Below are 104,951 nucleotides of genomic sequence, written 5' to 3'. Positions count from 1 at the left end.
GTCGCCGGCGGCCGGCGCGGCGGCGCTGCGCGCGCGCTTCGCCGGGCGGCGCGTGCTGCTGGCCGAGGACAACCCCGTCAACCGCGAGCTCGCCACCGAGCTGCTGCGCTTTGCCGGCTTCGAGGTGGACAGCGCCGAGGACGGCGCGCAGGCGCTGGCGGCCGTGCGCCGCTACGACAGCTATGCCCTGGTGCTCATGGACATGCAGATGCCGGTGATGGACGGGCTGGAGGCGGCGCGCGCCATCCGCGCGCTGCCCGAAGGGCGCCGGGTGCCGATCCTGGCCATGACCGCCAACGCCTTTGCCGAGGACCGGGCCGCGTGCATGGACGCGGGCATGAACGACTACATCCCCAAGCCCGTCAACCCGGGGCTGCTCTACGCCACGCTGGAGCGCTGGCTGGACCACGCGGCCGAGTGAAATCCCGCCGAAGGGGGCCCGCGGAGGAGGGCCCTAGAATCGGCCCATGGTTCCCATGCATGGCGTGCCCTCGGCATTGATCGCTCGAAACGAGTCCTGGGTGCGCAAGCAGGCGCAGGCGCTGGTGCGGCACCTGCCGGCCAACGTCGAGAAGGCCGACCTGATCCAGGTCGGCCTGATCGCCGTGGCGCAGGCGGCGCTGAGCTTCGAGTGGGAAGGCGACCGCGACACCGAGGAGGCCAAGGAGGCCTTCGTGCGCTACGCGCGCATGCGCGTCAAGGGCGCGATGCTCGACGAGCTGCGGCAGATGGACCATCTCGGCCGCGGCCAGCGGCGCAAGGTCAAGATCATCCAGATCGCGCGCGAGCGCTGGCGCGCCACCAACGGCGTCGAGGCCACGCTGGCGCAGCTCAGCCAGGTGTGCGGCCTGGACGTGGACGAGATCTCGGCGCTGGAGATGCTCGACCAGGCCGGGCGCATGCGCAGCAGCAGCGGGCCGGACTCGGAGTTCGAGGAGGGCAGCGGCAGCTTCGAGATGCACCCCGCCACCGAGAAGGAAGAGGTCGAGGCGCGGGTGGACACCAGCATCGTGATGCGCCACCTGGAGAAGTTCTTCGCCCAGCTGCCCGAGCGCGACCGGCAGGTGATCGACTCCTACCTGGGCGTGGGCATGACGCCGGTGGAGCTGGCGGCGTCGCTGAAGGTGACGCCCTCGCGCGTGTCGCAGCTCTACAAGTCGGTGCTGCAGCGCATTTCCACGCATTTCGGCCACCACCGCGCCGCCGACCGCGTGCCGGCGGTGGCAGCCAGGCAGTTCGACGAGCTGGTGGCGCAGCGCGAGGCCGAGCTGGAGACGCTGCCCACCGACGGGCCGTGGGGCACGCTCATCGAGAACGTGCTCACCAAGCCCAAGGACCAGTTCACGCCGCCGCCGGGCGACGACCGGATCTCGGTGGGCAGCGGGACGCGGTGGGGGTGATCGAGCGGCCGCGCACGGCACGCCGAGCAACGAAAAAGGGCCCTCGCGGGCCCTTCGTCATTGGCGCGGAGCGCCCCGGGAACACCGGAGCACTCCACCCGGGATCAGCAGCGCTCGAAGATCGCCGCGATGCCCTGGCCGCCGCCGATGCACATCGTCACCAGGGCGTAGCGGCCCTGCACGCGCTGCAGCTCGTACAGCGCCTTGGTGGTGATGATGGCGCCCGTGCCGCCCACCGGGTGGCCCAGCGAGATGCCCGAGCCGTTCGGGTTGACCTTGGCCGGGTCGAGGTCGAGCTCCTTGCTCACGGCGCAGGCCTGGGCGGCGAAGGCCTCGTTGGCCTCGATCACGTCCAGGTCGGAGAGCTTCAGGCCCGAGCGCGCCAGCACGGCCTTGGTGGCCGAGACCGGGCCGATGCCCATGATCGCCGGCTCGATGCCGGTGTGGGCGTAGGCGACCAGGCGCGCGATGGGCTTCAGGCCGCCGGACTGCACGGCGCTGCCGCTGGCCAGCACCAGGGCGCCGGCGCCGTCGTTCACGCCCGAGGCGTTGCCGGCGGTGACGCGGCCGTTTTCCTTGCGGAAGGCCGGCTTCATCTTGGCCAGCGTCTCCACCGTGGTGTCCGGCTTGACGTGCTCGTCGGTGTCGAAATACGTCGTGCCCTTGCGGCTGACGATGGCGACCGGGGCGATCTGCTCCTTGAAGCGGCCGGCGGCGATGGCGGCGGCGGCGCGCTTGTGGCTCTCGACGGCCAGCTCGTCCATCTGCTCGCGCGTGATGCCGAAGCGGTCGGCCACGTTCTCGGCCGTCACGCCCATGTGGATGCGGTGGAACGGGTCGTGCAGGATGCCGACCATGTAGTCCTGCAGCTGCGTGTCGCCCATGCGCGCGCCCCAGCGGCCGGCCTGCATCAGGTACGGGCCGCGGCTCATCGACTCGGCGCCGGCGCCGATGGCGAAGTCGCAGTCGCCCAGCATGATCGACTGCGAGGCGTTGATGATGGCCTGCAGGCCCGAGCCGCACAGGCGGTTGACGTTGTAGGCCGGCGTCTCCTGCGGGCAGCCGGCGTTCATGGCGGCCACGCGGCTGAGGTAGGCGTCGCGCGCCTCGGTCGGGATGACGTTGCCCATGGCCAGATGGCCGATGCGCGCGGCTTCGACGCCGCTCTTCTCCAGCGCGGCCTTGACGACGGTGGTGGCCAGGTCGGCCAGCGGCACGTCCTTGAGCGAGCCGCCGAAGGTGCCGATGGCCGAGCGCTGGGCCGAGAGAACAAACACTTCCTGAGTCATTTGGGGTGTCTCCTTGTGTGGACTTGTTCACGTTAGGACCGGCAAGCTACACAAAGCTGACAACGCAGCCGGACCCTGGGGAAGCACCGAGTCGTCGTATGACGCAGCGCAAGCCGGCGCTTGATCTGGCGCAAGGGACGCGCGTCAGCGCGGCGGCGGCAGCGCGCGGCCCAGCATGCGCGGCAGCAGCCAGGCCAGCGCCCGGTCGTTGTCGATGCGCCCGCCCACCTGCCAGGGCTTGAGCGGCCGCACGCTGCCGTCGCCGTCCTGGCGCGCCACCACGAAGCCGAACACGTACTGCGGCTCCTGGCCCATGCGCAGGTCGGTGATCAGCAGGTCGTCGCCGGCACGCGAGAGCTTGTAGAAGCCCTGGCTGAAGGCGCGGATCTGCTGCGCGGCCTCCACCGGGCGCAGCAGCGGCGCCAGCGCCGCCGTGCCGCGGTCGAAGCGCTCGAAGGCCATGGTTTCGCCCTCATCCAGCAGCGAGCGGAAGCCCTCGTGGTACTGCCCGTCCTGCACCAGCACCACGCGCCACAGCAGCGTGTTCAGCGGCGTGGGCGTGACCAGCACGCGCTGCGGTGCCAGCCCCTGGGCGCGGGCCGAGGCCCGGGCGACGCTTTCCACCTGCTGCTGCGCCACGACGCTCCACGCCACGTACAAGGTCGAGATGGCGAGCCCGGCGACGTTCCAGCGCAGTCCCTTCGGGCTGCGCCGCCACAGCGCCACGGCCAGGCCGACCAGCAGCGGCAGGGTGACGAGCGGGTCGATGATGAAGAGCGAGCCGACGGCCCAGGGGTGGTCGCTGAAGGGCAGCAGCAGCCGGGTGCCGTAGACGGTCATGAGGTCCAGCAGCGGGTGCGTGAGCAGCGCCAGCGCCGTGGCGAGCCACCAGCGCCTGAAGCCGCCGCCGGGCATGAGCCGCGCAGCCAGGGCGGCGAGCAGCGGCGACGCCAGCGCCAGCCACAGCAGCGCGTGCGTGTGGCCGCGGTGCAGCACCATGTTGCTGACGGCGTCGCCGTGGTCGATGAAGACGTCGAGGTCGGGCAGGGTGTTGCAGGCGGCGCCCCAGAGCGCGGCCTTCCAGGGCGCGACGCGCCGGCCCATGACGGCGACGGCGGCGGCGCCGCCGAGGAGAACGTGGGTGACGGAGTCCATGGGCCGCGATGCTGCCAGGGCGGGCGTCGAGGCGCGGCGCGGGGGGGCTTCGCGGCCGGTGGGTGGCGGCGCCTGCCATCGGGCTTTTTCCTCTATCCCTCGCGAAAAGCGCCGTGGTCGGATGGCACGCGCGGCAGCGCAGGTTCATGCCGCTTTCCATCCAATGGAGGATCAGCATGGCAGAGCAGCTTCAATATCCCGGCCGGATCATCAAGCGCGGCGAGACCGACAAGGCCCTGGTCCGCCAGATCAAGTCCCGGCTCAACGAGGTGCTGGGTCCCGATCCGGACTTCCGGCTGGACACGAACATCGGCGAGTTCGGCGCGAAGATGGAATCGGCCGTGATGCTGTTCCAGTCGCGCCACGTCGATGCCGAGGGCCGCGCGCTCAAGCAGGACGGGCAGATCGGCGCGCTGACCTGGGGCGCGCTCTTCGGCGCGGCCTCGCTGCCGCCGGAGGCGCGCCCCGCCGCGGGCGGCTTCCAGGAGCAGGTGCTGCTGGTGGCGGCCCAGGAGGTCGAAGCCCTCGTGCGCGAGGTGCCCAGGAACTCGAACTCAGGTCCGCGGGTGAACCAGTACCTGGCAAGCGTCGGGCTGGGCCCGGGCTATGCGTGGTGCTGCGCCTTCGTCTACTTCTGCCACCAGGAGGCGGCCCAGAAGCTGGGCCGGCCCAACCCGATGGTGCGCACGGGCGGCTGCCTGAACCACTGGAACAAGGCGCCGGCAGCGGGTGCCCAGCGCCTGCTGGCGGCGGATGCGCGCAACGACCCCGCGCGGGTGCTGCCGGGCATGATCTTCGTGATGGACCATGGCGCGGGGCTGGGGCACACGGGCCTCGTGGAGTCCAGCAACGGCGGCTGGCTCACCACGATCGAAGGCAACACCGACGCCAGCAAGACGCGCGAGGGCGGCGGCGTCTACCGGCTCCAGCGCAAGATCGGCGAGATCAACAAGGGCTTCCTGCTCTACCGCTGACCGGAGCGGGCCGCCGCCCTACGCGCTGCGCGGCACCGGCTCGGCCGGGGACTGCGGCGGGCGCGGCCCCAGGCGGCGGCTTTCCACGAACACCGGGCCGCGCTCGCCGGCGGCGGCGCACACCGCCCGCCCGGGGCCCTGGCGCCGCGCCTCGGCCAGCGCCTGCCGCGCGCGATCCAGCCCCGGCGCCAGCGGCTCGCCCGCGCGCAGCTCGCCCACGCCGAAGCTCAGGCCCATCGCCGCGCTCGACTCCAGCAGCGCCAGCGCCTGCACCCGCCCGGCAATGCGCGTGGCCGCGGCCATGGCGTTGCGCAGCGAGGTGCCGGGCAGCAGCAGCACGAAGGCGTCGCCGTGGCGCCCGGCGATGTCGTTGCCGCGCAGCGTGGCGTGCACCGCGTGCGCGACCACGCGGCGGCGCAGGTGCGGCGTGGTCGCCTCCATGTCGCCGCGCTCGGGCTCGTCCAGGTCGAACAGCAGCACGGCGGCGGCGCGCGTCTCGCGCCGCAGCAGCCGCCGCGCCAGCACGTCGAAGTGCGCCGTGCCGGGCTCGACCAGCTCGCGCCGGCCCAGCAGCCGCAGCCGGCGCCGCGATTCGCGCAGCGCCTCCTCGGCGCGCTCCTGGGCCAGCAGCGGCGCCACGCCGCTGCTCACCACGGCCAGCAGCGCGTTGAGCAGCAGCACGGCCGGCAGCGTCCAGTCGACGCGGCTGCGCAGCGCCAGCCAGGCCGCGCCGGCCTGCAGCACGGCGCCCGTGGCCAGCGTCAGCGCCGAGATGCGCAGCACGGTGCTGTGGCGCACCGACGGCGCGCGGCCGAGCAGCACCGCCACGGCCGCCTGCAGCGCCGCGCCCAGCACCGCGGCCTGCGCGTCGCGCTGCGCGGCGTCCTCGAACTCCAGGCCCAGCGCCCACAGCGCCGCCAGCGCGGCCAGCACCGCGTCGCCGCGCACGCTGCCGGGCAGGCGCTGGCGCGCGTCGAAGCGGCGCAGCCCCTGCAGCGCCGCCAGCGGCCACAGCGACATCAGCCACAGCCCCAGGCCGGCCAGCAGCGGCCAGCCGGTGCTCGTGCCGGCCAGCTGCAGCGCCGCGCCGGCGGCGGCCAGCGCCGGCGCCGCCACCCAGCCCCAGTGGCCGCGTGGCACGTTGCGCAGCAGGCCCCAGGCCGCGGTCAGCAGCGCCACGCCGGCGGTGAGCACCAGGTCGGCCAGCAGCAGGGTGGGAAGGTCAGGTTGCATCGTCGCGGGTAAGGCATGGGCCGCCCGCGATGCGGGGGTGGCTGCGGCACTGTCCCTTCCCGGCGCGCGCGGGATGCAACCGCGTGCGTCAGCGGTAGGAATTGGCTGACGCCTGGATACAGCCGGGCCGGGGCCCAGGGGGTTTCAGTACCATGCGCGCGCTTTTTTCAACATCCCAGGGAAATCAGGCCATGGCCATGGACGTCGTCGATTACGAGATCAGGGGCGCGGAGATGCAGTTCGTCGAGATCGAGCTCGATCCGGGCGAAGCCGCGGTGGGCGAGGCGGGCAGCCTCATGTTCATGGACGCCGGCATCGGCATGGAGACCGTCTTCGGCGACGGCGGGCGCCAGGCCGGGGGGCTGTTCGGCAAGCTGCTGGGCGCGGGCAAGCGGCTCATCACCGGCGAGTCGCTGTTCACCACCGTCTACACCAACCAGGCCCACGCCAAGCAGCGCGTGGCCTTCGCCGCGCCCTATCCGGGCAAGATCCTGCCGATGGACCTGCGCCAGCTCGGCGGCACGCTGATCTGCCAGAAGGACGCGTTCCTGTGCGCCGCGCGCGGCGTGTCGCTGGGCCTGTACCTGCAGCAGAAGCTCTCGGTGGGCTTCTTCGGCGGGGAGGGCTTCATCATGCAGCGCCTCGACGGCGACGGCCTGGCCTTCGTGCACGCCGGCGGCACCGTGGTGCGGCGCGACCTGCAGCCCGGGCAGACGCTGCTCATCGACACCGGCTGCGTGGTGGCGATGACGCCCGGCGTCAACTTCGAGATCCAGTACGTCGGCAAGATCAAGACGGCCCTCTTCGGCGGCGAGGGCCTGTTCTTCGCCCGCGTCACCGGCCCCGGCACGGTATGGCTGCAGAGCCTGCCGTTCTCGCGCCTGGCCTCGCGCGTGTTCGCCGCGGCGCCGCAGGCCGGCGGCGGCGGGCGCGAGGAGGGCTCGATCCTGCCGTTCGCCGCCGGCGCCGGGGTGCTGGGCGGGCTGGGCGGGCTGTTCGGCGGCGGCGACCGCGACGACTGAACCGGCGCGCCGCGCGCAGGGTGTGCGGTGCCCGCGCGCGGCGTGACGGACGTCAACTTTTCCGACAACCCGGCACGGCGCCGGGGCGGGGCGCGTGACTACACTGACGCCCCCTTGCAAGCGGTGGTGGACGAATGAAGCTGTTGATGAAGATGGCGCGGGCCGGTGCCGGGTTGTGCCTGGTGGGCGCCGCCGGCTGGGCCGCGGCGCAGTCCGTGGTGCCCACCGTGGCGCCGGCCACGGCCCCCGCGGCGGCGCTGCCGCCGGTGTTCGTGCTCAACTCGCAGGACGCCAACGTCAGCGTGCTCGACCGCGCCACGATGGCGCCGAAGGCGCTGATTGCCACCGGCAAGGAGCCGCACCACCTCTACCTGACGCCCGACGAGAAGTCGGTGATCGTGGCCAACGCGCTGTCGGACTCGCTGACCTTCATCGACCCGAAGACGGCACAGGTGCAGCGCACCATCACCGGCATCATCGACCCCTACCACCTGCGCTTCTCGCCGGACATGAAGTGGTTCGTGACGGCGGCCAACCGGCTCGACCACATCGACATCTACCGCTGGGACCCGGCCAACGCCGCGCAGCCGCTGCAGCTGGCCAAGCGCATCCCCGCGGGCAAGACGCCCAGCCACCTGGCCATCGACACCAAGTCCAGCGTGGTCTACAGCTCGCTGCAGGACAGCGACGAGCTCATCGCCATCGACCTGCGCACGCAGGCGCCGCGCTGGCGCATCCCGGTGGGCAAGATGCCCGCGGACGTCTACCTCACGCCCGACGACCGCACGCTGCTGGTAGGGCTGACCGGCGACGAGGTGGTCGAGGCCTACGACGTGAGCGGCGCGCAGCCGAAGCTCGTCAAGCGCATTCCCACCGGCAAGGGCGCGCACGCCTTCCGCTCGCGCGGCGACGGCAGGCACCTCTTCGTCTCCAACCGCGTGGCCAACACCATCAGCATGATAGACACGCAGTCGCTGTCGGTGGTGAGCACGCTGCCCGCGCCGGGCGGCCCGGACTGCATGGAGCTGCTGTCCGACGGCAAGACGCTGCTGGTGTCCTCGCGCTGGGCGCGCAAGGTCACCGTGATCGACATCGAGAAGAAGCAGGTCGTGCAGCAGGTGCCGGTGGGGCGCTCGCCGCACGGCATCTGGACGCTCGACCATGCCCCGCGGCATTGAGGCGCTGACGCTTGGCGCGCTGCTCGCGGCCGCCACGGCCGCGGCCGCGGCGCCGGGCTGCGACAAGCCGGTCTACCTCACCTTCGACACCGGCCACATGGGCGTGGCGCCGCTGGTGGCGCAGGTGCTGCAGCGCCAGCAGGTGAAGGCCACCTTCTTCCTCGCCGACGAGCGCACGCTCGATGACGGCAGCAGCCTGGACGATGAATGGGCGCCGTGGTGGCGCGCCCGCGCCGCGGAAGGGCATGCCTTCGGCTCGCACACCTGGAGCCACGCGGTCTGGCGCGCCGACCAGGGCGGCGGCGCCTTCACCGTGCAGCCCACGGCCGGGCCGCGGTCCGGGCAGCGCTTCACGCTCGACGAGGCCGGCTACTGCGCGGAGCTGAGGAAGCCGGCCGAGCGCTTCGAGGCCATGACGGGGCAGAAGATGCTGCCGCTCTTCCGCGCGCCGGGCGGCAAGACTTCGCCCGCGCTGCTGGCGGCGGCGCGGCGCTGCGGCTTCGAGCACGTGGGCTGGGCGCCGGCGGGCTTCCTGGGCGATGAGTTGCCCAGCGACCGCCATCCCAACAGCCAGTTGCTCGCGCGCGCGCTGCGAGACATCCGCGCCGGCGACATCCTGCTGGCGCACCTGGGCATCTGGTCGCGCAAGGACCCGTGGGCGCCGGCGGTGCTGGAGCCGCTGGTCGAGGGCCTGAAGCAGCGCGGCTTCTGCTTCGCGACGTTGCGCGATCATCCGCAGTTCGCAGCCTGGGCCGCCCGGCCGGTCGGGCGCTGACATCCCTTCTGACGGACCGCCATGCAATGGTTCTTTGACCTTTTCGGACAGGCGCAGCAGGCGCTTTTCGAGCTGCTGGTGCAGCCGCTGCTGTTCGAGCTGGGCCTGGCCAGCGCGATGGAGGACGCCTTCGTCGCCACCGGCTGGCTGCTGGTGGGGCTGGTGCAGCTGGCGCTGATGCTCACGCTGCTGCGGCTGCTGGAGCGCTGGCGCCCGGTGGAGGCGGTGACGGACCGCGCCGCGGTGCGGGTGGACGTGGTCTACACGCTCATCCACCGCCTGGGCCTGTTCCGCGTGGTGCTGTTCTTCACGCTCGACCCGCTGTGGGACGCGCTCATCGGCCGGCTGCGCGTCGAGGGCCTGCCCACCTTCCAGCTCGACCACCTGTGGCCCGGCGTGACCGACGTGGCGCTGGTGAGCTTCGTGCTGTACCTGCTGCTGTTCGACTTCGTGGACTACCTGCTGCACCGCGGCCAGCACCGCTGGCGCTGGTGGTGGGCGCTGCACGGGCTGCACCACAGCCAGCGCCAGATGACGCTGTGGAGCGACAACCGCAACCACCTGCTCGACGACGTGATCCGCGACAGCGCGCTGGTGCTGGTGGGGCTGCTGGTGGGCATCGCGCCGGGGCAGTTCGTGGCGGTGGTGGCCTTCACGCAGCTGCTGGAGAGCCTGTCGCATGCCAACGTGCGGCTGTCGTTCGGGCCGCTGGAGCGCTGGCTGGTGAGCCCGCGCTACCACCGCTGGCACCACCGCACCGGCGACGGCGAGGTGGCCGACGGCCACGGCCGCCCGGGCGGCGACAACTTCTCCGTGCTGTTCCCCATCTGGGACCGGCTCTTCGGCACCGCCTACTTCGGCGACCGCTACCTGCCCACCGGGCTGCCCGACGACGAGCGTGACTGGGGGCGCGGCTTCCTGTCCCAGCAGTGGCTGGGGCTCAAGCGTCTGGCCGGGCGTGGCTGAGCGGCGCGGCGCGGCAGGAGGGCGGCCATGCGCCCGATGAGGGAGCTGCTCGACGCCTTCTGGCGCGCGGCCGCGTACTGCCTGCACCCGCGCGTGTTCCTGCTGACGCTGGCGCCGCTGCTCATCGCCGCGGCGCTGGCGCTGGGCCTGGGCTGGCTGTACTGGGAGAGCGCCGTGGACGGCGTGTACCAGTCGCTGGAGCGCTGGTCGCTGACCGCGGCGGTGCTGGGCTGGCTCGACGCCATGGGCGGCAGCGGGCTGCGCAGCGTGGTGGCGCCGCTGCTGGTGGTGGCGCTGACGGTGCCGGTGCTGGTGGTGGTGTCGCTGCTGCTGGTGGCGCTGCTGGCCACGCCGGCGCTGACCGCGCTGGTGGCGCGGCGGCGCTTTCCGGTGCTGCAGCGGCGCCGCGGCGCGGGCTTCTGGGCCAGCGTGGGCTGGTCGCTGGGCTGCTCGGCGCTGGCGCTGCTGGCGCTGGCGCTGTCGGTGCCGCTGTGGTTCGTGCCGCCGCTGGTGCTGGTGCTGCCGCCGCTGATCTGGGGCTGGCTGACCTACCAGATGATCACCTTCGACGTGCTCGCCGAGCACGCCAGCGCCGACGAGCGGCGGCGCATCCTGCGCGAGCAGCGCTGGCCGCTGCTGGCCATGGGTGTCGTCAGCGGCTACCTGGGCGCGGCGCCGTCGCTGCTGTGGGCCTTCGGCGCGGCGGTGCTGATCCTGGCGCCGGTGCTGGTGGTGGCCTCGGTGTGGCTGTACACGGTGGTGTTCGTGTTCTCCTCGCTGTGGTTCGCCCACTTCGCGCTGGCGGCGCTGCAGCGGCTGCGCGCGCAGGAGGCGGCCGCGGCGGCCCAGGCGCCGACGCCGCCGCCGGGTGGCGAGATCATCGAGATGGCGCCGGCGGCGCCCGTACTGCAACTGCCCCGGGAACCCCAAGCATGAACTTCGGCCTGATCGTCATCGGCGACGAGATCCTTTCCGGCAAGCGCCAGGACAAGCACCTGGCCAAGGCCATCGAGCTGTTGTCGGCGCGCGGGCTGCAGCTGGCCTGGGCGCGCTATGTGGGCGACGAGCGCGAGCGCATCACGGCCACGCTGCGCGAGGCTTTCAGCAGCGGCGACGCCGTGTTCAGCTGCGGCGGCATCGGCGCCACGCCCGACGACCACACGCGCCAGGCGGCCGCGGCGGCGCTGGGCGTGCCGCTGGCGCTGCACCCGCAGGCGAAGGATCTGATCGGGCAGCGCATGCGCGAGATGGCAGCGGAGAAGGGCGTGCCCTTCGACCCGGACAGCCCGGACAACCTGCAGCGGCTCAACATGGGCGTGTTCCCGCAGGGCGCGCAGATCATCCCGAATCCCTACAACCGCATTCCGGGCTTCAGCGTCGGCGAGGTGCACTTCCTGCCGGGCTTCCCGGTGATGGCGCACCCGATGATGGAAGCACTGCTCGACACCCGCTACGCGGCGCTGCACGGCTCGCAGCACCAGCGCGAGCGCTCCTTCATCGTCTTTGGCGCCATGGAGGCGGCGCTGACGCCGCTGATGGAGGCCGTCGAGGCCGCGCACGCGCCGGTGCGCGTCTTCAGCCTGCCCAGCGTGGACCACCCGCAGTGGGGCCGCCACGTGGAGCTGGGCGTCAAGGGCGCGGGCGACGCGGTGGATGCCGCCTTCGAAGCCCTGCGCGCCGGCCTGGAGCAGTTGCGCGTGAAACTTGGCCCCGAATTGGTGCGCTAGCAGGATTGTCATTTCACCAATTTGGTGCAGACGAATGCATCATCATGGGGCGTTAATGACCCGGGGAATGACGTGATTCACGGGCCCGCGCCCCGGCTTGACGCAGCGCACAGCAGAGATGGCAGAAAACGGCATGCTTTCTGCTAGATTGCTGGGCTCTTTCAATGGCCCGGCTGCACGCCGGGCCTTTGTTTGAAACCGCTGTATTCAACCCCCTCGCACAGCACCCGCTAGGAGATTTTTTGATGGCCAAGACCGTCGCCGACGTGATGAAGATGGTGAAGGAGAACGAAGTCAAGTTCGTTGACTTCCGCTTCACCGACACCCGCGGCAAGGAGCAGCACGTTTCGGTGCCCGTCTCCCATTTCGATGAAGACAAGTTCCAGTCGGGCCACGCCTTCGACGGCTCGTCGATCGCCGGCTGGAAGGGCATCGAAGCCTCCGACATGCTGCTGATGCCGGACGCCAACACGGCCAACATCGACCCGTTCTTCGAAGAGCCCACGCTGATCCTGACCTGCGACGTCATCGATCCGGCCGACGGCAAGCCCTACGAGCGCGACCCGCGCTCGCTGGCCAAGCGCGCCGAAGCCTACATGCGCGCTTCCGGCCTGGGCGACACCGCCTACTTCGGCCCGGAGCCCGAGTTCTTCGTGTTCGACAGCGTGCGCTGGAACATCGACATGTCGGGCTGCTTCTCGAAGATCGAGAGCGAGGAAGCCGCCTGGAACACGGGCAAGGAATACGAGCACGGCAACTCCGGCTTCCGTCCCACCGTCAAGGGCGGCTACTTCCCGGTGCCCCCGGTCGACTCGGGCCAGGACCTGCGCTCGGAGATGTGCCTGCTGCTGGAGCAGCTGGGCATCCCGGTCGAGGTGCACCACCACGAGGTGGCCACCGCCGGCCAGATGGAGATCGGCACCAAGTTCAGCACGCTCATCGAGCGCGCCGACTGGGTGCAGCTGCAGAAGTACGTGATCCACAACGTCGCGGCCGCCTACGGCAAGACCGCCACGTTCATGCCCAAGCCCATCGTCGGTGACAACGGCAGCGGCATGCACGTGCACCAGTCGGTGTGGAAGGACGGCAAGAACCTGTTCGCCGGCGACGGCTACGCGGGCCTGTCGGAGTTCGCGCTGTTCTACATCGGCGGCATCATCAAGCACGCCCGTGCCCTGAACGCCATCACCAACCCCGGCACCAACAGCTACAAGCGCCTGGTGCCCGGCTTCGAAGCCCCGGTGAAGCTGGCCTACTCGGCCAAGAACCGCTCGGCCTCGATCCGCATCCCCTACGTGGCCAACCCGAAGGGCCGTCGCGTGGAAGCCCGCTTCCCCGATCCCCTGATGAACCCGTACCTGGGCTTCGCGGCGCTGCTGATGGCCGGCCTGGACGGCGTGGAAAACAAGATCCACCCGGGCGAGGCCGCCACCAAGGACCTGTACCACCTGCCCCCGGAAGAGGACGCGAAGATCCCGACCGTGTGCCACAGCCTGGACCAGGCCCTGGAAGCGCTGGACAAGGACCGCGCCTTCCTGACCAAGGGCGGCGTGTTCACGGACGCGTACATCGACGCCTACATCGACCTCAAGATGCAGGAGGTCACGCGCTTCCGCATGGCCACGCACCCGGTCGAGTTCGACATGTACTACGCCCTGTGATCCCGCAAGGATCCTGAGCAGCGCGTGCAAGGACGGCCCCCGGGCCGTCTTTTTCTTTGGCGGCTGGCGGGGGCGGTGGCGAGGGGCTTTGCCACAATCCGCGCGACACCCCTCCCGAGAGAACCCATGCGCATGAAGCTCACCAGCCGCTGCGCGCTGTGCGCTGTGCTGCTGCTCGGCGGCATGGCCGCAGCCCAGGCGCAGGACGGCGCGGTCTACCAGTGCACCAAGCCCGACGCGCCCGTGCTCTACACCGATGCCGTCGGTGCCCGCGGCGCGCGTGCGCAGGGCCACAGCTGCCAGCCGGTGCAGGCGCTGCCCGTGACCATTCCGCAGGGTCCGCGGCCGCGCGCCGCGGCGCCGGCACCCGCTGCCCCGGTGTCGGTATCGCGACCGGCCGCGGCGCCGGCCAGCCCGGGCGGCGAGCGCGTGGCGCCGCAGCAGCAGCGCGAGCGCGACAAGGACGCGCGCGCCATCCTGGAAGCGGAGCTGCAGCGCGAGCAGGCGCGGCTGCGGCTGCTGCTGGCCGAGTACAACGACGGCCAGCCCGAGCGGCTGGGCAGCGAGCGCAACCACCAGCGCTACCTGGACCGCGTCGCCGCCCTGAAAGCCTCCATCGAGCGCAGCAGTGCCGACGTCGCCGCGCTGCAGCGCGAACTCTCCCGGGTGTCCCGGCCATGAAGCGCAAAGAACCCCACTACGACAACTTCGACCTGCTCGCCACGCTGGTGGCGGTGGTCTCGCCGCAGGGCCAGTGCCTGTTCGTCAACGCCGCCTTCGAGGACCAGATCGGGCTGTCGCGCCGCGCGCTGGTGGGCGGCAGCCTGCCGCAGTGGTTCGTGCTGCCGCGCCAGCTGCAGGAGACGCTGGCGGCGGTGGCGCGCAACGACTACGCCAGCGGCCGCTTCGACGCCCAGCTCAAGCGGCTGCCCGGGGTGCAGCCCGAGGCGCTGCCGGTGCACGTCATCGTCAACCAGACCGACCGCGCCGACCGCGTGGTCGTGGAGATGATCGAGATCGAGCAGCAGACGCGCCAGGACCGCGAGGAGCGCGCGCTGGACCAGGCGCAGGCCAACAAGGAGCTCATCCGCAACCTGGCGCACGAGATCAAGAACCCGCTGGGCGGCATCCGCGGCGCGGCGCAGCTGCTGCAGATGGAGCTGCAGTCGCGCGAACTCACCGAGTACACGCAGGTCATCGTGCAGGAGGCCGACCGGCTGCAGGCGCTGGTGGACCGGCTGCTGGCGCCGCACCGCAAGCCGCACGTGGTGGGCGACGTCAACATCCACGAGGTGTGCGAGCGGGTGCGCTCGCTGATCCTGGCCGAGTTCCCGCGCGGGCTGGCGGTGCAGCGCGACTACGACACCTCGATTCCCGAGTTCCGCGGCGACCGCGAGCAGCTGATCCAGGCCGTGCTCAACATCGCGCACAACGCGGCGCAGGCGCTCACGCAGCGCATCGCCGAGGGCGACGCGTGCATCGTGCTGCGCACGCGCGTGACGCGGCAGGTCACGATCGGCAAGACGCGCTACAGACTGGCACTGGAATTGCATATCGAGGACAACGGCCCGGGTGTTCCCGAGTCGATCCGCGATCGCATCTTCTACCCGCTGGTGTCGGGACGCGAGGGCGGATCGGGCCTGGGGCTGACGCTGGCGCAGACCTTCGTGCAACAGCACCAGGGGACCATCGAATGCGACAGCACGCCCGGCCAGACGATCTTCAAGATCCTTATTCCTTTGCCCTGACTGACACGAGGTAAGCGCCCGAGCATGAAACCGATCTGGGTCGTAGACGACGATCAATCCATCCGCTTCGTGCTGGAGAAGGCACTGGGGCGCGAGCAGTTCCAGGTACGCAGCTTCGGCAGCCCGCGCGACGTGCTCGCGGCGCTGGACAGCGACGAGCCGCAGGTGCTGGTCAGCGACATCCGCATGCCCGGGGGCTCGGGGCTCGATCTGCTGGCCAAGGTCAAGCAGCGGCTGCCGGGGCTGCCGGTGATCGTGATGACGGCGTATTCCGACCTGGACAGCGCCGTTTCGGCGTTCCAGGGCGGGGCCTTCGAGTACCTGCCCAAGCCCTTCGACGTGACCAAGGCGGTGGAGCTGATCCGCCGCGCGGTGGAGGAGAGCCTGCGCGAGCAGGTGCAGGGCGAGCGCATGGCGCAGATGCCCGAGATGCTGGGCCAGGCGCCGGCGATGCAGGACGTGTTCCGTGCCATCGGGCGGCTGTCGCAGAGCAACGTCACGGTGCTCATCACCGGCGAGAGCGGCTCGGGCAAGGAGCTCGTGGCGCGCGCGCTGCACAAGCACAGTCCGCGCGGCAACGGTCCCTTCGTGGCCATCAACACCGCCGCCATCCCGAAGGACCTGCTGGAGAGCGAGCTTTTCGGCCACGAGCGCGGCGCCTTCACCGGCGCGCAGAGCATGCGCCGCGGCCGCTTCGAGCAGGCCGACGGCGGCACGCTGTTCCTCGACGAGATCGGCGACATGCCCTTCGACCTGCAGACGCGGCTGCTGCGCGTGCTCTCGGACGGGCAGTTCTACCGCGTCGGCGGCCACCAGCCGCTCAAGAGCAACGTGCGCGTGATCGCCGCGACGCACCAGAACCTGGAGCAGCGGGTGCGCGAGGGCGTGTTTCGCGAGGACCTGTTCCACCGGCTCAACGTCATCCGGCTGCGCCTGCCGCCGCTGCGCGAGCGGCGCGAGGACGTGCCGGCGCTGGCGCGCTTCTTCCTGTCCAAGAGCGCACGCGAGCTGGGTGTGGAGTCCAAGCGCATCACCGAAGCGGCGCTGCAGCGGCTGGCGGCCTTCGACTTCCCCGGCAACGTGCGCCAGCTGGAGAACATCTGCCATTGGCTCACGGTGATGGCGCCGGCGCAGGTGATCGAGCCCAAGGACCTGCCGCCCGAGCTCATGGGCGGCGGCGCGCTGCCGGCCTACGAAGCGCCCGCGCCGGTGGCGGCGACTGCCGCGGCGCCCGCCGAAGCGGTTCCGGCCGCGCTCGGCGAGCCGGCGCTGGCGGCCGTCGCGGCCGCATCCGGCGCCGAGGCCGACTGGCTGCGCGACCTGGAGCGCCAGGCGCGGGGCATGCTCGAAGCGGGCTCGCCCGAGGTCTGGGACACCCTGACGCGCCAGTTCGAGGGCCGGCTCATCCACACCGCGCTGGAGCTCACCCGCGGCCGGCGCATCGAGGCCGCGCACAAGCTGGGCATCGGCCGCAACACCATCACGCGCAAGATCCAGGACCTGGGCCTGGACGACTGAGCCCGGGCCCTCGCGGCCCGGCTGCAGCGCCAGCGTCACTGTGATGCAGTGACGCTTCGCACGCGCAGCGGCTTTGCTTGACGCCAGCCCGTTGCGCTCTATCGGTTGCCTCTCCATGATTGACGGCTGCCGGGCAGACCGCTCGATGGAGACCGCGGCATGACAAGCACAACAAACCGATCCGGTGGCGCTGCCTTGATTGCTGCGTTGCGTCAAAACAGCGCGCAGGCTCGTCAGGCGCGTGCCGGCTGCGAGAATCGCGGGCTGGCCCACACAGCGCGGACCGACTGACTGCATGGGCCTGGCGGGCCTGCTGCTGACAAACATCAAGCGGACAGACGCCGAACGGCTGGATAATTGTTATCCAAATGTTTCAAGATGGGCGGTTCCTCGTCGGATCCGGGCAATGCAGGCGCCTTCACCGACGGACCGTGCCTGATGCAGTGGCTGTCCTGAGAAGGTCCGGCCGGCCCGATCGGACCGGCATCAGGCGGCATGCGTGGCTGGGCGGCTGCATTGACATGCGCTGCAGGTGGCCTTGACGGCACAAGAGGCGTTTCTGTCCCACGGGACGGTAGGGGGGGAAGGTGATCAGCGTTTACAAGCATCACGTGCACCAGCGGGTGCTGTTCCAGGTCGGCTTCGACTTTGCGGTACTCACGGCAGTCGTGTTCCTGTTCGGCATGTCCCACGGGGACGAGAGCGCGGAGCGGATGTCGAGCGTGGCAGCGCAGGGGCTGTCGCTGGCGGCCTTCCTGTGCGTCATCACCACGGCATCGGGCTTCTACGAGCCGGTGCCCAAGCGCTCGCTGGGGCAGTCCTGCATCCGCGCGCTGGTGTGCATGCTGCTGGTGCTGCCGCTGGCGTTCCTGATCGCGCACCTGATGCCCAGCAGCGTGCTGGCGCCGGCGGCGCTGCCGATGGCGGCATTGCTGGGCACGGCTGTCGTGGTCGGGCATCGGGTCTACGCGGCGCATGGCATGCGCCCGGCACGGCTGCGGCCGCGCGTGCTCATCCTGGGCGCGGGCGAGCGGGCGGCCAGCGTGGGACGCACCCTTGAAGAGAGCGAGGCGGGCGCCGAGCTCGTCGGCTACTACCCGACCTCCAACGAGACCGGCATCACCGTGCCCGCGCAGCAGCTGATGTCGGTACAGGAGCCGCTGGCACAGCTGGTGCAGCGCCTGAAGGTCAACGAGGTGATCGTGGCGCCGACCGAGCGGCGTGGCGGCGGCATGCCGATGGACCAGCTGCTGGCCTGCCGCACGCAGGGCGTGCGCGTGCTGGACATGTCGACCCATTACGAGCGGGCGCTGGGGCAGCTGCGCGTGGACTGCATCGAGCCGGCGCTGCTGGTGTTCGGCACCGGCTTCAACCAGGGGCCGCTGCGCATGGGCATCAAGCGGCTGTCGGACCTGCTGAGCTCGATGCTGCTGCTGCTGGTGGCAGCGCCGATCATGCTGGTGACGGCGGTGCTGATCAAGCTGGAGAGCCACGGGCCCGTGCTGTACCGGCAGGAGCGCGTGGGGCTCAACGGGCGGCTCTTCAACGTCATCAAGTTCCGCAGCATGCGCACCGACGCGGAGAAGGACGGGCGTCCGCGCTGGGCCTCGGCGCAGGATGACCGGGTCACGCGCGTGGGCCGCGTCATCCGGCGGCTGCGCATCGACGAGCTGCCGCAGATCTTCAACGTGCTGCTGGGCGACATGAGCTTCATCGGTCCGCGTCCCGAGCGCCCGTTCTTTGTCGAGCAGCTCGCGCGCGAGCTGCCCTATTACGGCCTGCGCCACAGCATCAAGCCGGGCGTCACGGGCTGGGCCCAGGTGCGCTACCCGTACGGCGCCACGGTCGAGGATTCGCTGCAGAAGCTGCAGTACGACCTCTACTACGTCAAGAACCACAACCTGCTGCTGGACCTGCTCGTGCTGTTCGAAACCGTGGGCGTGGTGCTCACGGGCAAGGGCGCGCGCTGAGGAGGAAGAGGGAGTCAATGGTTGACGGCCTCCGCCATGGAGGGCGCAACGGCTTGCGAAGGCTGGAACCGCAGTGGCATTGAGTATTGGCGAAGCCGCGATCGGTTGCTACGCGCTCGCGGCGCTGCTGCACCTGGGGCTGGAGAGACGGCTGGGCCGCATCGCGGGCCGGGCCGAGTGGGACCCCGCCATGGCGCGGGCGCTGCGCCTGGCGCTGCTGTGCACCACGGCCTGGGCCTGCGCGACGCTGTGCCTGTACCTGTGGCCCGGGCCGCTGTGGTACGGGGTGGCGCAGGTGCTCGATGCGGTGCGCTACGGCAGCTGGTTCCTGATGCTGATGCGGCTGCTGGAGCCGCGGCGCTGGCTGCGCGAGTTCGCCCGCGCGCTGGTCGTGGTGACCGCGGCGTTGCCGCTGCTGGTGCTGGTGGGGTGGCCGCTGTCGAACCTGGCCACCACGCTGGTGCTGGCGCTGCCGGTGCTGGGGATGTTCCTGGTGGAACAGTTCTACCGCAACGCCGCCGAGGACCAGCGCTGGACGACCAAGCCGATGTGCATCGGACTGGGTGCGGTGTTCGTGTTCGACCTGTACCTGCATACCCATGGCGTGCTGTTCGGGCGCCTGGAGCCGCACACGCTGGTGGTGCGTGCGGCCGTGCATTCGCTGGCCGTGCCGGCGCTGGCCCTGGCGCTGCGGCGCCAGGCGCTGCGGCCGCGCGCGCTGCAGCTGTCGCACAGCATGGCGTACCACACGCTGACGCTGCTGCTGGTGGGCGGCTACCTGCTGCTCATCTCCGGCGCCGGGTATTACGTGCGCAAGTTCAGCGGCGACTGGGGACATGCGCTGCAGGTGGGCTTCGGCGTGTCGGCGCTGGCGGCGCTGGCCGTGGCGCTGAGTTCCGGTGCGGTGCGCGCGCACCTGCGCGTGTTCGTGAGCAAGCATTTCTTCAACTACCACTACGACTACCGCACCGAGTGGCTGCGCTTCACGGCGGCGCTGTCGAGCCGTCCCGGCGACGCCGACTTCGGCAGCCAGGTCGTGCGCGGGCTGGCCGACATGGTCGAGAGCCCGGGCGGCACGCTGTGGACGGTTGTGGCCGACGGCAGCCATTTCGCTCCCAGCGCGTACTGGAACAGCCCGCGCTGCGCGGCCAGCGAGGCGGCGGACTCGCCCTTCGCCCGCTTCATGCAGCAGCGCGACTGGCTGGTGGAGCTGCAGGAGCTGCGCGACCGCCCCGAGCGCTACGACGGCCTGGCCGCGCCGGCCTGGCTGGCGCAGGACCCGACGGCGTGGGTCGTGGTGCCGCTGCCCATGGCGCAGGAACTCATCGGCTTCGTCGTGCTGGCTCGTCCGCGCACGCCGCTGTCGGTGAACTGGGAGCTGCGCGACCTGCTCAAGACCGCGGGGCGGCAGGCCGGAATCTTCATCGCGCGCATGCGCGCAGCCGAGGCGCTGCTGGAGGCCCGCAAGTTCGAAGCCTTCAACCGCATGTCGGCCTTCGTCGTGCACGATCTCAAGAACATCGTGACGCAGCTGTCGCTGATGATGAAGAACGCCAAGCGGCTGCAGCACAACCCGGAGTTCCAGGCGGACATGCTGGCCACGGTGGACAACGCGCTGGAGAAGATGCGCCAGCTCATGCTGCAGCTGCGCGAGGGCGAGGCCCCGGTCGACGGCCGCCACGGCGTGGACCTGGAAGCCCTGGCGCGGCGGCTGCAGCACAGTGTCCGCGCGCGCGGTCGGGAGCTGGAAGTCGAGGTCGTGCAGCCCGTGACCGCGCGCGGGGACGAGCAGCGCCTGGAGCGCGTGGTGGGGCACGTGGTGCAGAACGCGCTTGATGCCACGCCCGTGGACAAGCGCGTGTGGCTGCGCGTGGAGCGCGCCGTGGGCCAGGCCCGCATCATCGTGGGCGACGAAGGCTGCGGCATGACGGCCGACTTCATCGCCAACAGCCTGTTCAAGCCCTTCAACACGACCAAGCCCGCCGGCATGGGCATCGGCGCCCACGAGAGCGCCCGCTACCTGCGCGAGCTCGGGGGCAGCATTGCCGTGCGCAGCGAGCCGGGCCGCGGCACGGAGATCACGATGCTGCTGCCGCTGATCGAAACCGAGCGTCCTGGCGACGCATTCATCGCGAGGGCCGCATGACGACGACGAATCCCCCGCTGCTGATCGTCGAGGACGATCCGGCGCTTCAGAAGCAGATCAAGTGGTCGCTGGACGGCTATGCCAGCGTCGAAGCCGGCGACCGCGAGGCGGCGCTGCGGCAGTGCCGCCGCCACCGTCCGGCCGTGGTGACGATGGACCTGGGGCTGCCGCCGGATCCGGATTCGGTGTCCGAGGGCTTCAAGCTGCTGGAGCAGATGCTCGAGCTCGACCCGCTGGTCAAGGTCATCGTCATCACCGGGCAGAACGGCCGCTCCAACGCGCTGCGCGCCGTCGAGCTCGGCGCCTACGACTTCCTGGAGAAGCCCTTCGACCCGGACGTGCTGGGGCTGATCGTCGAGCGCGCGTACCGGCTCTACACGCTGCAGGCCGAGAACGCGCGGCTGCAGGCGCAGAGCCTGGGCGACGCCACGCACGGCGTGATCACGCGCGACGAGGGGCTGCTGCGCATCTGCCGCACCATCGAGAAGGTGGCGCCCAGCAGCGCCTCGGTGATGCTGCTGGGCGAGAGCGGCACCGGCAAGGAAGTGCTGGCACAGGCGCTGCACGCCGCATCGCGGCGCAGCGGCCGTTTCGTGGCCATCAACTGCGCGGCCATTCCGGAGGCGCTGCTGGAGAGCGAGCTCTTCGGCTTCGAGCGCGGCGCCTTCACCGGCGCGACCAAGACCACCGTGGGGCGCATCGAAACCGCCCACGGCGGCACGCTCATGCTCGACGAGATCGGCGACCTGCCGCTGCCGCTGCAGGCCAAGCTGCTGCGCTTCCTGCAGCAGCGCACCATCGAGCGCATCGGCGGGCGCCAGGAGATTCCCATCGACACGCGCATCGTCTGCGCCACGCACCAGGACCTGCAGTCGCTCATCCGCGAAGGGCGCTTTCGCGAGGACCTGTATTACCGGCTGTCGGAGATCGTGGTGCAGATCCCGCCGCTGCGCCAGCGCCGTGGCGACGCGGTGCTGCTGGCGCATGCGTTCCTGCGCCGCTTTGCCGAGGAACAGCGCCGCACGCTGCGCTTTACGGACGATGCGCTGCGCGCCATCGAGGGCCACGCTTGGCCGGGCAACGTGCGCGAGCTGATCAACGTGGTGCGCCGCGCTTCGATCATGGCTGACGGCCAGCTCGTGACGGTGGAGGACCTGGGGCTGCCCGCAGCCGCTGCGCCGGCGCAGGATGCTGCCGAGGCGCTGGACCTGCGCACGGTGCGTGACCGCGCCGAGCGCAGTGCCGTCGTGACCGCGCTGTCGCGTTGCGACGGCAACCTTGTCAAGGCGGCCGAGCTCCTGGGCGTGAGCCGCCCGACGCTGTACGACCTGATGAACCGACTTTCGATCAAGGTGGCGCGCTGAAGCCGCGCCGCCCACACGCATGAAGCCTCTTGCCCGCCGCCTGTCCCTGTCCCTTTGTCTGGCCTCGGCCCTGCTTGCCGGCTGCAAAGTCGAGCAGAAGGTGCCGGAGCTGATGGCCTCGGCGCACCAGTACCTGGAGCGCGACGACTACCGCGCCGCGGCGCTGCAGCTGCGCAATGCGCTGCAGCAGGAGCCCAACCTGGCCGAGGCGCGGCTGTTGCTGGGCCAGGTGCTGCTGGAGGACGGGCAGCTCGTGGCTGCCGGCGTCGAGGTGCGCAAGGCGCTGGACCTCGGCGCTGCGCAGGAGCAGGTGGTGCCGTTGCTGGCGCGGGTGCTGCTGTCCGAGGGCAAGCCCGAGGTGCTGCTGGAACGCTACGGCTCCACGGTGCTGGCGCAGCCGCAGGCCCAGGCCACGCTGCTGTCGCGGCTGGCGCTGGCCCATCTGGCACTGGACCAGCCCCAGCGTGCCGAGGCGGCGCTGCGCTCGGCGCTGGCCGCCGACGCGCAGCATGCCGAGGCCCGGCTGCTGCAGGCGCGCATGCTGGCCGCCAACCAGGATCTTGACGGCGCGCGCCGGCTGGTTGACGAGGTGCTGCAGCAGCATCCGCAGTCCTACTACGGCTGGCTCACGCGCGCCGAGCTGCTGCAGGGCACGGACCCGACTGCTGCGCTGGAGGCCTTTCGCAAGGCGCTGGCGCAGCGCAAGCATTCGATGGCGGCTTCCAACGGCATCTTCACCGTGCTGCTGCAACAGAAGAAGCTCGACGAGGCGGCGGCGACCGTGGCGCAGCTCAAGGGCGCGTATCCGAAGCATCCTCAGGTCTGGCTGCTGGAAGCCCAGCTGGCGCTGCTGCAGGGCAACCTGAAGCAGTCGCGTGAGCTCGTGCAGACGCTGCTCAAGGTTGCACCGGACGATTTGCGGGTGCTGCAGCTTGCCGGATTGGTGGAGGCCGCGAGCGGATCGCTGCTGCAGGCGGCGGCCCATCTGGGCAAGGCCCTGAGCCAGCAGCCCGGTGCCGTCACAGTGCGCCAGCTGCAGGCGCAGGTGCAGCTGCGCCTGGGAGAGCCGGCCAAGGTGCTCGACACGCTGCAGCCGCTGCTGGACGGCCAGCCTGACGTGCGCACGCTCATGCTGGCGGCCCAGGCCTACGAACAGCAGGGCCAGCTCGATCAGGCCGAGCGCATGTTCCGCAGCGCGGCGGCGCAGGAGCCGACCGACGTGCGCACGCGTACGGCCCTGGCGCTCACGCAATTCGCGCGCGGACAGACGGCGGTGGCCATCGACACGCTGCAGTCGTTGTCGGCCCAGGACCAGGGCACGCTGGCCGACGAGGCGCTGATCGGCGCACGCACGCGCCGCGGCGATTTCGACGCTGCGCTCACGGCCATCGACGTGCTGGAGAAGAAGACGCCGGGCCAGCCGCTGGCGCCCATGCTGCGCGGGCGGGTGCAGCTCGCGCTCAAGAAGCCCGACGAAGCGCGCCGCAGCTTCGAGCAGGCGCTGCGCCTGGATGCGAAGTACCTGCCCGCGGCGCTGAACCTTGCGGTGCTGGACCTGCAGGCCAAGCATTACGACGCGGCAGCCAAGCGCTTCGAGGCCTTGCTCAAGGCCAATCCGGGCCACCTGGAGTCCTTGTTGACGGTGGCGCGCATTCGCACCGTGGCTGGCGCCCCGGTCCAGGAACTGGCCCAGCGCTACGAGGAGGCCGTGCGGCTGAATCCGACCGAAGGTAGCGCCCGCGTGGCGCTCATCGAGCACCATCTCAACCAGCGCAACAACGAAGCAGCGCTGGCCGTGGCCCGGGACGCCGTGGCGGCGCTGCCCGACAACCCGGGCCTGCTGGCCGTCATGGCGCGCGTGCAGTTGCTGGCCAAGGAGCCCAACCAGGCCATCAGCACGCTGTCCAAGGTGATCGCCCAGCAGCCCAACTCGGTGCAGCCGCTGCTGATGCTGGCTGAGGTGTACACCGTCACCAAGGACGTCGAGCGCGCGGTCGAGGCACTGCAGCGTGCGCGGACTCTGGCTCCTCTGGATATGGCGGTCCAGCAGCGCCTGGCAGCGACGTTGCTTGCCGCGGGAAAGCGTGCCGAGGCGCTGGACGTGGCCCGTGCGCTGCAAAAGCAGCCGAAGATGGAGCTGGCCGGCTATGAGCTTGAGGCCGGCATAGAGCTGGTCGAGAAGCGCTGGCGCGAAGCCGCTGCCGTGCTGCGAATCGCGCTCAGGAAGCAACCCACGACGGACCGGGCCAAGGCGCTGCATACAGCCTTGCTCGCCCATGACAAGGCCGAAGCCCAGGTTTTTGCCGCCAAGTGGGTGGCCGAACATGCCGATGACCGTGCCTTTCTCATGTATCTGGGCGACAGCGCCCTGGCCGTACAGGATTACGCCCAAGCCGAATCCCGGTATGCCGCGGTGCTTCGGCTCCAGCCGGCGGAGCCCGCAGCGCTCAACAATCTGGCGTGGGTGCTGCTGAAGCTGAAGAAGCCTGGCGCCATCGACATGGCCGAGAAGGTGAACCAGTTGGCGCCGAACGTGCCGACCTTCATGGACACGCTGGCCCAGGCGTTGGCCGCCGACAAGCGCTGGGAACAAGCCATCGAGTTGCAAAAGCGTGCCATCGCGCTGGACGATGCCCAGTCGCCCACGCTGCGCCTGAACCTGGTGCGGCTGTACATGGACGCCGGCCAGCGGTCACAGGCGCGCGCGGAGCTCGACGCGCTGGCCCAGCTGGGGCCGAAGTTCAAGCAGCAGGAGGCGGTGGCGCAGCTGCTCAAGCAGCTCTAGCAGCCGGTCCCTGGATGAGAAATTTGTCGCGTAACTGCGACACCGTGACGGCGGCAGGGCCTGAGGAAACCGATCGGGCCGGTAGCAGTTCCTTCATCTGGCCGGCAGATGCCATTACATTGCTTGACTGGGCAGGGAGCAGGACCCCGTCGCAATCGGGATTTGCGATCGGCTCACGACGCGTGTCTTGTGGCTGAAAGTGGCGGCTGCGTTCCACTTCTGTCAGGAATCACGTGCAAAATTAGTGGTTTGCCAGCCAATTATTGGGGTCCCACGCCGAGCCGAGGCAAGTTATCCATTGGACATTGCTAGATATTGCAAAATTGCAATGTTGTTCAGCCGCTTGAAAGGCGGTCGGCAGTCCTCGGGGGCATGGGCTGTTGCAGTTCATCAAATTGAGTCGTTGGCAGCACGAGCAGGAGGGCTCTTGAAAACTTACTTGAATCAGCGCGCAACCTGGATGCGCGGTGCGTTTGCGGCTGTCGTGCTGGGCTTGCTGAGCGCTTGCGCCAGCACGCCCGACTTCCCGCCGGCACCTGTCACGGCGGGAACCGACGACTACTCCTACATCATTGGGCCCGGGGACAGCGTCAACATCATCGTCTCGCGCAATCCCGAGCTGTCCATGGTCGTGCCGGTGCGCCCGGACGGCAAGATTTCCACGCCGCTGGTGGACGAGCTGGTGGCGCAGGGCAAGAACCCGCAGCAGCTGGCCCGGGAAGTGGAGCAGGCGCTAGCCAAGTACGTGCGTGATCCGGTGGTGACGGTGATCGTCACCAACTTCATCGGCCCGTACAGCGAGCAGGTGCGTGTCGTGGGGCAGGCGGCCAAGCCGCAGTTCCTGCCCTACAAGCAGAAGATGACGTTGCTGGACGTCATGATCGCGGTCGGCGGCCTGACGGACTTTGCCGCCGGCAACAGTGCCACGATCCTGCGCTCCTCCGAAGGCAACAAGCAGTACTCGGTGCGCCTGAAGGACCTGATCAGCCGCGGCGACATCTCGGCCAACGTCGAGATGCGCCCGGGAGACATCCTCATCATCCCGCAGAGCTATTTCTGAGCGCTGCGGCTGGCTGGCGGCCAGTGAGACGGCGAGGGGTCCGGTTGCGGACCCCTTCAGTGTTGTTTGGAAGGATTTCTGATGGAAGAGCTGCTCCAGCAGCTGTTGGGCTTCTTGCGCGGGATGTGGCGCTTCCGCTGGCATGGGCTGGTGGTGGCATGGGCCGTGATGGTGATCGGTGCCGTCGTGGTCTGGCGCCTGCCCGACCGCTACGAGGCCTCGGCACGCATCTACGTGGACACGCAATCCATCCTGCGACCGCTGATGTCCGGCATGGCAGTGCAGCCCAACGTCGATCAGCAGCTGCAAATGCTCAGCCGCACGCTCATCAGCCGCCCGAACGTGGAAAAGCTGATCCACATGGCCAACCTTGACCTGAAGAACGGTTCCGCCACGGAGCAGGAAAAGTTGATCGAGGATCTGACCGGGAAGCTGGCCATCAAGAGCGTCGGGCGCGACAACTTCTACCAGCTGACCTACATGGACTCGGACCCGGAGAAGGCCCGGCGCGTCATCCAGTCCCTGGTGTCGATCTTCGTCGAGTCGAGCCTGGGTGCCAGCCGCAAGGACACCAACTCGGCCAAGCTGTTCCTCGACGAGCAGATCAAGTCTTACCGCACGAAGCTGGAGGAGGCCGAGGCACGGCTCAAGGAATTCCGGCTGCGCAACCTTGACCTGCAGGTGAGCGAAGGGCGCGACAGCGCGGCACGCATGAACGCGGCCAGTACCCAGCTGGAGCAGGCCAAGCTGGAGCTGCGCGAGGCCGAGATGGCCCGCGACGCGGCCCGCGCGCAGCTGCTGGGCAGCAAGCCCCAGGCCTCCTCGTCCTCATCCTCGGCCGCGCCGGGCGCTGAACTGGTGGCCACGCCCGAGATCGACGCGCGGCTGGAGTCCCAGCGCCGCAATCTCGATGCGCTGCTGCAGCGCTTCACGGATCAGCATCCGGAAGTGCAGAGCACGCGGCGGCTGCTCAAGGAGCTGGAGGAGCAAAAGCGCATCGAAGTCAACGAGAAGCGCCAGTCGGCGACGGCGACGCCGCTGACGGTCATCAGCAGCAATGCCAGCCTGGCGCAGCAGGAGCTCAGCCGGGTGCTGGCCACCGCCGAGGTGCAGGTGGCCTCGCTGCGCGCCCGCGTGGCCGAGTACAGCGCCCGCTACGCCCAGGCCCGCGAGCAAATGAAGACGGCGCCGCAGCTGGAGGCCGAGGCGGTGCAGCTCAACCGGGATTACGAGATCCACAAGAAGAATTACGAGGGCCTGGTGTCCCGGCGCGAGTCGGCCAACATGTCCGGGCAGCTCGAAGACGCCGGCGTGGCCGAGTTCCGCCTGATCGATCCTCCGCGAGTGCCTTCCAAGCCCTCGGCGCCCAACCGGCTGCTGCTGCTGGCGGCGGCGTTCGCCGCAGCGGTGGCCGCGGGCCTGGCCAGTGCACTGGCCTTCAGCCAGCTGCGCCCCGTGTTCTACCGGGGCACCGAGCTGCGCAACAAGCTCGACCTGCCGCTGCTGGGCGTGGTGTCGGTCGTGCTGACGGATGCGGAAGAGCGGCAGGAACGCATCGGGCGCACGCGCTTCCTTGGCGCCAGTGCCAGCCTTCTGGGCGTGTTCCTGATCGGCATGGCCGTACTGACCATCAAGAGCCTGAAGTAACGCCATGACCAGCCTGATCGAACAAGCCGCCGCGCGGCTGGCGCAGTTGCGCAACGCCGGCGCGGTGTCAAGCCCGCCCGCGGGACCCGAGGCCGACGCGCCTGCAGGCTCCCCGGCCGCGACGGCGGCGCCGGGCGCGGCCGTGGCCGTGGCCGCAGCTCGGCCCGCAGCCCCGACGGAGCTGCCCGCCGTGGTCCGGGCCGCGGAACTGCCGCAGCCCGCCCCGGCAGCGGCGCCGCAGCCGGTGACGCCGCGGCCCGTGCCGATGACGTCGCGCCGCGTCGAGCTGGACCTGCAGCGCCTGGCGGCTGCCAACTTCGTCACGCCCGGGGCGCCGCGCTCGCGCATTGCCGACCAGTACCGCGTCATCAAGCGCCCGCTCATCGCCAACGCGCTGGGCAAGGGTGCCGCACCCGTGGCGCACGGCAACCGCATCATGGTCACCAGTGCGCTGCCCGGCGAGGGCAAGACCTTCACCGCGGTGAACCTGGCGCTGAGCATCGCGGCCGAGATGGACACCACGGTGATGCTGGTGGATGCCGACGTCGGGCGGCCCTCGGTGCTGCGCACGCTGGGCCTGGCGCCGGGGCCGGGCCTGCTCGACGTGCTCGAAGGCCGCGCCACGATGCCCGAGGTGCTGCTGCGCACCAACGTGGACAAGCTCGTGCTGCTGCCCAGCGGCACGCTGCACGACCGCACCACCGAGCTGCTGGCCAGCGACGGCATGCACCAGCTGCTGCAGGAAGTGGCCCAGCGCTACGAGGACCGGATCATCATTTTCGACTCGCCGCCGCTGCTGCTGACGACCGAGGCGCGTGCACTGGCCACCCACATGGGCCAGGTGATCATCGTGGTGCAGGCCGGGCACACCAGCCAGTCCGACGTGCAGGCGGCGCTGGCCACCATCGAATCCTGCCCCGTCAAGCTGATGCTGCTCAACAAGGCGCGCATGTCCAAGCTTGACGCTTACACGTCGGGCTACGGCTACGGCTATGGCTACGGCTATGGGGCCGGGCAGGGCCAGCAGCCGGTCTGAGGCCGCCCGGTGTCACGCAAACTCCCGCCGATGAGAATGAAGTCGTTGCCCCTGGAACTGCTGCCCGTACTGGGCTTGCTGGCGGTTGCGGCCGCACCCGCGCAGGCGCAGGCGCAGGCGAGGTCGCAGGTCGGCGTCGAGACGGAAGGCGACGCTGCCAGGACGCAGCCGAGGACCTTCGTGCCGCGGCTTTCCATCTCCGAGACCGCGACCAGCAACGTCAACCTGCGCGCCGCGAAGCAGTCCGACCTGATCACGAGCATCGCCCCGGGGCTGTATGCGAGCAGCCGCGGCGGCCGCGTGCAGGGCTTCGTCGACTACTCGCTCTCCGGGCTGCTTTACGCGCAGGACACGCGGCCCAACCAGCTGCTCAACGCGCTGCGGGCCAACGGCAGCGCCGAAGTCCTGGAGAACACGGGCTTCATCGACGCGTCGGCCAGCATCACGCAGCAGGCGGTCAATCCGTTGGGCGTCCAGTCCGCCGATGCCCAGCTGGGCCGCGACAACCAGACCGAGGTTCGCACCTTGCAGCTTGCGCCGCGCCTGCAAGGACGGCTGGGTGCCGGCGTGGACTGGAGCGCGCGGGCTTCGCACCAGAACACGAGCAGCACGTCGGATCTGGCCTCGAACTCCTCATCCTCGACGGCCCAGCTCGACATCGGCAACGGCAGCCAGCCCACCCGCTTCGGCTGGTCGGCGCAGGCCTCGCGCACGCAGCGCAGTTTCAGCCGGGGCCGCACGACCGACGACGACATCCTGCGCGGCGTGCTGCAGTACCGCCCCGGCCCCGATTTCAGCGCCGGCGTCATCGGCGGCTACGAATCCACCGACATCGCCTCCGTCGACAAGCAGGGGCGGGCCACCTACGGCCTGCAGCTCAACTGGGCTCCCAGCGCGCGCTCGCAGCTCCGCTCCGAGGTGGAGAGGCGTTTCTTCGGCAATGCCTACAACGTCGCCTTCTCCTACCGCTGGCCCCGGGCGGCGCTGAACTTCAGCGACACGCGCGCGATGTCCAACGGCGCGGGCCAGCTCACGCAGATCAACCAGGGCACCAACTTCAGCATCCTCGACCAGCAGCTGGCTTCCACGATCAAGGATGCCGCCGAGCGTGAGAACGCGGTGCTCGAGGAGCTCAAGCGCCGCAACCTCGACCCCAATGCCGTGGTGCTGGTGCCGTTCCTGAGCTCCGGCGTGACGCTGTCGCGGGCGCAACAGCTCTCGCTGGCCTGGCTGGGCGCGCGCGACACGCTGACCCTCACGGTCCAGCAAAGCAGCACCGAGCGCCTGGACGCCGTCACTCCGGACCCCCTGCTCAATGGCGCTGTGCGACAGCGCGGCTATTCATTGACGCTGGCGCACCGGCTCACGCCCTTGTCGAACCTGTCGCTGTCGCTGTCGCAGAGCCGCAACAGGGGGCGCAGCTCGGTTTCCACCGAGCTGCGCACGGCCACGGCGCAGTGGAGCACCGCGCTGGGGCCGCGCAGCAACTTCAGCCTGCTGGGGCGGCGCACCCTCTTCACCAGCAGCACGCAGCCCTACGACGAGTCGGCGCTGATCGGCACCCTCGGGATGACCTTCTGACCACCATGTACGAAGCCTTCTACGGGCTGAGCTGCAAGCCTTTCCAGCTCAATCCCGACCCCGCCTTCTACTTCGCCAGCAAGCAGCACCGCCGCGCCAAGGCGTACCTGGACTATGGCGTGCTGCGCAACGAGGGTTTCATCGTCATCACCGGCGAGATCGGTGCGGGCAAGACCACCGTGCTGCGTGGGCTGCTCGACGGGCTCAACCAGAGCAACGTGGTGGTGGGCCAGCTCGTGACGACGCAGCTCGACGCCGAGGACACGCTGCGCATGGTGGGCGCGGCCTTCGGGCTGCGCGTCAAGGACGTGCCCAAGTCCGAGCTGCTCATCGCGCTGGAGGCGTTCCTGCTGAGCATGGCGCAGGAGGGCAAGCGCTGCCTGCTGATCGTCGACGAGGCGCAGAACCTGACCATGCGCGCCGTCGAGGAGCTGCGCATGCTCTCCAACTACCAGCTGGGCAACCAGTCGCTGCTGCAGAGCTTCCTGCTGGGGCAGCCCGAGTTCCGCCAGATCCTGCAGCGCCCGGAAATGGAGCAGTTCCGCCAGCGCGTGGCGGCCACGTGCCACATCGGCCCGCTGGACCTGGAGGATACGCAGCACTACATCGAGCACCGGTTGCGCTGCGCCGGCGCCGCGCCCGACAAGCCCGAGTTCGAGCCCGGCGTGATCGAGCGGGTGCACCAGGCCAGCGCCGGCATCCCGCGGCGCATCAACTCGCTGTGCGACCGGCTGCTGCTGCTGGGCTACCTGTCGGGCAACACGCGGCTGACGCTGGCCGACATCGAGCAGGTGGTGGGCGAGTTCGCCACCGAGGCGGCGCTGCCCGGCGGCACGCCCGCGACGCTGCCGGCGCAGATGCCGCTGATCGACGGCCAGCCCATGTCGCAGGAGGTGGCCGGGCTGATCGCGCTGCAGCACGGCGACCGGCTGCAGCGCCTGGAGCACAGCCTGCTGCGCCTGGAGCACATCAACCTGCAGACGCTGGCGCTGCTGCAGCGCCTGCTGGGCGCTGTCGAGCCCGGCCGCACCGACAACAAACCCGAGGAAAACAAGGCATGAGCTTGAACGGCCCGGTGCTGTGCGTGGTGGGCGCACGGCCCAATTTCATGAAGATGGCGCCCATCCTGCGCGCCCTGGCCGCGCATCAGCCGGCCATCCCGTCGCTGCTGGTGCACACCGGCCAGCACTACGACGAGCAGATGAGCGACCAGCTCTTCCGCGACCTGAAGCTGCCGCGCCCGGACATCAACCTGGAAGTCGGCTCGGGCAGCCACGCGGTGCAGACCGCCGAAGTCATGCGCCGCTTCGAGCCGCTGCTCGACGAGCACCGGCCCAGCTGCGTGATCGTGGTGGGCGACGTCAACTCGACGCTGGCGTGCACGCTGGTGGCGGTGAAGAAGGGCGTGCCGGTGGTGCACGTGGAAGCCGGGCTGCGCAGCGGCGACCGCGCCATGCCCGAGGAGATCAACCGCGTGCTCACCGACCAGGTGGCCGACCGGCTCTACACCACCGAGCGCAGCGCCGCGGACAACCTCGCGCGCGAGGGCATCGCGCTGGAGCGCGTGTGCTTTGCCGGCAACGTGATGATCGACTCGCTGCTGTCCAGCCGCGAGGCCGCGCGCGCGCCGGCGCAGACGCTGGCCGCGCACGGCATCGACCCGGCGCTGCTGGCGCAGGGCTACGGCGTGGTGACGCTGCACCGGCCCTCCAACGTCGATGACGCGCCCACGCTGCGCGCGCTGCTGACGACGCTGTCCGAGGTGGCGCAGCGGCTGCCGCTGGTCTTCGCGCTGCACCCGCGCACCCGCGGCAACATCGAGCGCTTCGGCCTGGGCGGCCTGCTCGACGCCAGCCGCACCGCGCTGCTGCCGCCGCAGGGCTACCTGGAGATGCTGGGCCTTATGAGCCAGGCCACGCTGCTGCTGACCGACTCCGGCGGTCTGCAGGAGGAGAGCACCGCACTGGGCGTGCCGTGCCTGACGCTGCGCGAGAACACCGAGCGCCCGATCACGGTGGAGCAGGGCACCAACACGCTGGTGGGGCGCGACCACGACGCGATCGTGCAAGGCGTGGCGCAGGTACTCGCCGGCCAGGGCAAGCGTGGGCGCGTGCCCGAGCTCTGGGACGGCCGTGCCGCCGAACGCATTGCCGCCGACCTGTGGCAGTGGCTGGCGGGCCGCATGCCCTGAGCCCTTGAGTCCGTCTCCGCGCGTCCGATAACAACAATCATGCACACGGTCCCCGTCACCAACGCCTTCACGATCGACGTGGAGGACTACTTCCAGGTCTCGGCCTTCGCGCCGCACATCCCGCGCAGCGAGTGGGACGCGCGCGAGTGCCGCGTCGAGCGCAACGTCGAGCGCATCCTGGAGATGCTGCGCCGCCACGGCGTGCAGGCCACCTTCTTCACGCTGGGCTGGGTGGCCGAGCGCTACCCGCAGCTGGTGCGCGACATCGTGGCCGGCGGCCACGAGCTCGCCAGTCACGGCTGGGACCACCAGCGCGCCAGCGACTTCACGCCGGCGCAGTTCTTCGAGGACGTGCGCCGCGCCAAGGCGCTGCTGGAGGACATCGGCGGCGTGCCGGTGGTGGGCTACCGCGCGCCGAGCTTCTCCATCGGGCGGACCAACCCGTGGGCCTTCGCCGAGCTGCAGCGCGCGGGCTACCGCTACAGCTCCAGCGTCTACCCGATCGTGCACGACCACTACGGCATGCCCGAGGCGCCGCGCTTTGCCTTCGACGCCACGGGCAGCGGCTTCATCGAGGCACCGCCGACGACGCTGCGGCTGCTCTCGCGCAACCTGCCTTCGAGCGGCGGCGGCTATTTCCGGCTGCTGCCCTACGGGGTGTCACGCTGGATGTTGAGGCACGTCAACGAGTCCGAGCGCCAGTCTGCGATCTTCTACTTTCATCCCTGGGAGATCGACCCCGACCAGCCGCGCGTGGCCGGCGTGGGGCGCAAGGCGCGGTTCCGGCACTACCTGAACCTGCAGCGCATGGAGTCCCGGCTGGAGCGGCTGCTGGCCGACTTCCGCTGGGGCCGCATGGACCGCATCTTCCTCGGCACGCCTGCCCAACACGCATGATCCAGATCGAGTTGCTCGCCACGGGCGACCAGCGCGCCGTGGCGAACTGGGACGAGTTCGTCCTGTCCTGCCCCGAGGCCACCTTCTTCCACCGCGCCGGCTGGCAGCGCGTGCTGCGCGAGTCCTTCGGGCACCAGACGCACTTCCTGCTGGCGCGTCGCGCCGGCGCCATCGAGGGCGTGCTGCCGCTGGCGCACGTGCGCAGCTGGCTGTTCGGCAGTTCGCTCACGAGCCTGCCCTTCGCGGTCTACGGCGGCGTGGCCGCCACCAGCGCCGACGCCGCGCAGGCCCTGGAGGTGCATGCCGACGAGCTCGGCCGCAAGCTCGGCGTGCAGTACCTGGAGCTGCGCCACATGGCGCGGCGCCATGCCGACTGGCCCGAGCAGGACCTCTACGTCACCTTCCGCAAGGAGCTGCTGGAGGGCGAGGAGGCCAACATGGCGGCCATTCCGCGCAAGCAGCGCGCCATGGTGCGCAAGGGCATCAAGAACGGCCTGACCAGCACGGTGCACCAGGACCTGGACCGCTTCTTCGCCCTGTATGCCGACAATGTGCATCGCCACGGCACGCCGGCGCTGCCGCGGCGCTACTTCCAGGCGCTGCGCGAGGAGTTCGGCGACGCGGTGGAGCTCATGGCCGTGAATGGCCCCGATGGCCAGCCGCTGAGCGCCGTGATGAGCTTCTACTTCCGCGACCAGATCCTGCCGTACTACGCCGGCGACGCGGTGGCCGCGCGCGACCTGGCGGCCAACGACTTCAAGTACTGGGAACTCATGCGCCACGCGCTGGCGCGCGGCTGCAAGGTCTTCGACTACGGGCGCAGCAAGCAGGGCACGGGCTCCTACTCGTTCAAGAAGAACTGGGGCTTCGAGCCCACGCCGCTGCATTACGAGTACCGGCTCTACAAGCGCGACTCGGTGCCGCAGAACAACCCGTCCAACGCCAAGTACAAGCTCTTCATCGAGGCCTGGCGGCGCATGCCCATCGCGCTGGCCAACCGGCTGGGGCCCCTGGTGGTGCGCAGCCTGGGATGACGACATGGCCAACCTGCTGTATCTCGTGCACCGGCTGCCGTACCCGCCCAACAAGGGCGACAAGGTGCGCTCGTTCCACCTCCTGAAGCACCTGTCGGCGCGCCACCGCGTGTTCCTGGGCACCTTCGTGGACGACCCGGAGGACGAGGCCTACGTGGAGCACGTGCGCCCGTACTGCGCCGAGATGCACGTGGCGCGGCTGCAGCCGCGCCTGGCGCGCCTGGCCAGCCTGCGCGCGCTGCCGCAAGGCCAGGCGCTGACGCTGAGCTACTACGCCGACGCGGGCCTGCGGCGCTGGGTGCGCGGGCTCGCCGCGCGCCAGGCGCTGGACACGGCCGTGGTCTTCTCCTCCTCGATGGCGCAGTACGTGGACGAGGTGCCGGGCCTGCCGATGCTGGTGGACTTCGTGGACGTGGATTCGGCCAAGTGGACCCAGTACGCCGACGCCCACCGCTGGCCGATGTCGTGGCTGTACGCGCGCGAGGGCCGTGAGCTGCTCGCCTACGAGCGCGCGGTGGCGGCGCGCGCGCGCCGCTCCTTCTTCGTCACGGAGGCCGAGGCGGCCCTGTTTCGGCAGCTGGCGCCGGAGTGCACGGCAGGCGTGGACGCCATGGGCAACGGCGTGGACGCCGAGTTCTTCGCCCCGGATGCACGGCGCGCCTCGCCCTTCGGCGACGAGCCGCAGCCGCTGGTCTTCACCGGGGCCATGGACTACTGGCCCAACGTCGACGCGGTGTGCTGGTTCGCCAGCGAGGTGCTGCCGCAGTTGCTGGCACGCTGGCCGCGGCTGCGGCTGCACATCGTGGGCCGCAGCCCCACCGCGGCGGTGCAGGCGCTGTCCGGACCGCACGTGAGCGTCACCGGCACCGTGCCCGACGTGCGCCCGTACCTGCAGCATGCCGCTGCGGTGGTGGCGCCGCTGCGACTGGCGCGCGGCGTGCAGAACAAGATCCTGGAGGCCATGGCCATGGCGCGCCCGGTGGTGGCGTCGCTGACCTGCACCCGGGCCATCGACGCCGAGCCCGGCGCCGAATTGCTGCCGGCGCTGGAGGTCGAGGACTACGTGCAGCAGATCGACCTGCTGCTGAGCCAGCCCGAGCGCGCGGCCGCCATCGGGCAGGCCGGACGCGAGCGCGTGCTGCGCAGCTACAGCTGGGATGCTCACCTGGCGGGCATCGACGCCTACCTCGACCGGGCCGCGGCGGCGCATGCCGTGCCGCAGGCGCTGTGCAAGGCATGAGCAGCGTTGCCTTTCCCGTGCCGGCCGCCGGGCGCGGCTGGAAGCCGGCGCTGGCGGCGCTGGCGCTGCTGTGGGCGGCGCTGGCGCTGGCCGGCCACGCGACGCTGGCGTCCATGGTGGAGATCTGGTTGCGTTCCGAGACCTTCGCCCATGCCATGGTCGTGCCGTTCGTGGCGCTGTGGCTGGCCTGGCGCCAGCGGGCGCAGATCGCGGCGCTGACGCCGCGCGCGGCCCCCGCGCTGCTGCCGTTGCTGGCCGCGGCGCTGCTGGCGTGGCTGCTGGGCGTGCTCGCGGTGGCCAACTCGGTGGCGCAGCTGGCGCTGGTGACCGCGCTGGTGCTGGCCGTGCCGCTGGTGCTGGGCCTGCATGTGGCGCGGCGGCTGCTGTTCCCCCTGGGCTTCCTGTTCTTCATGGTGCCGCTGGGCGAGTTCATGATGCCGCAGCTCATGGCCTGGACGGCGGACTTCACGGTGTGGGCGCTGCACCTCACCGGCATCCCGGTCATGCGCGACGGGCTGCAGTTCGTCATTCCTTCGGGCTCCTGGTCGGTGGAGGCGGCCTGCAGCGGGCTGCGCTATCTCATCGCCTCGTTCATGGTCGGCGTGCTGTTCGCCTACTTGAATTACCGCAGCCCGCTGCGGCGCGCGATGTTCGTGGCGGCGTCGCTGGTGGTGCCGATCCTGGCCAACTGGGTGCGGGCCTACATCATCGTGATGCTGGGGCACCTGAGCGGCAATGCCATTGCCACGGGCGCCGACCATCTCGTGTACGGGTGGGTGTTCTTCGGCTTCGTCATCATGGTGCTGTTCGCCGTGGGCATGCGCTGGTCCGAGTCTGCGGCCGTGGCCGGGCCGGCCGGCGCCGGCGAAGCGCCGACGGCCGCGCCTGCGGCACAGCGCACGATCTGGCTTGCCGCGCTGGCCGCCGCGGCGCTGGCGCTGGCGGGGCAGGGCTGGCTGGCGCACCTGCGCGCGACGGCGCAGCAGGGCGGCGCGCCGCAGCTGCAGGCGCTGCTGGCGCCGGCAGCGGGATGGCAACCGGCACCGCAGCCACTGACGGGCTGGCGACATGGCTTCGTGAATGCAGCGGCGCAGTTCGAGGCAGGCTACGTCCGGGGCGCGCAGCAGGCGGGCGTGGTCGTCGCCTACTACGCGCGCCAGGACCAGGACAGCAAGCTGGTGAGCTCGCTGCACCGTCTGGCCAGCGTGTCCAGGGACGGACCGCGCTGGATCGCCGGCGCCACCGAGCGACGTGAAGTGGTGCTTGATGGCCAGACGGTGCCCGTACGCAGTAACGAACTGCGTGCGGTATTCACACCAGGCAGCCCACCGACAGAAGAGATCATTGTCTGGCAGCTCTACTGGGTCAACGGCGAGCTCACGAGCAGCGATCTCCGGGCCAAGGCGCTGGGCGTGTGGAGCCTGCTGCTGGGCCGCGGCGACGATGCGGCGGCCATCCTGGTCTACGCGCCGCGACTGCCGTCCGGTGACGCCCAGGCCACGCTGCGCGACTTCACGCACGATCACTTGGGCAAGCTGCTGCAGCGACTGCAGCAGGTGCGGGAAGCACGACAAAAATCGGCAAACAACGACAACCGAGCGTATTAAGGAGTGAAAATGAGTGTAGTTGCAGTCATCGGACTGGGATACGTAGGCCTGCCCCTGGCGGTCGAATTTGGCAAGCACAGCCGCACGATCGGCTTTGACATCGCCGTGGACAAGGTCGCCGCATGCCAGCGCGGCACCGACCCGTCGCGCGAGCTGCCCGATGAGGACATGGCCGCGGCCAAGCACTGCGTCTACACCAGCGATCCGGCCATGCTGGCGGAAGCCGACATCATCATCGTGGCCGTGCCCACGCCGGTGGACGAGGCACACATCCCCGACTTCCGTCCGCTCATCGGCTCCAGCATCAGCGCCGGGCGCCACATGAAGCGCGGCGCCATCGTCGTGTACGAGTCCACCGTCTATCCCGGCGCCACCGAGGAGGTGTGCATTCCCGTGCTCGAGCGCGAGTCGGGCATGAAGTGGAAGCAGGACTTCTTCGTCGGCTACAGCCCCGAGCGCATCAACCCCGGCGACCGCGAGCACACGCTGACCAAGATCCTGAAGGTGGTCTCCGGCGACACGCCCGAGACGCTGGAGGCCGTGGCCAAGCTCTATGAGCGCATCATCATCCCCGGCGTGCACCGCGCCAGCTCGATCAAGGCCGCCGAGGCCGCCAAGGTCATCGAGAACACGCAGCGCGACCTCAACATCGCGCTGATGAACGAGCTGGCCATCATCTTCAACCGCATCGGCCTGGACACCTCCGAGGTGCTGGAGGCCGCCGGCACGAAGTGGAACTTCCTGAAGTTCAAGCCGGGCCTGGTGGGCGGGCACTGCATCGGCGTGGACCCGTACTACCTCACGCACAAGGCCGACATGCTGGGCTACCACCCGCAGGTGATCCTGGCGGGCCGCCGCATCAACGACGGCATGGCCAAGTTCGTCGCGGAGCAGACGATCAAGAACATGATCGCCGCGGGCAGCTACATCAAGGGCGCGCGCGTCAACGTGCTGGGCCTGACCTTCAAGGAGAACTGCGGCGACCTGCGCAACTCCAAGGTCATCGACATCATCCGCGAGCTCCAGACCTACGGCGTGGAGGTCTCCGTGACCGACCCGCAGGCCGAGGCCGCGGAGGCGATGCACGAGTACGGCGTGCAGCTCCTGCCCTGGAGCGACCTGCCGCGCGCCGATGCCATCGTGGCCGCCGTCTCGCACCGCGAGTTCCTGCAGATGTCGATGGACGACATCGGCCGCAAGCTCGTGCGCGGCGGCGTCTTTATCGACGTCAAGGCCGCGTTCGATCCCCAGGCCATCGAGGGTGCTGGCTACCGGCTGTGGCGCTTGTGACGGCGTCCGCAGGCGCGGCGGCGTCCGCGGCCCAGGCCCCGGCGCGTCCGCTGGTCCTGCACGTGGTCTACCGCTTCGACACGGGCGGGCTGGAGAACGGGCTTGTCAACCTGATCAACGACATGCCCGCGCACGCGTACCGGCATGTCGTGGTCTCGCTCACCGAGGTGACGGATTTCCGGCACCGCGTGCGCCATGCCGACGTGTCCTTCATCGCGCTGCACAAGGGGCCGGGCCACGGCGTCAAACTCTACCCGAAGCTGTACCGGCTGTTCCGGCAGCTGCGCCCGGCCATCGTGCACACCAACAACCTGGCCGCGCTGGAGTGCAGCGTGCCGGCCTGGCTGGCGGGCGTGCCCGTGCGCATCCACAGCGAGCATGGCTGGGACGTGTCGGACCTGGACGGCCGCAACACCCGCTTCCAGCGCGTGCGCCGGCTCTACCGGCGCTTCGTCACGCACTACGTGCCGGTGTCGGGCGGGCTCGACGCCTACCTGCGCGAGCGCGTGGGCGTGCCCCGGCGCCGCGTGAGCCTGATCTACAACGGCGTCGATACCGCGCGCTTCCATCCGGCCGCGCCCGGGCGGCCCGAGCGCATCGAGGGCTGCCCGTTCTCGCCTGACGAGCACTGGCTGGTGGGCACCGTGGGCCGCATGCAGGCGGTCAAGGACCACGCCAACCTGGTGCGCGCGCTGGCCCATGCGCTGCAGGTGCAGCCCGCGCTCAAGGCGCGGCTGCGCCTGGTGATCGTGGGCGACGGCGCGCTGCGCGCGTCCACCGAGGCGCTGCTGCGCGAGCTCGGCCTAGCCGAGCTGGCCTGGCTGCCCGGCGAGCGCAGCGACGTGCCCGCGGTGATGCGCGGGCTGCACTGCTTTGCGCTGCCCTCGCTGGCCGAGGGCATCTCCTACACGCTGCTGGAGGCCATGGCCAGCGGCCTGCCCGTGATCGCCACGGCGGTGGGCGGCAACGTGGAGCTCGTGGACGACGGCCGCACCGGCGTGCTCGTGCCCTCGGCCGACCCGCAGGCCCTGGGCCAGGCGCTGGCGCGCGTGGCTGCCGACCCGGCCGCCGCCGTGCGCATGGGCGCGGCCGGCCGCGCTCGCATCGAGGAGCGCTTCAGCCAGCAAGCCATGGTGCAGGCCTACCAGCGCCTGTACGACCAGCACCTCAACGTGCCAAGCGCCTGACGATATGTGTGGAATCACCGGTCTGTTCGATACCCGCGGCGCGCGCGCCTTCGAGCGCTCGACGCTGCACCGCATGAACGAGTCGCAGTTTCACCGCGGCCCCGACGCCGGCGGGCTGCACCTGGAGCCCGGCGTCGGGCTGGGGCACCGGCGGCTGTCCATCATCGACCTCTCCACCGGGCAGCAGCCCCTCTTCAACGAGGACGGCTCGGTGGTGGTGGTCTTCAACGGCGAGATCTACAACTACCAGGAGCTCGTGCCCGAGCTGCAGGCGCTGGGCCACGTGTTCCACACGCACAGCGACACCGAGGTGATCGTGCACGCCTGGGAGGCCTGGGGCGAGGAGTGCGTGCAGCGCTTTCGCGGCATGTTCGCCTTCGCGCTGTGGGACCGCAACCGCCAGACCTTCTTCATGGCGCGTGACCGCCTGGGCGTCAAGCCGCTGTTCTATGCGCTGCTCGACGACGGAGCGCTGCTGTTCGGCTCCGAGCTGAAGTCGCTGCTGGCGCACGGCGGCCTCAAGCGCGACATCGACCCGCTGGCGGTGGAGGAGTACTTCGCGCTGGGCTACGTGGCCGAGCCGCGCAGCATCTTCCGCCAGGCGCGCAAGCTCGCCCCCGGCCACAGCCTGTGCATCCGCCGCGGCCAGCCGCTGCCCGAGCCGCGGGCTTACTGGGACCTGCGCTTCACGCTGGACAACCCGCTGTCGCTGCAGGACGCCTGCGCCGAGCTCGACGCGCGGCTGCGCGAGTCGGTGCGGCTGCGCATGATCGCCGAGGTGCCGCTGGGCGCGTTCCTCTCCGGCGGCGTGGACTCCAGCGCCGTGGTGGCGCACATGGCGCGGCTGTCCGACGCGCCCGTGAACACCTGCTCGATGGCCTTCGCCGACCCGGCCTTCAACGAGGCGGAGTTCGCGAAGATGGTGGCCGAGCGCTACGGCACGCGCCACTTCGTGGACACGGTCGACAGCGAGGACTTCGACCTCGTCGACACCCTGGCCGCGCTCTACGACGAGCCCTACGCCGACTCCTCGGCCATCCCCACCTACCGCGTGTGCCAGCTCGCGCGGCGGCACGTGAAGGTGGCGCTGTCGGGCGACGGCGGCGACGAGAGCTTCGGCGGCTACCGCCGCTACCGGCTGCACCTGATGGAGGAGCGCATGCGCTCGGCGCTGCCGCAGGGCCTGCGCCGGCCGCTGTTCGGCGCGCTCGGCCACCTGTATCCCAAGGCCGACTGGGCGCCGCGCGTGCTGCGCGCCAAGACCACGCTGCAGGGCATGGCGCGCACGACGGTGGAGGCCTACTTCCACTCGGTGTCGATCCTGCGCGGGCCGATGCGCTCGCAACTCTTCAGCGCCGCGCTGAAGTCGCAGCTCGGCGGCTACGACGCGCGCGACGTGTTCGAGCGCCATGCCGCCCGGGCCGGCACCGACGACGCGCTGGCGCTGATCCAGTACCTCGACATGAAGACCTACCTGGTGGGCGACATCAACACCAAGGTGGACCGCGCCAGCATGGCGCACGCGCTGGAAGTGCGCGAGCCGCTGATGGACCATGAGCTGCTGCAGTGGCTGGCCACGCTGCCCTCGTCGCTCAAGGTGCGCGGCCAGGAAGGAAAGTTTTTGTTGAAGAGGTCCCTCGAACCCAAGCTGCCGCACGACGTGCTCTACCGCCCCAAGATGGGCTTCTCCGTGCCGCTGGCGCGCTGGTTCCGCGGCCCGCTCAAGCAGCGCGTGCGCGACGCGCTGCTGGGCGAGCGCCTGGCCGAGACCGGCTGGTTCGACGCCGCCACGCTGCGCCAGCTCGTGGACGCGCACCAGAGCGGGCGCAGCGACCACAGCGCGCCGCTGTGGACGCTGATGATGTTCGAGGCCTTCCTGCGCAAGGTCGTCGACGGCGACGGTGCCGGCGCGGGCGCGGGCGCCGTCGCGCCGCTGGCTGCGGAGGTGGCCTGACATGAGCCTGCGCATCCTGCACGTCCTCGACCACTCGATCCCGCTGCACAGCGGCTACACCTTCCGCACCCAGTCGATCCTGCGCGAGCAGCGCCGCCTGGGCTGGGAGACGCACCACGTCACCAGCCCCAAGCACCTCGGCGCCAAGGCGCTGGAGGAGACCGTGGACGGGCTCCATTTCCACCGCACCCCCGACGCGCCCGAGGGCACGCGGCGGCTGCCGGGCCTGGGCGAGGCCTCGCTGATGCGGCGCCTGGAGCAGCGGCTGCTGCAGGTGGCGCAGAAGGTGCGCCCGCACGTGCTGCACGCCCATTCGCCGGTGCTCAACGCCATTCCCGCGCTGCGCGTGGGCAAGCGCCTGGGCATCCCGGTGGTGTACGAGGTGCGCGCGTTCTGGGAGGACGCCGCGGTGGACCACGGCACCACCACCGAGGGCAGCCTGCGCTACCGCCTCACGCGGCGGCTGGAGACGCACGCGCTGCGCCGCGCCAGCCACGTCTTCACGATCTGCCAGGGCCTGCGCGGCGACATCGTGGCGCGCGGCATCGCGGCGGAGCGCGTCACCGTGATCCCCAACGCCGTGGACATCGAGGCCTTCGACGTTGGCGGCGTGCCCGACGAGGCGCTCAAGGCGCAGCTGGGGCTGGCCGGCTGCACGGTGCTGGGCTTCATCGGCTCGTTCTACGCCTACGAGGGGCTGGACCTGCTGCTGCAGGCGCTGCCCGCGGTCCTGGCGCAGCGCCCCGAGGTGCGCGTGCTGCTGGTGGGCGGCGGGCCGCAGGACGCCGCGCTCAAGGCGCAGGCCCAGGCGCTGGGGCTGGCCGACAAGGTGGTCTTCACCGGCCGCGTGCCGCACCGCGAGGTGCAGCGCTACTACGACCTGGTGGACGTGCTGGCCTATCCGCGCCACTCGATGCGGCTGACCGAGCTGGTCACGCCGCTCAAGCCGCTGGAGGCGATGGCGCAGGGGCGGGTGCTGGTGGCCTCCGACGTCGGCGGCCACAAGGAGCTCATCCGCCACGGCGAAACGGGGCTGCTGTTCAAGGCCGGCAGCGCCGAGTCGCTGGCGCAGGCGGTGCTGCAGCTGCTGGCGCAGCGCGAGCGCTGGCCGCAGCTGCGCCGCGCCGGGCGCGAGTTCGTGGAGCTCGAACGCAACTGGCGCGCGTCGGTAGCGCACTACCGCAAGGTGTACGAGGCGCTGCGCGCGCACCACGGCCCCGCGGTCAGGGCGGCGGCATGAGCGGAGCGGCCATCGGCAGCGGCGACACGGGCCGCGACGCCGCGCGAGCGGCCACAGGCACGTGCACGGGCTCGGGCCTGGCCGGACTGCGCGTGGCGCTGGTGGGCCCGCTGCCGCCGCCGGCCGGCGGCATGGCCAACCAGACCCGGCAGCTTGCCGAGCTGCTGCGCGGCGCCGGCGCGCAGGTCACGCTGGTGCAGACCAACGCGCCCTACCGGCCGGCCTGGGCCGGCAAGGTGCCGGTTCTGCGCGCCGGCGCGCGGCTGCTGCCGTACCTGGGCGCGCTGTGGCGCGCCGCCGGGCGCAGCGACGTGTGCCACGTCATGGCCAACTCCGGCTGGTCCTGGCACCTCTTTGCAGCGCCGGCGATCTGGGTGGCGCGCGCGCGCGGCGTGCCCGTGGTGGTCAACTACCGGGGCGGCGAGGCCGACGCCTTCCTGCAGCGCTCGGGCGCGGCGGTGCGCTGGTCGATGCGGCGCGTGGCGCGGCTGGCCGTGCCTTCGGGCTTCCTGCAGCAGGTCTTCACGCGCCACGGCATGGCCGCCGAGGTGGTGCCCAACATCGTGGACCTGGCGCGCTTCACGCCGGCCGAGCCGGCCGGGAGCGCGCACCTGGTGGTGGCGCGTAACCTGGAGCCGATCTACGACAACGCCACGGCGCTGCGCGCGCTGGCGCTAGTGCGCCAGCGCCATCCGGGCGCGCACATGACCATCGCCGGCACGGGTCCGGAGCTTCGGCGGCTGCAGGCGCTGGCCGCGCAGTTGGGGCTGGGCGAGGAGGCGGTGTGTTTCGCCGGCCGGCTCGACCGCGACGCCATGGCCGCGCTCTACCGCCGCGCCGACGTGGCCATCAACCCCAGCACCGTGGACAACATGCCCAACTCCGTGCTGGAGGCGCTGGCCTGCGGCGTGCCCGTGGTCAGCACCGACGTAGGCGGCGTGCCCTTTATCGTGCGTCACGGCCAGACGGCGCTGCTGGTGGGCGCGGGTGATGCCCCGGCCATGGCGGCCGCCGTGGTGCAGTTGCTCGACGATGGCGCGCTGCGGTCGCGACTGCGCCAGGCCGGACTCGACGATGTGCAGAGCTATACCTGGGCCCACGTGGCTCCGGTGCTGGCCTCGATCTACCAAGCGGCCCGCAATGCCACCGGACAGCGTCCCGTCTTGAGCTGAATCTGATTCCATGTACACCACGCTCGTTTCGAACCTCATCTTTCCGCTGCAGGAGCGGCTTAAGCACCACAGCACCGTGGCCGTGCGCCGCGGCATGGAGCAGTCGCAGTGGTGGGACGGCGAGCGATTGGGCGCGCTGCAGCTGCAGCGGCTGCGCGCGCTGCTGCAGGAGGCGGGCGCCCGGGTACCGTACTACCGCGATCTGTTCGCCCAATGCAGCTTCGACCCAGCGTCCGTACGCGGTGTGCAGGACCTGCAGCAGCTGCCCTTCCTGACCAAGTCCGTGATCCGTGCTCACACCGAGGCGCTCAAGCATCCACAGGCGCTGGGCTTGGCGCGCTTCAACACCGGCGGCTCGTCGGGCGAGCCGCTGATCTTCTTCATCGGCCGCGAGCGCGTGAGCCACGACGTGGCCGCCAAGTGGCGCGCCACGCGCTGGTGGGGCGTGGACATAGGCGACCGCGAGGTGGTGGTGTGGGGCTCGCCCATCGAACTTGGCGCTCAGGACCGCGTGCGCCTGGTGCGCGACGCGCTCATGCGCACCTCGCTGCTGCCGGCCTTCGAGATGTCCGAAGCCAAGCTCGACGGCTTCGTCGCCCACATCCGGCACCAGCGCCCGCGCATGCTGTTCGGCTACCCCTCCGCGCTCAGCCACATCGCGCGCCATGCCGAGAAGCGCGGCATCGCCATGAACGACTTGGGCATCAAGGTGGCCTTCGTCACCTCCGAGCGGCTCTACGACGAGCAGCGCGCCACCATCGCGCGCGTGTTTGGCTGCCGGGTGGCCAACGGCTACGGCGGGCGCGACGCGGGTTTCATCGCGCACGAGTGTCCCGAGGGCGGCATGCACCTCACGGCTGAGGACATCGTGGTGGAGCTGGTAGACCGCGAGGGCCGCGCCGTCGCGCCGGGCACGCCTGGCGAGATTGTGGTCACGCACTTGGCCACGCGCGACTTTCCCTTCATCCGCTACCGCACCGGCGACATCGCAGTGATGGACACGCGGCGCTGCGCCTGCGGCCGCGGGCTGCCCATGCTCAAGGAGATCCAAGGCCGCAGCACCGACTTCGTGGTGGCCGCCGACGGCACCGTGATGCACGGGCTGGCGCTGGTGTACATCGTGCGCGACCTGCCCGGCGTGGAAGCCTTCAAGGTGGTGCAGCACAGCCGCGCGCACACCAGCGTGCAGCTCGTCGTCAACGCTGCCTTCGACCGCGCCTGGAGCGAGCGCATCGCCGCGGGCTTTCGCCAGCGGCTGGGCGCGCAAGTGCGCGTGGACGTGGAGTTCGTCGAGCGCATCGCGCCCGAAAAGTCGGGCAAGTACCGCTACATCGTCAGCCATGCAGCTGAGGCGGCGTAAGCTCATGCGTGACGCAGCACTCCGCCCCAAGCAGGAACTCGTGGAGCACTCCGTCTCTGGGTTGACGCCGGTGGTGCCAACGTGTGCATGGGTTGCTGCACGAACCTGGCAAACCAAAGGTGAGGCAGCAGCAGTACCAGCGGCACGGCCCGGCAATCATGAGCAACATGCTCCCGGGACGGTCTAACAGATGCTCAAGGTTTTGCTGGACATGCTCTCGCCAGCCGGGGAGCGGGCACGCTTGAGTGTGCTGATCCTGCACCGAGTTCACGCGGTGCAGGACCCGATGCATCCGGACGAACTGGATGCCCACAGTTTTGATCGGCAGTGCGGGTGGCTGGCGCAGCTGTTCAACGTGCTGCCGCTGGACGAGGCGGTTGAGCGCCTGCGCGCAGGCACGCTGCCGGCGCGGGCCTTGAGCATCACATTCGATGATGGCTATGCCGACGCCCATGACGTTGCGTTGCCCATCCTGCTGCGCCATGGGCTGAGTGCGACCTTCTTCATCGCCACGGGTGCAATTGACGGTGGTTGCATGTGGAACGATGTAGTGGAGGAAGCGGTACGGCGCACCTCGCGCGAGTCGCTCGACTTGGGAGGGTTCGATGTCAAGGGGCTGCAATCCTGCAAGCTCGGCAGCTTGGAGCTAAGGCGCGTGGCCAGCGAGCGCATCAAGCACGCGCTGAAGTACCTGCCGCTGGAGCAGCGCCAAGCGCTGGCGCATCGCATCGCAGCCCATGCAGGCGTGCAGCCATCCAGCGGCCTCATGATGAGCTCCAAGCAGCTGAGGCACTTGCGCCGTGCCGGCATGCAGATCGGCGCGCACACGGTTTCGCACCCAATCCTGGCAGGGCTTGGAGCCGAGCAGGCGCGGGCCGAAGTCGGCCTGAGCAAGCGCCAACTGGAGTCGGTTCTGGGTGAACCGGTCCAACTGTTCGCCTACCCGAATGGAAAGTGGAGCCAGGACTTCGATGCGCAGGCCGTTGAAATCGTGCAGGAGCAGGGTTTCGACGCTGCGTTCACCACCGAGTGGGGCAGTGCCGACGCCAGCACGAATCCCTACCTGATCCCGCGCTTCACGCCGTGGGACCGTACCAGGCTGCGTTTCGGGTTGCGGCTGGCGGACAACCTGTACCGCGGTGGCACGGGGCAGCCGGCCTCGCTACTGCAGCGGCTGCCCAGCCAGGATCGCCGCAGCCCCTGGGCGCTCGACGTTTGAAGGGCGCCGGTGCCGGCGCCGCGCTGAGACAAGAAAAGGATCCGGTCCATGCTGTTCACGACAGCCGTCTTCGTCCTTGCTTTCCTGCCGGTGGCCCTGGCCGGCTACTTCCTGCTGGGCCGGTACTCGCCGCGCGCCGCCTCGACCTGGCTGTTCGCCGCGTCGCTGTTCTTCTACGGCTGGTGGATGCCGGAGTTCACGACGCTGCTGCTGGGCTCCATCGCCGCCAACTTCCTGCTGGGCCTGCGCATCGCGCGGCTGCTCGACGCGGGCCGCCGCCCCGCCGCCAAGGGCTGGCTGGTGGCAGGCGTGGGCTTCAACCTGCTGCTGCTGGGCTACTTCAAGTACGCCAACTTCTTCCTCGACAACCTCAACGCGCTGCTGGGCACGCACTCGACGCTGGCCGGCGTGGTGCTGCCCATCGGCATCTCGTTCTACAGCTTCACGCAGATCGCGTTCCTGGTGGACACCTGGCAGGGCAAGGTGCGCGAGTTCCAGCCGGTGCACTACGGGCTGTTCGTCACCTACTTCCCGCACCTCATCGCCGGGCCGGTGCTGCACCACGCGCAGATGATGCCGCAGTTCGCGCGCGCCTCGACGTACCGCTTCGACGCCGCCAACTTCAGCGCCGGCGCGGCCATCTTCGCGCTGGGCATGTTCAAGAAGGTGGTGCTGGCCGACGGCATCGCGCCGTATGCCGACGCCGTCTTCAACCCCGCTGACGCCGGCGCGTCGCCCGACGCGGTCGAGGCCTGGCTCGGCGCGCTGGCCTACACGCTGCAGCTGTACTTCGACTTCTCGGGCTACTCCGACATGGCGATCGGGCTGTCGTGGATGTTCAACATCCGGCTGCCCTACAACTTCGACTCACCCTACCGCGCCCGCAGCATCAGCGACTTCTGGCGGCGCTGGCACATCTCGCTGTCGAGCTTCCTGCGCGACTACCTCTACATCGCACTGGGCGGCAACCGCTACGGCGCGGCGCGCCGCTACCTCAACCTCGCCGCCACCATGGTGCTGGGCGGGCTGTGGCACGGCGCGAGCTGGTCCTTCGTGCTGTGGGGCGCGCTGCACGGGACCTACCTGATGGTGAACCACGGCTTTCGCGCGCTGTGCGGCCCGGCTCTGACGCAGCGGCTGCAGCGCAGCCGCGCCTTCGCCGTGGCGGCCTGGGCGCTGACCATGCTCTGCGTGGTGGTGGCCTGGGTGTTCTTCCGCGCCACGACGCTCGACGGCGCCGCCAGCATCCTGCAGTCGATGGCGGGCCTTGGCGCCGGCGTGCCCGACGGCACCCACGCGCTGCTGTGGAACGCGGGCCTGCAACTGCACGCGGGGCTGCTGTGGTGCCTGGCGCTGGGCGCCATCGCGGTGCTGCTGCCCAACAGCAACCGCATCGGCGAGCGGCTGCTCGAAGGGGCGCGCGGCCACTCGGCTGCGCGCGCCACCGTCGGCGGCTTCGTGACCTGCGCTGTGCTCATGCTCGTGCTGGTCAACATGGCACGCGAGTCCGTGAGCGCCTTCATCTACTTCAACTTCTGAGCCGACCCATGGCACGACGTGTTGGCCTCGCGCTGCTGGGCGCGCTGGGTTTCCTGCTGGTGTGCGAGCTGGCGCTGCGCGCGCTGCCGGTGTCCACCTCGACCCAGACGGGCTACTACATCGACCCGCTGGTGATGACGAACCCACCCGGGCACGAGTGGGTCGCCGCCACGGGCTGGGACCTACGCAACGCGCAGACGCTGCGCAGCAACAACGCCGGATTCGCGGCCGAGCGCGACTTCCATCCCGACCCGGCCGCGGTGGCGCTGGTGGGCGACAGCTACGTCGAGTCGAGCATGCTGCCCGCGCCGCAGCGCCCGCAGGCGCAGCTCGAGCGCGCGCTGGGCGGCTCGCGCCCCGTCTACGCCATGGGCAGCCCGGGCACGGCGCTGCTCGACTATGCCGAGCGCATCCGGCTGGCCAGCGAGCGCTGGGGCGTGCGCGACTTCGTCGTCGTCATGGAAAGCGGCGACCTGCGCCAGGCGCTGTGCGGCTCGGGACAGGTGCATGCGCGCTGCCTGGACCCGGTGACGCTGCAGCCCCGTACCGAGCTGGCGGCCCCGCCCTCGAACATCAAGCAGTGGCTGCGGCGCTCGGCACTGGCGCAGTACCTGGTGAGCCAGCTCAAGGTCTCGCCCGAGCGCCTGTGGCGCCTGGCCCTGGCCTCGTCGCGCCCGCCCGGGCACGCGGCCGCCCGGGCCCCGAGCGTGCAGCCCGTCGCAGCGCCCAACCTGGCCCTGGTGAATGCGGTGGCCGCGGCCTTCTTCGACCGGGTCGCACCGTACGTCAAGGGCCAACTCGTGATCGTGGTGGACCGCAACCGCTCGCGCGCCGCGCGTGACCAAGCCTTCGACGACCCCGAGCGGGCGCGCTTCATCGCGCTGGCGCGCCAGGCCGGCGCGCGCATCGTCGATGCCGAGCCGCTGCAGCAGCGGCACCACGCGCAGTCGGCGCTGTCGCTGGAGGTCGGACCCTACGACCGGCACTTCAATGCCCTGGGCATCGGCATGCTCATGGACGCCGCGGCCCAGGCCCTGCCGGGCACCGCGCCATGAGCCCGCGCCCGCGCAGGTGGGGGCGCCGGCTGGCGGCCCTGGCGCTGCTGGTGCTGGCGCCGGCCGCCATCGCGCTGGGGGTGGCCTCGGCCACGCTGGGGCACGATCCGCTGGAGATGGTGCAGGCGCTGCTGCAGCGCACGCCGGGCGAGTTCATCCGCTACGCCAAGCAGCGCCTGATCGGGCATCCGCGGCTGGAGGCCGTGGCGCTGCCGGTGCTGCATGCCGTGCAGCGCCAGGTCGAGCGCGAGGTGCCGCCCTGGCTGCCCAGCCTGGGCAAGGGCCAGCAGCCCCAGGGCCTGGAGCCGTTGCGCTATGGCCAGGACGGCCAGCCGCTGCCTGCCGCGCCGGCAGCCGGGCCCGTGGCGGGCGCCGCCGGCGACGAGGTGCTGCTGCACAGCGCGGCCGACATCGCCGCGGCCGTGGACCGGGCCCGGCCCGGCCAGCGGCTGCTGATCCTGCCCGGCACCTACCGCATCTCCCGCCTCCTGCAGACGCGCACCGCCGGCACGGCGCTGGCGCCCATCGTGCTGGCAGCCGCGCGTCCCGGCGAGGTGACGCTGGAGTTCGAGACCATGGAGGGCATCACGGTCTATCACCCGTACTGGGTTTTCGAGAACCTGACGCTGCGCGGTGCCTGCGCCAACCACTTCATCTGCGAGCACGCCTTCCACGTCGTGGGCGCGGCGCGCGCCACCGTGCTGCGCAACAACCGCATCGAGGACTTCAACGCCCACGTCAAGGTCAACGGCTTTCGCGGGCAGTGGCCCGACGACGGGCTCATCCAGTTCAACACCATCGTCAACACCACGGCGCGTGAGATGTACCGGCCGGCCGCGCCGATCGACATCGTGGCGGCCAGCGGCTGGAGGGTGGCCGACAACGTGGTCGCCAACTTCGTCAAGACCCAGGGCAACCGCGGCTCCACGGGCATTTTCATGAAGGGCGCAGGCGAGCGCGGCCGCATCGAGCGCAACCTCGTGGTCTGCACGCCCACCGATATCTCGCGCCCCGGCAACCGCGTGGGGATCTCCTTCGGTGGCGGCGGCACGGGGCTGCCTTACTGTCGCGACAGGCGCTGCGACGCGGAGCACCGCGACGGCCTGATGGCCAACAACGTCATCGCGCACTGCAACGACTTCGGCATCGACGTGCTGCGCTCCACCGGCACCGTCGTGGCCTTCAACACGCTCATCAACACGGCCGGCATCGACGTGCGCGTGGCGCCGTCCCAGGCCCATGTCCACGCCAACGTGCTCGACGGCCGCATCCGCGCGCGCTCCGGCGGGCGGCTGTCCGAGCAGGACAACGTCGTTGGCAGCCTGCACGAGGGCGCCGACACGCTGTTCCTGCAGCCGCCCGCGTCCGTGGCGCCACGGGCCGTGGCCGCGGGCGCCGTGCCGATGCCCGGCGATGACTTCTGCGGCCTGCCACGCGAGGCGGGCAGGGTGGTGCCCGGGGCGGTGACGCGGGGCCTTCCCTGTCCGCAGGCGGACGGCGCGCCGCCGGCGCGGACGGCGCTGCAGTGAGCGCGACACCGCCCGCGTACCGCATCGAGGTCCTGCGCCATCCCGGCGAGTTCCCGGACGATGTGCGCGCGCTGTTCGACGTGGTGCAGGCGCAGGCACAGGCCGTCGAGTCCAGCCTGGCCTGGTACCGCAACCTGCTGGACACGCTGCCCACGCTGGCCGCGCATGCGCGTTTCTACGTGCTGCGCCGCGGCTCCGAGGTGCGCGCGGTGCTGCCGCTGCTCGCCGGCGAGCCCGACGCGCCGGCGCCGGGCCGGGTGCAGTCGCTGGCCAACTACTACACCGCGCTGTACGCGCCGCTGTGCGCCGCCGGGGCGGATGCCGACGACTTCGTGCCGCTGATCCGCGCCGTCGTGCACGCGCACGCGCCACTGCACCGGTTGCGGTTGCAGCCGATGGACCCGCGCTCGGCTGGGTTCGGCGCGCTGTCGCGGGCGCTGCGCCGCTGCGGGCTGATGCCCTTCGCCTTCCACTGCTTCGGCAACTGGTTCCTGCCGTGCGCCGGCCTGCCGTGGGAGCGCTACCTGGCGGAGCGCCCCGGCGCGCTGCGCAGCACCATCCGGCGCGCGCAGCGCAAGCTTGAGCGCGTCGGCGCGCGCGTCGAGATCGTGACCGGTGGGCAGCGGCTGCCCGAAGCCATCGCGGCCTGGGAGCAGGTTTACGCGGCCAGCTGGAAGCAGCCCGAGCCGCATCCGGCGTTCATGCCTGGCCTCATCGCCACCAGCGCACGCCAGGGCTGGCTGCGCCTGGGTCTGGTCTGGCTCGACGGCCACCCCATCGCGGCGCAGTTGTGGCTGGTGGCTGCGGGCAAGGCCTCGATCTACAAGCTGGCCTACGACCAAGCCTTCGCCGCCTTCGCGCCCGGAACCGTGCTCACGGCGCAGCTGATGCGCCACGTGCTGGAGCAGGACCGCGTCGTCGAGGTGGACTACCTCATGGGCGACGACGCCTACAAGCGCGACTGGATGAGCGAGCGCCGCGAGCGCTGGGGCCTGGTGGCCTACAACCTGCGCACGCTGCCGGGCGCCGCGGCGGCATTGCGGGAGGGCCTGGCGCGTGCAGCCAAGCCGCTGCTGCGCCGCCCATGCTGGCGCAGCCCGGCTCGGCAGGATTAAGGCGGACCATGACGAGAGCAACACCGCAGGCCCACGGCAACCGTTTGTACGCTAGCGGCGGTGTCCCTGCAGGGGCTGCAATCGTTCACGCCTTTACCGGAAGCAATGAGCTGCTCCAGCCGTCGCTCTGGGGAAGCAACCTAGAATCGCAGGTTGAGTCCTTGCGTGCCGTCTTAAATCGGGCCATCTACACCAGCCTTACTGTGAGAGACAGTTTTAAGAAGACCTTTGAATGGAAATTGTTTAGATCATGGAAAGCCTTTTGTGGTTGCTTCAACTCATCGCTATTGTTCTTTTTTGCCGCTGGGCGCTGAAAGAAGATACTGACATTCGGCAAAAACCTGGTCGAAAGTAAAGCCGCTCATGCGAGATCTTGTTTTCTTGCTGGCGTTGCCGCTGCTCCTCTTGGCGGGTTGGAAGCGGCCATTCATTAGTTTGGGATTGTGTCTCTGGACGGCGCTGATTTTCCCCAATGGCTGGATGTATGGCTTTGCGGCGGCCATCCGAGTGAACTTTATGTTTGGCCTACTGATGATCGCAAGCTATGCGGTAACTAGGTCAAAAAAAGAGTTTCGCCCTGATGCGATCGTGGTGCTGATGTTCTTTTTCATGTTCTGGACCACGATTACCACAATATTTGGTATCGGCAATCCGGATCTGATGTGGGACTTATGGTCACGCGTGTTGAAGTCATTTATTTTGTTTTTATTTATTATTCTGATTGTTGATAAAAAATTGCATGTCGATTTTCTCTTGGGTTGCGTAGTGCTTTCGGTTGGTTTCTTTGCCGTGGTGGAAGGATTAAAGTACGTCGCCAGTGGAGGTGGTCATGCCATTGCGGGATTGCACGGCCACGTACTGGGCGACCGCAACGAATTGTCAGTTGCGTTTGTCATGACGATTCCCTTGTGTCTATATTTGCGCGGCGAGTATGCGGCGAGATCTATAATTATTAGTCTGGGGCTGCTGGGTGTGATGGGGCTTCTGGTGCTGTCGGTGCTGGGCACCAATTCCAGAGGTGGATTGATTTCTCTGCTCTTTCTTGGAGGCTATCTGTTCCTGAAGAGCCGACACAAAATGCTGATCCTGGCACTGGTCGGCTCGCTCATGCTGGTGGCAATGCAGCTTCTCTCGGATGAGTGGTTCAATCGTATGAATACCATTCAAAGCGCCGACAAGGATGCCTCGTTTATGGGTCGGGTGGTGGCCTGGAAAATGAACTTCATCATGTTCACCGAGCGGCCGATCCTGGGTGGCGGATTCAAGTCTGTGGAATATTCGCCCAACTGGTTCTTGCTAGCGGAGCGGTTCCATGAGTTTCCGTGGTTTTATACCGGAGAGGAAACGCCGGACCCTCGGGGTGGGCGTGCCGCTCATAGTCTGTATTTCCAGTTGCTGGGCGAACACGGCATCGTGGGGCTGATGACTTACCTCTCGATGCTGTTGATCTGCTTCTCGAAGCTTCGGCGTGTCGCCAAGGTAAGCAGGAAGATCAAGGCGCCGGAATGGATGGCCGATGTCGCGGTGACGTTGCAACTGAGCCTGGCCAGTTTTTGTCTGGGTGGTGCGGCATTGAGCTTTGCGTATTTTGACTTGACATTCGCGATTTTTGCGGTGGTGTCGGTGTTGAGCAGCACTTTCCTGCGTAATGAACTCAACGTGCGGAATCGGGCATGAATCAGAACATCCTGAAGGGCCTGCTGATCATCGGGGTCGTCATTGACCACAATGATTTTTCGCGCTCCTTGTTTTCAGGATTTCTCCTGGGATTTTCATTCCATGTCGTGGGCTTCATGACGCTGCCTTTCCTGCGGGAGTTGCCGAGGCTGTCGCGAAGCTATGTGCTTGGTAATTTCTTCCGTCTTTATTACCCCTTTTTCCTTTTGACGCTGGCATTGGGTGCCGTCGTAGCAATGGGAGCACCGACGGGTCTATACGAAAGCGCGAGGCGACTGCTGGCTGCCTTGTACAGTGGCAATAGCGAAGTTCTGAAGCAAACGACGCACATGGCGCTTTTGTGGTTCCTGCCGTCGATGTTTTCACTGACGCTGATACTGGGCCTGCTGGCATCATGCCGGCGGCCGGTGGCGATCGTGCTGCTGTGCGCCATCGTGGCGAGCCATTTCTTCATCGGCACCGTCGCCGCCGATGTGCAACATTATCTGCCCTTGGGCTTGTTGCCCGCCCTCTATGTGATACCGCTGGCCGCCCTGATTGCGCTGCTGCAAAAAGGATTTTTCGAGCGCTTGCAGATTTGGCCTGCACTCTTGCTGGCTTCAATTGCTTTTGCCGTGGCTAAGTACGGTCAGATGCAGCAGGGCCTGTACCAAGAGGTCGGTTTTTCGCTGGTCGCGGACTACAGGGATCTCTGGGCGTTGGCCTTGAATGACATGGAAGCCGTTTCGGGCACATTGTTGATGATGCAGCTGGCCCGGCTGCCCTTGGGCCGGTTCGTCGAAACGTGCGGGAAATACAGCATGCAGGTTTATATCCTGCACGGCTTCATCGGATTCGGCTGCTACCGTCTGCTGGTCTGGTTGAACCCAGGCTGGCCCGTGAGCGTGAAATTCGCCATGTCGCTGGCCTGCACGGTCGGGGCGTCCCTTGTGCTGGCCAGGCTGGCAATGGACCACGACACCGTCAGGCGGTTCGCCTTTCCGCGTAGCTGGGCCGACTTGGCCGGGCCCCGGGCGGGCCGGGTGCCTGCACGGGCGAGCATGTAAGGACTGGCCTTCGTGCGCCGCCTGTGCCGGGAATACTCCGGCTGCTACTGCGCTGAAGGACCCTTCGGTCCACCGGCACCCGTATTACGGATCGCAACAATGATTTACAGAGCCGTCCGTCAATAGGGTCCGGCTCCGGGCCGAACAGGGGGCATGGCCAACAGGCATGCCTCGCCGGTGCAGCAGCCGCTTCACCGGCGCGCGATACGGCACATGTCTGCGGTTAGCTTGGCAACCATTTTCCGTGACGCCTTGGGCGCCGCCGCCACGGCGGCGGCCTGCAAGGCCGCGGGCCCCACCTGCGAGACATGATGAGTTCGAATCGACAATTCAATGCGTCGGGCACCCTGGCGCTCCTGGCCGCATCGACGCTGCTAGCTGGCTGCGGCGGCGGTGGCGAACTGGCCAACGCCATCACGACGAGGGAGCAGGCCACCGCCCTGGCCACCACCGCGACGCCACTGTTCACGCTGGGCGTGAACAGCGCCGTCGGCGGCTCGCTGGTGCCTTTCACCGCCGGCCAGCCGCTGCGCCAGGGCCAGGTGCCCGCAGGGTCGGTGCTCGTGGCGGCCGACGTGCCGGAACTGCAGTTCGTGGTCAAGAACCGCTGGCCCGACGGCAGTGCCAAGTTCGCGCTCGTCTCCGGGCGCACCAGCCTGACCGCGGGCAGCTACCGCAGCATCGGCTTGGGCGTGGCGCCCGCGCCCGCGACCGTGGTTGCGCCCATCAGCCTGGCCAACCTCAAGGCGGCTAATCCCACGGCCAGCGTGCAGTTCGCCTCCTTCGGCACCGTAAACTGGTCCGCCGGCGACTGGGACCGGCCCGTGCAGCAGGTGGTGTCGGGCCCGCAGATGAGCGCCTGGACCTACCGCAAGCCCATCGGCGCCGATCCGCACCTCGTGGCCTGGCTGGAGGTGCGCGCGTACAAGGGCGGCCAGGTCGAGGTGCTGCCGTGGATCGAGAACGGCTACCTCAACGTGGCCGGGCCCACCAGCAAGGCCGGCACCGCCGTCTTCACGCTCGGCGGCCGCCAGCGTTTCTCGCAGCCGCTGACGCTGCTCAACCACCAGCGCGCGGTGCTGGCCAGCGGCACCACGCTGACCCACTGGCTCGGCACCGACCCGCAGGTCGCGCCCCGCCATGACGCGGCCTACTTCTCGTCCACGCGCTTGGTGCCCGGCTACAGCGCTGTGCCGGCCGCCACCAGCTCGCTCTACAGCCGCCTGCCCACGAGCTACACGCCGCTGATGCAGGGCTTCTACCCACCGGAAATGGGCCAGCCCGGCTACCACCCCACCATCGGCCTGCTGCCGGAGTGGGACACGGCCTACCTCACCACCGGCGGCGACGTGCGCGCCTGGCGCGGCATGATCATCAGCGCCTATGCCGCCGGCCGCTACGGCATCCACTACCGCGACGAGACGACACAGCGCCCGCTGGCGTTCTCGAAGTACCCGTACCTGGCCATGCGCGCCGGCTCCGGCGTCTCCGACAGTGGCGGCTCGTCCAAGTCGCAATACACGCCGGCCACCTCGGGCGCCGTCCCGCCACGCTATGCCGCGTCGCACCATCCCTCGATGGGCTACATGGCCTACCTGGTCAGCGGCTGGAACTACTTCCTGGAAGAGAACCAGTTCGTTGCCACGGCTAACTACCTTAAGCAGGCCGACAACATCCGGCAAGGTAGCAAGGGCATCCTGCAGCCCTGGACCGGCGCGCTGACCACGCGCGGCGCGGGCTGGGCGCTGCGCTCCCTGGCGCAGGCCGCCACCATCACTCCCGACGGCGATGGGCTGCGCAACGAGTTCGTGGCCAGCATCAACGCCAACATCGAGGAGTACCACACCACGTACATCGTCAAGCCGGCCAACCCGCTGGGCCTGGTGCGGCCCTACAGCAGCTACACCACTAGCGACCCGTGGACCAGCGCGATCTGGATGGAGGACTTCGTCACCGCCGCCTTCGGCTACCTGCGCGACCTGCAGGTCTACGACGCAGCACTGCAGCCCAAGCTCGAAGAGTTCAACCGCTGGAAGTTCCGCTCCGTCGTCGGCCGCCTGGGCGGCAGCGGCGCCAACGAGTTCGCCTGGCCCTACGCCGCGCAGTACACCGTCAACTACGCGCCTTCGCTCAAGGCCGACTGGGTCGGCGGCACCGGGCCGTGGTACCAGTCCTGGGGCGAGGTGGCGCGCGCGATGAACATTCCCATGTCGGGCGAGATGGGCGGCGCGATGATGGTGGGTTACCCCGGCATCGCCACGGCTTACTGGGGCACGCTCACGCCGGCGCTAACGTATGCGGTCGAGCAGGGTGCCGAAGGGGCCGCGCTGGCCTGGCAGCGGATGGCGTCGTCCTCGACCTACCCGACGCTGGTCAAAAGCTTCAACGACAACCCGGTGTGGAGCGTGTATCCGCGCCCCGCGCAGGCCGCCTCGGCTGCGCCGAGCATGACGCCCACCGGCCGCTGAAAGCGCCCATGAGCCGTCCCGGGATGCCTTGGCATCCTGGGACGGCCGAACCGGCCGGGACTGCCCCGGCCCCGAACAACGCCCGGTGCGCCGCACCGGGCGTTTGCCTTTTGGGCGATGCAAGTGGCTGCGCCTCGATATGCGTGCGTCCTGCCTTCCGAGGGTTGCACCCGGCGGGAACGACGCCCGTCTTGCCTGCTCACTGAAGCTGCCTGTCACGCCTGCGCAGGCGGGTGTTCACGAACTCCGGTCCGCCCCCGGGCTTGCCATGGATGCTTGCCTTCGCGCACGGCTGTCCAAGGAGAAGTGGGCAACTGCCGGTGCCTGCAGGCACGAGCCGCCCGCACCCCGATCCGTCATTCCGGCGCAAGCCGAAATGACGAAATGGTAGGCGGGAGCCCGTGCTGTCGGGATGCCGGGCGTAGTCCACTTTCCCCGGACAGCAGTGCGCCTGCGCGGGCATGGCGATCCGGTGCTTCAGGCCGGTTTCGGACCCACTCCGGCGGCCTGCTCCGGCTGGAGCAAATCGTGCTTCAGCCCGGCACCAGCGCCGGGGCTCGATGCTCAATCCGCGGCGGCGCCGCCCGCCTTGCCGGTGGCGGCTGCTGCCGCGTGCGGCTTGCGGCGGCGGATCTTGCTCAGCACGTAGGACTCGGCGCCCTCGGGGCGGCCCACGGCCAGCCACAGCAGCCACACGACGCCGCAGTACACGACGCCGCCGACGGCCACCTTCAGCGCCAGCATCGGCCACGGCGGCAGCGCCAGGCGGCCCGTCGCGGACAGCGCCAGCGCCATCGCGGCGCAGCCCAGCGTCGGGCGTGCGACGCCCTTGAGCAGCAGGCCCACGGACATCGTGGGCAGGTGCTTGAGCAGGATGTAGAAGGACACGCCGAAGGTCAGCACGATCGCCACCAGCCGGATCTGCGCCACCAGCTGCGCCTCCAGCTGCGAATGGAACAGCAGCAGCCCGATGCAGAACACGCCGATCTGGGTCCAGCTGCTCACCGCCAGCAGCCGAACCTTGCCGATCACGGTGAGCACGTAGTTGGCGCTGCTGTTGATCGACAGGATGATGTTCGACAGCGCCAGCACCTGGATGAAGGGCACGATGAACGTCCACTTCGCGCCCAGCGCCAGCGGCACCACATCGGCCGCGGTCATCACGAAGCCGATGCAGATCGGGAAGACGATGGCTACTTGCACGCTCTGGGCCTGCACCAGCAGCCGGGTCAGCTCGCGCAGGTCGTCGCGGGCGCGTACGAAGACCGGGAACAGCACCCGGTTGATCGGGGCGAGCAGGTCGGTGCCGGGGATGTCGGAGACCTCGTTGGCCAGCGTGTAGCCGCCGGTGACGGCGGTCTTGCTCACACCGCCGACCACCACGACGTGCAGGTTGCGGTCCAGGTACTGGCTGATGTTCTTGACCATGAGCCACACCGAGATCGAGAAGATGTCGCGGAACTCGCTGAGCGCGAAGCGCGGGCGCATCGGGTGCACCTGGTAGCTGCGCAGCGTGCCGATGAGCCGGCCGCACAGCGCGCCGAAGAGCATGCCCCAGTAGTCGCGCAGGATCAGCGTCAGCACGATCGTGACGGTGAAGCCCACCAGGCGCTTGAACAGCAGGAAGCGCGCTTCGGCGGCGAAGTTCAGCTCCTTCTGGAAGCTGACGATGCCGATGTTCTCGCAGGCCAGGATCAGCACCGAGGAGGCCATCATCCAGATGGCCGCCGTCACGCGCGGGTCGCGGTAGTAGTCGGCGGCAAAGGGCGCGACGACGGCCAGCAGCGTGGCCACGCAGCAGGCCTGCAGGATGCGCATGGTCCAGGCCGTGTTGTAGTAAGCTTGGCTGGGGTTCTTGCGCTGGACCAGCGCGACGTTGACGCCGATGTCGAAGACGGTGTCGACGAAGGCGACCACCAGCGATGCCATGGCCACGATGCCGAAGTCGTCGGGCACCAGCAGCCGCGCCAGCACCAGCGTGCTGACGACGCCGATGGCGCGGTCGATCCAGCGCATCGCGACCGTGCTGATCGCGCCCTTAGTAATGCTTCTGCTCTCGTGGTCGGCCGTCCGGACGGCCGCCCCGGTCCGGGGCGGCCCAAGGTAGGTCGGGCCGTGACTGCGCCCGACGAAGGGAGGTTGCGCGCGGCAACCGGTGGCATGGCGCGAGGCCGCAGCGTGCGGGGCAGGCCGCTCAGCCGTTGCCGGTCAGTGCGGGCCGGGCCTGGGTCACGGCCAGCGATTCCAGCAGTTGCGCCAGCAACGCCGCGCGCCCGCGGCGCGAGTGCTCGTGCACCGAGCTCGCCACCCCACCCACGGGCGTGCCGCCGCGCAGCCCGTCGAGCACGCGCAGCAGCAGCGCGGCGATGTCGGCCGCGTCGTCGAGCCGCGCCACGGTCTGCACGCCGACGCGCTGCAGCACCGCGGCGGTGTCGCCTGCCGGGTCGGTCAGCGCCACGACGGGCCGCCCGGCGCGGAAGTACTCGTAGATCTTGGCCGGCACTTGGCCGTTGCAGTTGCTGCCCTGCAGGATCAGCAGCCCATCGGCGCGCAGCATCTCCTGCATCGCCGCGCGGTACGGCACGTGCGGCAGGATCTCGATGAAGGGCTCGACGCCGTGCTTGCGGCCGAGGTTGCGCAGCAGGTCCTCGTGGATCGCGGCACGGAAGCGCAGCTTGAAGTCGCCGGGGCGGATGCGGCCGTCGCGCTGCAGCCGCTCCAGCGCGACGAAGAGCTGCGTCGGGTCGCGCAGGTCGGGATACACGATGCCGCTGTGCAGCAGCACAGGCGTGCCCGGCTGCAGCGGCTCGGCGGCGTCGAAGCCCTCGGCCTGCTCGGCCGCGACGAAGCTCTCCTCGTCGAAGCCGTTCTCCAGCACGCTCATGCGGTCGGCGGCCTGCGGGTAGCGATCGCGGTACAGCCGCGCGGCGCTGGGCGTGGTGAACACGCAGGCCGAAGCCTGCGCGATCACGTTGCGCTCGATGTGCTGCCACAGCCCCCGCATGGCGGCGTTCTCGGGGTAGCCGTCCTGCACCATCGGGTCGCGGAAGTCGGCCACCCAGGGCAGGCCGCTGCGGCGCTGCAGCGCCGCGCCGATGCGGTGCGCCGTGGGGATCGGATGGGTGGTCCAGATCACGTCGGGCCGGTACTCGCGGATCATGCGCATGCCCACGCGCACGGCGTCGAAGTACCAGCTCATGTAGCGGTCGGGCCGCGCGGTGATGCCCGCGTAGCGGCCGAACAGCGCCAGGTGGCGCGAGGAGTCGAGCGCGAAGGCGCGGCGCACGACGGTTGCGGCCGGAATTTCCTTCGTCAGGTGCTCGCTGGCCTGGGCGCCGTAGGCCAGCGGCGAGGCGCTCAGCACCAGCGGCTCCCAGCCGCAGCGCGGCAGGTGCTGCACGAAGCGCAGCGTGCGCTGCACGCCGCTGCTGACGGAGAAGGGTGGGAAGTGGAACGCCACCATCAGCACGCGCTTCATCGGCAGGTGCCCTCGGGTCGTGCCGGCGTCGGTGTCGGCGTGCGCGGTGCGAACCGCTGCGGTAAGTCGCTCAGGGTGCTCAGGGACATGGACATGGCGTGAAGGGCCTGCGCCCGGTGGGGGCCGGGCGCGGCGCAGCGGGACTGTGCGGCAGGGATGTGAAAGGGGTTCATGCGCATGGGACCGGGCCCGTGCTGCCGGCCGGGCGCGTCGTGGCCGCCGGGGCGCGCGCCAGCGGGCCTTGCGCCCACGCCAGCGTGCGCTCCAGCACCCAGGCCGTGGCGGCGGTGCCGGAGAAGGTGTGGTCGGCCCGGGGCAGCGTGGCGCGCTGCAGCCGTGCGTGTCGCAGCGCCGCGCGCCATTGCGCGTCGCCGGCGCAGTGCTCCAGAAATTCCTTGGCGGTGTAGTCGTCGCCGCTGAGCAGCAGCAGCAGCTCGCCGCCGAAGCCGTTCCAGGCCCGCGCCATGCGCTGCTGGAAGCCGTCGTTGGCGGCGCTGGAATCCGCGCCGCCACGGCGGCCGCCCCAGGCCAGCGCCAGGTTGGCGGCCAGGCCGCGCAGTGCCTGCGCGCCGATGCGCCCGCCCAGCAGCCGGCGCCAGAAGTCGGGCTCCAGCAGCCGCTGCGCGTAGTAGTGCTTGACGTTGGTGCGCGCCTGCGCCTGCGGCGAGCGTACCCAGGGGTTGAGCAGGCACAGGCCGTGCACGCGGGCGTCGCGCGTGTCGTGCAGGTACAGCAGCGCGGCGGACGCGCCGTCGCACAGGCCCCACAGCAGCACGCGGCGCACCTCGGGCCGGCGCGACTGCAGTGCCGCGATGGCCGCGCCGATGTCCGGGGTGAGGCGCTCGAAGCCGGGGAAGTCGCCCTCGCTGTCGCCCATGCCGCGCACGTCGAAGCGCAGCGCGGGCACGCCGGCCTGCGCCAGCGCGCGCGCGAGCTTGACGAACAGGCGGTGGCTGCCGGCGCGGTACTGCGGCCCGCCCACGACGATGACGACGCCGACGTCGCCCGGCAGCGGGGCCGGCGCGGGCTCAGCCAGCACGCCCAGCAACTGGTGGCCCAGGCAATCGAAGCCCAGCGCCTGCTCGGTCCAGCTCATGGGTGCACCCTCGCGCTGCGCGCGGTCCCGCCGAGCGGGACGGAGCGCCCCCTTCGCAGCGGCCGTGCGGGGGCACTCATGCGGACACGCCCTCGCGCGAGAACACGTCCAGCGTGGCCTGCAGCAGCGCCGGGGCGGTCTCGACCTCGGCGGTCTGCCAGAAGGCCGGGCCCGGCACGCGCCGGGCCTGCACCTGCCAGCCGGCCTGGCGCCAGCGCGACAGCAGCTCCAGCGCCGCGGGCGCCAGCGCCGCTTCCGGGGCGGCCTGCGCACCCGTCTCCAGCCAGGCCAGCCGCGCGGCGCGCGGCGGCGGCGCCAGCGTGGCCTGCTGCAGCCCGTCGGCCAGTGCCGGCGACAGGCCGTAGCCCGCCACCTCCACCGCCTGGCCCTCGGCCAGCTGGCGGCGCAGCGCCTTCATCAGTTCCGCCGAGGAACCCTCGCCCAGCGCCGCGGCCAGGCGCAGCCGCAGGAACTGCCGCAGCGCCAGCTCGCCTGACGGCGGCGGCTGCCACAGCAGCAGGTTGCACGGCTCGTCGATCTCGCGCGCCGCCGCGGCGGCCAGCAGGCCGCCCGTGCGCAGGCCCCACAGCCACAGCGGCGCGCCGGGGTGTTGCCCGCGCAACCAGCGCGCGCCGGCCAGCGCGTCGCCGGTCCAGCCGCGCCACGACGCGTCGGCGAAGTCGCCGGCGCTGTCGCCGCAGCCGTGCAGGTCGAGCTGCAGCACGGCGCAGCCGGCCTCGGCCAGCGCGCGCGACTGCAGTGCCGCCATGCGGCGCGCCTTGTTCATCTCCTCGGCCAGCGGGTGCAGGTACAGCACCAGCGCGTGCGGGGCGGCGCTCTGCGCCTCGTGGAAGCACGCCCAGCGCTGCCCGGCACCGCTGCCCAGGAAGAACGGTCGTGCTTTCACGCGCAGCACCGGCCAGAGCCTCGTCCCGGGGATCTCAGGCCGGGACGCGGGCGCTGACGAAGTCGATCAGCGTGCCGACGGTGGCGAAGGTGTCGCCGCTGATGTCGTCGTCGTCCACCACCAGACCGAAGCGCTCCTCCAGCCCGCCCAGCAGCGCCACCACGCCCATCGAGTCCAGCTCGGGCAGGGCGCCCAGCAGCGCCGTGTCGCGCGTGAACGCGGCGGCCCGACCGCCCAGGCCCAACATCTCGTCGAGCAGGGCAAGCACTTGCTGAGGCGTGTTCATGCGCGGTGTTTCCTTCGATGGGTCAGGGTTGTTCCATGGCCGGCGGCGGCAGGAGGGCTGCTGCGCCGGAGGGTGCCGGGCCCTGCGGGCGCGGACGTGACGGCACGGGGCTGACGGGGCTCGCCGGTATCGCTCCCGCGAACGCGGAGCCGTTCAGCACCCATTCCCAGGTTGAATTTTGCACTGTTTCGAACCTTGAACTCCGGAAGCATGCTGGGATACTGCGCAGTTTTTCGCTGAAGCGCCCCGGCGCGCCGGCTGCCGGCCAGCCCGGCGCCGGTACCGCCCGGCACGATTTCTCCCCCATGTCCGCCGTCACCTTGTTGTTCGACCTGATCGCCCGCGCGGCCCACCGCGCGCCCGAGGCCCCGGCCCTGAGCTGCGCGGGCCAGACCCTGAGCTACGCGCAGCTGCAGTCCCGGGTGCAGGGCTTCGCCGCGGGGCTGCTGGGGCTGGGGCTGCAGCGCGCCGAGCGGGTGGGCCTCTGGCTGGAAAAGCGCTTCGAGACCGTGGCGGCGAGCTTCGGCGCGGCGGCGGCCGGCGGCGTGTTCGTGCCGCTGAACCCGCTGCTCAAGCCGGCGCAGGTCGCCTTCATCCTGGCCGACTGCGGCGTGCGCGTGCTCGTGACCTCGCCCGAGCGGCTGCCGCTGCTGCTGGAGGTGCTGGGCGGCTGCCCGGCGCTGCGCCACGTCGTGCTCACTGGCGCGCCTCCGGCGGGCCTGGCGCTGCCGCCGGGGCTGGCGCTGTCCACCTGGGATGAGTTGCTCGCCGCGCCCGCGCGCGCCGGGCACCGCGTCATCGACGCCGACATGGCGGCCATCCTCTACACATCCGGCAGCACCGGGCGGCCCAAGGGCGTGGTGCTGTCGCACCGCAACCTGGTCGCGGGCGCGCAGAGCGTGGCCTCGTACCTGGAGAACCATCCCGGGGACACGCTGCTGGCGGCGCTGCCGCTGTCCTTCGATGCCGGCTTCAGCCAGCTCACCACCGCGTTCCATGCCGGCGCGCGCGTGGTGCTGCTGAACTGGCTGCTGCCGCGCGACGTGCTGCGCTGCATGGAGCGCGAGCGGGTCACGGGGCTGACCGCCGTGCCCCCGCTCTACATCCAGCTCGCGGCGCTGGAATGGCCCGCGGCGGTGCGGCAGCACCTGCGCTATTTCGCCAACACCGGCGGGCGGCTGCCGCGCCAGACGCTGGCGCTGCTGCGCGCGTGCGCGCCGCACTCGAAGCCGTTCCTGATGTATGGCCTGACCGAGGCGTTCCGCTCCACGGTCCTGCCGCCAGAGGAGGTGGACCGCCGCCCGGACTCGATCGGGCGCGCCATTCCCAACGCCGAGATCCTGGTGCTGCGCGAGGACGGCAGCGAGTGCGCCGCGGACGAGCCCGGCGAGCTGGTGCACCGCGGCGCGCTGGTGGGCCTGGGCTACTGGAACGATCCCGAAAGGACCGCCGAGCGCTACCGGCCGCTGCCCGCGGGCGTGGCCGGGCGCGAGGGCGCGCTGCCGCTGCCCGAGATCGCCGTGTACTCCGGCGACACGGTGCGCCGCGACGCCGAGGGCTTCCTCTACTTCGTCGGCCGCCGCGACGAGATGATCAAGACCAGCGGCTACCGCGTCAGCCCGACCGAGGTGGAGGAGGTGCTCTACGCCACGGGCCGGGTGGGCGAGTGCGCGGCCTTCGGCGTGGAGCACCCGGTGCTGGGGCAGGCGATCCAGGTCGTCGCCACTGCGCCCGAGGGCGCCGCCGCGCTGGACGTGGCGGCGCTGCTGGCCGAGTGCCGCGTGCGCATGCCCGCCTACATGGTGCCCGCCGGCGTGGAAGCCGCCCTCGGCCCGCTGCCGCGCAATGCCAACGGCAAGATCGACCGCAAGGCGCTGTCCACGGCCTGGGCGCAGCGCCGGCCGCAGCCCTAGTCATGGCGGCCGCGGCGCCGTGCCTTCAGACACCACACACCCGATGACCCCACTTCCTTCCCACGCCCCGATGCCGCAGTTCGCCCAGCGCGGCGGCGAGCTGCTGGTCAACGGCCAGCCGCTGCGGCTGCTGGCCGAGCGCGTCGGCCGCACGCCCTTCCATGCCTACGACCGCGGCCTGCTGCGCGCGCGCGCGGCCGAGCTGCGCGCGGCGCTGCCCGCGGCCGTGAAGCTGCACTACGCCATGAAGGCCAACCCGATGCCGGCGCTGGTGGGGTTGATGGCGCAACTGGTGGACGGCATCGACGTGGCCTCCGCCGGCGAGCTGCAGGTGGCGCTGGATGCCGGCGCCGACCCGCGCGAGGTCAGCTTCGCCGGCCCGGGCAAGCGCGAGGCCGAGCTGCAGCAGGCCGTGGCCGCGGGCGTGCTCGTCAACGTCGAGTCCGCACGCGAGCTGCGGCTGCTGGCCGGCATCGCGCAGGCGCTGGGCCGGCCCGCGCGCGTGGCGCTGCGCGTGAACCCCGACTTCGAGCTCAAGGGCTCGGGCATGCGCATGGGCGGCGGCGCCAAGCCCTTCGGCATCGATGCCGAGGCGCTGCCGGCGCTCATGGCGCAGCTGCGCCAGGACGGCCTGGCCTTCGAGGGCTTCCATCTTTTCGCCGGCTCGCAGAGCCTGCGCGCCGACGCGATCTGCGAGGCGCAGCTGCGCTCCTACGAGCTGGCGCTGCGCCTGGCCGAGCACGCGCCGTCTCCGGTGCGCTGCCTGAACCTGGGCGGCGGCTTCGGCATCCCGTACTTCCCCGGCGAGCAGCGGCTCGACCTAGCGCCCATCGGCGCCAACCTGCATCGGCTCTGCGAGCGCGCGGCGCGCGAGCTGCCGCAGGCCGCGCTCGTGCTGGAGCTGGGCCGCTACCTGGTGGGCGAGGCCGGCATCTACGTCGCGCGCGTGCTCGACCGCAAGGTCTCGCGCGGGCAGGTGTTCCTGGTCACCGACGGCGGGCTGCACCACCACCTCGCGGCCTCGGGCAACTTCGGCCAGGTGCTGCGCAAGAACTATCCCGTGGCCATCGGCACGCGCATGGACGCGGCAGACACCGAGGTCGTCTCCGTGGTGGGCCCGCTGTGCACGCCGCTGGACGTGCTGGCCGAGCGCATGGCGCTGCCCGTGGCGCAGGAGGGCGACCTGGTGGTGGTGTTCCAGTCCGGGGCCTACGGCGCCAGCGCCAGCCCGCAGCGTTTCCTGGGCCATCCGGCCTGCGCGGAAGTGCTGGTCTAGCGTGCGGGCCGCATCCATGGAGGTCCGCGGCGCGGCGGCCGTGAAGGCTGCGCCTGCCCTGGCCGTGGCGAGTGCCGGGCAGCGCCGGCGTGCCGCCGTGCCGGCCGCGGCCGTGGCGCTGGGCTGCGCCGCCGCGGCGGCGTGGCTGGCGCTGCACCACCCGCTGCTGCCGGGCACAGCCCTGGCGCTGGCGCTGGCCTGGGGCGCGCTGAGCTTCGCCTTTCCGACGGCCTGGCTGGCGCTGCTGCCGGCGCTGCTGCCGGCGGCCAGCCTGGCGCCCTGGACGGGCTGGGTGGGCCTCGACGAGTTCGACCTGCTGCTGCTGGCCACCGTCGCCGGCGTGCAGGCGCGGCAGGCGGCCCGGCCGCAGCAGGCGCCACCGCTGCCCGCGGGCGTGCGGCTGCTGGCCGCGGCGCTGGGCGGCTGGACCCTGCTGGCGCTGAGCCGCGGGCTGCTCGACGCCGGCGGCTTGCCGGGCTGGTTCGACGCCTACCTGGAGCCGCTCAACGCTTGGCGCGTGGCCAAGCCGGCGCTGTGGGCGCTGCTGCTGCTGCCGGCGCTGCACCGCGTGCTGCAGGCCGACGCCACGGGCGCGCTGTGGCGGCTGCGCAGCGGCATGCTGGCCGGCACGGCGCTGTTCGTGGCCGCGGTGCTGTGGGAGCGTGCCGCCCACGTCGGGCTGCTCAACTTCACCGGCAGCTACCGCACCACGGCGCTGTTCTGGGACATGCACGTCGGCGGCGCGGCCATCGACGCCTACGTGGCGCTGGCGCTGCCGTTCTGCGTCTGGGCGCTGTGGCGGCTGCGCCGGCCGCTGCCGTGGTGCGTCGCCGCGCTGCTGGCCACGGGCACGCTGTACGCGGCGCTCACGACCTACTCTCGCGGCGTGTACGGCGCGGTGGGGCTGCCGCTGCTGCTGCCGCTGGCGTGGCTGATGGCCTGGCGCGTGCGCCACGGCACGCTGCGCGGGATGCTGCTGGCGGGCGGGCTGACGCTGGCCGCCGCGCTGCCGCTGACCTGGGCGGCGCGCACGCTCGACGCGCTGGGCGTGGGCCTGCTGCTGGGCCTGTGGCTGCTGGCGGCGCTGGCGGCATGGCGGTTCACGCGCATCGGCTGGCGCGCCGCGGCCGGGGTGACGCTGGCCGTGGCACTGCTGGCCGAGGTGGTGACGGTGTTCGGCAGCGGCGGCAGCTTCATGCGCGAGCGCGTCGAGGCCAGCGGCATGGACCTGCGCGCGCGCATCGAGCACTGGCAGCGCGGGCTGGCGCTGCTCGATGCGCCGGCCGGACTGCTGCTGGGCCTGGGCACGGGCCGGCTGCCCGCGCACTACGGCGCCGCGCCGGGCTATCCGGGCTTCTCCGGCCAGGTGCGGCTGCAGCCCGGCGGCGTGCGGCTGGACGGGCACGCCCTGGGCGTGCCGGGCCCCTCCGCCCTCTACGGGCTGACGCAGCGCGTGGCGCCGCATCCGGGGCCGCACCGCCTCGACCTGCGCCTGAGCGCGCAGGCGCCGGCGTGGCTGCTGGTCAAGGTCTGCCAGGCGTGGCTGCTGTACGACGACCGCTGCCAGCAGTCGTTCGTGCGCGTGCCGGCCGGGCCGCGGCCGGCATGGCTGACGGTGACGCTCAAGGGCAAGCCGCTGGACGCCGCCGCCGTGCTGCCGCGCCCGCACGTGCTGACGGTGGCGGCGCTCGACGGCACGGTGCTGCTGGAGCAGGCGCAGCTGCATGCCAGCGGCGAGCAGCTGCTGGCCAACGGCGGCTTCGACGCCGGGCTGGCGCACTGGTGGCCCCGGGCGCAGGGCCATTTCGTGCCCTGGCACATCGACAACCTGTACCTGGAGCTGCTCATCGAGCGCGGCCTGCCGGGGCTGGCGCTGTTCCTGGCGCTGGCGGCCGGGGCGCTATGGCGGCTGGCGTGCCGGGTGCGGGCACGCGACGAGGTGGCCGAGGCCGCCGTGTTCCTGGCCTCGGCGCTGTGCGGCGCGCTGCTGGTGGGCCTGATCAGCAGCGTGATGGACATGCCGCGCGTGGCCTGGCTGCTGTGGCTGCTGCCCTGGGTGGCCTGGCTGCTGCCGCGGCCGGCCCGGGCCTGAAGCGGCCCGGCCTGTTTCAGGACTGGTACGCGCCGGGCGACCAGGCGGCCGGGGGCACGATCAGGCGCGAGCCCACCGGCGGCCTGAACTCGGCCAGGGGCGCCAGCGTGCGCCCGCCGCCTACGCCCGCAGCCCGGGCGCTGCCGCGCAGCGGCGAGTGGGCCACCAGCCGGAAGTCGAGCCGCTCGGGGTCGCGCAGCGAGTCCAGCGTGGTGCGGACGTTGCCGGCGGTCCAGTCCAGCGTGCCGGTCGCCAGCTCGCCCGGGCCGACCAGCAGGTTGTTGACGAAGCGCGCCTCCAGCCCCGCGGCCAGCCGCGCCGGGCTCACGCGCACGAAGGTGCCGGTGCTGCGCTGGTTGACGATGGTGTTGTGGGCCATGAACAGGCCGTGCTCGGCCAGGCTGGAGGTTTCCTCGCCGTAGGACACGATGGCCGGGTTCTGCGTCAGCGCGTTCTGGCTGATGACGTTGCCCACCAGCCAGGCCCGGCCGCCTTCGGGCAGGTCCACTTCGTAGGACGACTCTCCGCTGGCGCCGTCCACCAGCACCGAGTGCCTGACGATGGTGTACTGAGCGCGCGACTTCAGCAGATGGCCCATCAGCCCGTCGTGAAAGTAACTGCCCAGCACCCGCACCTGCCTGATTCGCCCGACGTACAGCAGGTGCGACAGGTAAGGCGCGGCGGCGAAGCCGAATTCGCAGCGCTGCACTTCCAGCACCGACGCCGGATCGTTGTTGGTGAGGATGCCGGTCTGGTTGTCGAAAAACGCGCAATTCTGGACCGTGAGATGGCCGGTCTCGAAGCGGATGCCCGCGCCGTTGCGGTCGGGCACGCGCGTGCCCCGGAACTCGAGGTTCTGGATGCGCACGTCCTCGGCGCTGCGCACGACCAGGATGCCCTTGCCCTCGGCCGCCACGCCGTCGGCCTGGAATACCGGGCGGGTCCCGCCCACGCCCCGGATGGTGAGCACCGCCTGCGTGACGACGCCCGCCTGGGCCCGGTGCACGCCGGGCATGACCTCGATGACGTCGCCGCTGCGCGCCTGCGCCAGCAGGGCCGGCAACGACATGCCGAGCTCCAGCCGGTGCACCGTGCCCGTCACGGCCTGCGCCTGTGCCCAGGGCGCAGGCACCACGCCTGCCAGGCCCAGTGCCTGCAACAAATGTCGCCTTTTCATGAGTCCTGCTCCATAAAAATGGTTTCAAGAAATGCCGTCGGCTCCGGTGCCCGGTTTTCCTCTCCTGGGTGAGGCGAAAATGGAAGCTGAATGGGGTAATTCATGCGGCCCTGTCGGGGCCGATGAATCCGGTCATTGGGTGCAAATTCTCTTTGACGAGAAATGGCCGGACCGGAGGCATGCCATTTTGAATGGCGTGCGGCGGCATGTGATTTTCAGACTCTAGCAGGTCCGAATTCCTGTTCCGGTGTCAGGATGCCTTGTTTTGCAAAAGGCTTGATAAGAAATGTTCCGCAAACGTATTGATTTGCCGGGTAATTGAATCAAATGGCAAGTCCGGCGACCGGGCTGGGGGCTGGGGCCGGAGCGGAGCCGTCAGCCCGGCTTCCCTCGATCAACCGCGCGGCATGGCGCGGTGGTGCCGCGTCGGCCGGCCGGTCCGGGCGGGCGGATCGCCGTGCTCCTCGGCCCAGCGTTGCAGGATCTCTTCCTGCTCGGCGTCGTCGCGGCGGCTGCGCCGCAGCGACGCGGCCACCGCGCCCAGGACCAGGCCCAGGACGCCACCGATCCAGAAGGCCACCAGCAACCACCAAGCCGACACCATGGACCATCCTCCCGTGCGTGCGCCCGGCCCAGGCCTTGCGCATCGTTGTGATTCACGCCGCGAATGCGCCGTTCCCGGCACCGGCATGCACCGCGCCGGCAGCCGGGCTGCCTGGCGCGCGAGCATGTCGATGGACGTGCAGCAGTCGATGTTCCCGGAGCTTTGAAGCTTGCGCGGCTACCGGATGTAGCCGCCGCGCCGGGGCGGCGCGGCCGCGGCAGGGCGGTTCAGGGCCGTGTGGCCGCGGCGGCGGCCGGCGCCGGACGCCAGCGCAGCCGGGTCTTGATCCAGGCGTGGCGCAGCAGCAGGCCCGGCGGCATGCGCAGCGCGTGCGCGCGCAAGTACAGCAGGCACAGCGCCGCGCCGGTCAGCGGCAGCCGGGTGTCACGCAGCGGTGCGCGCAGCGCGCGTGTCCACAGCGCGTCCATGAGCGCCTGCGTCACCGCGCCCGGCGCCGCGGCCGCGGCGGCGCTCAGGGTGTCTTCGGGCACGGGCGTATCCAGCAGGCGCCGCGCGGCGCGCAGCCCGTGGTGCAGCAGCCGTGCCAGTTGCAGCTCGCGCGCGCGTTCCAGCAGCCCGTTCCAGAAGTCCGGCTCGCTGCCGAAGCGGCGCAGCAGCGCGTCGATGTCGCTGAGGTCGCGCAGTCCGTGGCTGAACTCCTCGTTGCGAAAAAGGTGCGTCACGGCATGCAGCACCATGTCCACGGGGGCGAGCACCTGCACGCCCTCCAGCGCGGCGGGCCGCGCGGCGGCCAGCAGCAGCGCGCTGTCGGGACGCTCGCGCGCGGTGGGTTGCAGCAGCGCGTGGTGCACGTCCACGACGGTGCCGCGGCTGCGGTGGGTCAGGGGCGGCAGCTCGTGCGTCCAGGCGCGGTAGTAGCACTGGTCGTAGGCGCTCAGGCCCGGGTCGAAGCGCCAGCCGTGTTGCTGCAGCTGCCGCTCGGCCTCGTCGAGCCGCGCGCGCGGCACCAGGATGTCGATGTCGGAGAACAGCCGTCCCTGGGCCGCCGGGAGATCGGCCGCAACGTAGGCCGCACCCTTGAGCAGCACCAGCGGCAGCCCCAGCGGCGCCAGCGCGCGGCGCAGCGCCCGCGCCTCGCGCAGCACCTCCTCGTGCTGCGCCTGCGCCAGCCGCAGCGCACCGTGCAGGTGCGCGCGCGGCGCCGCGGGCACCGCCTCCAGCAGCGACAGCGCCTGCAGCCGTGCCGCCAGCCGCGCGTGCAGCCCGGCGCTGCGCGCCTGGCGCAGCAGCAGTTCCCAGCCGGACACGGGCAGGGCCGGCAGCGCCTCGGGGTGCGCCAGCGCCCACGGCAGCAGTTGCGCCGCGGCGGCGGGGACGGGTGTCGTGGCGGCCATGCCCGTCATGCCCCGGGCACGGCAGCGGCGGCCAGCGCGTCGAACGCCGCCACCGCCTCGGGCAGCCGCTCGTAGCTGAAGGCGTGGCAGGTGCTGTCGTCCACCATGCGCGCCAGCCGCTCGAAGCCGGCGGTGCCGTGGACGCTGTAGTTGAAGGCGTTCTCGACCAGCCGCCGCAGCGCCTGCGCCCTGGGCAGCGGCTCCAGGCGGGCGTCCTGGCCGGCGACGTAGCGCGGCAGCACGATCCAGCCCGGGCGCGCGGGCTCCGCGGCGCGCGCCACGCCCGCGGCGGGCGGGCGCATGTGGGCCACGGTGCCCTTGGCAGTTTCGTGCACCGGCGGCCCGAAGCGGGCTTCGGGCGCGAAGCGGCGCACGAGGTCGATGGAGCCGTTCTTCAGGCTCACCGGGCGCGGCAGCGCGTGGATCAGCCCGGTGGCCGGGTCGATGAGCGCCAGCTCGTCGGACAGCAGCCGCCAGCCGTTCAGCGCCAGCGCGGCGCACAGCGTGCTCTTGCCCGAGCCCGACGGCGCCGGCAGCACCAGAGCCCGGCCGCCGCGCTCCAGCACGGCCGCGTGCAGCGTCAGGAAGCGGTGGTGCAGCGCGGTCAGGCACCAGTTCAGGCCCCATTCCAGGATGGGAAAGCCCTGGTTGCCCGGCAGCGGGCTGAAGGAGGACTCGCCATCGAGCCGGAACACCACCTGCGGCCGCCACCAGCGCCGCGGTCCCGCCGGGCGCTCGACGCTGACGTGGAAGTCGGCGAAGGCATCGTCCTCCACCGGGTGCGCGGCGTAGTGCAGCGCGATGCCTTCAGCCACCGCCTCCAGCGGCGAGCGGATGCAGTTGAGCACCGGCCCGGTGCGCAGCCGCAGTCCCGGGCCGCGCAGCCGCCGGCGCAGGGCGCGTGCGTCCAGCGCGTCGAGCCTCATGGCGCGGCGTCCTCGTGCACCAGCCCCAGCCGGACCAGGCCCTGGAGCACGGACTGCAGCGCGTGAACGTCCTCGTCCAGCGGCGCGGCACCGTCGTCGCCGGGCAGCAGTGCCTGCGTCAGCCGCACCGCGTCCAGCGCCTCGGGCTGCTCCAGCAGCGCCCGCAGCACCTCGGCGGCCGCGTGGGACAGCCAGTGCGTGCTGCCCGTCCAGGTGTCGAAAACGGCCATCTCCCCGTCCCAGCAGCGCCAGCGCAGGGCCGCCGCAGGCACGGCATAGCGCAGCGGCGGGTTGCCGGGCCGCTTCGATTCGGAAAGCGGGACGGCGGCTGCCGTTGCGCCGCTCATTTCCAGGAGGTCGCCAGCCAGTCGAGCGTTTTCCGGCTGTCGAGAATGGTTTCCTGCGTGGGCCGGTATTCGCCGACGTTGTTGCGAATATTGGCCCAGACGTCCTTGATGGCGGCGGGGCTGTTGAAGGGATGGACGGCCACCGCCGACGGGTTGTAGGTGGCGTTGAGCCAGGCGGCGGCGATGTACGCCTCCACGGTCCAGGGTTGCTTCAGGAGCACTTCCAGCAGGGTGACCTTGCTGGCGTCGGTGCGGGGATTGGCTGTGTATTCGGTCTGGATCTGGAAATTGCGCGTTGCATTCGCCAATTCAGACGGATTCGACACCAATACCCTGTTGTTTTGCGTCACCTTGTAGATATTGACGATATTGAATCGCGTGGGACTGGTCAGCAGGCCGCCCAGCTTTTCCTGGAACGTGGCGGTGACCAGGGAGCTGTAAGACCCGCTGGAGATCTGGCGAGCCCAGGCATCGGGAGGGTCGCCCAGGCAGGTTGCCGTGTCCTGCGGCTGCCGGCTCAAGTGCGCATTGACGGAGACGAAGGCCGAGGCCGACCTGCACACCCCCGCCGCGACCGGCGCGCTGGCGAGCGTCAGCGCCACCGGCGCGGCGAGCCCAAGGCTGCGGCGCAGCAGGCGCCGGCGTGCCTCGACGTCGTCGGTGCGTGTATTTTCCTGGGGCGTGTCGTCGGGCTGGCTGCGGTGCTGGTCCATGTCTGTGCTTCGGCCAGCCGCTTCAAGCCCTCGAACAACCGCGCCTGGCCCACTCCTCGCCGCGCACTGTGCGCGGCACGAGCCGGGAAATCGTGGCGGCTTCGTGTCAGGCGCGCCGGCGCCGCCCGCGTCCGCTGCCGCCTCAGGCGCGGCCGGCCACGCGCGGCTGCGGCGCACGCCGGGCACCGCCACCGCCACCGCCGCGCACCGGCGCCGCGGCCTTGCCGCGGCGCTCCAGCGCCCAGCCCTCGGTGGCCGGCTCGCCGGCCTGCGCCTGCACGCCCTGCGGCGCCAGGCCGCGCGCCACCATGCGCCCGACCAGCGTCTCGCTCGCGTCGGCATCCAGGCGCAGCGCCAGGCGCTGCCAGCGGCGGTTCAGCGCTTCGTGCGACCACGCATCCTCCAGCGCCCAGCGCAGGCGCAGCGCGTCGTCGCGCACGCCGGCGGCGATCACGCGCGGGATCAGGGTGTGGATGAACAGGTTGTAGTCCTGGCGCAGGCCCATGGCCTCGAACAGCGCCTCGATGCGCGCGAGCCGGAGCGACCACTGCGGATGCGCCAGCTGCAGCGTCAGCAGCGACTGCAGGCCCTGCACCGGGTTGAGCAGCCGCAGCCGCGGCGGTGGCAGCACGTGCAGCGGCAGCTTGGCCGCCTCCTCGTGCGGCAGCCGAGTCACGAAGGACACCAGCGTGCCCACGCGCTCCCACTGCGCGGCGCTCAGCCCGTCGAGCGTGGCCAGGCCGCCGCGCGCCATGCGCTGCAGCTGCGCGCGCACGCCCTCGAGGTCGCGACCGGCCTTGGCCTGGCTGGCGCCGGCGCTCAGCACCGCCAGGTTGCCCGCGGCATAGCCGGCGGCGTCGAAGACGCGGTCCACGCAGGCGTCGCCGGGCTGGTCCAGGCCCTGCGTCAGCGGCTCGCGCGTGACGGGGCAGTGGCCGACCTCGATCTGGCGCAGGAAGGCCGGCGTGACCTGCGTCGCCTCGAACTCGCGCCCCTCTCCCCAGGCCCGCAGCCGCAGCCGCAGCCACTCGCGCACCGAGGGCGTGGCCGCGCGCGTGCGCTTGGCGCAGCGCGCCTGGCCCGCCTCCCAGCCCTGGCGCAGCGCGCTGTCCGGGCCCAGGAAGGCCGGCGGCGGCGCCAGGGCGTGGCGCGCGTGCTCCCAGCCGATGTCGAAACCCACCGGGTCCTGCACCGGCATGTCGAATTCAAGCCTCCCCTGGGTGGTCATGTCGCGGCTCCTGGATAACGCTGTCTGCAACCTGTGGATTCGTACAGTATGCCTTTGTCGGGGCTCACCACGTGAGCCTGTGGATAAAGCCCTGGGAACAGCGGTGGCGGGTGCCGCGCGGGCAGGGCGCGGCGGCGGTTGGGGCCGCGGCTGTCAGCTTCCGGCGCGGGGGCCGTTGTTACGATCCGGACCAAAAAGGCCCCCGGGGAGGAAGGCGTGGACCGTACCGAACGCTTCTACAGGATCGAGATGCTCATCCGCAGCCGCGCCAACGGCAGCTGCGTAAGCTTCACGGAGCTGATGGCCGAGCTGGGCGTCTCGCGCGCCACGCTCAAGCGCGACCTGGAGTACCTGCGCTCGCGCATGAACGCGCCCATCGTCTATGACCGGCTGAGCAACGGCTACCGCTTCGCCGCGGCGGCCGACGGCGTGCGCGCCGAGGCCGGCGCCGCCGCGCACGAGCTGCCCGGGCTGTGGTTCAGCGAGAGCGAGATCCACGCGCTGCTGACCATGCACCAGCTCATCCAGGGCCTGGACGAGGGCGGCGTGCTGGCGCGCCACCTGCAGCCGCTGCTGGAGCGGCTGCACGGCATGCTGGGCACCTGCGAGGGCGAGGCGCGCGAGCTGATGCGGCGCGTGAAGATCGCGCACCCGGCGCGCCGCCCGGTGGTGCCGCGGCACTTCGAGCTCATCGGCAGCGCGCTGACGCGGCGCCAGCGCGTGCGCATGACCTACTTCGTGCGCAGCCGCCAGGAGCAGACCGAGCGCGTGGTCTCGCCGCAGCGCCTGGTGCACTACCGCAACACCTGGTACCTCGACGGCTGGTGCCACGCCAGCGAGGGGCTGCGCCGCTTCGCGCTGGACGCCGTGCGCACGGTCGTGGCGCTGGAGCAGCGCGCGCGCGACGTGGGGCTGCGCACCGTGGAGTCCGAGCTCGACGCGGGCTACGGCATCTTCGCCGGCGGCGCCGGCAACGGCCGGCTGCAGTGGGCGGTGCTGCGCTTCACGCCCGAAGCCGCGCAGTGGGTGGCGCACGAGCAGTGGCACCCGGCGCAGGAGTCGGTGCTGGAGAGCGACGGCGCGCTCACGCTCAGGCTGCCCTATGCCGAGGCCACCGAGCTGGCCATGGACGTGCTGCGCCACGGCGAGCAGGTGCGCGTGCTCAAGCCCGCCAGCCTCGCCGCGCTGGTGGCGCAGCGGCTCAAGGACGCGGCCGGGCAGTACGCGGGCGCCTGACAATCCAGCCTCTTGCGGCGCGCCGCGCCTTCGCGCACTTCGAAGTACCCCCTGACATGACCCGATTCCTGCACACCGCCGACTGGCAGATCGGCCGCCAGTACGGCCGCTTCGCGCCCGAGGACGCCATCCCGCTGGCCGAGGCGCGCTTCCTGGCCGTGGAGCGCATCGCCGCGCTGGCGCGCGAGCGCCGCGTGGACGCGGTGCTGGTGGCCGGCGACGTGTTCGACGCCCAGACGGTGTCCGAGCGCACGCTGCGCCGCCTCTTCAACGCGCTGGCCGCCTTCGACGGGCCCTGGGTGCTGATCCCGGGCAACCACGACGCTGCGCTGGCCGAGAGCGTGTGGACGCGCGCCCGGCGTTTCAACTGCATCCCGCCCAACGTGCACCTGTTCGAGACGGGCGGCGTGCGCGCCTTCGCCGGCATCGGCCTGGCGGTGCTGGGCGCGCCGCTGACGCAGCGCCACACGCACACCGACCTGACCGAGCCCTTCGACACGCTGGAGACGCCGCCCGGCCTGGTGCGCGTGGGCCTGGCGCACGGCAGCGTGCAGGGGCTGCTGGCCGAGGAGGTCGATTCGGCCAACCCGATCGCGCCGGACCGCGCGCGCCGGGCGCGGCTGGACTACCTGGCGCTGGGCGACTGGCACGGCATGAAGCCCATTGACGAGCGCACCTGGTACAGCGGCACGCCGGAGCCCGACCGTTTCAAGGGCAATGCCCCGGGACACGTGCTGGAGGTCGCCATCGCGGCGCCGGGCGCGCTGCCCGAGGTCACGCCGCATGCCGTGGCGCTGCACCGCTGGCATGAGCACGGTGAAACGCTGTCGCTGCCGGGCGACGTGGAGCAGTTGGGCGAGCGGCTCGTGGCGCTGGGCGCATCGGACGTGCTGGCGCTCACGCTCTCGGGCCGGCTAGACCTGGCCTCGCACCAGCGGCTGCAGGCGCTGCTGGGCCAGGCCGCGGGGCGGCTGCGCAGCCTGCAGCTCGACCAGGAGGCGCTGCAGCTGGCACCCACCGAGGCCGACGTCGAGTCGCTGCGCGCCGATGGCTACCTGGGCGAGGTGCTGGGCGCGCTGCGCGCGCGCCAGGAGGGCGACGAGGTCGCGCGCGAGGCGCTGTCGGTGCTGGCCGGGCTGCTGCGCGAGCGCCAGGCGCCGGCCGCTGAGGGGAAGTCCGCATGAAGCTGCAACGCCTGCGCATCGAGCAGTTCAAACAGTTCCGCCAGCCGCTGGAGCTTTCCGGGCTGGAACCGGGGCTGAACCTGTTCACCGGGCCCAACGAGTCGGGCAAGAGCACCATCGTGCGCGCCATCCGCGCCGCCTTCTTCGAGCGCTACCGCTCCAGCAGCGTCAAGGAGCTGCAACCCTGGGGTGACGGCGGCGCCAGCCCCAGCGTCGAGCTGGAGTTCGAAACCGGCGGCAGCCGCTGGCGGCTCCACAAGCAGTTCCTCCAGCGCAAGCGCTGCCGGCTGCAGGTGGACGACACGGCGCTGGAGAACGACGACGCCGAAGGGCGGCTGTGCGAGCTGCTGGGCTTCCAGCTGGCGCAGCGCGGCGAGAGCAAGCCGGAGCACTGGGGCATCCCGGGGCTGCTGTGGATCGAGCAGGGCAGCAGCCACCAGATCCGCGACGAGGTGCTGCACGCCACCGACCACCTGCGCACCGCGCTGCAGGGTTCACTGGGCGAGGTCGCCAGCACCGCCGGCGACGACGTGCTGGCACGCGTGCGCGAGGAGCGCAACGCGCTGCTGACCGAGAAGAAGGGCGAGCCGCGCGGCGCGCTGCTGGAGGCGCTGCAGTTGCGGGAGCAACTGCAGTCGGAACTGACGGAGACGCGCCAGCGCCTGGCGCAGTACCGCGAGCAGGTGGACCGGCTCGGCCAGGTGCAGGCCGAGATCGCGCTGGACGAGGCCGAGCGGCCCTGGGAGCCGATGCAGCAGCAGCGCCAGGCGGCGCAGCAGCGGCTCGACGCCCTGCAGGCCGCCGCCGGGCAGCTGCAGGCGCAGCGCGAGCAGCTCGGGCCGCTGCAGCGGCAGATCGACCTGCTGCAGCAGCAGCTCGACGGCCACGCGCAGCAGCAGCGGCTGCTGGCCCAGCGCGAGGCGGCGCTGGCTGCGGCGCTGCGCTCGCAGGAGGAGGCGCAGGCGCGGCTGGCGCCGGCGCGGCAGCGGGCGCAGGACGCGCGCCAGGCGCACGTCGGCGCCCAGGCGCTGCTGGAGCGCGCGCGCGAGCGGCAGTGGCTCGACTCGCTGCAGCGCGAGTTCACGGACGCGGCGCAACGCGCGCAGGCCCTGCAGGCGGCGCTGGCCGAGGCGCAGGCGCACGGCACCGAGCTGGCGCGGCTGCGCGAGGAGGCGCGGCACTCGGCGCTGGACGCGGCGCAGCTCAAGGAGCTGCGCGCGCAGGAGCAGCGGCTGCGCGAGCTGGAGCTGCGGCGCGAAGCCGCGGCCACGCAGCTGCGCTGGAATCTTCACGTCGAGGGCGATGCCGGCGCTTCGCCGCGCCTGGATGGCGAGGTGCTGGACGGCAAGGGCGGGCGGCTGCTGCTGCAGCCGGCGGTGCTGGAGCTGCCGGGGATGGGCCAGCTCACCGTCACACCGGGCGGCGCCGACCTGCACAAGCTCGCGGCCCAGCTCGACGCCGCCGCCGCCGCGCTGCAGGCGCTGCAGCGCCGACTCGGCGTGGGCTCGCTGGCCGAGGCCGAGGCGCGCCACGAGCGCCAGCGCGTGCTGGCTGCGCAGATCGACACCCGCCAGGCGCTGCTGGCGCAGCTCGCGCCGCAGGGCGTGCCGGCGTTGCAAGGGCAGGCCGACGAAGTGCGCGCCCGCGCCGCGGCGCTGCAGGAACAGGTCGCTGCGCTGCCGGACGCCGATGCCGGCGCGGACGTGCCCGCGCCCGCGCAGGCCGAGCAGGCCGTGAAGGCGGCCCATCAACAGGCCGAGCAGGCGCAGGCGGCGGCACAGCACGCCGAGTCCGCGCTGGCGCAGGCGCAGGCCGCGGCGCAGCACGCGCAGCGCGAGCGCGACGCGCTGAAAGCCGTGCTGGAGTCGCCGGAACAACGCCTGGCGCTGGAGCGGGCTGAAGCCGAGCGCGTGGCGCTGCTGCGCCGGCGCGAGGAGTTGGAAACGCTGCTGCGCGCGCGCCAGGCCGAGATCGCGGCCGAGCGGCCGGAGCTGCTGCAGCAGGACGTGCTGCGCCTGACGCGCAGCGCCGACGTGGCGCTGCAGGCCTACCAGGCGCGCCGCGGCGAGCGCGAGGCGCTGCGCATCCGGCTCGACGAGGCCGGCGCGCAGGGGCTGGAGGACCAGCTCGCCGCGCAGCTCGCCGCGCTGGAGCGTGCGCAGCGCCGCGTGGCCGAGCTGCAGCGCCGCGCCCAGGCGCTGGACCTGCTGCTGAACCTGCTCAACGAGAAGCGCCGGGCGCTGACGCAGCGGCTGCAGGCGCCGCTGCAGAAGCACCTCAACCGCTACCTGGGGCTGCTGTTTCCGCAGGCGCGGGTGGAGCTCGACGAGACGCTGATGCCCGGGCCGCTCAGGCGCGGCGACGGCTCAAGCGTGGACGGCGAGGGCAGCGGCGCCTTCGAGCAGCTGAGCTTCGGCGCGCGCGAGCAGATGGGGCTGATCAGCCGCCTGGCCTACGCCGACCTGCTGCAGGAGGCGGGGCGGCCGACGCTGATCCTGCTCGACGACGCGCTGGTGCACAGCGACGCGCTGCGCCTGGCGGCCATGAAGCGCATCCTGTTCGACGCGGCGACGCGGCACCAGATCCTGGTCTTCAGCTGCCACCCGGAGGCGTGGCGGGATTTGGGGGTGGCGGCGCGCAGCATCGAGGCGCTGCGGCAGGCGCGGTGAAGGCCGCCGGCCATTGAAATTGAAAAAGGCGGCCGGGGCCGCCTTCTTCAACAGGGCAGGAGAAGTCAGCCCGGCAGCCAGCCGTCCGCCAGCACCTCGTCCTCGACCACCCACGGACACTGCTCGGGAAAGCAGTCCAGCCCGGTCTCGTTCACGGCCTGCGCCACGCCGCGGGCCCACACCATGTCGAGCCAGCGTGGCTCCTGCAGCTTCGGGCGCAAGCTGGGCGATTCGTCCAGTGCATAGCCGATCTCCTTGCGCTGCGCCTTGATCGTCTTTTCCCAGCTGGCACCCCGACGCTTGGGCTGGAACTGCCATTTCAGGAGATGCGCCAGCAGCACCGCCAAGGCATTGCCCACGTGGCGCTGCTCGCTCCGACCCACGGCTTCGATTTCGTCGGCGATGTGCTCCACGTCCAACGACTCGAAGCGGCCCTCGCGTAGCAGGCGCGCCTGTTCGAAGGCCCAGGCATGAACGTCCTGCTCGTAGGTGTGCATGGCCTGGGCATCCAGGTTGTGGCTTATCGCGCTGCGGCGCGCCTCACTTCGAGGTCGGCATCGCGAACTCCGCGCCTTTGCCGATGCTCGCCGGCCAGCGCTGCATGATCGACTTCTGGCGCGTGTAGAAGCGCACGCCTTCCTCGCCGTAGGCGTGCATGTCGCCAAACAGGCTCTTCTTCCAGCCGCCGAAGCCCTGCCAGGCCATGGGCACGGGAATGGGCACGTTGATGCCGACCATGCCCACCTCGACGCGGCGGCCGAACTCGCGCGCCACGTGGCCGTCGCTGGTGAAGCAGGCCACGCCGTTGCCGAACTCGTGCGCGTTGACGAGGTCGACGGCGGCGGCGAAGTCCGGCACCCGCACGCAGGCCAGCACTGGGCCGAAGATTTCCTCCCTGTAGATGCGCATTTCCGGCGTGACGTGGTCGAAGAGCGTGCCGCCGGTGAAGAAGCCGGCCTCGTGCCCGGGCACGCTGTAGTTGCGACCGTCAACCACCAGCGCCGCGCCCTCCTCGACGCCCGTGGCGATGTAGCCCTCGATGCGCTCCAGCGCGGCGCGCGTGACGATGGGGCCCATCTCGGCATCGGGCTCCATGCCGTTCTTCACTTTCAGCGCCTTCGCGCGCTCGGCCAGCTTCGGCACGATCCTGTCGGCCACGTCGCCCACCAGCACCGCCACCGAGATCGCCATGCAGCGCTCGCCGGCGGAGCCGTAGGCCGCGCCGATGAGCGCGTCCACGGCCTGCTCCAGGTCGGCGTCGGGCATGACCACCAGGTGGTTCTTGGCGCCGCCCAGCGCCTGCATGCGCTTGCCGTGGCGCGCGCCCGTCTCATAGATGTAGTGCGCGATGGGCGTGCTGCCGACGAAGCTCACGGCCTTGACGTCCGGATGCTCCAGCAGGGCATCGACCGCCTCCTTGCCGCCCTGCACGACGTTGAAGACGCCGTCGGGCAGGCCCGCCTGGCGCAGCAGGTCGGCCATGAAGAGGGAAGGCGAGGGGTCGCGCTCGCTGGGCTTGAGGATGAACGGGTTGCCGCAGGCCAGCGCCACCGGGAACATCCAGCACGGCACCATGCACGGGAAGTTGAACGGGGTGATGCCGGCGACCACGCCCAGCGGCTGGCGCAGCGTCCAGTTGTCGATGCCGGTGGAGACCTGGTCGCCGAAGTCGCCCTTGAGCAGTTGCGGGATGCCGCAGGCGAACTCGATGATCTCAATGCCGCGCGTGACCTCGCCCTGCGCGTCGCTGAACACCTTGCCGTGCTCGGCCGTGATCAGCGCCGCCAGCGTGTCGCGGTGCTCGTTCATCAGCGCCAAGAATTTGTTGAGGATGCGCGCGCGGCGCAGCGGGGGCGTGTCGGCCCAGGCGGGGGCGGCGGCCTGGGCCGCGGCCACGGCGGCGGCGACCTCGGCCGCGCCGCCGAGCAGCACCTGGCGCGCCGTCTCTCCGGTGGCGGGGTTGAACACGTCCTGGCTGCGCGCGCCCTCGGTGACGGCGCGGCCGCCGATCCAGTGGCCGACGGTGGCGGCGGTAACGTTGTGGAGCAGGTCGGAGGCACCCATGGCTTGTCTCGCTGGTGTTGTGTGGAGGGGATGGCGCCAAGTCTAGGCGCCGCGCGCGCCGCGCCGGCTGGAGGGGCCGTTGAAGCTGCGACACTGACGGGTTCCTTCCGACCCGTTTGACAAACCCCATGTTCGACAGCAACGAGACCCTGGAGACGGCGCTGGCGCGCAACGTGCGCGACGCGCTGATGGAAGACATCGGCCGCGGCGACTGGACGGCGCAGCTCGTGCCCGCCGGCCGCAGCGTGCAGGCCCACGTGGTGGCCAAGGAGGGCGCCGTGATCGCCGGCCGGCCCTGGTTCGACGCCTGCTTCCGCGCGCTGGACCCGGATGCGCGCCTGGCCTGGGCGGTGCAGGAGGGCGACCGGGTCGAGGCCGGCACGGTGCTCGTGCGCATCGAGGCCGACGCCCGCGCCCAGCTTTCGGCCGAGCGCCCGGCGCTGAACTTCCTGCAGACGCTCTCGGCGGTGGCCACCGTCACGCGCTCGTACGTGGACGCGATCCAGGGCCTGTCGCCCAATCCGCACGGCTGCAAGGTGCTCGACACGCGCAAGACGCTGCCGGGCCTGCGCCAGGCGCAGAAGTACGCCGTGCGCGTGGGCGGGGGCCACAACCACCGCATGGCGTTGTGGGACGGCATCCTGATCAAGGAGAACCACATCGCCGCGGCCGGCGGCATCCGGCCGGCGCTGCAGGCCGCCTTCGCGCTGCATGCCGGCGTGGACGTGCAGATCGAGGTCGAAAGCCTCGACGAGCTGCAGCAGGCGCTGGAGGCCGGCGCGAAGAACGTGCTGCTCGACGACTTCAGCTTCGAGGACATGGCCGCCGCCTGCACGCTCAACGCCGGGCGCGCGGTGCTGGAGGTCTCCGGCGGCGTGGACCTGGACTCCATCCGCCGCATCGCCGCCACCGGCGTGGACCGCATCTCCAGCGGCAAGCTCACCAAGGACGTGCGCGCCGTGGACCTGTCGATGCGCGTGACGGGCTGACCCGGCGCCCGCGCGGCCGGGCCGCCCCACGGGGGCCCGGCGCGTATTCCTCGCGCGGATTCTTGCGCTGGCTCAACAAGTCACGTCGCGCCGGCGCGACTGCGCGACAGCTGCAAACGCGAATTCCTATCATTTGACTTCATGGGCGCGAGGGGCGCCTGGAAGTCCGGTGATGCACTCGAAATTCATGCGACAGGCGGTCGCGGCGCTGGCGGTGGTGCTGGTGAGCGCATGCGGGGGCGGCGGCTCCACGGAGAGCGCCGGTGCCGGTGACGCCGGTGAATCCGCGCTGTCGGCGCCAGCGCGGCTGGGGGCGAAGATCTTCGTGGACCAGACGCTGTCGGCCTCGGGCCGACAGTCGTGCCAGAGCTGCCACGATCCGGCCCACGGCCACGGCGCGCCCGACCATGCGGCGGGCCAGCCCGGCGGCAAGCTGACCGTGGCCGGGCAGGGCGGGCGCAGCTCGCCGTCGATCCGCTACCTGAAGTTCAACACCAGCTTCCACTTCGACAGCGAAGGCACGCCCACCGGCGGCTTCTTCTGGGACGGGCGCGCCGCCTCGCTCAAGGACCAGGCCGGCGGCCCGTTCCTGAACCCGTCCGAGATGGCCAACGACTCGGTCGAGGACGTGGTGCGCAAGCTCGCCGCCGCGCCCTACGCGGCCGAGTTCCGCCAGGCCTTTGGCGAGGACATCTTCGACCGCCCGCACGACGCCTTCGACCGCGCCCGGCTCGCGCTGCAGGCGCTGCAGCAGGAAGACGTTGCCTTCGCACCCTTCAGCAGCAAGTTCGACGCGGTCCTGCGCGGCAAGGCCACGCTCACCGCCGCGGAGCAGCGCGGCCTGGAGCTGTTCAACTCGCCCGCCAAGGGCAACTGCGCCGCCTGCCACCCGTCGGCCAAGGGCGCCGACGGCTTGCACCCGCTCTTCACCGACTTCAGCTACGACGCGCTGGGCGTGCCGCGCAACCCGAAGCTCAAGACCGTGCGGGATGACCCGGCGTTCTTCGACCTGGGCCTGTGCGCCGTGCCGGGCTTCGAGCGGCGCACGGACCTGTGCGGCGCCTTCAAGGTGCCCACGCTGCGCAACGTGGCGCTGCGCGGCAGCTTCTTCCACAACGGCCGCTTCACCGACCTCAAGGAGGCGCTGGCCTTCTACGTCACGCGCGACACCGATCCTGCGCGCTGGTACACGCAGGCCGACGGCAGGGTGATCCCGTTCGACGACCTGCCGGCGGCCTACCGGGTCAACGTCAACCGCACGGAGGCACCCTACGATCGTCAGGCGGGCGCCGTACCGGCGCTCAGCGCCGCGGAAATCGAGGACCTCATCGCCTTCCTGAACACGCTCACCGACGGCTGGCAGCCCTGAGCGCCGCCGCCGCCGCTGGTGCTGGCGCAAGACCCGTTGCGCCCCGGCGCGCCGGCGGCAGGTGATAATGAGACATACTCTCATTTGCAAATCCATTCCGCCTGCCGATGCTGCTTTCCGAACTGCCCAACGGCGCCTGCGCCACCGTGCGGCGCGTGCTGCCCGAAGCTCCCCCGCTGGATGCCGCCGCGCTGCAGCGCCTGGGCGAGCTGGGTTTCCTGCCCGGCGAGCCGGTACAGCTGCTGCGCCGCGGCCCGGGCGGGCGCGAGCCGCTGGCCGTGACGGTGGGGCAGACCATGTTCGCGCTGCGGCTGGCCGAGGCGCGCAGCATCGAAGTCATCCCGGACTGAAGCCGGCGGAGCACCCCACACGATGACCGCCGCCGAGCTGCCGTCCCCCACCGCGCTGCCCAGCGTGGCCCTGGTGGGCAACCCCAACTGCGGCAAGACCGCGCTGTTCAACCTGCTCACCGGCGCGCGCCAGAAGGTCGCCAACTACGCCGGCGTCACCGTCGAGCGCAAGCTCGGCACCGCGCGGCTGCCCGGCGGCCACGGCGTGCAGGTCATCGACCTGCCCGGCGCCTACAGCCTGCGCCCGGCGACGCCAGACGAGGAGGTCACGCTGCAGGTGCTGCAGGGGCAGCGCGTGGGCGAGGCGGTGCCCGACTACATCGTGGCGGTGGTGGACGCCACCAACCTGCGCATGAACTTGCGCCTGGTGCTGGAGCTCAAGAGCCTGGGCCGGCCCATGATGCTCGCGCTCAACATGACCGACGTGGCGCGCGCGCGCGGCATCCACATCGACACGCAGCGCCTCTCGGCCGAGCTGGGCTGCCCGGTGGTGGAGACGATCGCCGTCAAGGGCGACGGCCACAAGGCGTTGACCGAGCAACTGGTGCGGCACCTGCAGTCCGACCCGCCCGACCCGCGGCTCAACGCGCCGCACGTGCTGTCGCTGCCCGACACGCATGCGCTGCAGCTCGAAGTGCGCCGCATCCTCGAAGTGGCGGCCCCCAGCGCGCTGCAGGTAAAACGCTTCAACTACCGGCTCGACGCCTGGGTGATGCACCCGGTGTGGGGCCTGGTGATCCTGGCGGCGCTGCTGTTCGTGGTGTTCCAGGCCGTGTTCTCGTGGGCCAGCGTGCCCATGGACGCGATCGAGGCCGGCTTCGCCGCCCTGGGCGAGTGGACCACCGCGCACATGGACGAGGGCCCGCTGCGCAGCCTGCTGGTGGACGGCGCCATCGCCGGCGCCGGCGGCGTGCTGGTGTTCCTGCCGCAGATCCTGATCCTGTTCTTCTTCATCCTCCTCCTGGAGGACTCGGGCTACCTGCCGCGCGCGGCCTTCCTGCTCGACAACCTGATGGGCCGCGTCGGCCTGTCGGGCCGCGCCTTCATCCCGCTGCTCTCCAGCTTCGCCTGCGCGGTGCCGGGCGTGATGGCCACGCGCACCATCACGCACTGGCGCGACCGGCTGGCCACGATCATGGTGGCGCCGCTGATGACCTGCTCGGCGCGGCTGCCGGTGTATGCGCTGCTCATCGGCGCCTTCATCCCGGAGCGCTCGGTGGGCCCCTTCAACCTGCAGGGCCTGACGCTTTTCGCGCTGTACGTGGCCGGCGTGGCCTCGGCCATGGCGGTGGCCTGGGTGTTCAAGCGCGTGTGGCACCGCAGCCGCTACCAGCCGCTGATGCTGGAGCTGCCGCCGTACCGCGTGCCGGGGCTGCGCAACCTCGGCATCGGGCTGTGGGAGCGCGCGCGCATCTTCCTGCGCCGCGTGGGCACGATCATCTTCGCGCTGACGGTGCTGCTGTGGTTCCTCTCCAGCTACCCGGCGCCGCCGGCCGACTGGAGCGGCACGGCCATCGAGTACAGCTTCGCCGGCCGCCTGGGCCACCTGCTCGAATACGTTTTCGCGCCGCTGGGCTTCAACTGGCAGATCAGCATCGCGCTGGTGCCGGGCCTGGCCGCGCGCGAGGTCGTGGTCAGCGCGCTGGGCACGGTGTACGCGCTCTCGGGCGAGGGCGTGGACCAGGCGCTAGCGCCGCTGATTGCGCAGCAGTGGCCGCTGGCCACCTGCTTCTCGCTGCTGGCGTGGTTCGTGTTCGCGCCGCAGTGCATCTCGACGCTGGCCGCCGTCAAGCGCGAGACCAATGCCTGGCGCTATCCCGTCGTGATGGCGCTGTACCTGTTCGCGCTGGCCTACGCGGCCGCCTTCGTCACCTACCGCGTGGCGCTGGCACTCGGTGGAGGTTGAAGCGATGGCGCAGACCCTGATCGTGTCGCTGCTGGTGGCCTGGGCCGGCGCCTATGCCGCCTGGGTGCTGATGCCCGCGCCGCTCAAGCGCGCGCTGCGGGGCTGGATCCAGCGCCACGTGCCGGCCCTGGCCCGGCGCATGGCGCCGGAAGCCGCGGGCGGCTGCGGCGGCTGCGGCGGCGGGTGCGGGCCGGGGCCGGGGAGAAAGGACGCGGCGGGCGGCGCCGCGGCCGCCGAGGTCAAGCCGATCCGGCTGGACCTGAAGCGGCGTTCCTGAGCCAAGGTCCGGCGGTTCGCACGCCACCATCAAGGCCGCAGGGAAAACGTCGTCATTCCGGCGAAAGCCGGAATCCACGAACGCTGCGATGCCACGCTGGCCGTCGCAGGCATGTGCCGACGCTGGCCGTTCCACTGCTTCGGTGTGCGTGGATCCCGGCTTTCGCCGGGATGACGGCGCAGTGGCTGTCGGCCTGTGTGCTTCGCGTTCGCGGCGCATTGATGGCGTCGAAGCCGCCATCCGTTCTTCCGCTCACTTCCCCGCCGCGCGCGCCTTCTCCAGCTCCGCCTGGAACTCCTTGACCAGCGGCTCGCCCACCTGCGCGGCGTACTTGGCCACCACCGGCTGCACCTTCTCGCGCATGCGCTGCAGCTCGGCTGCGGGCAGGTCGTTGATCTGCATGCCGTGCTTGACGAGCGCCTGGCGCGACTTCTCGCTCATGTCGCGCGCCACCTTGCGCTGGTAGTCGCGTGCCTCGATGGACGCGTCCTGCAGGATCTTCCTCTCGTCGGCCGAGAGCTGGTCCCAGAACTTTTTGCTCACCAGCAGCATCTGCGGGTTGTAGATGTGCCGCGTGTTGCTCATGTACTTCTGCACCTCGTAGAACTTCGAGGCCTCTGCGGTGCTGTACGGGTTCTCCTGCCCGTCCACGGCCTTCGATTCCAGCGCGGTGTAGAGCTCGGGGAAGGGCATGGGCACGGCGTTGGCGCCCAGCGCGTTGAGCATGTCGATGTAGAGCGGGTTGAGGATGGTGCGCACCTTCAGGCCCTGGATGTCCTCCAGCTTGTTGATCGGCCGCTTGCTGTTGGTGATGCTGCGGTAGCCCTGCTCCATGTAGGCCAGGCCGACCAGGCCCTTCTCGGGCAGGCGGTCCATCAGCTTCCTGCCCACCGGGCCGTCGAGCACGGCGTCGGCCTCGCGCTCGTTGGCGAAGCTGAAGGGGAAGTCCAGCAGCACGAACTCTTTGATCATGCCCACCAGCTGCGCCGGCGCCATCATCGACGCCTCCACCGTGCCGCCCTGCATGGCCGAGGCCACCTGCTGCTCTCCGCCCAGCGTGCCGCCCGGGAACACCTTGACTTTCATCTTGCCGCCGCTCTTGGCGCTGACCAGGTCGGCGAACTTCTGCGCGCCCAGGCCCTGCGGATGGTCCATCTGGTTGACGATGGGGAGCTTGATGTTGCGGTCCTTGATGTCCGCGGCCAGGGCGCCGGTGGCGGCGAAGGTGGCAAAGCAGGCGCCGATGACGCCGGCGACGAGGCTGCGCTTGAAGGGGTTCACGTTCATGGTGTTGTCTCCTGGGACTCTCCGGCGCGGGGGCCGGTACAAGCATTGAAGAAGGTCAAGGGCCGGACTCAGCCCACGCGCTCGATCTCGGCCAGCAGCGCCGCGCTCATCGCCTCCAGCGGCGCTTGCAGGCCGCCGCTGTAGAGCTCGACCTGGCCGCGGGCCTGGTGCAGCATCATCCGCGTGCCGTCCGAGGTACGGCAGCCCAGCGCCTCGGCATCGCGGATGAGCCGGCTGCGCACGGGAATGAAGGCCGCGTCCATCACGAACAGGTGCGGCGCGAGCTGCCCGGCCACCGGGTTCACGTCCGGCGCCCTGAAGCCCGCCGCGGTGGCGTTGACCACGCCGTCGAAGGCTTCGGCCTGGAAGTCCCGCAGCGTGCCGCCGAAGGCAAGACCGAAATCGCGCGCCAGCGCCTGCGCCTTTTCCGCGGTGCGGTTGAACACCGTGACCTGCGCGCCGGCCTGGCGCAGCCCGTAGGCGATGGCGCGCGCCGCGCCGCCCGCGCCCAGCAGCGCGACGCGCTGGCCGGGCAGGGACGTGATCTCCTCCAGCGCCCGCACCGCGCCGATGCAGTCGGTGTTGTAGCCGGTGAGCTTGCCGTCCACGTGGTTGATGGTGTTGACCGCGCCGATGGCGCGCGCGGTCTCGTCGAGCGCGTCGAGGTGCGGGATGACGGCCTGCTTGTGCGGCATCGACACGTTCAGGCCGCGGATGCCCAGGGCGCGCACCGCGGCGATGGCGCCGGGCACGTCCTCCACGCCGAAGCACACGAAGGTGTAGTCCAGGCCCAGCGCCGCATAGGCGGCGTTGTGCACCCTGACGTTGAAGGTGAAGGGTGAGCCCATGATGGAGCCGCACAGGGTGGGAATGGATCGGGGCATCGGGAATCTCCTCAAGCGGTGCGGAAGCGGCCGGGCAGGAAGGCATGGCGCGGCGCCTGGCCCGCCAGCGCCTGCAGCAGGTTGTCCACGGCCAGCTCGGCCATGGCGCGGCGCGTCTCGTGCGTGGCCGAGCCGATGTGCGGCAGCGGCGTCACGCGCGGGTGCGTGCGCAACGGCGAGTCCAGCGGCAGCGGCTCGGTGGCAAACACGTCCAGCGCCGCCGCGCGCAGGCTGCCGTGGTCCAGCGCGTGCAGCAGCGCGTCCTCCTGCACCAGGCCGCCGCGGGCGCCGTTGACGAAGAAGGCACCGGGCTTCATCAGGGCGAACTCGCGCGCGCCCATCAGGCCGCGCGTCGCGTCGGTCAGCGGCAGCGTCAGCGCCACGATGTCTGACCGCTGCAGCACCTCGTCCAGCGGCCGCTGCACGGCCAGGCCGGCCAGCGCCGGGACCTGGACCTCGAAGGGATCGTGGTAGAGCACCGGCATGCCGAAGCCCAGCGCCGCGCGCCGCGCCAGCGCCTGCCCGATGCGGCCGAAGCCCAGGATGCCCAGCGTCTTGCCGTGCACGTCCCAGCCGAACAGGTCCTCGCCGACGTTGCGCGTCCAGCGGCCCTCGCGCACGAGGCTGGACAGCTCCACCAGGCGGCGGCTGGCGCACAGGATCAGCGCGAACAGCGTGTCGGCCGTGGTCTCGGTCAGCACGCCGGGCGTGTGGCACAGCGTGATGCCGCGCCGCTCCAGGTCGGGCAGCGCGTAGTTGTCCACGCCCACCGAGATGCTGGAGATCACTTCCAGCGCCGGGGCGCGGTCGAGCAGGTCCGCGTCGAGCCTGAAGCTGGAGCCGATCAGCCCCTGCGCCGCCGGCAGCGCCGCCAGGAAGCGCGGCAGCTCCTCGGCGCGGCGCGGGTCGGCCACGGTGACGTCGTGCCGCGCCTCGATGCGCGCCAGCAGGTCCGGCGGCAGCGCGCGGAAAACGACGACCTGTTTTCTTTCCTGGCTCACAGTCCGGCCTCCTGCAGTTGCGCGCGCGTGGGCAGCCCCTCGGTGTCGCCCGTGACCTGCACGGCGCGCGCCCCGATCCAGGCGCCGCGGCGCGCGGCCTCGGCCACGGTGCGGCCTTCGAGCAGCGCGCTGATCACGCCCACGGCGAAGCCGTCGCCGGCGCCCACGGTGTCCACCACCTTCTCGACGGGAAAGGCGTCCACGCGGCCGGTGCCCTGCGCCGCGTCGTCGAAGTACGCGCCGTCCGGACCCAGCTTGACGATGACGGTGGCGACGCCGCGCTCGCGGTAGAAGCGGGCGATGCCCTGCGGGTCGCGCGTGCCGGTGAGGATGAAGCCCTCCTCGATGCCCGGCAGCACCAGCTCGCACTGCACGGCCAGCCCGTTGAGCGTGTCGCGCATGAGGTCCTGCGAGGCCCAAAGCGTGGGGCGCAGGTTCGGGTCGAAGGACAGGCGCCGGCCGGCCGCGCGCATCACGGCGATGGCACGGCGCGTGACCTCCAGCGTGCTCGCCGACAGCGCCGGGAACACGCCCGTGACGTGCAGCTGCCGCGCGCCCAGCAGCCAGGCCTCGTCCAGGTGGGCGAGCGCCATGCGGCTGGCGGCCGAGCCGGCGCGGTGGTACTCCACCGGCGGGTCGCTGCCGTCGAGCACCTTGCCTTTGAACTGGAAGCCGCTGCGCTCGCCGGCGGCCATCTCCACGCGAGAGCAGTCGATGCCCTCGCGCCGCATCTCGGCCAGCAGGTAGCGGCCCATCGAGTCCGCGCCCAGCCGGCTGCCCCAGCCGACGCGCAGGTTCAGTCGCGACAGCCCGATGGCGACGTTGGTTTCCGCGCCCGCCGTGCGCTTGTGGAAGTGCTGCACGTCTTCCAGCGGCCCGGCCTCGTCGGCCACGAGCATCAGCATGGCCTCGCCCAGGGTGACGACGTCGAGGGCGGGGCGGGTGTCAGGGGGGGTATTCATCGATCGGTCTCCACGCGGCGCAGCAGGGCGATTTCGGCGCGCGTCACGGCCGCCAGGTCGTCGCCCTGCAATGGGTACTCGATGGCGCGCGGCACGCCCGCGGGCAGCGCGCGCAGCACGGCGCGCCACGGGGCGGCCGACTCCCGCAGCGGCACGGCCACCCAGCGGTCCGGCCGGCGCTGCACGCCCTTGCAGTGCACGTAGCCGACTTCGGGCGCGAGCGCCTGCGCCGCCTGCAGCGGGTCCTCGCCCAGCCAGTGCCAGTTGCCCATGTCGAAGGTCAGGGGCAGGAGCAGGCCGGCGGCCCGCGCGTCGGCGAAAAAGCGGCGCAGCGCGGGCAGGGTGCCGGCGGCTTCCGTCTGGTCGTTCTCGATCAGCAATTGCACCGGGGTCCCGGACAGCCGGCGCGCCAGCCGCTCCAGGCCGCGCCCGCCGCTCACGTAGCCACCGATGGAGATCTTCAGCCGCGGCGCGCCCAGCAGCCGCGCCTGCTCCAGGGCGCGCTCCAGCGCCGATTCGTCCAGTGCGCCTTCAGCGTTCCACAGCCCGTCCGGGCTGGAATGGACGCGCGCCAGCCCGGCGGCATCGGCCAGCGCCGCGAGCGCCGGCAGCTCGCGCGCCGGGTCGGTGAGCAGTTCGGCACGTACCTCCACGCCGTCCGCCCCGGCCTCGGCCGCCAGCCGCGCGAACCCGCACTGGCCATGGCGGCGCACTTCGGACGCGCCGAAGGCGCCAAGGGAAATCAGGACGGGCGGAAGTGTCATGGCGATGGACCGAACCTCAGAAACCGGTTTCAGGCAAGTTTAAGAAACCGGTTTCAGAACGGTATGCGGGCTTTCCCGGAGATGGACGAACCGGGGTTCAGGCGCCGTCCTGCGACGACCCGCGCACGATCAGCCGGGCCGGGAAGCGGAAGCGCCGGGGCTCGACGGGCTGGCCTTCGAGGCGCTCGATCAGGCAGCGCGCCGCGCGCTCGCCGATCTCGCCGGTGGGCTGGGCCAGCGTGGTGATGCCCGGTCCCACCAGTCCTGCCCAGTCGGTCTCGTCGAAGCCGACCAGGCCCAGCTCGCGGCCGAGCGTGAGCCCCAGGCGCTTGGCGGCGGCGGCCACGCGCAGGCTCACCACGGCATTGACCGCCAGCACCGCCGGGCGGCGCTTCTTGCCGGCGCGATGCAGCAGGGCGCGCAGGGCCCCGTCCAGCGCCGCGTCGTCGCCGGGCGCGCATTCGACGCTTTCCCCGCGGCAGGGGCCGGCGTGCGCGTCCACGAAGGCGTGGAAGGCGGCATGCCGTTCCTTGCGCGAGCTGGCGTGGTGGATCGGCTCGGTGACGAACAGCAGCTCGTTCCAGCCCTGTTGCAGCAGGTGCGCCAGCGCCAGCGGCACGGCCTGCGCGTTGTCGAGGCCCACCAGGTCCAGCGGCGCGTCCAGCGCCCGGTCCACCAGCACGATCGGCTTGCCGCGCTGCAGCGCGTCGTCGAGCACTTGCCGCTCGCGGCCCAGGGCGTGGAGGATGAAGCCCTCGACCTGGTACGAGGCAAGCGCCGCGATCGCCTCGCGCTCACGTGCCTCGTCGTCGCCCAGGTTGAAGAGCATGAGCATGTAGCCCGCGGCGCGGCAGACCTTCTCCGCGCCCTGCAGCACCGCCACCGAGAAGGGATTGGCCACGTCCGCCACCACCAGCCCGATGAGCCGCGACCGCCCGCGCTTGAGCGCCTGCGCCATGGGGCTGGGCGCGTAGCCCAGGCGCTCGATGGCCTCCTGCACGCGCGCCGCCAGCTCGGGGCTCATCAGCTCGCCGCGGCGGTTCAGGACGCGCGACACCGTCGCTTTCGAGACGCCGGCTTCGCGGGCGACGTCGTCGATGGTGGGGCGGGGGCGGGACACGGCGGCGGCGGTGGACGGGGCAGACATGCTGTTACTGTAGTCCGCTCGCACGGAAACCGGTTTCAAGAAAAGCCCCGAAGGCCAGTTTGGAGGCCTCAATCCCCCACCGGCAACGCCTTCGGATTGCTTTCCGCCACCCGCTGCAGCGCGACGGATTCCAGGTGATGCATCAGCCCCGCGTGCAGCGGCTGCCCCGGGTCGGCCTCGCCGGCGCGGATGCGCTGCACCAGCACGCGGTTCAACCCGGCCAGCGTGGCTTCCAGCTCGTCGGCGGCCGGTGGCGCGCACGGGTCCTCGTCATCGCCATCCAGGCCGATGCCCAGCAGTGAGCGCAGCGAGCGCCATTCCGCCAGCGCCGGCGCATCCCCCGCGCGCAGCTGCCGCTCGGCGATGCCCAGGGCGTTGGCAATCATCAGCGCGTTGTGGCGCTGCTCGGCGGGCAGGGCAGGGAGCACGGCGTCGCGCAGCAGCGCGCGCGCCGCCTGCAGCAACTCGGCCCCGTCAGGGTGGTCACGCATGGTTCGATACCTCGTCGCCGCGGGTCATGTGGAGGAGTTCCAGTTCCAGCTCGGGCGTGATGTGGGCGGTCAGGGCCAGCAGCAATGAACTTTCTTCGCCCGACACGTGCCGCTGCGCCTGCTGGATCGAGATCAGCGCCCAGTTCACGTGCGCCATGACTTCCCAGTAGCGCACCCGGTCGCGCTCGATGCGCCGGCCCGATTCGGCTTCGTAGCCGCGGTAGAAATCCTCGCGCGCGCCGATGCCGCCGGCCTCCAGCTCGTTGCGGCCGAAGCGCCAGCACTTGGCGCAGAACCAGCCGATGTCCTCCAGCGGGTCGCTCCAGCCGGCGAACTCCCAGTCCAGGATGCCGGTCAGCCCCTGGCCGTCCACCATGTAGTTGCCGCTGCGGTAGTCGCGGTGGCAGAGCGTCAGTTCCCCCGCCGGCGGCGCGTGCCGCTCCAGCCAGCGCAGGCCCCACTCCAGCACCGGGTGCGGCGTGTCGTGGCCGTCGAGCCAGCGCCGCGCGCGAGCGACCAGCCACGCCGGCGGCGACAGCTCCGGCCGCTGCAGGAAGGCCAGGTCGGCCCGCGGCGGGCGGATCGAGTGGATGCGCGCCAGCTCGCGCCCGAGCTGTTCGGCCAGCCGCACGCGGTCGCCGCCCAGCGCCGGGTCCTTCACGATGCGGTGCGCCGCCGCCGTGCCCGCCACGCGCCGCATCACGAAGAAGGGCCGCCCGAACACAGCCCGGTCCTCGCACAGCCACAGCGGCTCGGGCACGGTCACGCCGGCCGCGTGAGCCGCTTTCAGCAGTGCGAACTCCTGCGCCCGGCCGTGGCTGGTCGCCACGCCGGCCGAGGGCGAGTCGCAGCGCAGCACGGCCGACAGATCGCCTTCGAGCGGGCCGCCGTCGAGTTGAACGTCCAGCCGCCAGTTCTCCTGGATCGCGCCCCCGGAGAGCAGCTGCGACTGCGTGACGGCGGCCGAGCGCGCACCCGCGGCCTGGGCGATGAAGCCTTCCAGCGAGGCGCGCTGGGCGTCGTCGAGCCCCGCGCTCACAGCGAGCTCACCAGGTGTGCGCCGTCCACCGCCAGCGTCGCGCCGGAGATGGCGCGGCCGGCGTCGCTGGCCAGCAGCAGCAGCGGGCCGTCGAGGTCTTCCATCTCGCCGAAGCGCCGGCTCGGAATGCGCGACCGCAGCTTGTTGCCCGCGTCCGACTGCAGGAACTCGCGGTTCAGGTCCGTCACCACGTAGCCGGGCAGCAGCGCATTGACGCGGATGCCGTGGCGCGCCAGCTCCAGCGCCATCGACTTGGTCGCCTGCACCAGCCCGGCCTTGGAGATGGCATAGGGCGCCACGCCGCCGGCCTGGCGCTCGGCCAGGATCGAGGCGATGTTCACCAGGCTGCCGCCGCGCCCGGCATCCACCAGCCGGCGCGCGGCCTCGGTGGCCACCAGCCAGGCGCCTTTCAGGTTGGTATCGACCACCAGGTCCCAGTCGGCCTCGGTCTGGTGCAGCAGCGGTTTCGTGACGGTGGTGCCGGCGTTGTTGACCAGGATCTCCGGCACGCCGGCCTGTGCCGCCAGGGCGTCGAAGCAACCGCGCACGCTGGCGGCGTCGGCCACGTCCAGCGGCAGCGCCCAGGCGTCGCGGCCCAGCGCCCGGATCTCGTCCACCAGCGCCTGCAGCGCCTCCACGCGCCGGGCGGCCACGGCCACGCGCGCCCCGGCGCGCGCCAGCGTCAGCGCGAAGTGCCGGCCCAACCCGCTGGAGGCGCCGGTGACCAGCGCCAGCCGGCCGTCGAGTCGGAACATGCCTTCAATGGCGCCGCTCATTGATGCCTCCTCGCGCTGCGCGCGGTCCCCCCGCGGGGGACGGAGTGCCGCCTTCGGAGCGGCCGTGCGGCGGCGCTCATGCGCGCCCCGCCACGATCTTCTTGCCCATGCTGAACCGGTGCACCTCGCTCGGGCCGTCGTAGATGCGGAAGGCGCGCAGGTCGCTGAAGATGCGCGCCACGATGCGCTCGCCCGTGACGCCCTGGCCGCCCAGGATCTGCACGCAGCGGTCCACCACGCGCCACTCGGCCTCCGAACAGACCACCTTGGCGCGGCTCGATTCGAAGTTGCAGCGCTGCCCCTGGTCCAGCAGCCAGGCGGTGTGCCAGATGTGCAGCCGGGCGGTATGTAAATCCATGTCGTTGTCGGCGAGCATGAAGCTCACGCCCTCGTGCTCGCCCAGCGGCTTGCCGAAGGCCTGGCGCTCGCGCGCGTAGGCCAGCGCCTCGTCGTGCGCGCGCCGCGCCTGGCCCAGCCAGCGCATGCAGTGCGTGAGGCGCGCCGGCGCCAGCCGCACCTGCGCGTACTTGAACCCCTTGCCCAGCTCGCCCAGCACGTCGCCGGCGGGCACGCGCAGGTTCTCGAAGGCCATGACGGCATGGCCGCCGGTGAAGCAGCTGTCCATGGCATCCATCAACCGCTCAATGCGGATGCCGGGGCGGTCCATGTCGGCCAGGAACATGCTGGCCGAGCCGTCCTCCATGCGCGCCATGACGATGGTGAAGGCCGCGCCCTCCGCCCCCGTGATGAACCACTTGCGGCCGTTGATCACGTACTCGTCGCCGTCGCGCACCGCGGTGGTGGCCAGCATCGACGGGTCGGCGCCGGCGCCGGGCGCGGGCTCCGTCATCGCGAAGCAGCTCCGGGTGTGGCCCTGCACCAGCGGGCGCAGCCAGCGATCCTTTTGCGCGGGCGTGGCGACCTGCTCCAGCAGGTGGATGTTCCCTTCGTCGGGCGCGTGGATGTTGAGTGCGGTCGGGCCCAGCGTGGAGTAGCCGGCCTCCTCGAAAACGATCGCCTTCTCCACGTGCGTCAGCCCCAGGCCGCCCAGCTCGCGCGGGGCATGCGGCGTGAGCAGCCCGGCGGCGCGGGCGCGGCCGACCAGCTCGCGGCGCAGCTCCTCGCTGGGGCCGTGCGGTGTCTGGCGCGCGTCGCGCTCCAGCGGCATCACTTCTTCGGCAATGAAGCGGCGGGTGCGCTGCTGCAGCTCCAGCAGCGCCGGGGAAAGGGAAAAGTCCATGGGATGCAGGCGAGTTCCGGGTTGGGGCCCAACCCCATGCAGCAAAGTGCACAGGGTGGCGCCGCCGCAGTATGTCCACCCCGGGCCGGCCGGCGCCTAGGGGATCGCCCGCAATGCGGCAGGCGTGCCCGGCCCGAGGCGATCCCGGGCCCGGACGGTGCAGCGAGGGTCAGGCGATGCGGCCCGAGACGGGAATGTCTTCGCGCCCGGGCTGGTTCTCCACGGCCGGCTCGTCGGTGGCGCCGAACAGCGGCGCCGACAGGGCGCGGCCCAGGCCTTCGAGCGCGCTGTCCTGGTGCTGCGAGGCGTCGGGCGCCTGGCGCCAGGGGGCATGCGCGCCGTGGCGCGAGCCCTGGCGCCGCATGGCGCGGTATTTCTCGTCCAGTTGGCGCGCGTACTCCTCGCGGTAGCGTTCGAAATGGGCGTCGGTGGAGCGTGAGTCAGCCATGGTTGAAACCTCCGGGTTGGCCGTTCTTCGAAACGGATCGTCAGCGTGCCGCAAGCGCCATGCCCGAAACAAATGGCCCAGGATTTGCCCCTTACCTGCATCGCGGGAATTGCACGAAGGGAGAACCATGGCATCCGGAAGCCTGCTCGCACTGGTGGACGACATCAGCACCGTGCTCGACGACGTGGCGGTGCTGTCGAAAGTGGCGGCCAAGAAGACGGCCGGCGTGCTGGGCGACGACCTGGCGCTCAACGCGCAGCAAGTCACGGGCGTGCGCGCCGAGCGCGAGCTGCCCGTGGTGTGGGCGGTGGCCAAGGGCTCGCTCGTCAACAAGGCGATCCTGGTGCCCGCGGCGCTCCTGATCAGCGCCTTCGCGCCCTGGCTGGTGACGCCGCTGCTGATGGTGGGCGGCCTGTTCCTGTGCTTCGAGGGCGTGGAAAAGCTTGCGCACCGCTTCCTGCACAGCAAGGCCGAGGACGAGGCCGCGCACGCGGAGCTGGTGCGCGCGCTCGACGACCCGCAGGTGGACGTGGTCGCCTTCGAGAAGGAAAAGATCAAGGGCGCGGTGCGCACCGACTTCATCCTCTCCGCCGAGATCATCGCCATCACGCTGGGCGCCGTGGCCGGGCAGCCGCTGACGACACAGGTGGCCGTGCTGGTGACGATCGCGCTGGCGATGACGGTGGGCGTCTACGGCGTGGTCGCGGGCATCGTCAAGCTCGACGACCTGGGCCTGGCGCTGCAGCGCCGCGCCTCGGCGGCGGTGCGCGCCATCGGCAGCGGCATCGTGCGCGCCACGCCCTGGCTGATGAAGGCGCTGTCCGTAGCCGGCACCGCGGCCATGTTCCTGGTCGGCGGCGGCATCCTGGTGCACGGCGTCGGCGCGCTGCACCACTGGATCGAGCACGCCACCGCCGAGAGCGGCGGCGCGATGGCGCTGCTGCTGACGAGCCTGTTCGACGCCGCCGTGGGGCTGGTCGCCGGCGCGGTGGTGCTGCTGGCCGTGATGCTGGTGCAGCGGCTGCGCGGACGCACCCGCTCGGCGGCGCACTGACCGCCCGGCCCGCGCGGCCGGCCGGCGCTCAGCCGGCGCTGCCCGCGGGCTGGATCGCCGCCATCAGCGACAAGCCCTGGCGGCGTTCGAAGTCGGCGAGCCGCGTGATCAGCGCCGCCGTCAGCCGGTGGCCGGCGGCCAGCATCATCACGCCCTGCGCCGACAGCAGGTCCTCGGCCAGCACCATGCCTTCCTTGAGCGCGCTGGTGGGCAGCACCAGCCGCGCCGGCGCCGGGGCGGCCACCCTGGGCGCGGTCAGCTCCAGGAAAACCTCCAGCACCTGCGGGTCGAACTGCAGCCCGCCGCGCCGCTGCATCAGCACGCGCGCCTCCTGGGGCGAGAGCTTCTGCTCGATGGTCTGGCCGTGCAGCAGGTCGTCCCAGGCATCGGCCACGGCCAGGATGCGCGCGCCCAGCGGGATGGCCGTGCCGGCGAGCTGCCCGGGGAAACCCGAGCCGTTGAAGTGCTCGTGGTGGTGGCGCACCAGCGGCAGCAGGGCGTGCATGTCGTCCAGCGCCAGCAGCGCCTGCTCGCTGCGCAGCGCATGGTTGCGGTAGTGCTCCATCTCGTCGGCGCTGTAGCGGCCCGTGGGCTTGTCGAGCTGCTGGTCGGACAGGCCCAGCAGCCCGATGTCGTGCACCAGCCCGGCAATGAAGACCTGCTTGACCAGGTCCTCGCCCAGCCCCATGGCGCGCGCGATGTGGCGCGCCGTGTCCGCCACGCGCCGGCCATGCCCGGCCAGCGCGCCGTTGCGCAGCTCCAGCAGGCCCATGAAGGCCTTGATCGACTGCAGGTAGCCCGCGTTCAGCCGCGCATTGGCCTTCTCCAGCTCGGCCGTGCGCGCGGCCACCCGCTGCTCCAGCTCGCGGTTGAAGACCTGCAGCTCGGCGTTCTGGTGCTGCGTCAGGGCTTCGAGCCGGTCGCGCTCGCGCTGCAGCGTCAGCATGGCCGTGGCCTGCTCCACGGCGCCCAGCAGCTCGGCCGCGTCCCAGGGCTTGTGCACGTAGCGGAAGATGCCGCCGCGGTTGATGGCCGCCACGGTCGAGCCCATGTCGGCATGGCCGGTGAGCAGCATGCGCATCACGTCGGGCCAGTGCCGGCGCACCTCCTCCAGCAGCTGCGCGCCGTCCATGCCGGGCATGCGCATGTCGCTGATGACGAGGTCCACCGCCGTGCGCCGCAGGATGTCCAGCGCCTCGGCGCCGCCCGGCGCGGTGAGCACGCGCAGGCGCGGATTGCGCAGCGCGCGCTGCAGCGAGGACAGGATGTTGGGCTCGTCGTCCACGCACAGCACCGTGAACGGCGCGGTGCCGGCGTCGGCAGCGACGGCCTCGGCCAGGACGGGCAGGGCCGGCGCGCTCACCGGGGCACCCTCGCGCTGCGCGCGGTCCCGCCGGGCAGGACGGAGCGCCCCCTTCGGAGCGGCCGTGCGGCGGCGCTCATGCCGCGCCCTCCGCCGCTGCCGCCGGGCCGGCCACGGGCAGCGTCACCCGGAAGCAGCTGCCCACGCCGGGCTCGCTGCGCACCGTGAGCCGGCCGTGGTGCTTCTTGACGATGCCGTAGGACAGCGACAGCCCCAGCCCCGTGCCCTTGCCCACGGGCTTGGTGGTGAAGAAGGGGTCGAACACGCGCGACTGCACCTCCTGCGGCATGCCGCAGCCGTCGTCCTCGACTTCCACCCACACCTCGCCGGCGTCGGCGTTGGCACCGGTGCGGATGTGCACCGTGCCGCGCTCGCCCGTGATGGCCTGCGCGGCATTGACCAGCAGGTTCATGAACACCTGGTTGAGCTCACTGGGCAGGCACCGCACTTCGGGCAGCGTGCCGTACTCCCGCACCACGTCGGCGCGGTACTTGACCTCGTTGGCCACGATGTTGAGCGTGGACTCCAGGCCGCGGTGCAGGTCGGTCCACTCCCACTGCGCGCGCGCATCGACGTGCGAGAAGTCCTTCAGGTCCTGCACGATCTTGCGCACCCGCGCGATGCCTTCGCGCGACTCGGCCATCAGCGCTGGCACGTCCTCCTTGAGGTAGTCGAGCTCGATGTCCGCGCGCAGGGCCGCCAGCGCCGCGCCGGCCGCCGTGCCGGCCAGCAGCGGCTGCGCGTCCTCGTAGGCCTGCAGCATGCGGAACAGGTCGCGCAGGTAGCCCTTCAGCGTGCTGAAGTTGGAGAACACGTAGCCCACCGGGTTGTTGATCTCGTGCGCCACGCCGGCGGCGAGCTGGCCGATGGAGGCCATGCGCTCGGCCTGCTGGAGCTGGTCGCGCGCCTGGCGCAGCTGGCGGTTGATCTCGATGAGCGCCAGGTTCTCCTGGATCAGGAACTGCACCTGGCGCGCCGAGACCTCCAGCATCTCCTCGGCCGGCATGGAGGGGTCGGGGTGATGGAAGACTTTCATCGGCGGCTTGTCGGCATCGGGATCAGGAAAGGGCGGCCGGGGATGCGGTCGGGGCCGTGCGGGCCCGCAGTCCGAGGGCGGCGCCGAGGGCCTGCACGCCGGTCTCGACCTCGCGCAGCAGCGGCAGCAGCTGGCTGCCCTGCATGGCCACCCAGGCGGCGGCCGGCGGGGCCAGCTCGGGCACCCGCTCGCGCGCGTCGCTCTCCAGGTCCAGCGCATGCGCCATCGCGTCGGCCATGTGCACGACGAGCGCCGGCGTCGGGCCGGCCAGGGCGTCGAAGGGGCCGTGGTGGCCGCCGATGGCCTGTGCCACCGTGGCCGGCAGCCGCCAGTGCGTGGTGATGAGCCGGCCCAGCGCGGCATGGTCCACGCCCAGCAGCTCGTGTTCGGCCACGCCGTCGGGCACGTCGCGCGCCGCGGCCCAGGCCAGCGCCTGCGCCAGCGGCTGCGGGTACAGCGTGGCCAGCGCCAGCCGCCCGATGTCGTGCAGCAGCCCGGCGGTGAAGGCCACGTCCTCGTCCTGGCGCAGCTCGCGCGCCAGCGCCCGCGCGGCCAGCGCCACGGCGATGGCATGGCGCCAGAAGGCCTCGAAGCCGAAGGCCGGCACCCGCGGCGGCGCGAACTGCGCCATGGCCAGCGCGGCCGTGGCCAGCGTGGAAACCATGCGCCGGCCCAGCAGCAGCACCGCGTCGTGCACGCGTGCCACGCGCCCGGGCACGCCGTAGAAGGGCGAGTTCGCCAGCCGCAGCACGCCGGCGGCCAGCGCCGGGTCGCGCGCCAGCGTCTCGGCGCACTGCGACAGGTCCAGGCCGTCGTCGCGCAGCGCCTCCAGCGCGTCCAGCGCCGCGCGGGGCAGCGCGGGCAGGGCCTGCACGCGGCGCTGCAGCACCTCGGCGTCGATGCGCGCTGCCGGGCTCACGTCGCTTCGCCCGCGCGATAGCGCTGCAGCAGCGGCTGCAGCGGGTGGACGCGCCCGGCGCGCGTGGACGAGCGGAACAGGTGCGCCAGCCGCGCCGCGGCGGCATCGCCCGGGGCCGGCACCGGGGCGGCGGGTGGCTGGGGATCGGGCTGCGCGGCGGCGGCGGCGGGAGTCGTCACGCGCGGGGAATCGGGAGCAGGGATGGGCGACATGGGTCAGGAATGGGGTGGCGGCGGTGGCGGCGCGGCGTCGCCCGCGGCCGGCAACAGCAGCAGCAGCTGTCCCTGGGCGCGGTGCCGGGTGTCCAGGCCGCGGCACAGCAGCCGCCACTGGCGCCCGCCCAGCGCCACGGCGGGCAGCGTGTCGGCGTGCGCGTCGGTGCCGGTGCCGGGGCCGTGCAGCGGGCGGCCGAGCACGGCGTCGATCGGGCGGCCCAGGAGCCCGGCGGGGGCCAGCAGCGCCTCGGCGTCGTGGTTGGCGAAGGCGACGGCGCCTTCGGCATCGATGCCCAGCACGGGCGTGGGCAGGGCGGCGACGAGCTCGCGCAGGTGGCCGGCGTTGGCCGCCAGCAGCTCGGCACGCTCGCGCTGCTGCGCCAGCAGCGCCTGCAGCCGCTCGTTGATCTGCGCCAGGTCGCTGTTGGCCGTGGCCACCTGGCCGGCCAAGCGGCGGTTCTCGTCGGCCATCTCCTTGTGGCGGAAGGCCTCGGCCACGTGGGCGCGCAGCTGCGCGTCGTCCCAGGGCTTGGTCAGGAAGCGGTAGATGGCGCCCTCGTTGACCGCGTCGATGATCGACTGCAGCTCGGTGTAGCCCGACAGCACCATGCGCACCGTGTCGGGGTGGATGTCCTTGGCGCGGCGCAGCAGCTCCACGCCGGTCATGCCGGGCATGCGCTGGTCCGACACGATCACGTCCACCTCGTGCTCGGCCAGCCGCTGCAGCGCCTCGGCCGCGTTGCCGGCGGTGACGATGCTGTAGCCGTCGCGGCGCAGCAGCCGCTTGAGCGCGGACAGGATGTTGGCCTCGTCATCGACCAGCAGCAGCGTGCGCTGGCGCCGCACGTGCGTCAGGAAGCGCTCGGGCAGGCGCCGTCCCTCGCGCACCAGGGCCTCGAAGGCCTGCGGCGCCACGGGCGCGCTGAACCAGTGGCCCTGGATCGCGTCGCAGCGGTTGGCCGCCAGCAGGCTGAGCTGGCCCTCGGTTTCCACGCCCTCGGCCAGCACCTGCATGCGCAGCCCGTGCGCCATGCTCAGGATCGCGCGCGTGAGCGACACGTCCTCCACGCGGCTGGTGATGTCGTGCACGAAGGAGCGGTCGATCTTGAGCACGTCGATGGGCAGGTGGCGCAGGTGGCTCAGGCTGGAGTAGCCGGTGCCGAAGCCGTCCAGCGAGATCTCCACCCCCAGGGCGCGGATCTGGCCGAGCACGGCGCAGGCGTGCTGCACGTCGGCCATCACGGCGGTCTCGTTGAGCTCGACGCCCAGCCAGGCCGGCGACACCTCGGCGGCGCGCAGCGCCGCGCCGATGTGCTGCGCCAGGTCCGGGCGCTGCAGCTGCACCGCCGGGAGGTTGATGGCCAGGCGCAGCGGCGGCAGCCCGGCGCGCTGCCACGCCGCGGCCTGGCCGCAGGCCCGCTGCAGCACCCAGTCCTGGAGGCTGCCGATGAGGCCGCAACGCTCGGCGATCGGGATGAACTCCGCCGGCGACACCGTGCCCAGCACCGGCGAATGCCAGCGCAGCAGCGCCTCCGCGCCGCGGATGCGGCCGTTGGCCAGGTCCACCTTGGGCTGGTAGGCCAGCGCCAGCTCGCTGCGCTCCGCGGCGGTGGCCAGCAGCGACTCGATCTCCATCTCGCGCAGCGCCCGCGCGTTGGCCTCGGTCCGGAAGAAGGCCACGCGCTCGCCCGGGGCCAGGTCCAGCCGTGCCGTCTGCGCGCCTTCGAGCAGCGCCTCGGCGCTCTGGCCGTCGGCCGGGAAACCGGCGATGCCGATGAGCCCGCGCGCGTACACGTCCGTGGCGCCCAGGCGTATCGGCAGGTCGAAGCAGCGCAGCAGGGCCTGCGCGCGCTCGCGGGGCACGCTGGCGTCGCCGGGGGTGTCGCTCTCCAGGAACAGCGCGTACAGGCCGCCGTCGAGCCGAGCCACGACCTCGCCGCCGGCGCAGGCCCGGCGCAGCCGCGCGCCGATGTCGCGCGCCAGCGTGTCGCCCGCGGCGAAGCCCATCTTGGCGCGCACCTCGGCAATGCGCGGCACCGCGATGGTCATCAGCCACACGCCGTGGTCGACCCAGCGCGCGGCATGCAGCGCGGCATCGAGCTGGTCGAGCAGCGAGGCGCGGTTGGGCAGCCCGGTGACCTCGTCCTGGCTGGCGAGCTGCTGGATGCGCTGCTCGGCCTCGTGGCGCTCGGTGACGTCCTGCAGCAGCGCCACGCCGCGGCTGACGCCGTTCACGGCCGCGTCGAGCAGGCCGCGGTGCAGCACCACGCGGCGCTGCCCCGAGGCGGTGACGATGCGGTGGTGGAAGTCGAAGGACTCGCCCGGCACAGCCTGGCGCCAGAAACCGGCGATGAGCGCGCGCTCCTCGGCCGGAATCCAGTGCAGGTCGTCCAGGTGGTCCCCGGGCGCGTCCGGCTCGGCGGCGGCGCCGATGAGCTGGCGCAGCCCGGGCGAATGCACCAGCTCGCCGGCGGGCAGGAAGATCTCGAAGGAGCCCGAGCGGCACAGCGCCTCGGTGCGCTCCAGCATGTCGGCATGCCAGCCGGCGCCGCGCCGCGCCTGGGGTCCGGCCGGCCGTGGGCGCGGCGCAGGCTGGGCTGAAGACGGCGGTGTGTCGGTCACGATGGGCAAGGCGGTGCAGGCGGGAGGGGGCCGCGGCGGCGCATGCCGGGCGCGGCGGAAGCTCGCCCATCGGACCCGGAGCCCTGGGAGTTGAGGGGACCGGTGCGAAAAACCGCACGCCCGCCGCCGAAAGCCGTGAAAAGAATCACGCTTCAGGGGTGCATGAGTGCGCAGTGGGTCACGCCGCGATGGCTTTCGTTGAGGCACGTCAATGCCGCGCGGCGTGACCGCGGTCAGGCGGCGGCGAGGGCGGCATGGCCGGGTGGGCCCCAAATGGAGCAACCCGCCAGCGGCCTTGATCCGGTGGCGGGTTGCCTGTCGTCCTCAAGCAGAAATCGGAGGCGGTACTGGGTAAGCCCTCATGGCGTTCCGTTCTGGCCTTCCGCTGTGCCATCGGTTGACGGCTTCACTCTACGCCCGTGCCTGGGGGATTCAAGTCGATTGACGTTGCTGGTAGGGGCTTGGCCGGCGCCGCCGTCATGAAACTGCCTCATTTGTAAGCAGCACCAAGCCGGGCCTTGTGAATCAATCACTTGCATCGCGTGTGTGCAGGTGGCTCACAGAGTTGTCCACAGCGACTGGGGAGAAGCAGGACGCCGGCAAAGGTTTTACAGGGGCGGTTGCGTGTCAACGCACCTTCCTCGCCGGCACGGTCGTCGCCTGGATTGCGGGCCTCGCCGACGGCAGCCGGGGCGGTGCCCGGCGCAGCGAGCGGACAAAGAAAAAGGGCCTTGCGAGTGCAAGGCCCTTTTCAGATTCGTGGTGGAGACGAGGAGGATCGAACTCCCGACCTTCGCATTGCGAACGCGACGCTCTCCCAGCTGAGCTACGTCCCCACAGAAGCTAGCAGTATAGCGGCATCAATTCGAGCGCGCAAGCTTGCGGGATTGAAGTTTGAATTTTTCACTTTGGCGCGGCCATCGCGGCCGGTAGCGGCGCGTCCCACTGCCACGGGCCGCGCGCCAGCAGGGCCTGCCAGGACGCGTCGAGCGGCGCCTCGATGCGCAGCGGCGCGCCGCCGACCGGGTGTGGCAGCTCCAGCGCCAGCGCGTGCAGCCACAGCCGCTGCTGGCCGAGCCAGGCCGCCACGGCGCGGTTGTGCGCGCCCTTGCCATGCGTCGCGTCGCCGACGAGCGGATGCGCGACGTGCTTCAGATGCCGGCGGATCTGGTGGCGCCGGCCGCTCTCCGGCGCCACCCGCAGCAG

General features: G+C 71.1%; 87 protein-coding genes and 1 tRNA gene (1 of these 88 only partly in view). 53 read left to right on the top strand and 35 right to left on the bottom strand.

Annotation, left to right across the window (positions count from 1 at the left end; genetic code table 11):
- Together FJ694_RS05390 and FJ694_RS05385 are read left to right on the top strand one after the other, a co-directional pair.
- The coding region (locus tag FJ694_RS05390) for a response regulator (protein WP_157264974.1) at positions 1-421 on the top strand (421 nt) is incomplete at its 5' end.
- A gap of 46 nt (positions 422-467) precedes the next feature.
- Positions 468-1,400, top strand: a complete 933-nt coding sequence (locus FJ694_RS05385; RefSeq protein WP_157264972.1) for a sigma-70 family RNA polymerase sigma factor — start codon at positions 468-470, stop codon at positions 1,398-1,400.
- Between the two features lie 104 nt (positions 1,401-1,504).
- Here the strand turns inward: FJ694_RS05385 and FJ694_RS05380 are convergent, their stop codons facing one another.
- Together FJ694_RS05380 and FJ694_RS05375 are read right to left on the bottom strand one after the other, a co-directional pair.
- Positions 1,505-2,689 (bottom strand): acetyl-CoA C-acyltransferase family protein, encoded by a 1,185-nt coding sequence (locus tag FJ694_RS05380; RefSeq protein WP_157264970.1) that lies wholly within the window; start codon positions 2,687-2,689, stop codon positions 1,505-1,507.
- 144 nt (positions 2,690-2,833) lie between these two features.
- Positions 2,834-3,844 carry a metal-dependent hydrolase gene (locus FJ694_RS05375; protein ID WP_157264968.1) on the bottom strand — a complete coding sequence of 337 codons (1,011 nt, stop codon included), beginning with the start codon at positions 3,842-3,844 and terminating at the stop codon, positions 2,834-2,836.
- Positions 3,845-4,020: 176 nt separating this feature from the next.
- On the opposite strand from FJ694_RS05375, the gene FJ694_RS05370 reads away from it, so the two are divergent.
- A complete protein-coding gene (locus FJ694_RS05370) occupies positions 4,021-4,818 on the top strand; it encodes a CHAP domain-containing protein (protein WP_157264966.1) in 798 nt (265 codons plus the stop codon).
- A gap of 18 nt (positions 4,819-4,836) precedes the next feature.
- Here FJ694_RS05370 and FJ694_RS05365 read toward each other — a convergent pair whose 3' ends face one another.
- Positions 4,837-6,051: a diguanylate cyclase domain-containing protein gene (locus FJ694_RS05365; RefSeq protein ID WP_157264964.1), complete on the bottom strand. Its 1,215-nt coding sequence runs from the start codon at positions 6,049-6,051 to the stop codon at positions 4,837-4,839.
- A 191-nt stretch (positions 6,052-6,242) separates the two neighbouring features.
- Between FJ694_RS05365 and FJ694_RS05360 the strand changes: the two genes are divergently transcribed.
- From FJ694_RS05360 to FJ694_RS05175, 38 genes are all read left to right on the top strand, one after another.
- Positions 6,243-7,073, top strand: a complete 831-nt coding sequence (locus FJ694_RS05360; protein WP_157264962.1) for a TIGR00266 family protein — start codon at positions 6,243-6,245, stop codon at positions 7,071-7,073.
- Between the two features lie 134 nt (positions 7,074-7,207).
- Entirely contained in the window at positions 7,208-8,251 is a 1,044-nt protein-coding gene (locus FJ694_RS05355; RefSeq protein ID WP_232539906.1) for a YncE family protein, read from the top strand.
- Entirely contained in the window at positions 8,235-9,026 is a 792-nt protein-coding gene (locus FJ694_RS05350) for a polysaccharide deacetylase family protein (RefSeq protein ID WP_157264960.1), read from the top strand. The genes FJ694_RS05355 and FJ694_RS05350 overlap by 17 nt, the downstream gene beginning before the upstream one ends.
- 21 nt (positions 9,027-9,047) lie before the next feature.
- Positions 9,048-9,992 carry a sterol desaturase family protein gene (locus FJ694_RS05345; RefSeq protein ID WP_157264958.1) on the top strand — a complete coding sequence of 315 codons (945 nt, stop codon included), beginning with the start codon at positions 9,048-9,050 and terminating at the stop codon, positions 9,990-9,992.
- A 36-nt stretch (positions 9,993-10,028) separates the two neighbouring features.
- Positions 10,029-10,928 (top strand): EI24 domain-containing protein, encoded by a 900-nt coding sequence (locus FJ694_RS05340; protein ID WP_157264996.1) that lies wholly within the window; start codon positions 10,029-10,031, stop codon positions 10,926-10,928.
- Entirely contained in the window at positions 10,925-11,719 is a 795-nt protein-coding gene (locus tag FJ694_RS05335) for a competence/damage-inducible protein A (RefSeq protein WP_157264956.1), read from the top strand. Before FJ694_RS05340 ends, FJ694_RS05335 begins: the two co-directional genes overlap by 4 nt.
- A gap of 245 nt (positions 11,720-11,964) precedes the next feature.
- Positions 11,965-13,380, top strand: coding sequence for a type I glutamate--ammonia ligase (gene glnA, locus FJ694_RS05330; RefSeq protein WP_157264954.1), 1,416 nt, complete (start codon positions 11,965-11,967; stop codon positions 13,378-13,380).
- Between the two features lie 126 nt (positions 13,381-13,506).
- Complete coding sequence (locus FJ694_RS05325) at positions 13,507-14,061, top strand: hypothetical protein (RefSeq protein ID WP_232539904.1); 555 nt, start codon at positions 13,507-13,509, stop codon at positions 14,059-14,061.
- Positions 14,058-15,128, top strand: a complete 1,071-nt coding sequence (glnL, locus tag FJ694_RS05320; RefSeq protein WP_157264952.1) for a nitrogen regulation protein NR(II) — start codon at positions 14,058-14,060, stop codon at positions 15,126-15,128. Before FJ694_RS05325 ends, glnL begins: the two co-directional genes overlap by 4 nt.
- A gap of 24 nt (positions 15,129-15,152) precedes the next feature.
- Positions 15,153-16,646: a nitrogen regulation protein NR(I) gene (gene ntrC, locus FJ694_RS05315; RefSeq protein WP_157264950.1), complete on the top strand. Its 1,494-nt coding sequence runs from the start codon at positions 15,153-15,155 to the stop codon at positions 16,644-16,646.
- A gap of 587 nt (positions 16,647-17,233) precedes the next feature.
- On the top strand, positions 17,234-18,616 hold the full coding sequence (locus FJ694_RS05310) for a TIGR03013 family XrtA/PEP-CTERM system glycosyltransferase (RefSeq protein WP_157264948.1): 1,383 nt from the start codon (positions 17,234-17,236) through the stop codon (positions 18,614-18,616).
- Positions 18,617-18,689: 73 nt separating this feature from the next.
- Positions 18,690-20,762 carry an XrtA/PEP-CTERM system histidine kinase PrsK gene (prsK, locus tag FJ694_RS05305; protein WP_157264946.1) on the top strand — a complete coding sequence of 691 codons (2,073 nt, stop codon included), beginning with the start codon at positions 18,690-18,692 and terminating at the stop codon, positions 20,760-20,762.
- A complete protein-coding gene (gene prsR / locus FJ694_RS05300) occupies positions 20,759-22,126 on the top strand; it encodes a PEP-CTERM-box response regulator transcription factor (RefSeq protein ID WP_157264944.1) in 1,368 nt (455 codons plus the stop codon). The genes prsK and prsR overlap by 4 nt, the downstream gene beginning before the upstream one ends.
- 19 nt (positions 22,127-22,145) lie before the next feature.
- Complete coding sequence (gene prsT, locus FJ694_RS05295) at positions 22,146-24,911, top strand: XrtA/PEP-CTERM system TPR-repeat protein PrsT (protein ID WP_157264942.1); 2,766 nt, start codon at positions 22,146-22,148, stop codon at positions 24,909-24,911.
- Positions 24,912-25,371: 460 nt separating this feature from the next.
- On the top strand, positions 25,372-25,971 hold the full coding sequence (locus FJ694_RS05290) for an XrtA/PEP-CTERM system exopolysaccharide export protein (RefSeq protein ID WP_157264992.1): 600 nt from the start codon (positions 25,372-25,374) through the stop codon (positions 25,969-25,971).
- Between the two features lie 81 nt (positions 25,972-26,052).
- Positions 26,053-27,618, top strand: a complete 1,566-nt coding sequence (locus FJ694_RS05285; protein ID WP_157264940.1) for an XrtA system polysaccharide chain length determinant — start codon at positions 26,053-26,055, stop codon at positions 27,616-27,618.
- Between the two features lie 4 nt (positions 27,619-27,622).
- A complete protein-coding gene (locus FJ694_RS05280) occupies positions 27,623-28,654 on the top strand; it encodes an XrtA-associated tyrosine autokinase (protein ID WP_157264938.1) in 1,032 nt (343 codons plus the stop codon).
- Positions 28,655-28,690: 36 nt separating this feature from the next.
- Entirely contained in the window at positions 28,691-30,235 is a 1,545-nt protein-coding gene (locus tag FJ694_RS05275) for a TIGR03016 family PEP-CTERM system-associated outer membrane protein (protein WP_157264936.1), read from the top strand.
- Positions 30,236-30,240: 5 nt separating this feature from the next.
- On the top strand, positions 30,241-31,296 hold the full coding sequence (locus FJ694_RS05270; protein ID WP_157264934.1) for an XrtA/PEP-CTERM system-associated ATPase: 1,056 nt from the start codon (positions 30,241-30,243) through the stop codon (positions 31,294-31,296).
- Complete coding sequence (gene wecB, locus FJ694_RS05265; RefSeq protein ID WP_157264932.1) at positions 31,293-32,426, top strand: non-hydrolyzing UDP-N-acetylglucosamine 2-epimerase; 1,134 nt, start codon at positions 31,293-31,295, stop codon at positions 32,424-32,426. Before FJ694_RS05270 ends, wecB begins: the two co-directional genes overlap by 4 nt.
- Positions 32,427-32,465: 39 nt before the next feature.
- Positions 32,466-33,323: an XrtA system polysaccharide deacetylase gene (locus FJ694_RS05260; RefSeq protein WP_157264930.1), complete on the top strand. Its 858-nt coding sequence runs from the start codon at positions 32,466-32,468 to the stop codon at positions 33,321-33,323.
- The gene (locus FJ694_RS05255) at positions 33,320-34,357 is read left to right on the top strand and encodes a FemAB family XrtA/PEP-CTERM system-associated protein (protein ID WP_157264928.1); all 1,038 of its coding nucleotides are present in this window, start codon (positions 33,320-33,322) and stop codon (positions 34,355-34,357) included. The genes FJ694_RS05260 and FJ694_RS05255 overlap by 4 nt, the downstream gene beginning before the upstream one ends.
- Before the next feature lie 4 nt (positions 34,358-34,361).
- On the top strand, positions 34,362-35,597 hold the full coding sequence (locus FJ694_RS05250; RefSeq protein ID WP_157264926.1) for a TIGR03087 family PEP-CTERM/XrtA system glycosyltransferase: 1,236 nt from the start codon (positions 34,362-34,364) through the stop codon (positions 35,595-35,597).
- Positions 35,594-37,204: an exosortase A gene (gene xrtA / locus FJ694_RS05245; protein ID WP_157264924.1), complete on the top strand. Its 1,611-nt coding sequence runs from the start codon at positions 35,594-35,596 to the stop codon at positions 37,202-37,204. The genes FJ694_RS05250 and xrtA overlap by 4 nt, the downstream gene beginning before the upstream one ends.
- Before the next feature lie 9 nt (positions 37,205-37,213).
- On the top strand, positions 37,214-38,494 hold the full coding sequence (locus FJ694_RS05240; protein ID WP_157264922.1) for a nucleotide sugar dehydrogenase: 1,281 nt from the start codon (positions 37,214-37,216) through the stop codon (positions 38,492-38,494).
- Positions 38,491-39,681: a TIGR03088 family PEP-CTERM/XrtA system glycosyltransferase gene (locus tag FJ694_RS05235; protein ID WP_198320723.1), complete on the top strand. Its 1,191-nt coding sequence runs from the start codon at positions 38,491-38,493 to the stop codon at positions 39,679-39,681. The genes FJ694_RS05240 and FJ694_RS05235 overlap by 4 nt, the downstream gene beginning before the upstream one ends.
- Positions 39,682-39,685: 4 nt before the next feature.
- Positions 39,686-41,635: an XrtA/PEP-CTERM system amidotransferase gene (locus FJ694_RS05230; protein WP_157264920.1), complete on the top strand. Its 1,950-nt coding sequence runs from the start codon at positions 39,686-39,688 to the stop codon at positions 41,633-41,635.
- Positions 41,636-41,642: 7 nt separating this feature from the next.
- Positions 41,643-42,875, top strand: a complete 1,233-nt coding sequence (locus FJ694_RS05225) for a TIGR04063 family PEP-CTERM/XrtA system glycosyltransferase (RefSeq protein WP_157264988.1) — start codon at positions 41,643-41,645, stop codon at positions 42,873-42,875.
- On the top strand, positions 42,872-44,047 hold the full coding sequence (locus FJ694_RS05220; protein ID WP_157264918.1) for a glycosyltransferase family 4 protein: 1,176 nt from the start codon (positions 42,872-42,874) through the stop codon (positions 44,045-44,047). Before FJ694_RS05225 ends, FJ694_RS05220 begins: the two co-directional genes overlap by 4 nt.
- Before the next feature lie 10 nt (positions 44,048-44,057).
- Complete coding sequence (locus FJ694_RS05215) at positions 44,058-45,407, top strand: phenylacetate--CoA ligase family protein (protein ID WP_157264916.1); 1,350 nt, start codon at positions 44,058-44,060, stop codon at positions 45,405-45,407.
- A gap of 247 nt (positions 45,408-45,654) precedes the next feature.
- Positions 45,655-46,626 (top strand): polysaccharide deacetylase family protein, encoded by a 972-nt coding sequence (locus FJ694_RS05210; RefSeq protein ID WP_232539908.1) that lies wholly within the window; start codon positions 45,655-45,657, stop codon positions 46,624-46,626.
- A gap of 48 nt (positions 46,627-46,674) precedes the next feature.
- The gene (locus FJ694_RS05205; RefSeq protein ID WP_157264912.1) at positions 46,675-48,165 is read left to right on the top strand and encodes an MBOAT family O-acyltransferase; all 1,491 of its coding nucleotides are present in this window, start codon (positions 46,675-46,677) and stop codon (positions 48,163-48,165) included.
- An 8-nt stretch (positions 48,166-48,173) separates the two neighbouring features.
- On the top strand, positions 48,174-49,220 hold the full coding sequence (locus FJ694_RS05200; RefSeq protein ID WP_157264910.1) for a hypothetical protein: 1,047 nt from the start codon (positions 48,174-48,176) through the stop codon (positions 49,218-49,220).
- Positions 49,217-50,749, top strand: coding sequence for a right-handed parallel beta-helix repeat-containing protein (locus FJ694_RS05195; protein WP_157264908.1), 1,533 nt, complete (start codon positions 49,217-49,219; stop codon positions 50,747-50,749). Before FJ694_RS05200 ends, FJ694_RS05195 begins: the two co-directional genes overlap by 4 nt.
- Positions 50,746-51,864 carry a GNAT family N-acetyltransferase gene (locus FJ694_RS05190; protein WP_157264906.1) on the top strand — a complete coding sequence of 373 codons (1,119 nt, stop codon included), beginning with the start codon at positions 50,746-50,748 and terminating at the stop codon, positions 51,862-51,864. The genes FJ694_RS05195 and FJ694_RS05190 overlap by 4 nt, the downstream gene beginning before the upstream one ends.
- A gap of 363 nt (positions 51,865-52,227) precedes the next feature.
- On the top strand, positions 52,228-53,541 hold the full coding sequence (locus FJ694_RS05185; RefSeq protein ID WP_157264904.1) for a putative O-glycosylation ligase, exosortase A system-associated: 1,314 nt from the start codon (positions 52,228-52,230) through the stop codon (positions 53,539-53,541).
- A complete protein-coding gene (locus FJ694_RS05180) occupies positions 53,538-54,587 on the top strand; it encodes an acyltransferase family protein (protein ID WP_157264902.1) in 1,050 nt (349 codons plus the stop codon). The genes FJ694_RS05185 and FJ694_RS05180 overlap by 4 nt, the downstream gene beginning before the upstream one ends.
- A gap of 311 nt (positions 54,588-54,898) precedes the next feature.
- On the top strand, positions 54,899-57,055 hold the full coding sequence (locus FJ694_RS05175) for a hypothetical protein (protein ID WP_157264900.1): 2,157 nt from the start codon (positions 54,899-54,901) through the stop codon (positions 57,053-57,055).
- Positions 57,056-57,619: 564 nt separating this feature from the next.
- On the opposite strand, the gene FJ694_RS05170 is transcribed toward FJ694_RS05175, so the two are convergent.
- The 5 genes from FJ694_RS05170 to FJ694_RS05150 all read right to left on the bottom strand — a co-directional run bounded on the left by FJ694_RS05170 (position 57,620) and on the right by FJ694_RS05150 (position 62,822).
- Positions 57,620-59,086 carry a lipopolysaccharide biosynthesis protein gene (locus FJ694_RS05170; protein WP_259373151.1) on the bottom strand — a complete coding sequence of 489 codons (1,467 nt, stop codon included), beginning with the start codon at positions 59,084-59,086 and terminating at the stop codon, positions 57,620-57,622.
- Positions 59,087-59,249: 163 nt separating this feature from the next.
- A complete protein-coding gene (locus tag FJ694_RS05165; RefSeq protein WP_157264896.1) occupies positions 59,250-60,533 on the bottom strand; it encodes a glycosyltransferase in 1,284 nt (427 codons plus the stop codon).
- A gap of 169 nt (positions 60,534-60,702) precedes the next feature.
- The gene (locus FJ694_RS05160) at positions 60,703-61,629 is read right to left on the bottom strand and encodes a hydrolase 1, exosortase A system-associated (RefSeq protein ID WP_157264894.1); all 927 of its coding nucleotides are present in this window, start codon (positions 61,627-61,629) and stop codon (positions 60,703-60,705) included.
- 76 nt (positions 61,630-61,705) lie between these two features.
- The gene (locus FJ694_RS05155; protein ID WP_232539903.1) at positions 61,706-62,536 is read right to left on the bottom strand and encodes a hydrolase 2, exosortase A system-associated; all 831 of its coding nucleotides are present in this window, start codon (positions 62,534-62,536) and stop codon (positions 61,706-61,708) included.
- Positions 62,537-62,570: 34 nt separating this feature from the next.
- Positions 62,571-62,822 carry an acyl carrier protein gene (locus tag FJ694_RS05150; protein WP_157264890.1) on the bottom strand — a complete coding sequence of 84 codons (252 nt, stop codon included), beginning with the start codon at positions 62,820-62,822 and terminating at the stop codon, positions 62,571-62,573.
- Positions 62,823-63,127: 305 nt separating this feature from the next.
- On the opposite strand from FJ694_RS05150, the gene FJ694_RS05145 reads away from it, so the two are divergent.
- The 3 genes from FJ694_RS05145 to FJ694_RS05135 are packed head-to-tail and all read left to right on the top strand — an operon-like array spanning position 63,128 to position 68,103.
- The gene (locus FJ694_RS05145) at positions 63,128-64,735 is read left to right on the top strand and encodes an acyl-CoA ligase (AMP-forming), exosortase A system-associated (RefSeq protein WP_157264888.1); all 1,608 of its coding nucleotides are present in this window, start codon (positions 63,128-63,130) and stop codon (positions 64,733-64,735) included.
- Between the two features lie 43 nt (positions 64,736-64,778).
- The gene (locus FJ694_RS05140) at positions 64,779-66,011 is read left to right on the top strand and encodes a pyridoxal-dependent decarboxylase, exosortase A system-associated (protein ID WP_198320722.1); all 1,233 of its coding nucleotides are present in this window, start codon (positions 64,779-64,781) and stop codon (positions 66,009-66,011) included.
- A gap of 40 nt (positions 66,012-66,051) precedes the next feature.
- The gene (locus FJ694_RS05135; protein WP_157264886.1) at positions 66,052-68,103 is read left to right on the top strand and encodes a hypothetical protein; all 2,052 of its coding nucleotides are present in this window, start codon (positions 66,052-66,054) and stop codon (positions 68,101-68,103) included.
- A 16-nt stretch (positions 68,104-68,119) separates the two neighbouring features.
- Here FJ694_RS05135 and FJ694_RS05130 read toward each other — a convergent pair whose 3' ends face one another.
- The 7 genes from FJ694_RS05130 to FJ694_RS05100 all read right to left on the bottom strand — a co-directional run bounded on the left by FJ694_RS05130 (position 68,120) and on the right by FJ694_RS05100 (position 74,453).
- Positions 68,120-69,280: a right-handed parallel beta-helix repeat-containing protein gene (locus FJ694_RS05130; protein ID WP_157264884.1), complete on the bottom strand. Its 1,161-nt coding sequence runs from the start codon at positions 69,278-69,280 to the stop codon at positions 68,120-68,122.
- 394 nt (positions 69,281-69,674) lie between these two features.
- On the bottom strand, positions 69,675-69,884 hold the full coding sequence (locus FJ694_RS05125; RefSeq protein WP_157264882.1) for a hypothetical protein: 210 nt from the start codon (positions 69,882-69,884) through the stop codon (positions 69,675-69,677).
- Between the two features lie 227 nt (positions 69,885-70,111).
- A complete protein-coding gene (locus FJ694_RS05120) occupies positions 70,112-71,248 on the bottom strand; it encodes a nucleotidyltransferase domain-containing protein (protein ID WP_198320721.1) in 1,137 nt (378 codons plus the stop codon).
- Positions 71,245-72,165 carry an HprK-related kinase A gene (locus FJ694_RS05115; protein WP_157264880.1) on the bottom strand — a complete coding sequence of 307 codons (921 nt, stop codon included), beginning with the start codon at positions 72,163-72,165 and terminating at the stop codon, positions 71,245-71,247. The genes FJ694_RS05120 and FJ694_RS05115 overlap by 4 nt, the downstream gene beginning before the upstream one ends.
- Positions 72,162-72,512 (bottom strand): HPr-rel-A system PqqD family peptide chaperone, encoded by a 351-nt coding sequence (locus tag FJ694_RS05110; protein ID WP_157264878.1) that lies wholly within the window; start codon positions 72,510-72,512, stop codon positions 72,162-72,164. The genes FJ694_RS05115 and FJ694_RS05110 overlap by 4 nt, the downstream gene beginning before the upstream one ends.
- Positions 72,509-73,225, bottom strand: a complete 717-nt coding sequence (locus FJ694_RS05105; protein WP_157264876.1) for a hypothetical protein — start codon at positions 73,223-73,225, stop codon at positions 72,509-72,511. Before FJ694_RS05105 ends, FJ694_RS05110 begins: the two co-directional genes overlap by 4 nt.
- A gap of 142 nt (positions 73,226-73,367) precedes the next feature.
- Positions 73,368-74,453 (bottom strand): hypothetical protein, encoded by a 1,086-nt coding sequence (locus tag FJ694_RS05100; protein ID WP_157264874.1) that lies wholly within the window; start codon positions 74,451-74,453, stop codon positions 73,368-73,370.
- Positions 74,454-74,669: 216 nt separating this feature from the next.
- Between FJ694_RS05100 and FJ694_RS05095 the strand changes: the two genes are divergently transcribed.
- Genes FJ694_RS05095 through FJ694_RS05085 form a run of 3 tightly spaced genes read left to right on the top strand, consistent with a single transcriptional unit; the run spans position 74,670 to position 79,542 of the window.
- Complete coding sequence (locus FJ694_RS05095; protein ID WP_157264872.1) at positions 74,670-75,689, top strand: helix-turn-helix transcriptional regulator; 1,020 nt, start codon at positions 74,670-74,672, stop codon at positions 75,687-75,689.
- Between the two features lie 56 nt (positions 75,690-75,745).
- Entirely contained in the window at positions 75,746-76,873 is a 1,128-nt protein-coding gene (locus FJ694_RS05090; RefSeq protein ID WP_157264870.1) for a metallophosphoesterase family protein, read from the top strand.
- Positions 76,870-79,542 carry an AAA family ATPase gene (locus FJ694_RS05085; protein WP_157264868.1) on the top strand — a complete coding sequence of 891 codons (2,673 nt, stop codon included), beginning with the start codon at positions 76,870-76,872 and terminating at the stop codon, positions 79,540-79,542. The genes FJ694_RS05090 and FJ694_RS05085 overlap by 4 nt, the downstream gene beginning before the upstream one ends.
- Before the next feature lie 65 nt (positions 79,543-79,607).
- Here FJ694_RS05085 and FJ694_RS05080 read toward each other — a convergent pair whose 3' ends face one another.
- On the bottom strand, positions 79,608-80,039 hold the full coding sequence (locus tag FJ694_RS05080; RefSeq protein WP_157264866.1) for a DUF29 domain-containing protein: 432 nt from the start codon (positions 80,037-80,039) through the stop codon (positions 79,608-79,610).
- Between the two features lie 43 nt (positions 80,040-80,082).
- Positions 80,083-81,606, bottom strand: coding sequence for a CoA-acylating methylmalonate-semialdehyde dehydrogenase (locus FJ694_RS05075; protein ID WP_157264864.1), 1,524 nt, complete (start codon positions 81,604-81,606; stop codon positions 80,083-80,085).
- Between the two features lie 128 nt (positions 81,607-81,734).
- Between FJ694_RS05075 and nadC the strand changes: the two genes are divergently transcribed.
- The 5 genes from nadC (at position 81,735) to FJ694_RS05050 (ending at position 86,497) form a co-directional block, all read left to right on the top strand.
- Positions 81,735-82,595 (top strand): carboxylating nicotinate-nucleotide diphosphorylase, encoded by an 861-nt coding sequence (nadC, locus tag FJ694_RS05070; RefSeq protein ID WP_157264862.1) that lies wholly within the window; start codon positions 81,735-81,737, stop codon positions 82,593-82,595.
- A 172-nt stretch (positions 82,596-82,767) separates the two neighbouring features.
- The gene (locus tag FJ694_RS05065) at positions 82,768-83,964 is read left to right on the top strand and encodes a cytochrome-c peroxidase (protein ID WP_157264860.1); all 1,197 of its coding nucleotides are present in this window, start codon (positions 82,768-82,770) and stop codon (positions 83,962-83,964) included.
- 107 nt (positions 83,965-84,071) lie between these two features.
- Positions 84,072-84,314: a FeoA family protein gene (locus FJ694_RS05060; protein ID WP_157264858.1), complete on the top strand. Its 243-nt coding sequence runs from the start codon at positions 84,072-84,074 to the stop codon at positions 84,312-84,314.
- A 22-nt stretch (positions 84,315-84,336) separates the two neighbouring features.
- Complete coding sequence (gene feoB, locus FJ694_RS05055; RefSeq protein WP_157264856.1) at positions 84,337-86,220, top strand: ferrous iron transporter B; 1,884 nt, start codon at positions 84,337-84,339, stop codon at positions 86,218-86,220.
- Between the two features lie 4 nt (positions 86,221-86,224).
- Positions 86,225-86,497: a hypothetical protein gene (locus tag FJ694_RS05050; RefSeq protein ID WP_157264854.1), complete on the top strand. Its 273-nt coding sequence runs from the start codon at positions 86,225-86,227 to the stop codon at positions 86,495-86,497.
- Between the two features lie 252 nt (positions 86,498-86,749).
- On the opposite strand, the gene FJ694_RS05045 is transcribed toward FJ694_RS05050, so the two are convergent.
- From FJ694_RS05045 to FJ694_RS04995, 11 genes are all read right to left on the bottom strand, one after another.
- Positions 86,750-87,784: a TRAP transporter substrate-binding protein gene (locus FJ694_RS05045; RefSeq protein WP_157264852.1), complete on the bottom strand. Its 1,035-nt coding sequence runs from the start codon at positions 87,782-87,784 to the stop codon at positions 86,750-86,752.
- 68 nt (positions 87,785-87,852) lie between these two features.
- Complete coding sequence (locus FJ694_RS05040) at positions 87,853-88,668, bottom strand: shikimate dehydrogenase family protein (RefSeq protein WP_157264849.1); 816 nt, start codon at positions 88,666-88,668, stop codon at positions 87,853-87,855.
- An 11-nt stretch (positions 88,669-88,679) separates the two neighbouring features.
- Positions 88,680-89,669, bottom strand: a complete 990-nt coding sequence (locus FJ694_RS05035) for a 2-hydroxyacid dehydrogenase (RefSeq protein WP_157264847.1) — start codon at positions 89,667-89,669, stop codon at positions 88,680-88,682.
- Positions 89,666-90,631: a sugar kinase gene (locus tag FJ694_RS05030; RefSeq protein WP_157264845.1), complete on the bottom strand. Its 966-nt coding sequence runs from the start codon at positions 90,629-90,631 to the stop codon at positions 89,666-89,668. Before FJ694_RS05030 ends, FJ694_RS05035 begins: the two co-directional genes overlap by 4 nt.
- Positions 90,628-91,395: a sugar phosphate isomerase/epimerase family protein gene (locus FJ694_RS05025; RefSeq protein ID WP_157264843.1), complete on the bottom strand. Its 768-nt coding sequence runs from the start codon at positions 91,393-91,395 to the stop codon at positions 90,628-90,630. The genes FJ694_RS05030 and FJ694_RS05025 overlap by 4 nt, the downstream gene beginning before the upstream one ends.
- A 97-nt stretch (positions 91,396-91,492) precedes the next feature.
- Positions 91,493-92,542: a LacI family DNA-binding transcriptional regulator gene (locus tag FJ694_RS05020; RefSeq protein WP_157264841.1), complete on the bottom strand. Its 1,050-nt coding sequence runs from the start codon at positions 92,540-92,542 to the stop codon at positions 91,493-91,495.
- A gap of 68 nt (positions 92,543-92,610) precedes the next feature.
- Positions 92,611-93,033: a DUF6285 domain-containing protein gene (locus tag FJ694_RS05015; protein ID WP_157264839.1), complete on the bottom strand. Its 423-nt coding sequence runs from the start codon at positions 93,031-93,033 to the stop codon at positions 92,611-92,613.
- Positions 93,026-94,072: a phosphotransferase family protein gene (locus FJ694_RS05010; RefSeq protein ID WP_157264837.1), complete on the bottom strand. Its 1,047-nt coding sequence runs from the start codon at positions 94,070-94,072 to the stop codon at positions 93,026-93,028. The genes FJ694_RS05015 and FJ694_RS05010 overlap by 8 nt, the downstream gene beginning before the upstream one ends.
- The gene (locus FJ694_RS05005) at positions 94,069-94,848 is read right to left on the bottom strand and encodes an SDR family NAD(P)-dependent oxidoreductase (protein ID WP_157264835.1); all 780 of its coding nucleotides are present in this window, start codon (positions 94,846-94,848) and stop codon (positions 94,069-94,071) included. Before FJ694_RS05005 ends, FJ694_RS05010 begins: the two co-directional genes overlap by 4 nt.
- Positions 94,849-94,924: 76 nt before the next feature.
- Positions 94,925-96,088, bottom strand: coding sequence for an acyl-CoA dehydrogenase family protein (locus FJ694_RS05000; protein ID WP_157264833.1), 1,164 nt, complete (start codon positions 96,086-96,088; stop codon positions 94,925-94,927).
- Between the two features lie 169 nt (positions 96,089-96,257).
- Entirely contained in the window at positions 96,258-96,536 is a 279-nt protein-coding gene (locus FJ694_RS04995; RefSeq protein ID WP_157264831.1) for a hypothetical protein, read from the bottom strand.
- Between the two features lie 127 nt (positions 96,537-96,663).
- On the opposite strand from FJ694_RS04995, the gene FJ694_RS04990 reads away from it, so the two are divergent.
- Positions 96,664-97,590 carry a DUF808 domain-containing protein gene (locus FJ694_RS04990; protein WP_157264829.1) on the top strand — a complete coding sequence of 309 codons (927 nt, stop codon included), beginning with the start codon at positions 96,664-96,666 and terminating at the stop codon, positions 97,588-97,590.
- Between the two features lie 28 nt (positions 97,591-97,618).
- On the opposite strand, the gene nosR is transcribed toward FJ694_RS04990, so the two are convergent.
- The 7 genes from nosR to FJ694_RS04955 all read right to left on the bottom strand — a co-directional run.
- Entirely contained in the window at positions 97,619-98,953 is a 1,335-nt protein-coding gene (gene nosR / locus FJ694_RS04985) for a response regulator c-di-GMP phosphodiesterase, NosR family (protein WP_232539902.1), read from the bottom strand.
- Positions 98,954-99,029: 76 nt separating this feature from the next.
- Positions 99,030-99,989 carry an ATP-binding protein gene (locus FJ694_RS04980; protein ID WP_232539901.1) on the bottom strand — a complete coding sequence of 320 codons (960 nt, stop codon included), beginning with the start codon at positions 99,987-99,989 and terminating at the stop codon, positions 99,030-99,032.
- Between the two features lie 22 nt (positions 99,990-100,011).
- Positions 100,012-100,908 carry an HDOD domain-containing protein gene (locus FJ694_RS37020; RefSeq protein WP_157264825.1) on the bottom strand — a complete coding sequence of 299 codons (897 nt, stop codon included), beginning with the start codon at positions 100,906-100,908 and terminating at the stop codon, positions 100,012-100,014.
- Positions 100,905-101,087: a hypothetical protein gene (locus FJ694_RS04970; protein WP_157264823.1), complete on the bottom strand. Its 183-nt coding sequence runs from the start codon at positions 101,085-101,087 to the stop codon at positions 100,905-100,907. The genes FJ694_RS37020 and FJ694_RS04970 overlap by 4 nt, the downstream gene beginning before the upstream one ends.
- A 36-nt stretch (positions 101,088-101,123) precedes the next feature.
- On the bottom strand, positions 101,124-103,652 hold the full coding sequence (locus FJ694_RS04965) for an EAL domain-containing protein (RefSeq protein WP_157264821.1): 2,529 nt from the start codon (positions 103,650-103,652) through the stop codon (positions 101,124-101,126).
- A gap of 853 nt (positions 103,653-104,505) precedes the next feature.
- Positions 104,506-104,581, bottom strand: a tRNA-Ala gene (locus FJ694_RS04960).
- A gap of 67 nt (positions 104,582-104,648) precedes the next feature.
- On the bottom strand, positions 104,649-104,951 hold the end of the coding sequence (locus FJ694_RS04955) for a pseudouridine synthase (RefSeq protein ID WP_157264819.1). 474 nt of this gene lie beyond the right edge of the window; 303 of the gene's 777 nt are visible here — the last part of the coding sequence; the start codon falls outside the window, past its right edge; its stop codon occupies positions 104,649-104,651.

It is taken from the genome of Azohydromonas aeria (assembly GCF_009760915.1).
GTDB lineage: Bacteria > Pseudomonadota > Gammaproteobacteria > Burkholderiales > Burkholderiaceae_C > Azohydromonas > Azohydromonas aeria.
Note: the sequence above shows the minus strand (reverse complement) of the source record. Positions and strands in the feature narration are given on the sequence as shown.

What these genes read in the sequence shown, in the direction of transcription:
- FJ694_RS04990 (WP_157264829.1), top strand. Translation starts at nt 96,664, where the DNA reads ATGGCATCCGGAAGCCTGCTCGCACTGGTGGACGACATCAGCACCGTG.
- feoB (WP_157264856.1), top strand. Translation starts at nt 84,337, where the DNA reads ATGACCGCCGCCGAGCTGCCGTCCCCCACCGCGCTGCCCAGCGTGGCC.
- nadC (WP_157264862.1), top strand. Translation starts at nt 81,735, where the DNA reads ATGTTCGACAGCAACGAGACCCTGGAGACGGCGCTGGCGCGCAACGTG.
- FJ694_RS05130 (WP_157264884.1), bottom strand. Translation starts at nt 69,280, where the DNA reads ATGAAAAGGCGACATTTGTTGCAGGCACTGGGCCTGGCAGGCGTGGTG.
- FJ694_RS05290 (WP_157264992.1), top strand. Translation starts at nt 25,372, where the DNA reads ATGCGCGGTGCGTTTGCGGCTGTCGTGCTGGGCTTGCTGAGCGCTTGC.
- FJ694_RS05325 (WP_232539904.1), top strand. Translation starts at nt 13,507, where the DNA reads ATGCGCATGAAGCTCACCAGCCGCTGCGCGCTGTGCGCTGTGCTGCTG.
- FJ694_RS05220 (WP_157264918.1), top strand. Translation starts at nt 42,872, where the DNA reads ATGAGCGGAGCGGCCATCGGCAGCGGCGACACGGGCCGCGACGCCGCG.
- FJ694_RS05280 (WP_157264938.1), top strand. Translation starts at nt 27,623, where the DNA reads ATGACCAGCCTGATCGAACAAGCCGCCGCGCGGCTGGCGCAGTTGCGC.
- FJ694_RS05040 (WP_157264849.1), bottom strand. Translation starts at nt 88,668, where the DNA reads ATGCCCCGATCCATTCCCACCCTGTGCGGCTCCATCATGGGCTCACCC.
- FJ694_RS05240 (WP_157264922.1), top strand. Translation starts at nt 37,214, where the DNA reads ATGAGTGTAGTTGCAGTCATCGGACTGGGATACGTAGGCCTGCCCCTG.
- FJ694_RS05185 (WP_157264904.1), top strand. Translation starts at nt 52,228, where the DNA reads ATGCGAGATCTTGTTTTCTTGCTGGCGTTGCCGCTGCTCCTCTTGGCG.
- FJ694_RS05260 (WP_157264930.1), top strand. Translation starts at nt 32,466, where the DNA reads ATGCACACGGTCCCCGTCACCAACGCCTTCACGATCGACGTGGAGGAC.
- FJ694_RS05345 (WP_157264958.1), top strand. Translation starts at nt 9,048, where the DNA reads ATGCAATGGTTCTTTGACCTTTTCGGACAGGCGCAGCAGGCGCTTTTC.
- glnL (WP_157264952.1), top strand. Translation starts at nt 14,058, where the DNA reads ATGAAGCGCAAAGAACCCCACTACGACAACTTCGACCTGCTCGCCACG.
- FJ694_RS05340 (WP_157264996.1), top strand. Translation starts at nt 10,029, where the DNA reads ATGAGGGAGCTGCTCGACGCCTTCTGGCGCGCGGCCGCGTACTGCCTG.
- FJ694_RS05145 (WP_157264888.1), top strand. Translation starts at nt 63,128, where the DNA reads ATGTCCGCCGTCACCTTGTTGTTCGACCTGATCGCCCGCGCGGCCCAC.
- wecB (WP_157264932.1), top strand. Translation starts at nt 31,293, where the DNA reads ATGAGCTTGAACGGCCCGGTGCTGTGCGTGGTGGGCGCACGGCCCAAT.
- FJ694_RS05105 (WP_157264876.1), bottom strand. Translation starts at nt 73,225, where the DNA reads ATGGACCAGCACCGCAGCCAGCCCGACGACACGCCCCAGGAAAATACA.
- FJ694_RS05355 (WP_232539906.1), top strand. Translation starts at nt 7,208, where the DNA reads ATGAAGCTGTTGATGAAGATGGCGCGGGCCGGTGCCGGGTTGTGCCTG.
- FJ694_RS05370 (WP_157264966.1), top strand. Translation starts at nt 4,021, where the DNA reads ATGGCAGAGCAGCTTCAATATCCCGGCCGGATCATCAAGCGCGGCGAG.
- FJ694_RS05005 (WP_157264835.1), bottom strand. Translation starts at nt 94,848, where the DNA reads ATGAGCGGCGCCATTGAAGGCATGTTCCGACTCGACGGCCGGCTGGCG.
- FJ694_RS05275 (WP_157264936.1), top strand. Translation starts at nt 28,691, where the DNA reads ATGAAGTCGTTGCCCCTGGAACTGCTGCCCGTACTGGGCTTGCTGGCG.
- FJ694_RS05045 (WP_157264852.1), bottom strand. Translation starts at nt 87,784, where the DNA reads ATGAACGTGAACCCCTTCAAGCGCAGCCTCGTCGCCGGCGTCATCGGC.
- FJ694_RS05255 (WP_157264928.1), top strand. Translation starts at nt 33,320, where the DNA reads ATGATCCAGATCGAGTTGCTCGCCACGGGCGACCAGCGCGCCGTGGCG.
- FJ694_RS05285 (WP_157264940.1), top strand. Translation starts at nt 26,053, where the DNA reads ATGGAAGAGCTGCTCCAGCAGCTGTTGGGCTTCTTGCGCGGGATGTGG.
- FJ694_RS05100 (WP_157264874.1), bottom strand. Translation starts at nt 74,453, where the DNA reads ATGACCACCCAGGGGAGGCTTGAATTCGACATGCCGGTGCAGGACCCG.
- FJ694_RS05375 (WP_157264968.1), bottom strand. Translation starts at nt 3,844, where the DNA reads ATGGACTCCGTCACCCACGTTCTCCTCGGCGGCGCCGCCGCCGTCGCC.
- FJ694_RS05060 (WP_157264858.1), top strand. Translation starts at nt 84,072, where the DNA reads ATGCTGCTTTCCGAACTGCCCAACGGCGCCTGCGCCACCGTGCGGCGC.
- FJ694_RS05385 (WP_157264972.1), top strand. Translation starts at nt 468, where the DNA reads ATGGTTCCCATGCATGGCGTGCCCTCGGCATTGATCGCTCGAAACGAG.
- FJ694_RS05050 (WP_157264854.1), top strand. Translation starts at nt 86,225, where the DNA reads ATGGCGCAGACCCTGATCGTGTCGCTGCTGGTGGCCTGGGCCGGCGCC.
- FJ694_RS05020 (WP_157264841.1), bottom strand. Translation starts at nt 92,542, where the DNA reads ATGTCTGCCCCGTCCACCGCCGCCGCCGTGTCCCGCCCCCGCCCCACC.
- FJ694_RS05080 (WP_157264866.1), bottom strand. Translation starts at nt 80,039, where the DNA reads ATGCACACCTACGAGCAGGACGTTCATGCCTGGGCCTTCGAACAGGCG.
- FJ694_RS05075 (WP_157264864.1), bottom strand. Translation starts at nt 81,606, where the DNA reads ATGGGTGCCTCCGACCTGCTCCACAACGTTACCGCCGCCACCGTCGGC.
- FJ694_RS05150 (WP_157264890.1), bottom strand. Translation starts at nt 62,822, where the DNA reads ATGAACACGCCTCAGCAAGTGCTTGCCCTGCTCGACGAGATGTTGGGC.
- FJ694_RS05365 (WP_157264964.1), bottom strand. Translation starts at nt 6,051, where the DNA reads ATGCAACCTGACCTTCCCACCCTGCTGCTGGCCGACCTGGTGCTCACC.
- FJ694_RS05110 (WP_157264878.1), bottom strand. Translation starts at nt 72,512, where the DNA reads ATGAGCGGCGCAACGGCAGCCGCCGTCCCGCTTTCCGAATCGAAGCGG.
- FJ694_RS05065 (WP_157264860.1), top strand. Translation starts at nt 82,768, where the DNA reads ATGCACTCGAAATTCATGCGACAGGCGGTCGCGGCGCTGGCGGTGGTG.
- FJ694_RS05195 (WP_157264908.1), top strand. Translation starts at nt 49,217, where the DNA reads ATGAGCCCGCGCCCGCGCAGGTGGGGGCGCCGGCTGGCGGCCCTGGCG.
- FJ694_RS05335 (WP_157264956.1), top strand. Translation starts at nt 10,925, where the DNA reads ATGAACTTCGGCCTGATCGTCATCGGCGACGAGATCCTTTCCGGCAAG.
- prsR (WP_157264944.1), top strand. Translation starts at nt 20,759, where the DNA reads ATGACGACGACGAATCCCCCGCTGCTGATCGTCGAGGACGATCCGGCG.
- FJ694_RS05270 (WP_157264934.1), top strand. Translation starts at nt 30,241, where the DNA reads ATGTACGAAGCCTTCTACGGGCTGAGCTGCAAGCCTTTCCAGCTCAAT.
- FJ694_RS05015 (WP_157264839.1), bottom strand. Translation starts at nt 93,033, where the DNA reads ATGCGTGACCACCCTGACGGGGCCGAGTTGCTGCAGGCGGCGCGCGCG.
- FJ694_RS04965 (WP_157264821.1), bottom strand. Translation starts at nt 103,652, where the DNA reads ATGCTGGAGCGCACCGAGGCGCTGTGCCGCTCGGGCTCCTTCGAGATC.
- FJ694_RS05360 (WP_157264962.1), top strand. Translation starts at nt 6,243, where the DNA reads ATGGCCATGGACGTCGTCGATTACGAGATCAGGGGCGCGGAGATGCAG.
- FJ694_RS05215 (WP_157264916.1), top strand. Translation starts at nt 44,058, where the DNA reads ATGTACACCACGCTCGTTTCGAACCTCATCTTTCCGCTGCAGGAGCGG.
- FJ694_RS05380 (WP_157264970.1), bottom strand. Translation starts at nt 2,689, where the DNA reads ATGACTCAGGAAGTGTTTGTTCTCTCGGCCCAGCGCTCGGCCATCGGC.
- FJ694_RS05120 (WP_198320721.1), bottom strand. Translation starts at nt 71,248, where the DNA reads ATGACGGGCATGGCCGCCACGACACCCGTCCCCGCCGCCGCGGCGCAA.
- FJ694_RS05090 (WP_157264870.1), top strand. Translation starts at nt 75,746, where the DNA reads ATGACCCGATTCCTGCACACCGCCGACTGGCAGATCGGCCGCCAGTAC.
- FJ694_RS05030 (WP_157264845.1), bottom strand. Translation starts at nt 90,631, where the DNA reads ATGAATACCCCCCCTGACACCCGCCCCGCCCTCGACGTCGTCACCCTG.
- xrtA (WP_157264924.1), top strand. Translation starts at nt 35,594, where the DNA reads ATGAGCAGCGTTGCCTTTCCCGTGCCGGCCGCCGGGCGCGGCTGGAAG.
- FJ694_RS05230 (WP_157264920.1), top strand. Translation starts at nt 39,686, where the DNA reads ATGTGTGGAATCACCGGTCTGTTCGATACCCGCGGCGCGCGCGCCTTC.
- FJ694_RS04995 (WP_157264831.1), bottom strand. Translation starts at nt 96,536, where the DNA reads ATGGCTGACTCACGCTCCACCGACGCCCATTTCGAACGCTACCGCGAG.
- FJ694_RS04980 (WP_232539901.1), bottom strand. Translation starts at nt 99,989, where the DNA reads ATGAAAGTCTTCCATCACCCCGACCCCTCCATGCCGGCCGAGGAGATG.
- FJ694_RS05160 (WP_157264894.1), bottom strand. Translation starts at nt 61,629, where the DNA reads ATGAGCTGGACCGAGCAGGCGCTGGGCTTCGATTGCCTGGGCCACCAG.
- FJ694_RS05175 (WP_157264900.1), top strand. Translation starts at nt 54,899, where the DNA reads ATGAGTTCGAATCGACAATTCAATGCGTCGGGCACCCTGGCGCTCCTG.
- FJ694_RS05180 (WP_157264902.1), top strand. Translation starts at nt 53,538, where the DNA reads ATGAATCAGAACATCCTGAAGGGCCTGCTGATCATCGGGGTCGTCATT.
- FJ694_RS05000 (WP_157264833.1), bottom strand. Translation starts at nt 96,088, where the DNA reads ATGGACTTTTCCCTTTCCCCGGCGCTGCTGGAGCTGCAGCAGCGCACC.
- FJ694_RS05125 (WP_157264882.1), bottom strand. Translation starts at nt 69,884, where the DNA reads ATGGTGTCGGCTTGGTGGTTGCTGGTGGCCTTCTGGATCGGTGGCGTC.
- FJ694_RS05025 (WP_157264843.1), bottom strand. Translation starts at nt 91,395, where the DNA reads ATGACACTTCCGCCCGTCCTGATTTCCCTTGGCGCCTTCGGCGCGTCC.
- FJ694_RS05205 (WP_157264912.1), top strand. Translation starts at nt 46,675, where the DNA reads ATGCTGTTCACGACAGCCGTCTTCGTCCTTGCTTTCCTGCCGGTGGCC.
- FJ694_RS05115 (WP_157264880.1), bottom strand. Translation starts at nt 72,165, where the DNA reads ATGAGGCTCGACGCGCTGGACGCACGCGCCCTGCGCCGGCGGCTGCGC.
- FJ694_RS05250 (WP_157264926.1), top strand. Translation starts at nt 34,362, where the DNA reads ATGGCCAACCTGCTGTATCTCGTGCACCGGCTGCCGTACCCGCCCAAC.
- prsT (WP_157264942.1), top strand. Translation starts at nt 22,146, where the DNA reads ATGAAGCCTCTTGCCCGCCGCCTGTCCCTGTCCCTTTGTCTGGCCTCG.
- FJ694_RS05165 (WP_157264896.1), bottom strand. Translation starts at nt 60,533, where the DNA reads ATGAAGCGCGTGCTGATGGTGGCGTTCCACTTCCCACCCTTCTCCGTC.
- FJ694_RS05085 (WP_157264868.1), top strand. Translation starts at nt 76,870, where the DNA reads ATGAAGCTGCAACGCCTGCGCATCGAGCAGTTCAAACAGTTCCGCCAG.
- glnA (WP_157264954.1), top strand. Translation starts at nt 11,965, where the DNA reads ATGGCCAAGACCGTCGCCGACGTGATGAAGATGGTGAAGGAGAACGAA.
- FJ694_RS05140 (WP_198320722.1), top strand. Translation starts at nt 64,779, where the DNA reads ATGACCCCACTTCCTTCCCACGCCCCGATGCCGCAGTTCGCCCAGCGC.
- FJ694_RS05350 (WP_157264960.1), top strand. Translation starts at nt 8,235, where the DNA reads ATGCCCCGCGGCATTGAGGCGCTGACGCTTGGCGCGCTGCTCGCGGCC.
- ntrC (WP_157264950.1), top strand. Translation starts at nt 15,153, where the DNA reads ATGAAACCGATCTGGGTCGTAGACGACGATCAATCCATCCGCTTCGTG.
- FJ694_RS05200 (WP_157264910.1), top strand. Translation starts at nt 48,174, where the DNA reads ATGGCACGACGTGTTGGCCTCGCGCTGCTGGGCGCGCTGGGTTTCCTG.